The 83,402-nt window shown below is 67.0% G+C and carries 77 protein-coding genes and 1 pseudogene; 34 read left to right on the top strand and 44 right to left on the bottom strand.

The annotated features are described in order from the left end of the window. The 5 genes from AAHB17_RS13795 to apaG form a co-directional block, all read right to left on the bottom strand. A partial coding sequence (locus AAHB17_RS13795) for an NAD(P)H-dependent flavin oxidoreductase (RefSeq protein ID WP_342131195.1) occupies positions 1-817 on the bottom strand: 817 nt, incomplete at its 3' end. Then, on the bottom strand, positions 786-2,051 hold the full coding sequence (locus tag AAHB17_RS13790) for a YbfB/YjiJ family MFS transporter (protein WP_342131194.1): 1,266 nt from the start codon (positions 2,049-2,051) through the stop codon (positions 786-788). The genes AAHB17_RS13790 and AAHB17_RS13795, both read right to left, overlap by 32 nt. 9 nt (positions 2,052-2,060) lie before the next feature. Continuing rightward, complete coding sequence (thiL, locus tag AAHB17_RS13785) at positions 2,061-3,026, bottom strand: thiamine-phosphate kinase (protein ID WP_342131193.1); 966 nt, start codon at positions 3,024-3,026, stop codon at positions 2,061-2,063. Then, a complete protein-coding gene (locus tag AAHB17_RS13780; protein ID WP_342131192.1) occupies positions 3,019-5,058 on the bottom strand; it encodes a site-specific recombinase in 2,040 nt (679 codons plus the stop codon). Before AAHB17_RS13780 ends, thiL begins: the two co-directional genes overlap by 8 nt. Before the next feature lie 8 nt (positions 5,059-5,066). Next, on the bottom strand, positions 5,067-5,459 hold the full coding sequence (gene apaG / locus AAHB17_RS13775; RefSeq protein WP_342131191.1) for a Co2+/Mg2+ efflux protein ApaG: 393 nt from the start codon (positions 5,457-5,459) through the stop codon (positions 5,067-5,069). Positions 5,460-5,537: 78 nt separating this feature from the next. Here apaG and rpe point away from each other — a divergent pair, with 78 nt between their 5' ends. Continuing rightward, a complete protein-coding gene (gene rpe, locus AAHB17_RS13770) occupies positions 5,538-6,215 on the top strand; it encodes a ribulose-phosphate 3-epimerase (RefSeq protein ID WP_342131190.1) in 678 nt (225 codons plus the stop codon). An 18-nt stretch (positions 6,216-6,233) separates the two neighbouring features. On the opposite strand, the gene AAHB17_RS13765 is transcribed toward rpe, so the two are convergent. The 8 genes from AAHB17_RS13765 to AAHB17_RS13730 form a co-directional block, all read right to left on the bottom strand. Further along, the gene (locus tag AAHB17_RS13765; protein ID WP_342131189.1) at positions 6,234-7,211 is read right to left on the bottom strand and encodes a tripartite tricarboxylate transporter substrate binding protein; all 978 of its coding nucleotides are present in this window, start codon (positions 7,209-7,211) and stop codon (positions 6,234-6,236) included. Positions 7,212-7,244: 33 nt separating this feature from the next. Beyond that, positions 7,245-7,565: a DUF4387 domain-containing protein gene (locus AAHB17_RS13760; RefSeq protein ID WP_342131188.1), complete on the bottom strand. Its 321-nt coding sequence runs from the start codon at positions 7,563-7,565 to the stop codon at positions 7,245-7,247. 14 nt (positions 7,566-7,579) lie between these two features. Then, a complete protein-coding gene (locus tag AAHB17_RS13755) occupies positions 7,580-8,941 on the bottom strand; it encodes an acyclic terpene utilization AtuA family protein (RefSeq protein ID WP_342131187.1) in 1,362 nt (453 codons plus the stop codon). A 168-nt stretch (positions 8,942-9,109) separates the two neighbouring features. Continuing rightward, entirely contained in the window at positions 9,110-10,105 is a 996-nt protein-coding gene (locus AAHB17_RS13750) for a sigma-54 interaction domain-containing protein (RefSeq protein ID WP_342131186.1), read from the bottom strand. Positions 10,106-10,140: 35 nt separating this feature from the next. Next, the gene (locus AAHB17_RS13745) at positions 10,141-10,584 is read right to left on the bottom strand and encodes a PaaI family thioesterase (RefSeq protein WP_342131185.1); all 444 of its coding nucleotides are present in this window, start codon (positions 10,582-10,584) and stop codon (positions 10,141-10,143) included. Beyond that, a complete protein-coding gene (locus tag AAHB17_RS13740; RefSeq protein WP_342131184.1) occupies positions 10,581-11,261 on the bottom strand; it encodes a transglutaminase-like domain-containing protein in 681 nt (226 codons plus the stop codon). The genes AAHB17_RS13745 and AAHB17_RS13740 overlap by 4 nt, the downstream gene beginning before the upstream one ends. A gap of 68 nt (positions 11,262-11,329) precedes the next feature. Continuing rightward, positions 11,330-11,728: a tautomerase family protein gene (locus tag AAHB17_RS13735; protein WP_342131183.1), complete on the bottom strand. Its 399-nt coding sequence runs from the start codon at positions 11,726-11,728 to the stop codon at positions 11,330-11,332. Between the two features lie 15 nt (positions 11,729-11,743). Beyond that, positions 11,744-11,884: a hypothetical protein gene (locus tag AAHB17_RS13730; protein WP_342131182.1), complete on the bottom strand. Its 141-nt coding sequence runs from the start codon at positions 11,882-11,884 to the stop codon at positions 11,744-11,746. Positions 11,885-11,998: 114 nt separating this feature from the next. Between AAHB17_RS13730 and AAHB17_RS13725 the strand changes: the two genes are divergently transcribed. The 7 genes from AAHB17_RS13725 to AAHB17_RS13695 all read left to right on the top strand — a co-directional run bounded on the left by AAHB17_RS13725 (position 11,999) and on the right by AAHB17_RS13695 (position 17,599). Beyond that, positions 11,999-12,943 (top strand): LysR family transcriptional regulator, encoded by a 945-nt coding sequence (locus tag AAHB17_RS13725; RefSeq protein ID WP_342131181.1) that lies wholly within the window; start codon positions 11,999-12,001, stop codon positions 12,941-12,943. Further along, on the top strand, positions 12,940-13,458 hold the full coding sequence (locus AAHB17_RS13720) for a phosphatidylglycerophosphatase A family protein (protein WP_342131180.1): 519 nt from the start codon (positions 12,940-12,942) through the stop codon (positions 13,456-13,458). The genes AAHB17_RS13725 and AAHB17_RS13720 overlap by 4 nt, the downstream gene beginning before the upstream one ends. Positions 13,459-13,469: 11 nt before the next feature. Continuing rightward, entirely contained in the window at positions 13,470-13,943 is a 474-nt protein-coding gene (locus tag AAHB17_RS13715) for a CinA family protein (RefSeq protein ID WP_342131179.1), read from the top strand. Between the two features lie 42 nt (positions 13,944-13,985). Beyond that, positions 13,986-14,480, top strand: coding sequence for a nuclear transport factor 2 family protein (locus AAHB17_RS13710; protein WP_342131178.1), 495 nt, complete (start codon positions 13,986-13,988; stop codon positions 14,478-14,480). Continuing rightward, the gene (locus AAHB17_RS13705; protein ID WP_342131177.1) at positions 14,477-15,394 is read left to right on the top strand and encodes an alpha/beta fold hydrolase; all 918 of its coding nucleotides are present in this window, start codon (positions 14,477-14,479) and stop codon (positions 15,392-15,394) included. The genes AAHB17_RS13710 and AAHB17_RS13705 overlap by 4 nt, the downstream gene beginning before the upstream one ends. Beyond that, positions 15,391-16,062 (top strand): glutathione S-transferase family protein, encoded by a 672-nt coding sequence (locus AAHB17_RS13700; RefSeq protein WP_342131176.1) that lies wholly within the window; start codon positions 15,391-15,393, stop codon positions 16,060-16,062. Before AAHB17_RS13705 ends, AAHB17_RS13700 begins: the two co-directional genes overlap by 4 nt. A 136-nt stretch (positions 16,063-16,198) precedes the next feature. Continuing rightward, on the top strand, positions 16,199-17,599 hold the full coding sequence (locus AAHB17_RS13695) for an IS1182 family transposase (RefSeq protein WP_342131175.1): 1,401 nt from the start codon (positions 16,199-16,201) through the stop codon (positions 17,597-17,599). A 684-nt stretch (positions 17,600-18,283) separates the two neighbouring features. Here the strand turns inward: AAHB17_RS13695 and AAHB17_RS13690 are convergent. Further along, the gene (locus AAHB17_RS13690; protein WP_342131174.1) at positions 18,284-18,493 is read right to left on the bottom strand and encodes a hypothetical protein; all 210 of its coding nucleotides are present in this window, start codon (positions 18,491-18,493) and stop codon (positions 18,284-18,286) included. 177 nt (positions 18,494-18,670) lie between these two features. Between AAHB17_RS13690 and AAHB17_RS13685 the strand changes: the two are divergent. Beyond that, positions 18,671-19,294: pseudogene (locus AAHB17_RS13685) on the top strand (tyrosine-type recombinase/integrase). A gap of 207 nt (positions 19,295-19,501) precedes the next feature. Here the strand turns inward: AAHB17_RS13685 and AAHB17_RS13680 are convergent. Further along, positions 19,502-20,302 (bottom strand): YecA/YgfB family protein, encoded by an 801-nt coding sequence (locus tag AAHB17_RS13680; protein WP_342131173.1) that lies wholly within the window; start codon positions 20,300-20,302, stop codon positions 19,502-19,504. 84 nt (positions 20,303-20,386) lie between these two features. Here AAHB17_RS13680 and AAHB17_RS13675 point away from each other — a divergent pair, with 84 nt between their 5' ends. Beyond that, complete coding sequence (locus tag AAHB17_RS13675; protein WP_342131172.1) at positions 20,387-22,015, top strand: FMN-binding glutamate synthase family protein; 1,629 nt, start codon at positions 20,387-20,389, stop codon at positions 22,013-22,015. 15 nt (positions 22,016-22,030) lie between these two features. Here the strand turns inward: AAHB17_RS13675 and AAHB17_RS13670 are convergent, their stop codons facing one another. From AAHB17_RS13670 to AAHB17_RS13650, 5 genes are all read right to left on the bottom strand, one after another. Beyond that, on the bottom strand, positions 22,031-23,086 hold the full coding sequence (locus tag AAHB17_RS13670; RefSeq protein ID WP_342131171.1) for a hypothetical protein: 1,056 nt from the start codon (positions 23,084-23,086) through the stop codon (positions 22,031-22,033). A 66-nt stretch (positions 23,087-23,152) separates the two neighbouring features. Further along, complete coding sequence (locus tag AAHB17_RS13665; RefSeq protein WP_342131170.1) at positions 23,153-24,886, bottom strand: diguanylate cyclase domain-containing protein; 1,734 nt, start codon at positions 24,884-24,886, stop codon at positions 23,153-23,155. After that, positions 24,883-25,938, bottom strand: a complete 1,056-nt coding sequence (locus AAHB17_RS13660) for an extracellular solute-binding protein (protein WP_342131169.1) — start codon at positions 25,936-25,938, stop codon at positions 24,883-24,885. Before AAHB17_RS13660 ends, AAHB17_RS13665 begins: the two co-directional genes overlap by 4 nt. 85 nt (positions 25,939-26,023) lie before the next feature. Continuing rightward, complete coding sequence (locus tag AAHB17_RS13655; protein WP_342131167.1) at positions 26,024-27,412, bottom strand: aminopeptidase P N-terminal domain-containing protein; 1,389 nt, start codon at positions 27,410-27,412, stop codon at positions 26,024-26,026. Continuing rightward, positions 27,409-28,149, bottom strand: coding sequence for a nucleotidyltransferase family protein (locus tag AAHB17_RS13650; RefSeq protein WP_342131165.1), 741 nt, complete (start codon positions 28,147-28,149; stop codon positions 27,409-27,411). The genes AAHB17_RS13655 and AAHB17_RS13650 overlap by 4 nt, the downstream gene beginning before the upstream one ends. A 186-nt stretch (positions 28,150-28,335) precedes the next feature. On the opposite strand from AAHB17_RS13650, the gene AAHB17_RS13645 reads away from it, so the two are divergent. The 4 genes from AAHB17_RS13645 to gap all read left to right on the top strand — a co-directional run bounded on the left by AAHB17_RS13645 (position 28,336) and on the right by gap (position 32,560). Continuing rightward, entirely contained in the window at positions 28,336-28,629 is a 294-nt protein-coding gene (locus AAHB17_RS13645; RefSeq protein ID WP_342131163.1) for a GYD domain-containing protein, read from the top strand. Between the two features lie 74 nt (positions 28,630-28,703). Next, positions 28,704-29,363 (top strand): class I SAM-dependent methyltransferase, encoded by a 660-nt coding sequence (locus tag AAHB17_RS13640; protein ID WP_342131161.1) that lies wholly within the window; start codon positions 28,704-28,706, stop codon positions 29,361-29,363. A 107-nt stretch (positions 29,364-29,470) separates the two neighbouring features. After that, the gene (tkt, locus tag AAHB17_RS13635) at positions 29,471-31,528 is read left to right on the top strand and encodes a transketolase (protein ID WP_342131159.1); all 2,058 of its coding nucleotides are present in this window, start codon (positions 29,471-29,473) and stop codon (positions 31,526-31,528) included. A 33-nt stretch (positions 31,529-31,561) separates the two neighbouring features. Continuing rightward, positions 31,562-32,560 carry a type I glyceraldehyde-3-phosphate dehydrogenase gene (gene gap, locus AAHB17_RS13630; RefSeq protein ID WP_342131158.1) on the top strand — a complete coding sequence of 333 codons (999 nt, stop codon included), beginning with the start codon at positions 31,562-31,564 and terminating at the stop codon, positions 32,558-32,560. 52 nt (positions 32,561-32,612) lie between these two features. Here the strand turns inward: gap and AAHB17_RS13625 are convergent, their stop codons facing one another. The 4 genes from AAHB17_RS13625 to AAHB17_RS13610 form a co-directional block, all read right to left on the bottom strand. Next, on the bottom strand, positions 32,613-33,971 hold the full coding sequence (locus AAHB17_RS13625; RefSeq protein ID WP_342131157.1) for an esterase-like activity of phytase family protein: 1,359 nt from the start codon (positions 33,969-33,971) through the stop codon (positions 32,613-32,615). Between the two features lie 134 nt (positions 33,972-34,105). Next, complete coding sequence (locus tag AAHB17_RS13620) at positions 34,106-34,804, bottom strand: SPOR domain-containing protein (RefSeq protein ID WP_342131156.1); 699 nt, start codon at positions 34,802-34,804, stop codon at positions 34,106-34,108. Continuing rightward, positions 34,798-35,595 carry a biotin--[acetyl-CoA-carboxylase] ligase gene (locus AAHB17_RS13615; protein ID WP_342131155.1) on the bottom strand — a complete coding sequence of 266 codons (798 nt, stop codon included), beginning with the start codon at positions 35,593-35,595 and terminating at the stop codon, positions 34,798-34,800. Before AAHB17_RS13615 ends, AAHB17_RS13620 begins: the two co-directional genes overlap by 7 nt. A gap of 13 nt (positions 35,596-35,608) precedes the next feature. Further along, positions 35,609-36,097 (bottom strand): SET domain-containing protein, encoded by a 489-nt coding sequence (locus AAHB17_RS13610; RefSeq protein WP_342131153.1) that lies wholly within the window; start codon positions 36,095-36,097, stop codon positions 35,609-35,611. A 99-nt stretch (positions 36,098-36,196) separates the two neighbouring features. On the opposite strand from AAHB17_RS13610, the gene AAHB17_RS13605 reads away from it, so the two are divergent. After that, entirely contained in the window at positions 36,197-39,130 is a 2,934-nt protein-coding gene (locus tag AAHB17_RS13605) for a DNA topoisomerase III (protein WP_342131152.1), read from the top strand. Between the two features lie 28 nt (positions 39,131-39,158). Here the strand turns inward: AAHB17_RS13605 and AAHB17_RS13600 are convergent, their stop codons facing one another. The 3 genes from AAHB17_RS13600 to AAHB17_RS13590 form a co-directional block, all read right to left on the bottom strand. Further along, complete coding sequence (locus AAHB17_RS13600) at positions 39,159-40,538, bottom strand: sensor histidine kinase (protein ID WP_342131199.1); 1,380 nt, start codon at positions 40,536-40,538, stop codon at positions 39,159-39,161. Positions 40,539-40,626: 88 nt separating this feature from the next. After that, a complete protein-coding gene (locus AAHB17_RS13595; protein WP_342131151.1) occupies positions 40,627-41,301 on the bottom strand; it encodes a response regulator transcription factor in 675 nt (224 codons plus the stop codon). 149 nt (positions 41,302-41,450) lie between these two features. Further along, positions 41,451-41,942, bottom strand: a complete 492-nt coding sequence (locus tag AAHB17_RS13590) for a helix-turn-helix domain-containing protein (RefSeq protein ID WP_342131149.1) — start codon at positions 41,940-41,942, stop codon at positions 41,451-41,453. A gap of 140 nt (positions 41,943-42,082) precedes the next feature. Here AAHB17_RS13590 and recA point away from each other — a divergent pair, with 140 nt between their 5' ends. The 10 genes from recA to AAHB17_RS13540 all read left to right on the top strand — a co-directional run bounded on the left by recA (position 42,083) and on the right by AAHB17_RS13540 (position 50,259). Beyond that, a complete protein-coding gene (gene recA, locus AAHB17_RS13585; RefSeq protein ID WP_342131148.1) occupies positions 42,083-43,153 on the top strand; it encodes a recombinase RecA in 1,071 nt (356 codons plus the stop codon). 2 nt (positions 43,154-43,155) lie between these two features. Then, positions 43,156-43,611 carry a recombination regulator RecX gene (recX, locus tag AAHB17_RS13580; RefSeq protein ID WP_342131147.1) on the top strand — a complete coding sequence of 152 codons (456 nt, stop codon included), beginning with the start codon at positions 43,156-43,158 and terminating at the stop codon, positions 43,609-43,611. 174 nt (positions 43,612-43,785) lie between these two features. Then, positions 43,786-44,751, top strand: coding sequence for a VOC family protein (locus AAHB17_RS13575; RefSeq protein WP_342131146.1), 966 nt, complete (start codon positions 43,786-43,788; stop codon positions 44,749-44,751). A 59-nt stretch (positions 44,752-44,810) separates the two neighbouring features. Beyond that, positions 44,811-45,032 carry a recombinase-like helix-turn-helix domain-containing protein gene (locus tag AAHB17_RS13570; protein ID WP_342131198.1) on the top strand — a complete coding sequence of 74 codons (222 nt, stop codon included), beginning with the start codon at positions 44,811-44,813 and terminating at the stop codon, positions 45,030-45,032. A gap of 17 nt (positions 45,033-45,049) precedes the next feature. Continuing rightward, positions 45,050-46,087: an aromatic ring-hydroxylating dioxygenase subunit alpha gene (locus AAHB17_RS13565; protein ID WP_342131145.1), complete on the top strand. Its 1,038-nt coding sequence runs from the start codon at positions 45,050-45,052 to the stop codon at positions 46,085-46,087. Positions 46,088-46,103: 16 nt separating this feature from the next. Beyond that, entirely contained in the window at positions 46,104-47,063 is a 960-nt protein-coding gene (locus AAHB17_RS13560; protein ID WP_342131144.1) for a PDR/VanB family oxidoreductase, read from the top strand. A gap of 47 nt (positions 47,064-47,110) precedes the next feature. Beyond that, on the top strand, positions 47,111-48,106 hold the full coding sequence (locus AAHB17_RS13555; protein ID WP_342131142.1) for a Bug family tripartite tricarboxylate transporter substrate binding protein: 996 nt from the start codon (positions 47,111-47,113) through the stop codon (positions 48,104-48,106). A 351-nt stretch (positions 48,107-48,457) separates the two neighbouring features. Continuing rightward, positions 48,458-48,970, top strand: a complete 513-nt coding sequence (locus AAHB17_RS13550; protein WP_342131141.1) for a cupin domain-containing protein — start codon at positions 48,458-48,460, stop codon at positions 48,968-48,970. Between the two features lie 11 nt (positions 48,971-48,981). Further along, positions 48,982-49,206, top strand: coding sequence for a recombinase-like helix-turn-helix domain-containing protein (locus AAHB17_RS13545; RefSeq protein WP_342131140.1), 225 nt, complete (start codon positions 48,982-48,984; stop codon positions 49,204-49,206). An 18-nt stretch (positions 49,207-49,224) separates the two neighbouring features. Further along, positions 49,225-50,259 (top strand): aromatic ring-hydroxylating dioxygenase subunit alpha, encoded by a 1,035-nt coding sequence (locus AAHB17_RS13540; RefSeq protein ID WP_342131139.1) that lies wholly within the window; start codon positions 49,225-49,227, stop codon positions 50,257-50,259. Between the two features lie 107 nt (positions 50,260-50,366). Here AAHB17_RS13540 and AAHB17_RS13535 read toward each other — a convergent pair whose 3' ends face one another. Further along, a complete protein-coding gene (locus AAHB17_RS13535; protein ID WP_342131138.1) occupies positions 50,367-51,359 on the bottom strand; it encodes a Bug family tripartite tricarboxylate transporter substrate binding protein in 993 nt (330 codons plus the stop codon). Between the two features lie 37 nt (positions 51,360-51,396). Next, the gene (locus tag AAHB17_RS13530; protein ID WP_342131137.1) at positions 51,397-52,533 is read right to left on the bottom strand and encodes an FAD-dependent monooxygenase; all 1,137 of its coding nucleotides are present in this window, start codon (positions 52,531-52,533) and stop codon (positions 51,397-51,399) included. A gap of 125 nt (positions 52,534-52,658) precedes the next feature. On the opposite strand from AAHB17_RS13530, the gene AAHB17_RS13525 reads away from it, so the two are divergent. Then, positions 52,659-53,645, top strand: a complete 987-nt coding sequence (locus AAHB17_RS13525) for an AraC family transcriptional regulator (protein WP_342131136.1) — start codon at positions 52,659-52,661, stop codon at positions 53,643-53,645. Positions 53,646-53,771: 126 nt separating this feature from the next. Here AAHB17_RS13525 and AAHB17_RS13520 read toward each other — a convergent pair whose 3' ends face one another. The 15 genes from AAHB17_RS13520 to rpmH form a co-directional block, all read right to left on the bottom strand. After that, positions 53,772-54,752 (bottom strand): Bug family tripartite tricarboxylate transporter substrate binding protein, encoded by a 981-nt coding sequence (locus tag AAHB17_RS13520; RefSeq protein ID WP_342131135.1) that lies wholly within the window; start codon positions 54,750-54,752, stop codon positions 53,772-53,774. Between the two features lie 60 nt (positions 54,753-54,812). Continuing rightward, the gene (locus AAHB17_RS13515) at positions 54,813-55,592 is read right to left on the bottom strand and encodes an SDR family oxidoreductase (RefSeq protein ID WP_342131134.1); all 780 of its coding nucleotides are present in this window, start codon (positions 55,590-55,592) and stop codon (positions 54,813-54,815) included. Positions 55,593-55,594: 2 nt separating this feature from the next. Then, positions 55,595-56,590 carry a Bug family tripartite tricarboxylate transporter substrate binding protein gene (locus tag AAHB17_RS13510; RefSeq protein ID WP_342131133.1) on the bottom strand — a complete coding sequence of 332 codons (996 nt, stop codon included), beginning with the start codon at positions 56,588-56,590 and terminating at the stop codon, positions 55,595-55,597. Positions 56,591-56,607: 17 nt separating this feature from the next. After that, positions 56,608-58,080, bottom strand: coding sequence for an aldehyde dehydrogenase (locus AAHB17_RS13505; protein ID WP_342131132.1), 1,473 nt, complete (start codon positions 58,078-58,080; stop codon positions 56,608-56,610). Further along, positions 58,077-58,862 (bottom strand): aspartate dehydrogenase, encoded by a 786-nt coding sequence (locus tag AAHB17_RS13500; RefSeq protein WP_342131130.1) that lies wholly within the window; start codon positions 58,860-58,862, stop codon positions 58,077-58,079. The genes AAHB17_RS13505 and AAHB17_RS13500 overlap by 4 nt, the downstream gene beginning before the upstream one ends. Positions 58,863-58,864: 2 nt before the next feature. Further along, positions 58,865-60,529, bottom strand: a complete 1,665-nt coding sequence (locus tag AAHB17_RS13495; protein WP_342131129.1) for a thiamine pyrophosphate-binding protein — start codon at positions 60,527-60,529, stop codon at positions 58,865-58,867. Next, entirely contained in the window at positions 60,526-61,353 is an 828-nt protein-coding gene (locus AAHB17_RS13490) for an IclR family transcriptional regulator (RefSeq protein ID WP_342131128.1), read from the bottom strand. Before AAHB17_RS13490 ends, AAHB17_RS13495 begins: the two co-directional genes overlap by 4 nt. Positions 61,354-61,375: 22 nt before the next feature. Next, complete coding sequence (locus AAHB17_RS13485; protein WP_342131127.1) at positions 61,376-62,206, bottom strand: alpha/beta fold hydrolase; 831 nt, start codon at positions 62,204-62,206, stop codon at positions 61,376-61,378. Positions 62,207-62,233: 27 nt separating this feature from the next. Next, entirely contained in the window at positions 62,234-62,731 is a 498-nt protein-coding gene (locus AAHB17_RS13480) for a cupin domain-containing protein (RefSeq protein WP_342131197.1), read from the bottom strand. A gap of 229 nt (positions 62,732-62,960) precedes the next feature. Then, positions 62,961-63,707 (bottom strand): SDR family oxidoreductase, encoded by a 747-nt coding sequence (locus AAHB17_RS13475; protein ID WP_342131126.1) that lies wholly within the window; start codon positions 63,705-63,707, stop codon positions 62,961-62,963. 179 nt (positions 63,708-63,886) lie between these two features. Next, entirely contained in the window at positions 63,887-65,299 is a 1,413-nt protein-coding gene (mnmE, locus tag AAHB17_RS13470) for a tRNA uridine-5-carboxymethylaminomethyl(34) synthesis GTPase MnmE (protein ID WP_342131125.1), read from the bottom strand. A 102-nt stretch (positions 65,300-65,401) separates the two neighbouring features. Next, positions 65,402-67,105, bottom strand: coding sequence for a membrane protein insertase YidC (yidC, locus tag AAHB17_RS13465; protein WP_342131124.1), 1,704 nt, complete (start codon positions 67,103-67,105; stop codon positions 65,402-65,404). Next, a complete protein-coding gene (yidD, locus tag AAHB17_RS13460; RefSeq protein ID WP_342131123.1) occupies positions 67,102-67,383 on the bottom strand; it encodes a membrane protein insertion efficiency factor YidD in 282 nt (93 codons plus the stop codon). The genes yidC and yidD overlap by 4 nt, the downstream gene beginning before the upstream one ends. After that, entirely contained in the window at positions 67,376-67,867 is a 492-nt protein-coding gene (locus AAHB17_RS13455) for a ribonuclease P protein component (RefSeq protein ID WP_342131122.1), read from the bottom strand. Before AAHB17_RS13455 ends, yidD begins: the two co-directional genes overlap by 8 nt. Before the next feature lie 14 nt (positions 67,868-67,881). Continuing rightward, a complete protein-coding gene (gene rpmH / locus AAHB17_RS13450; protein WP_342131121.1) occupies positions 67,882-68,016 on the bottom strand; it encodes a 50S ribosomal protein L34 in 135 nt (44 codons plus the stop codon). Positions 68,017-68,323: 307 nt separating this feature from the next. Between rpmH and dnaA the strand changes: the two genes are divergently transcribed. The 8 genes from dnaA (at position 68,324) to AAHB17_RS13410 (ending at position 82,947) form a co-directional block, all read left to right on the top strand. Next, entirely contained in the window at positions 68,324-69,718 is a 1,395-nt protein-coding gene (gene dnaA, locus AAHB17_RS13445; protein ID WP_342131120.1) for a chromosomal replication initiator protein DnaA, read from the top strand. An 83-nt stretch (positions 69,719-69,801) separates the two neighbouring features. Further along, on the top strand, positions 69,802-70,908 hold the full coding sequence (dnaN, locus tag AAHB17_RS13440; RefSeq protein ID WP_342131119.1) for a DNA polymerase III subunit beta: 1,107 nt from the start codon (positions 69,802-69,804) through the stop codon (positions 70,906-70,908). Between the two features lie 81 nt (positions 70,909-70,989). Continuing rightward, positions 70,990-73,605, top strand: coding sequence for a DNA topoisomerase (ATP-hydrolyzing) subunit B (gene gyrB, locus AAHB17_RS13435; RefSeq protein ID WP_342131118.1), 2,616 nt, complete (start codon positions 70,990-70,992; stop codon positions 73,603-73,605). A 220-nt stretch (positions 73,606-73,825) separates the two neighbouring features. After that, complete coding sequence (locus AAHB17_RS13430; protein ID WP_342131117.1) at positions 73,826-75,364, top strand: type I restriction-modification system subunit M; 1,539 nt, start codon at positions 73,826-73,828, stop codon at positions 75,362-75,364. Further along, positions 75,364-76,533, top strand: a complete 1,170-nt coding sequence (locus tag AAHB17_RS13425; protein WP_342131196.1) for a restriction endonuclease subunit S — start codon at positions 75,364-75,366, stop codon at positions 76,531-76,533. Before AAHB17_RS13430 ends, AAHB17_RS13425 begins: the two co-directional genes overlap by 1 nt. Further along, positions 76,534-78,285, top strand: coding sequence for a GmrSD restriction endonuclease domain-containing protein (locus tag AAHB17_RS13420; RefSeq protein ID WP_342131116.1), 1,752 nt, complete (start codon positions 76,534-76,536; stop codon positions 78,283-78,285). Further along, complete coding sequence (locus AAHB17_RS13415; protein WP_342131115.1) at positions 78,282-81,686, top strand: DEAD/DEAH box helicase family protein; 3,405 nt, start codon at positions 78,282-78,284, stop codon at positions 81,684-81,686. The genes AAHB17_RS13420 and AAHB17_RS13415 overlap by 4 nt, the downstream gene beginning before the upstream one ends. 37 nt (positions 81,687-81,723) lie before the next feature. Next, positions 81,724-82,947 (top strand): hypothetical protein, encoded by a 1,224-nt coding sequence (locus tag AAHB17_RS13410; protein ID WP_342131114.1) that lies wholly within the window; start codon positions 81,724-81,726, stop codon positions 82,945-82,947. Positions 82,948-83,402: the final 455 nt, after the last annotated feature.

Genomic DNA, 83,402 nt, shown 5'->3' with positions numbered 1-83,402 from the left:
GGGGGGGGGGCCGCCCCCCCCCCCCCCCCCCCCCCCCCCCCGCCCGGTGCACCGGCGAGATCTGGCTCTGCGCCCCGTGCAGGTAGGCCGTGCCCACCTGCACCGCCGAGGCGCCCAGCAGCAAGGCCGCGGCCAGGCCGCGCCCGTCGGCGATGCCGCCGGCCGCGATCACCGGCACGTCCACCGCGTCGACCACCTGGGGCACCAGGGCCAGGGTGCCGGGCTGGCGGCGGATGTCGTCGCCCAGGAAGATGCCCCGGTGGCCGCCGGCCTCGGCGCCCTGGGCGATGATGGCGTGGCAGCCGTGGTCGGCCAGCCAGCGCGCCTCGTGCACCGTGGTGGCCGAGGACAGCAGCACCGCGCCGGTCGCCTTGACCCGCGCCAGCAGGCCCGCCTCGGGCAAGCCGAAATGGAAGCTCACCACCTCGGGCCGCAGGTCTTCCACCACCTCGCAGAAGGCGGCGTCGAACGGGGCGCGGTTGGACACCGGGATGGGCGCTGCCGGGTCGATCCGCAGTTCGCGGTAGTAGGGCGCCAGGCGCTCGCGCCAGGCCTGTTCGCGCGCGGCGTCGGGCTCGGGCGGCAGGTGGCAGAAGAAGTTGAGGTTGAGCGGGCCGCTGCAGGCGGCGCGGAAGGCAGCCACCTGTTCGCGCGCCTGGGCCGGCGTGAGCAGGGCGCAGGGCAGGGAACCCAGGCCACCGGCGCGCGAGACGGCGATGGCCAGCTCCACGCCCTGGGCCCCGGCCATGGGCGACTGCACGATGGGCAGCTCGATGTGCAGGAGGTCAAGCGCGCGGCGATCGGGCCAGTGGGGCATGGTGCGTCTCCTTCAGGGGGTGGAATCGGGTCAGCCAGGCCAGCAGCGCGACACCGAGCAGCAGGGCGGCTGCCGCGGCTTGCAGCCCGTGGGAAAAACCCTGGGCCACGTCCGGACTGTATTGCAGCAGCAGGGCCACCAGTGGCGGACCGATGATCTGGCCCAGGCCGTAGGCGGCGGTGATCTGGCCCATGAAGGCAGGCGCCTGCGCCGGGCGCAGCCGCCGCGCCTCCTGCATGCCAAAGAAGCTGATGGCGGTGAAGGGCAGTCCCACCAGCAGGCTGCCGAGGGCAAAACCCGCCAGGCTGGGCCACCACACGCTGAGCAGCACGCCCAGGGCCTGCGTCGCGTAACAGGCCATCAGCAGGTGGCGGCGGTCGGCGTGGGGGGGCAGCCGCGTGCTGATGAAGGCCCCCACCGCCACGCCCAGGCCCAGCAGGGGCCAGAACAGGTCCAGCCAGACCGAACCCGGGAGCGCCTGGCGGGCGATCACCGGCAGGAAGGTGGCGGTCACGATGTAGCCCAGGCCCGACAGCCCGTAGGCCAGGGTGAACAGCGCGCATTCGCCGCCGCCGTGCCGCCCAGGTGCCGGTGCCGCGCCGCCGGGGGTCGCCGCCTGCGGCACCGCCGGCCCGGTGAAGATGCGCCAGACGCCCGCGGTGAGCAGCAGAGCCAGGCCACCGAACACCCCCCAGCCCGGGGAGGCACGCCAGCCGTCCACCACCATGGCGCTGGCGGCCAGGCCGCTGAGGGCGATGCCCAGGCCCGGGCCCATGTAGATCAGTCCGCCCCAGGCCGGCTTGCCGGCCGCCGCCAGCCGCGCCAGGCACCAGCCCGAGGTCTGCACGAACACGAAGGCGCTGGCCACGCCGGCCAGGAAGCGCAGCGTGGGCCAGCTGGCCGGCCAGGGCGCCGCCATGCCCAGGGTCAGCAGCACGGTGGCCGCCAGTCCCAGCCTGACCAGGCGTGCCGGCGCCGGCATGGCCGCGCCGCCGGGCCAGCGTGCGACCAGCCAGGGCAGCAGCATGCACAGGACCGCCCCCACCAGGTAGCCGATGTAGTTGGCCGTGGCCAGCCAGCTGGCCGTCGGCAGGGTGATGACGCCGTCGTGCAGCATCATGGGCAGCAGGGGCGTGAAGGCAAAACGGCCGATGCCCATGGCCACCGCCAGCGCACACAGGCCGGCCAGGGCGATGGCCAGCGGGCGGGCCTGTGCGGTGGGGGCGGCGCTCAACGTCGGCCCTCAGGCAAAGTGGTCGAAGGCGCGCCCCTGCAAGGCCATGGGCCGGCCCTGGGTGTCCAGCACGCGCAGGCCGGGCGTGGCCTCGATCTGGCCCACCCGGGTGACGGCCACGCCGGTCCGGGCAGCGGCCTGGGCCACCGCCTCGCGCTGCGCGACCGGCGCGGTGAACACCAGTTCGTAGTCGTCGCCGCCGGTGAGGGCGTAGGCCAGCGCGAGGCTGTCGCCCTGGCCGCGCAGGTCGGTGCTGGTGGTGTGTAGCAGCGCCTCGGCCCACAGCGTGGCGCCCACGCCGCTGGCATTCAGGATGTGGCCCAGGTCGCCGGCCAGGCCATCGCTGATGTCGGCGGCGGCGTGGGCCACGCCACGCAGCGCGAGGCCCAGTGCCAGCCGGGGCGTGGGGCGTTCCATGCGGGCACGCACCCGGTTGAAGGCGGCGCCGTCGAGCGTGGCGCCGCCACGGAAGACCTCCAGCGCCAGCCGGGCATCGCCCAGCGTGCCGCTGACCCAGATGTCGTCACCCGCCCGGGCGGCGGCGCGGCGCAGGGCCTGGCCCGGCGGCACCTGGCCCATGACGGTGAGGCACAGGTTGAGCGGGCCGCGTGTGGTGTCGCCGCCCACCAGCGGGCAGCCGGCGGCGTCGCTGAGCGCGAACAGGCCCTGGGCGAAGCCGGCCAGCCAGGCTTCGTCGGCCTGCGGCAAGGCCAGCGCCAGGGTGAAGCCCAGCGGCTCGGCGCCCATGGCGGCCAGGTCGCTGAGGTTGACCGCCAACGCCTTGTGGCCCAGCGCGGCCGGGTCCACGGTGGCGAGGAAGTGCCGGCCCTCGACCAGCATGTCGGTGGACACCGCGAGTTGCTGGCCGGGCTGGGGCAACAGCAGCGCGCAGTCGTCGCCGATGCCCAGCGCCACGCCGGGCGCGGGTGGCGCGGCGCGGTCGAAGAAGCGGCGGATCAGCTCGAACTCACCCACGGGGCGGCTCCTGCGGCGCCTCGGCGCTGTCGGCGCGTGGTGGCCACAGGAAGGACAGCGGCGCGCTGCGCAGGCGGGCCCAGATCTCGTCGCGGATGCGCCGGCGGTTCACCTGGTTGATGTTCTGCGCCTTCAGCGCCAGCCGGAAGGCGAGGTAGAAACTCACCGCCAGGTTGAGCGGGCCGACCGCCACCACCGCCGCCGCGGCCCACCAGAAGGCCGGCTCGCGCAAGGCCTGCCAGCCCAGCGTGGCGGTGGCGGCGGCCACCTGGCCCGCCGACAGCGTGACGTGGCGCACCTCCAGCCCGAGGCCGAAGAAGGCCGCGAAGGCCGGGATCAGGCCCAGCATGAAGCCGAGCGAGATGTTGGAGGCGAAACCCGAGATGTTGTGGCGCATGAACTGGGCCCAGCGCCGCGCGCGCGCCACGCCCAGCGTGCGGGTGAAGCGCGGGTGGTGCGTCATGGCCGAGTCCAGCTGGTGCAGCACGAACCAGTTTTCCACCCAGCCGGCGATGATGCTGGCGGCGAACAGCAGCACGCCGGTGAAGGCCGCGAACAACACGGTCGGGCCGATCAGGTGCAGGTCGTGCAGCACGTGCCGGGCCTGTTCGGCGTTGATCATGGGCGCGCCGGTGGTGGCCACCAGCAGGCCGCAGATGAGCAGCACCACCGGCACCACCAGGCCCACGTTGCCGACGATGGCCGCCACCTGCGAGCGGAACAGGTGGGCCACCTCGTCGACGAAGCTGCGCACCGAGTCGTCGGTCTTGAGGTCGCGCAGCTTGGCCACCATGGCCGGCGCTGTGACGGCCGGCTGTTTGGTGGCCACGGTGAGGTGCAGCAGTTGCACCAGCACGAAGGAGGCGGCGTAGTTGAGGCTGGCGGCAAAACCGGCCCAGAAGGCCGACAGGCCCAGGGCGTAGAGCGCGAACTTGGCCCAGGTGGTCAGGCCGATGAGGGCGCCCCCGCCGGCGGCCTTGGCCAACATGGCCCGGTACTCGGCCATGTTGCGGGTGATGTAGTGTTCGCCGCTTTCGGCGCTGCGCTCGGCCACGCGCGCGGCCGTCAGGTGCGAGCTGGCGGCGATCAGCTGGCGGATGCTGCGGCTGTCCTGTCCCACCTGCACCAGGTCGGCCAGCAGCGCCGCGCTGGCGCGTTCGTTCTGCTCCGCCAGCAGGCAGTCGAGCAGGCTCTTGATGCGCAGCACACGCTCGCGCAGCTGGCGCAGCCGGAACACGATGCCGATCGAGATGCCATGCGCCTGCAGGTGGCTGTAAACGGTGTAGGCCGCGTGGCGGCAGTTGTCGAGCTGCTGGCGCAGGGCCAGGGCGGCGTCCTGGGTCTGCTGCTCCTGCAGGCCGTGGCTGTGCACGCAGGTGCGGAAATGCTCCAGCACCTGCGGCAGGGCGTGGAAGTTGCGGGCGCGCCGCGCCTCGTCGGACATGCGCACGCGGATCTCGGCCGCGAAGCCGGTGGCGCTGACCTGGCTGACCGCGAACACGGTGGCGTCGAGCAGGGCCTGCTGCCAGGTGCTCAGCAGCACGTGGCCGGTGGCCGCGCCCATGTCGGTGCCGGTGTCGGCCGGCAGCCTCAGCAGGCGGGCGATGCGGGCCAGCGTGTCGCTGTCCAGCGCGCGCAGCCAGTCGACGTCGAAGGCATAGGGAAACAGCAGGTCGAACAGCGAACCGATGTCGGTGGTTTCGGGAGTGGCCGGCAGCAGCTTGCGCCGCAGGCGGTGGCCCAGTTCGCTGAGGAAGGCGGTGCGCGGCGCGAAGCCGTGGTCGGCCAGCAGCGGCGTCACATCCACCGTGTGGTGGAAGTCGGTCCACCAGCGCCGCCACACCGGCAGCCAGCCGGCGCGCTGCTCGGCGGCGTCCAGCAACTGGATCACGCGCGACACACTGGCGCGCACGTCGCCGCGGTCGCCGCGCACCCAGTCCAGCACCGCGATCAGCCACAGGTGGCGTTGCGCCAGCGGCGCGTCGGGGTCCAGGCGGTCGAGCAGGGCGTGCGCGTCGGGGGATCGTTGCATGGGCGATGTCAGTGCAAGGTTCGCCCGGTGCCGCCGGACCCCAGCGCATCGAGCACGAACAACGGAATCTCCGCCTCGAAGCGCTCGCCGTCCTCGGCCACGCAGAAGTAGCTGCCGCGCATGGTGCCAGTGGTGGTGCGCAGGCGCGCGCCGCTGGTGTACTGGAAGGACTCGCCCGGTTTGAGCAGCGGCTGGTGGCCGATCACGCCCAGGCCCTTGACTTCCTCCGTGTGGCCCAGCGCGTCGTCGATCAGCCAGTGGCGCGAGATCAGCTGTGCCGGCACCTCGCCGGTGTTGGTGATCGTGATCGTGTAGGCGAAGGCGTGCACGTTCCGTTCCGGGTCGGACTGGTCGGGCAGGTACTGCGGCGACACCTCGCAGCTGAACTGGTACTTGGGCATGTTCCCATGTTACCCGCCGCACAAGGCCCCTGCCGGCCTGCGAGAATGCCGTCTCCGACCTGACCCTGCCCACCCGCCATGACCTACCGCATCGCCCCGTCCATCCTCTCGGCCGATTTCGCCCGCCTGGGCGAAGAGGTCCGCAACGTCATTGCCGCCGGCGCCGACTGGATCCATTTCGACGTGATGGACAACCACTACGTGCCCAACCTGACCTTCGGGCCCATGATCTGCCAGGCGCTCAAGCCGCACGCCCAACGGCCGGACGGCACGCCGGTGCCGATCGACGTGCACCTGATGGTCCACCCCGTGGACGCACTGGCGGGCGCCTTCATCGACGCCGGTGCCGACCTGGTGAGCTTCCACCCCGACGCCTCAAGCCACGTGCACCGCAGCGTGCAGGCCATCAAGGCCAAGGGCGCCAAGGCCGGCCTGACCTTCAACCCGGCGCAGCCGCTGGACGTGCTGGACTACCTGATCGACGACATCGACCTGATCCTGATCATGAGCGTCAACCCCGGCTTTGGCGGCCAGAGCTTCATCGACTCGGCGCTGCGCAAGATCGAGGCGGCAAAAAAGCGCATCGAGGCCTCGGGCAAGGACATCCGGCTGGAGGTGGACGGCGGCATCAAGGCCGACAACATCCGCCGCGTGGCCGACGCCGGCGCCGACACCTTCGTGGCCGGCAGCGCCATCTTCGGCAAGCCCGACTACAAAGCGGTGATCGACCAGATGCGTCTGGCCCTCAAGGCCTGAGCGACGTCGCGCGACCAGTCACTCCGCGACGATCTTCTTGTCGGTAGCGATCTGCTTCCAGCGCACCAGGTCGTCCTTGATGCGCTGAGCCACCTCGGCAGGCCCGTAGGGCGTGGGCGTGGCGCCGTCGGGCTCCAGCAAGGCGCGCACTTCGGGCGTGGCGGCGATTTCGGTGATCTCGCGGTTCAGCCGCTGTACCACGGCGGTGGGCGTGCCGGCTGGCGCCAGGATGGCGACCCAGATGTCGGCCACAAAACCCGGCGCCACCGATGCCATGGGCGGCAGGTCGGCAAAGGCCGGGCTGGGCTGCTGCGATGTCACGGCGATGGCGCGCACCTTGCCGCCCTTGATCTGAGGCGCCAGCGAGCTGTAGTTGGACACCATCATGTCGATCTGGCCGCCCGCCATGTCCATCAGTGCGTTGGCCGCGCCCTTGTAGGGTACGTGCAGCATCTGGATCCGGGCAGCGTCGCTGATCATCTCGCTGGCCAGGTGGGCGATGGAGCCGATGCCCGAACTGCCATAGGTCAGCTTGCCTGGCCGGCTGCGCGCGGCGGCCTGCAGGTCGGCCGGGGAGCGGATGGCCGTGGTGGTGCTCACCGCCACCAGCAGCGGGCCGTTGCCCACCATGGCCACCGGGGCGAAAGCGCTCAGAGGGTCGTAGGGCAGGCGGGTCTGGGTGGCGGCGGCGGTCACGAAAGTCGAGGACGTCAGCAGCAGGACCGATCCGTCGCGTGGGCTCTTGGCCACGAAGTCGGCGCCGATCACGCCGGAGGCGCCGGCCTTGTTCTCCACGATCACCGTGTTGCCCAGGCGTCGGGCCAGTCCGGGGGCGATGGCGCGGGCGATCGCGTCGTTGCTGGCACCGGGGCCGAAGGGCACGACGATCTTCATCACGGCCGGCAGCCTGGCCTCGCCGTCGCCCTGGGCCATGGCGGATACAGGCAGGCTCAACGCGGCAGCGAGCAGACTCAAGTGGGTGAGCAGTTGGCGCATGGGTGGTTTCTCCAGTTGGGCGGTGGGCGCCGTTCAGGCAGGGATCTCGATGTCGAGCAGGGGGGCGTACTGCTGCGCGCCGAAGATGTCGCCATCGCCAGCACTGCCGCTGGGCTGGAGGCGGTAGATGGTGAACTTGATGGCCAGCCCCGGGTCGTATTCGACAAAGTCGGAGATGCGCTCCGGCGCGATGCGGTAGAGCGCGGCCATGCGGTCGCGCGTGATGGCGCCCGAGCGCTTGACGCGCTCGTACTGCGCCGGCTCGCGGAAGATGATGTCGAAGGTGATCTTGTTGACGCCTGCGTTCTTGCTGCGGATCGTCTTGGCCAGATCGCTCAGTTTTTGGGTGCTCATGGGGTGCTCCAGGTTCAGATGCCGGCTTCAACGAGGTGGGTCTTGAACAACTCCATCGGGTCGTCGACCTCGACGGTGTGGTTGAGGGTCCAGCGGTAGGCGGGGCTGGCGTGCAGCACCTCGTCCAGCGGGAAAGCCACCGAGCCGGCCGTGCCCTTCACGTCGGGCAGGCGGGCATAGAACATCTGGCGCAGGCCGATCATGGTCAGCTCTTCGGCCATGGCTTGGGTGGGTGCCACGCCCTGCACCATCACGCACAGCTCGTGGCCGGGTTTGTCGCGCAAGGGTTCGAGTTCGCCCATCACGCCGTCGCGGCCGTAGACGTTGTAGTGCAGTTCGTAGCCGCTGTCGCCGAAGCGCAGGCGCGCCTGTTCGCGTGCCCAGGCGATCACGCGGTCCACGTTGGCCACGGTGTAGGGGTCGCGGATGCCGCAGATGCCCACGTAGCGCTCGCCCACCTTGCCGGCGCCTTCGAGTTTGACGCGTACCTTCACCGCCGGTTCGAAACGCGAACCGGTGATGCGGGTGGTGCGCGGGTCGATCTGCTCATAGTGGCAATGTGTCATGTCGAGCCGGCCACCGGCGAAGAACTCCTCGTAGGGGTTGGAGCGTTCGTACATGGCGTGGCCCGAGACCGAGGCGATGGTGCAACGCTGCTCGGGGTGCATGGCGGTCACTTGCACGTCCTCGTGCGAGATGGTGCCCATCACGGTCTCCTTGCCGCCATACGGCTCGGCGCAGAAGGAGGCACATTCCAGCACCTTGCCCAGGTAGTAGGCGCGGTCGGCCGCGAAGCCGTGGTGCAGCGCGGGGGCGGCGAACACGGCGGCGTCGGAGCTGCGCCCGCCGATGATGACGTCGGCGCCCTGGCGCAGCAGCTCGACATAGGGGTGCACGCCAGCCATGGCGACGATGCGGTCGGTGGCGTCGAGCTCGCTTTCGGTCAGCGTCGCGAAGCCGTCCAGGCCCAGCACCTCGCTGCCGGCGCGCATCTTGGCGCGCAGGGTCTCCTTGTCCACCTCGGAGTAGAAGTAGCCGAGTTTGAACTTTTGCAGGCCGTGCTGTTGCGCCAGCTCCCGGATGATGGCCACGTAGCGGTCCACGCGGCTGTTGGCGCCGGTGTCGCCAGCCGAGCCGATGACCATGGGCACACCCAGGCGGCGCGCCGCCAGCAGCATTTTTTCCAGGTCGCCGCGTTGCCAGGCTTCGGGGCTGGTGGAGGTGTCCGAGCCCAAGGGCACCGGGCCGACGTCGTCGCTGCCGGAGTCGGCTGCGATGTAGTCGGGGCTGGCGTTGATGCCGATCTCGAAACTTTCGGGGCGCAGCGGCGCGAAACCCAGGTGGCCGTTGGGGCAGATGATCTTGAGGTGTTGCATGCGAGTGAAGGGGTGAACCGGCCCACAGCGGGTCCGATGTCACCTCTTTCGCAGCATTTGTGCCAACCCGTGTGAAATGGAAAAGTGCTTATGAATCAAGCATCTGTCGAATCTTGTCGCCGCGCTTGCCTGGGTCTTGCGTGCAATTCACACGCCGAGGCGTGATGTTCACGCCTGGTCCGGTCCACCCATGTCGAGCCTGGCCATCTGATGCCTGAGCGCGTGGCGGCTCAGGCCCAGGCCTTGTGCCGCCACGCCCACCTGGCCACCGGCGGCCCGAAGGGCGGCGGCGATCAGCTCGCGCTGGAACCGGGCGGTGGCCTGGTGGTAGCCGCCGGGTGCGGGCGACGCCGCGACTGCCATGCCCGCGCCTGGCGCCAGCCCCACCTCGCGCAGGATGCGCTGTGGCAGGTGCGCCACCTCGATGCGCTCACCATCCTCCAGCAGGCAGATGCGCTCCAGCAGGTTCTCCAGCTCGCGCACGTTGCCCGGCCAGCGGTAGCGGCGGAAGATGTCTTCCACCTCGGGCGCGAAGTGGCGCATGCGGCTGCCATGCGAGGCGTTGTAGCTGGCCAGCGCGTGCTCGGCCAGCAGGAAAACGTCGTCGCCACGCTCGCGCAGCGGCGGGATGTTGACCGCGATCACCTGCAGCCGGTAGTACAGGTCGTCGCGGAAGTGGCCGGCATTGACCTCGCCGAGCAGGATCTTGTTGGTGGCGGCGATGAAGCGCACGTCCACGTGGATGGGCTTGACCGCGCCCACGCGCCGGAAACGCCGGTTGTCCAGCAAGGTCAGTATCTTGGCCTGCATCACCGGATCGAGCTCGCGCACCTCGTCTAGGAACAGCGTGCCGCCATTGGCCGCCTCGATCAAACCGGCCTTCTGCCCGACCGCGCCCGTGAAGGCGCCGCGCTCGTGGCCGAACAGCTCCGACTCCAGCAGCTGGGCGGGGATGGCGGCGCAGTTGATGTCGATGAACTCGGCCGCCGCGCGCGTCGACAGCTGATGGATCATGCGCGCCACCAGGCCTTTGCCGGTGCCGGTTTCGCCGTAGATCAGCACCGTCTGCGCCTTGGAGCGTGCCACGCGCGTGATCAGCTCGCGCAGCGCAGCGATGCTGGGGTGTTCGCCGATCAGGGAAAGGCCGGTGGAGGAAGGCATCATGGGCGGGCGCTGTGGCAGGGCACGCCGATTGTGGATCAGCCGGCGGCCTCGCTCTCGTAGGCCGGACCGATCTTGAACACGCCGCTGACCCGCGCGCAGGGCACACCGTCGGCGCGCACCAGGCCCTGGGCAAACACCAGCGAGCGCGTGGCGCGCAGCAGTTCGCCCTCGCCTTCCACCCACACGCCCAGCGGCGCGGGCGCGAGGTAGTCGATCTGCAGGCTGATGGTGGGCAGGAAACGCTGGCCGACCTCGGCGCTCTTGCGGTGCACGGAGACCGGCAGCAGCATGTCGCAGAAGCTGGCCATCATGCCGCCATGGCAGTTGCCCATGGGGTTGCAGTGGCGCTGTTCGACCCGAAAGCCCAGCTTGACCGTGTCACCCTGGTGCTGCAGGTAGAGCGGGCCGTTGCCACGGATGAAGTCGCCGCCGATGTCGAAGGGGCGGAAGCCCTCGGGGATGGCCGGGCCGCCGGTCATCGGGTGGTCTCGCGCTCCACGTCCTGCTGGAAGCTGGCCGCGTGCATCTGCTGGTGCTCGCGCAGCAGCGTGGGGTAGACCACCTTGAAGTCGGCCACGATGTCGGTCAGCGGCATGTCGTCGAAGGCGCCACGCTGGTTCACGTACTCCATGTGGCGGTTGCCGGCCTTGTCGAAGGGGTGGTAGATCGAGTCGTGGCGGCCGTCAAAGTCCAGCGGCAGCAGGCCGAAGCGCTCGCACAGTTCGATGTTGAAGGCCGGCGTGGCCTTGACCCACTGGCCGTCGAGCCAGATGTCGGTGTAGCCGTGCCAGATGAACATGTCGGTGTCCATGGTCTGGCGCATGCGCTCGGTGCTCAGGTGGTTGCGCACGTCGGCGTAGCCCACGCGCGCCGGGATGCCCATCGCGCGGCAGGCCGCCGCCAGCAGCGCGGCCTTGGGCACACACCAGCCGTAGCCCTTGTCGAGCACGCTGCTGGCACGCATGTGCTCGGGCGCGAGGTCGATGCGGTAGGGGTCGTAGCGGAAGCCGTCGCGCACCGCGAGGTACAGCGCCACGGCGCGTTCTTGCGTGTCGGCGCCCTGGGCGTGTTGTTGTGCGAAGGCGATCACGCCGGGGTGGTCGCTGTCGATCAGGGCGGTGGCCGCGAGCGCGGCCGGGGTCGGTGGTGTGGTCATGTGGGCGGGTCTCCTGCTCACAGTGTGGCAGGGCCGGGGCCGTGGCGCTTGTCACCCCGGTGGCATCCCTACAGCACGGCCTGGGGACGGGCCTGCCGCCGTGCGGCCTGGGTCTTGCCCTGGTAGCCCCAGGCACGCCCATCCACGTCGTCCACCACCACGTAGCTGGCGGCCGCCATCGGGCCGAGCAGGGATTCCAGCGTGGCGTGCACCTGAGCGATGTAGCGGGCCTTTTCGTCGGCGGTGTTGGTGCCCTCGGTGACCTTGATGTCGAGCTGGTAGCTCTGCCCCGCCAGCGCCGTGCCGCCCACGAACCACTGGCCGGGCGGCACCGGGGTGATGGCCAGGGCGGTGAGTTCGCGGCGCTTGCCCAGCAGCTCGACCGTGAGATCGGTGAGGGCCTGGGCCACGGCGGCCCGGCGGTCGGCCGGGGGTGTGTGGCTGAGCGCGAGATGCAGATAGGGCATGGTGCGTCTCCGGGGTCAGGCCATTCGGCGCAGGGCCCGGCGCAGCAGCCGGCCGAGGGCGTCCCAGGCCTGGTCGATGGCGGCGCGCCGCAGGCGGTTGGCCTGGTGGCGTGTCGAGGCGAAGTAGTCGGTCGGGGATGGGGTGCTGGGGGACATGGCAAGCTCCTGGGTGGGTATGGCTTCCACTTTATTGATGTGGGCAACGGACGGAAACGGCCTGAAACGCAGAATGGCTTTGCAAATTTTGCAAAGCCAAAGAGAATGCCCACCATGAAACTCGATCTGGACGAGGCCGCCCTCTTCCTGCGCGTGGCCGAGCTGGGCAGCCTGTCGGCGGCCGCGCGCGAGCGCCATGCGCCGGCCAGCGGGGTCTCGCGCGCCCTGGCCCGGCTGGAGGCGCAGTGTGGCGTGCGCCTGATGCACCGCACCACCCACGGCCTGAGCCTCACCGACGAGGGCGACACCTTTGCCGCCCACGCGCGCCGGTTGCTGGACACGCGCGACGAGCTGGCGGCGGCCTTCCGGCACAAGCGCGCCGGCCCCAGCGGCTGGGTGCGCCTGAGCGTGAGCCCCGGCCTGGCCGAGAACGTCATCGTGCCCAGCCTGCCCTCGTTGTACGAGGCCCACCCGCAGCTGCAGGTGGAGGTGCTGGCCGACGACCGCATGGTCGACATGGCGCGCGAGGGGGTGGACATCGCCATCCGCACCGGCAGCGCCCACGGCGACAACCTGGTGGCGCGCCAGATCGCCCAGCATGGCCGGCAGCTGTGTGCCGCGTCGGCCTACCTGGCGCGTTTTGGCACGCCGCGCCACCCCGACGAGCTGGCGCGGCACCGCCTGATCACCAACAGCGCCAGCCCGGCCATGAACCGCTGGCCCTGGGCGGCGGGGCGTTCGCCCGACGGCGCGCCGGCCTACCTGGCGCGTGGCCACACGCGCACCGACAACTCGGCCATGCTGCTGTCGCTCACCCTGGCCGGGGTCGGCATCGGCCGGCTCAACGACATCTACACCGGCGGCCACATCGCCCGCGGCGCGCTGGTGCCGCTGCTCGACGACTGGTTCGACCGCAGCCGCGTGCCCATCTACGCCGTCATGCTGGCCGAGCGCCACCGCCTGCCCAAGGTGCGCGCCTGCACCGAGCACTGGGCCCGGTGGCTCTCGGGCGAGGTGGCGGGCCAGGTGCCGCGTGGCGCCGATAATCCGGCCCCATGACGCCCGCTTTCCCTCCCCTCGTGCGCCCCGACCTGCGCTTCCTGCTGGCGCACCCGGCGCATTTCATCGCGCTGGGCGCCGGCTCGGGCCTGAGCCGCAAGGCCCCCGGCACCGTGGGCACGCTGTGGGGTTGGGCGGCCTTCCTGCTGCTGCAGACCTTCTGGCAACCGACCGACGTCCAGTGGGCCGCCACCCTGGTCTTGGCGACGCTGGGCGGCTGGTGGGCCGCCGAGGTGACCGCCCTGCACATGGGCGTGGCCGACCCGGGCCACATCGTCATCGACGAGATCGTCGCCATCTGGCTGGTGCTGTGGCTGGCCATGCCCATGGGCCTGTGGGGCCAGGCAGCGGCCTTTGGTCTGTTCCGCTTCTTCGATGCGGTCAAGCCGCAGCCGGTGCGCTGGGCCGACCAGCTGTTCAAGGGCTTCGGCGCCCGTGGCGCCTGGGGCATCATGTTCGACGACCTCGTGGCGGCCTTCTGCACGCTGCTGGTGATCGCACTGTGGCGCTTCTGACCCCACCGCCCATGGACACCCCCAACCTCTGCGCCCGACTGGCCGATGTGCTGCGCGCACGTGGCCTGATGCTGGCCACGGCCGAAAGCTGCACCGGCGGGCTGATTGCTGGCGCCTGCACCGAACTCAGTGGGTCCAGCGACTGGTTCGAGCGCGGCTTCGTCACCTATTCCAACGCCGCCAAGACCGAGCTGCTCGGTGTTCCCGCCCCACTGATCGACGCCTTTGGTGCGGTCAGCGAGCCGGTCGCCCGCGCCATGGCCGAGGGCGCGGTGGCGCGGTCGCCAGCCCAGCTGTCGGTCGCGGTCACCGGCGTCGCCGGTCCCACCGGCGGCAGTGCCGACAAGCCGGTCGGCACGGTCTGGTTCGGCTGGTGCGTGCACGGCGTCACCCACAGCGAACACCGGCGCTTTGACGGCGACCGCGCCGCCGTGCGCGCCGCCACGGTGCAGCACGCGCTGGCCGGCCTGCTGGCGCGGCTGTAGGATGGCCGGGCGCAGGCCGTGTCGAGCTTGCGAGGAGTGGCCATGCATCCCAACGAGCAGACGATCCAGCGCTTCTACGAGGCATTCGCCCGCCTGGACGCCGAGACCATGGCCGCGTGTTACGCGCCCGACGTGGTGTTCGAGGACGAAGTCTTCCAGCTCAAGGGCCAACACGAGGCCGGTGGCATGTGGCGCATGTTGTGCGCGGCCACCCGGGCCAAAGGTCGCGACGACTGGCGCCTGGAAGTCAGCGGCGTTGTGGCCGATGCCCGCAGCGGCCAGGCGCACTGGGACGCGCATTACCGCTTCAGCGCCACCAACCGCCTGGTGCTCAATCGCATCGATGCGCGTTTCGAGTTCAACGCGCAAGGGCTGATCTGCCGCCACCGCGACCGCTTCGACTTCTGGGCATGGTCGCGCCAGGCGCTGGGTGCGCCCGGTTGGCTGCTGGGCTGGATGCCCTGGTTCCGGCGCAAGGTGGGTGCCCAGGCCCGGGCCAACCTCGACAAGTTCCTCGCGCTGCCAGGCCAGCCATGAACACCCTCGACTGGACCGGGTTCGAGGCCCGCGACGTGCAGGTCAACGGCGTCACACAACACCTGCGCCTGAGCGCCGACTGGGACAGCGGGCGGCCGGTCCTGGTGCTGCTGCACGGCTTTCCGCAGACCCACGTGATGTGGCGGCGCGTGGCGCAAGCCCTGCGCCCCCACTTCCGCCTGGTGCTGCCCGATCTGCGCGGCTACGGCGACTCGAGCCGCCTGCCCGGCACGCCCGACCACGCCCAGGCCAGCAAACGCGCCATGGCGGCCGACGTGGTGGCGGTGATGGACACGCTGGGTGTGGACCGTTTCCTGTTGTGTGGGCACGATCGCGGCGGGCGCGTGGCGCACCGGCTGGCGCTGGACCACCCGGCGCGGGTCCAGCGCCTGTGTGTGATCGACATCGCGCCCACCCTGGACATGTACGCCGCCACCGACATGGCGTTTGCCCGCGCCTACTACCACTGGTTCCACCTGATCCAGCCCGCTCCCCTGCCCGAAACCATGATCGGCGGCAGCGCCCTGCCCTACCTGCACGCCAAGCTCGGCGGCTGGGGTGCGGGCGGCCTGGGCCACATCGAAGCCGGGGCGCTGGCCGAGTACGAGCGTTGCTTCTGCCGGCCCGAGGCCATCCACAGCGCCTGCGAGGACTACCGCGCCAGCGCCGGCATCGACCTCGAACACGACCGCACCAGCCGCGAGCGCGGTGAGCGCATCGCCTGCGACACGCTGGTGCTGTGGGGCGCCAAGGGCGTGGTGCAGCGCCTGTTCGATCCGCTGGCCCTGTGGCGGGCGCAGTGTGGCGCCACGGTCAGCGGTTGGGCCATGGACGCCGGCCACTTCATCCCCGAGGAAGGGCCCGAGGCCACCGCCGCCGAACTGCTCGCCTTTTTTGGAAAGACCAACCCATGATCGTTGTCCACCATCTCAACCACTCGCGGTCGCAGCGTGTGTTGTGGCTGCTCGAGGAGCTGGGCGTGCACTACCGCATCCAGCGCTACGAGCGCGACCCCAAGACCATGCTGGCGCCGCCCGAGCTGCAGAAGGTGCATCCCCTGGGCAAGTCACCGGTGATCACCGACGGCAAGCTCACCTTGGCCGAGTCGGGCGCCATCATCGAGTACCTGGTGGAGCGCTATGGCGAAGGCGCCCTGGCCCCCGCAGTGGGCACGCCCGAACGCCTGCGCTACCGCTACTGGCTGCACTACGCCGAAGGCTCGCTGATGTCGCCGCTGCTGATGAAGCTGGTGTTCGACCAGGTGGAGAAAGCACCCATGCCCTTCTTCGCCAAGCCCATCGCCAAAGCCATCTCGGCCAAGGTCAAGGGCGCCTTCGTGAGCCCCAACATCGAGCGCCATCTCGACTACCTGGAGGCCGAGCTGAAGGACGCCGACTGGTTTGCCGGCGATACCTTCAGCGCCGCCGACGTGCAGATGAGTTTCCCGCTCGAAGCCGCCGCTGCCCGCGCCGGCCTCGACAACAGCCGCCCGCGCCTGATGGACTGGCTGGAGCGCATCCACGCGCGCCCGGCTTACCACCGGGCGCTGGAAAAGGGCGGGCCGTTTGAGATTCTGGGGTGAGGCGGGCTGCCAGCTGCGGCTTGGTGCAAGGCGGTGCTGTTTGGCTGGAATAGGCTAATTCTGTTGAAAAACACTGATTTTTGAGTTGTCTGGCCCGTGACTTGCATGCGGTTTCTCCTTGACGGAGGTGCAAACCATGATGGGTCACACGGCGAACCAGGATCAGCTCTTCTATGCCTTCAACTTGGAAGAGCACATCCCATCCGACCATTTGCTGAGGGGCATCAACCAGTTCCTCGACCTCAGCACTTTGCGCGAACATCTTGCGCCGTTCTACAGCCACACAGGACGGCCATCCATCGATCCCGAACTGATGATCCGAATGCTGGTCATTGGGTATTGCTTCGGCATCCGCTCCGAGCGCAGACTATGCGAGGAGGTGCATCTGAATCTGGCCTATCGGTGGTTCTGCCGGCTCGGACTGGAAGACAAAATCCCCAATCACTCCACCTTCTCAAAGAACCGCCACGGCCGGTTCCGCGAGAGCGAAGCCTTCCGTCATGTGTTTGAAGTCGTTCTGGGTCGATGCATGACCGAGGGACTGGTTCGTGGTGAAGGCTTCGCCGTGGATGCCAGCGTCATCAAGGCCGATGCCAATCGGGCCAACGTGACAACGCCTGAAGATCCCAAGGATTGGCCGGGAGGCGACAAGCCAAGTCGTGCGGTACGCGAGTACCTTGCAGCGCTGGAAGATACCAATCCGGTCTCAAGCGATACGGTCCCCATAGCCAACCCCAGAACAGTTTCTCTTTCGGACCCACAAGCCAGATACACCGCAGCGCCAGGTGGCCCCGCCTTCTTTGCCTACTCCACCAACTATCTCATCGATCTGGAGGCGGGAATCATCGTGGATGTCGAAGCCACGCAGGCGCATCGCACGCTGGAGGTGGAAGCCACCAAGGCCATGGTGCAACGTGTGCAAGACCGATTCGGTATCAAACCCAGTCGACTGGTGGGCGATACCGCTTATGGCACAGCGCCGATGCTTGATTGGATGGTCAACGATAAAGGGATTGCACCGCACGTCAGGGTCTGGGACAGAACCCAGCGCAAGGACGAGACCCTGTCGAGCAGCGAGTTTCTTTGGAATGAGACCGCCAATGAGTACCGTTGCCCGGAAGGTAAGCCGTTGAAGTCGAACTGGCGGCGGTTCAAGAATCCACGCGACCATGTGACACAGGCGGACACCATCGTGTATCGGGCCAGCTCGCTTGACTGCAGCAATTGCTCGCGCAAACTGGAGTGCTGTCCCAATACCCCGCATCGCAAGATCGCTCGCAGTATCTATGAGGGTGCTCGTGACGTTGCTCGACAGATTGCACAAACAGATGAGTTCAAGCAATCGAGCAAACAGCGCAAGAAGGTTGAGATGCTCTTCGCCCATCTCAAGCGCATCCTCAAGCTCGACCGACTGCGGCTGCGCGGCTTGGCAGGTGCACGCGACGAGTTCATCTTGGCGGCCACGGCGCAGAACCTGCGAAGAATGGCCAAGTGGCTGCCACTTGCAACGGGCATGCAGGCGGCGATAGCGAGGTAAAGGGGATCAAGTGGAGGGATAGTCGCCAAAAGCGTGCGACCCAACAAACAAAATCATCCTCACTGACAGAAAACGACGACCCGACCGGGGCGTCGAAACGAGTTTTTCAACAAAATTGGCTGATTGCCGCCGCCCGGCAACGGCTGGTCCAATGACCCCTGCGCGACAAACCGGTCCTTGAATCAGACGGCACCTGATGAATTCATCGATGAACTTGGGCTAGGATGTCAGGCATCGGCCAAAAGCGGACATTGATCGCACCTTTGTACATGCAACTTTTGAGCATCGTCTCGGCCCAGCTAATCGAGTACGGACTTTTCGGGGTCCTTCTGTCAATGCCGCCTGCTCTCTTGCTAACTCTAGGCTTAAAAAAGAGAAATCGAGCCGCAATAGGCGTCAGTGGCGCCTGTCTCGTTTCTCTCTCCGCCGTTGGTTTAGGTATCGTGTTGGAAGGACTCATCACGGGAAAAGGGCTTGCTCTAACTCGCTCCACGCTGATGGTCGAACGTGTCGAGCAGCCTATCTTCTTTTGGGTGTCCACTGCAGCGTTTGGCGGGGGTGCCATTGCGATTGCCGGACTAGGTTTCTATTGCCTGTGGAAAGCCGTCTCGACCGGCAGAATGGCCCCATTGGGGAAGAAATCGACAGAGCCGGGTTAGGTCCGCTAAGGGCCCGAAGCAGACGTCACCAGAATATCCACCAAGGAGTACGCTCCAGGCACTCATCACTCGCGTACAGAAGATAGAGCGCCAGCGCAGCCTGTATCAAAAAGATGAAGACGCCAACGCCTGCGCTGCCCTCCATCCAGCAAACCCACCAGAAAACGCCGCCAATACCGAGGCAGGCGAGAGCTCCTAGCGTTCGTCCGGTGCGAGTAATCTTCTGCTTCTGCATTGAATCGATGTCCGCATTTGGCCGATATTCGACATCGTAGCCTATTCAGCCGCAGTTCAAAGGAGTCATTGACTGCCGGATGCGGAGGGTATTTCCGTGGCTCAGGCATGGTGAGCCTGACCGAAGTTGTTGAATTGAGCGCAGTCTGCTGGTCCCTCAACTCAATAGGAGATCATCATGGAATCCGCTGGAAACCAAATCCATCGTGAGCCATGGAATAGGGGAAAGCTTGTTGGGCAGAAAGCGCCCTTTAAGCTGAAAGACATTTGGGCGCTGCGCGTTCGCCTCCAGATGGAAGGTCGCGTTCGCGAGTTGGCGCTCTTCAACCTGGGCATTGATAGCAAGCTCCGCGGCTGTGACCTTGTTGCGCTCAAGGTCTGAGACGTGTGCCACGGTGATCAGGTGGCAACACGTGCCATCGTGATGCAGATCAAGACTCAACGGCCAGTTCAGTTTGAGATCACGGCCGCCACGCGGGATGCGCTACAGGCATGGATCAAGCACGCGAAATTGCAGTCGGAGGACTTCCTGTTCCCGAGCCGGCTTCACGAGTCTCCCCATCTAGGAACTCGGCAGTACGCCAGGATTCTGGGGAATTGGGTTGAGGAGTTGGGATTGGACCGGGCCGACTACGGAACCCACTCTATGCGGAGAACCAAAGCCACTCTGATCTATCGTCGCACAAAGAACCTCCGGGCGGTTCAATTACTCCTGGGCCACGCAAAGTTGGAGTCAACGGTGCGTTACCTTGGTATCGACGTCGATGACGCACTTGAAATCTCTGAGCAAACTGAGATTTGACAGAGTCGACTGTCATCGTTGGTGAAACCCGCCGGGGCTCATTGTGTCAGCGGCAGCTAAGCAGCAGTTACTGACCGGCCGAGCCTCGGCAACAAGAGGCAGCACCCGCTGCATCCCCGCCACCCGAACATCCCCCAATAAGCATCGCAGCGGGTCGAGACAAGGCGGCAACCCCAAAGCCCCACCCCGCCTAAGCCCAGGCCAACTTCACCCCGCCCCGTGGCACTTCTTGTACTTCTTGCCGCTGCCACACGGGCAAGGGTCGTTGCGGCCGGGTTCGGCCTCCTTGCGCACGGTCTCCACGCGTGGGCCGGTGTTGCGCCAGATCTCGGCCAGGTCGTAGACCGCCCAGATGCCTTCGCCGAACTGGTTGATGCGGTCCTCGCTCACGCTGGGCGGGCCGTCTTCCTTGTACATGGACACGGTGGGCTCGCCGGTGTCGTCCTCGCTCAGGGCCACGATGGTTTCCAGCGATTCGTCCAGCCATTTGGCGGCGTCGCGGTCGCGCGGCGGCGCCCATTCCTCGGGCCAGTTCTCCACCGCGAACATGAAGCCGAGCGCCCACACCTGGCCGAAGCTGGGCAGCGGGTCGTCGCCCATGGCGGCGCGCTCCTCTTCGCTCAGGCAGGCCACGGCGCCGCGGATGTCCACCACCTCGGGCGAGTAGGCGCGTTCGTCGTCCAGCGACTCCACCGGTGTCGCCAGCGCTTGCGCCACCTCGTTCCAGCGCCGGGTCCACAGCGTCATGAACTGGGTGAACTGCGCCTGGTCCTGGAACAGGCCGCTGGTTGAAATGCCGCCATCCTCGCCGTCGCCGAACAGCACGGGGAAGTATTCGCTGGGCATGATGGCCCGGCGGCAGCAGATCAGCGCGGCGATGAAGCCTTCGCAGAATTCCCATTGCGGAATCTCGTCATGGCGTTCGCGCAGGTCGTCGAGGATGCCGTCCAGGGCGTCGAAATCGTCGGGATGCATGGCGGTGGCGCTGGCGGAGGTATCGGTGTTCATCGCGGCGTGTCGGTCGGTAACGGGGCACCGAGTGTACGGCGATCGGGCCTTATGATGGCCGCCAACCGACCGCAGGAGCGCGCCATGCTGGACAAACTCAATGCCATCTACCCGGTGCGCTACACCGCCTTGGCGCTGTGTGTGGTGTGCGCGCTGCTGAGCCTGTTCACGCTGATCGCGTTCCGGGTCGGGTTCTGGGCGCTGCTCGTGTTCGGCGGGCTGTCGGTGGTGGGCGTGCGCGACCTGCGCCAGACCTACAGCGCGGTGCGGCGCAACTACCCCGTGATTGGCAACCTGCGCTTCATGCTGGAGAAGATCCGGCCCGAGATGCGGCAGTACTTCATCGAGAGCGACACCGAAGCCACGCCCTTCTCGCGCTCGCAGCGCAGCCTGGCCTATGCGCGCGCCAAGGGCGAGACCGACAAACGGCCCTTTGGCACCCAGCTCGATGTCAAGGCCGACGGCCACGAGTGGCTCAACCACGCCATGATGCCCAGCCGCGTGGACAGCCACGACTTCCGGCTCACCATCGGCGGGCCTGCCTGTGCCCAGCCCTACGAAGCCAGCCTGTTCAACATCTCGGCCATGAGCTTTGGCGCCCTCAGCGCCAACGCCATCCAGTCGCTCAATGCGGGCGCGAAAAAGGGCCGCTTCGCCCACGACACCGGCGAAGGCTCGATCTCGGCCTGGCACCGCGTGCACGGCGGCGACCTGATCTGGGAGATCGGCTCGGGCTACTTTGGCTGCCGCAACGACGACGGCAGCTTCAACGAGGCGAAATTCCGGGCCAACGCGCTCGACCCCCAGGTGCGCATGATCGAGCTCAAGCTCAGCCAGGGCGCCAAACCGGGCCACGGCGGCGTCTTGCCGGGCGCCAAGGTCACGGCCGAGATCGCCGCCGCGCGGGGCGTGCCCGAAGGGCAGGACTGCGTCTCACCGGCCGCGCACAGCGCTTTTGCCACACCGCTGGAGATGATGAGCTTCATCGCCCGCCTGCGGACCCTGAGCGAAGGCAAGCCGGTGGGTTTCAAGTTCTGCGTCGGTCACCCCTGGGAGTGGTTTGGCTTGGTCAAGGCCATGCTGCAGACCGGCATCACGCCGGACTTCATCGTCGTCGACGGCGCCGAAGGCGGCACCGGGGCGGCGCCGCTGGAGTTCACCGACCACGTGGGCGCGCCGCTGCAGGAAGGCCTGCTGCTGGTGCACAACACGCTGGTTGGTGTGAACCTGCGCGACCGCATCAAGATCGGTTGTGGCGGCAAGGTGGTCAGCGCCTTCGACATCGCCCGCGCCATGGCGCTGGGGGCCGACTGGTGCAACAGCGCGCGCGGCTTCATGTTCGCGCTGGGCTGCATACAGGCCCAGGCCTGCCACACCGGCCACTGCCCCACGGGCGTGACCACACAGGACCCGGTGCGCCAGCAGGCGCTGGACGTCGGCAACAAGACCACGCGGGTGTTCAACTTCCACCAGAACACGCTGAAAGCCTTGCAGGAGCTGGTGCAGGCGGCCGGCCTGCAACACCCCAGCGACATCACCGCCCACCACATCGTGCGCCGGGTCAACGAGAACGACGTTCGCCTGCTGTCCAACCTGCTGCCCCAGGTGCGCCCCGGTGCCCTGCTGCAGGACAGCACCGAGGGCCAGCACCGGGTGTTCACCGATTTCTGGGCCCCGGCGCGGGCGGACCGCTTTGGCATGGGGCCGGCCTGAGAGGCGGCCTGAGGTTCACACCGCCAGGTCGATCTGCTGCAGCGCGCCGGCCGCGCCGTCCTCGCGCAGGTAGACGCCGGTGCTGCGCACCTCGGCCAGGGTCTGGTTCTGGGCATCGCGCACCGAGAAGGGGCTGGCCACGCGGCCCAGGTAGAGGGCGCCGACCTGGGCCTCTTGCAGCCCGCGCAGGAGGTCCTGTCCCTGGGCGTCCTTCTGCCACACCTGCAAACGTGCGAAGGCGGGGTCGTTCTCGTCGATCCAGCCATTGTCGTCCTTGTCCAGCGCGGCCAGATCGGCGAAGCCATCGCCGCTGAGCGCGCCGAACAGCTCGCGGCCGTTGTCCACCCTGCCGTTGCCGTTGTGGTCCAGCACCAGGAAGCCGCTGCCGGCACCGACAAAGCCGAGGTTCTCGGTCCGGCCATCGGCGTCGAGATCGAAGTCGAAGCGCAGGTCGGACAGTTCACCCGCCGGGCCGTCGAAATGGATGACCAGCGGGTCCTTCAGCAGCGCGTCGCCCGCGCGCAGCGACACGCTGCTGGTCTGCAGGTATTCGCGGTGCATCTCCAGCGAGAGGGCAAACGCGATCTCGCGGCCGTCACGGGTGTGCACCACGCCTTCGACCTGCACCTGGGTGTGCTGTGCCTCGTACCGGGTTTCCGTGCGGTCGTAGCGCAGCCCCCAGCCGGCGCGCTGGGGCTGGCCGGCCGTATCGGCGGGGCGCTGGGCACGGGCCTGCAGGTCCTCGGCATGGAAGGTCCGCACCTTGCGCCCGGTGATCAGCTCGACCAGCCGGATCAGCGGTTCGAGCTTGGGGTCGGTGGCCACCGGCTCGCCCTGGTCCTGGGGGGCTGCGGGGGCCGGGGCCGGCAGTGCCTGTGCCGCCTGCGACAGCTGCGTCACCACGGACGAGCGTGACCAGGCCAGCGAGGCCGAGGCGCTGTCCGCCCGGCTGTTGCGGCTCAGATCGAGCGACGTGTTGCCACGCCACACCCGCAGGTGTTCCTGCACTTCCCGGTGGTTCACCTGGGCCTGCTGGCTGTGCAGCGACACAGAGGCGCTTTCGATCTTCATGGTGGGGTCGAGATCGGCGCCGTGGCGCCCGACTTGAGGCCACGCCGACGAGCGGCGGGTCCGTGCTCAAGTGGGGAGCGTGTGCACCGGCTGCGCGATGCGGTAGGTGTTGCGCCCGGCGGTCTTGGCGCGGTACATGGCCTGGTCGGCCGCGGCCAGCAGGTCGACGGCGCTGTGGGCGTGGTCGGGGTAGATCGCGATGCCGATGCTGCAGCCCAGTTCCAGCCGCTGGTGTTCGAAGTCCACCGGTTCGCGCAGACCGTCGAGCAGCTTGGCGGCGATGGCGTCGAGCTGTTCGTCGGTGGCTGGCGCACCCAGCACCACCACAAACTCGTCGCCGCCGATGCGCGCCACCGTGTCCACCTCGCGCAGCATGGCCTTCAGGCGCCGCGCCACCGCCTGCAGCACGGCGTCGCCAGCGTCATGGCCGACGTTGTCGTTGATGAGCTTGAAGCGGTCGAGGTCGATGAACAGCACACAGACCCGCTGCGGGAAACGGCGCGCCTGTGCCAACGCCAGGTCCAGCCGTTCCTGGAACTTGCGCCGGTTGGGCAGTCCGGTCAGCGGGTCGTGCTGGGCCAGGTGTTCGAGTTCGTCCTGGTTGTCGCGCAACTCGCTGATCTGCTCGTTGATCTGCACGCGCATGTCGCGGAAGGTGCGCGCCAGCGCGCCGATCTCGTCGCGGCGTTCGGTGGGCAGTTCGCCCGGCGGCAGCCCGCTGGCCACCTGTTGCGCGGCGCGGTTGATGGCGTTGATGGGGCGGGTCAGCGCGCGGCCCATCCACAGCGCGACCAGGCCGCTGGCCACGCACAGGACGCCGACGATCTGCAGCACCAGCCAGCCCAGGCGGTCGGAGGCCGCCAGCACCTCGTCCAGCGGTTGCGCCAGGCCCAGCAGCACGCGGGTTTCGTCGGACACCGTGACCACGCCCTGGGACAGGAAGGCGGCGACCACCGGCAGCTCGGCGTGGGCGCCCTGGCGGGCGTCGAACACGGCCTGGTTCAATTCGCCCCGGACCATGGCGGCGGTGGCCGGGAACTCGTCCTGGATCAGCACCCGCCGGCCCTTGTCGAAGCCGAAGGTCTTGTCCGGGTCGGGGTGGATGAGGATGTCGCCCTCGCTGTTGGCGAAGAACAGCCGGAAGTTCTCCGGCAGGTCCTGGGCCAGCAGGTCGAACATGCCCTTCACGTCCAGGTTGATCACCACCACGCCCCGGTTGCGGCCCTGCGAGCCCACCACCGGCATGGCCAGCTGCAGGGTCGGGCGGCCGTCGCCGAGGTCGGTGTGGCCGTCGTGGCTGGTGCTCAGGCGCGACATGTAGGTGTGGCCGGCCGGCAGCTTCAGCGTTTCGGACACGTAGTCGAAATGCCCCTTTTCCTGCAGGTCTTCCAGGTCGACCGGAGCCGGACCGACAGGGCCGCGGTCGACCCGCACCCGCTCCAGGCCATAGCCCACGGCGTCGATCAGGCGAACCTGCTGGTAGGCCGGCTGCACCTGCATCAGCAGTGAGAAGAGTTCGCTCAGCTGCGCGACCTGCTGGGCGGTGGAGGGGCCGGGATTCTCCAGCACCGCCAGCGTGGCCGGGTGCTGCGCCAGCACCATCAGGTTGCGCGAGGCCTCCTCCCGGTTGAGGGTGATGCGACGTGCCAGCACCTGTGTGGAAGTCAGCAGCTTGTCCTTGGCCGCCTCGACCAGCATGCTGCGGCTGACCTGAAAGGCGTTGTAGCCGGTGATGCCGGCGGCCAGCATGCCCACCAAGGCCAGCAGCACGCCGAGCTTGGTGGCAATGCCAAACCTCATGCGGCCAGCACCTTGGCCGCCCGGTCACCGGCCAGGACACGCCGCCACAGCCGGGTGCGCCGCTCCGGGTCTTCCACCGGCTCCAGCCACAGCAGGCGATCGTCGGGGCGGTGGAAGGGCGACGGCGTGGTGGTGTTGGCCAGGCCTTGCCGGCCCAGCAGCACCCCGCCCGGGCCGGGTTCCAGCAGGTAGTTGATCCATTGCATGGCCAGCGCCGGGTTGCGCGCGCCGGCGGTCAAGGCCCAGCAGTCCAGCCAGGCCAGGGCGCCCTCCTGGGGCACGCTGTAGCCCACGCTCAGGCCAGCGGCCTTGAGCAGCTGCACCTGTTGCGAGCCGTAGTTGGCCAGCATCAGGGCCGTCCCGCGCGATTTGAACAGCCGCACCGACTCCTCGGGCGAGCCATAGAAGCCGAGCACATTGCGCCGCAGTCCGATGACCCGGTCCACCACGCGCGGCCAGTCGTTGGCGCCGATCTGGAACGGCGAGGGCAGGCCCAGCGACAGCGCGGACAGCGAAATGTTGTGGGCGCCACCGTTGTGGCACAGGACCTTGCCTCGCCACTGGGGATCCCACAGCGCCTGCAGCGAGGTGGGCGCCTGGGACAGCTGGCGCCGGTCGTGGATCAGCCCCATCTCGGCGTAGGTGTAGGGGATGGCGTAGGCCTGGCCACCATGCACCAGGCCGGCGATGGTGTCCAGCTCGCGAAACCGTGGCAACTGGTCGGCCCGGCGCGGGATGGCCGACGGATCCAGCGGGGTCACCAGCCCGGCCGCGATGTAGCGCTGCAGTTCGGCCGTGTTGACGGCAAAGATGTCGAAATCGCGCCCCTGGCGGGCGCTGACGCGTTGCCACAGGGCGTCGTCGGTGTCGACCAGGGTCAGCTCGATCTCGGCCTGCATGCGTTGCTCGAAGGCCTGCACCACGTCCGGGTCGGCGTAGCCGGGCCAGGCCAGCACCCGCAGCTTGCGGTGGTTGTCGGCCAGGGCCGCCATGGGCACAGCCGCGGCGGTGCCCAGCACCACACGCCTGCTGATCGCTGCGCCTTGTTTCATGTTTCACATTTTTTCACATAATTAGTGAGCAATGTGTGGCGCTTGGGCGCCGTTCAAATGAAACAGTTGGTATCGCGCGGACGGCTCAGCCCCGCATCAGGCGCTCGATCTCGTCCGGGTGCACCGGCACGCCCCGGGTGATCAGCTCGCAGCCGGTGTCGGTCACGATGGCGTCGTCCTCGATGCGGATGCCGATGTTGTGGAAGGTCTCGGGCACGCCTTCGGCCGGGCGCACGTAGAGGCCGGGCTCGATGGTCAGCACCATGCCGGGGCGCAGGATGCGGCTGGGGCGGTTGGTGATGGTCTCGCCGCTCAGCGGGTCCTTGCGTTCGCTGACCTGGCCCACCTCGCCCGGCTCCACGTAGCTGCCGCAGTCGTGCACGTCCATGCCAAGCCAGTGGCCGGTGCGGTGCATGTAGAAGGGAAAGTAGGCGCGCCGCTCGATCACGTCGTCCAGGCCGCCGACCCGGTTTTTGTCGAGCAGCCCGACGTCGAGCATGCCCTGGGCCAGCACCTTGACGGTGGCCTCGTGGGGATCGGTGAAGCGAGCGCCCGCTTTCGTGGCCGCGATGGCCGCCTCTTGTGAGGCCAGCACCAGCTCGTAGAGCGTGCGCTGTGGGCCGCTGAAGCGGCCGTTGGCGGGGAAGGTGCGGGTGATGTCGGAGGCGTAGCCGTCGAGTTCGCAGCCGGCGTCGATCAGCACCAGCTCGCCGTCGCGCACGGGGGCGGCGTCGGCGCGGTAGTGCAGCACACAGGCGTTGGCGCCGGCGGCGACGATGCTGCCGTAGGCCGGGTATTGCGAGCCGTGCTGGCGGAATTCGTGCAGCAGCTCGGCGTCGAGGTGGTATTCGCGCACGTCCTGGCCGGCGCGCAGCATGGCGGCGCAGCGCTGCATGGCGCGGATGTGGGCGTCCGCGCTGATCTGGGAGGCGCGGCGCATCACGTCCTGCTCGTGGGCGTCCTTGACCAGGCGCATCTCGTCGAGCACACCACACAGGTCGCGCTGCTGCTCTGGGCAGATGGCGCCGAAACGCACGCGGGCCCGCACCCGCTCCAGCCAGCCGCCCACGCGGGCTTCCAGTCCGGCGTGGATGGCGAAGGGGAACCACACGGTGTCGCGGTTCTCGATCAGCTTGGGCAGCTGGGCGTCGAGCTCGCCGATGGCATGGGCGGCGCTCACGCCCAGGGCCGCCGGCGCGGCGTCGGGCCCGAGGCGGATGCCGTCCCAGATCTCGCGCTCCAGGTCCTTGGCCTGGCAGAACAGGGTGCTGCGGCCATCGCCGGTGATGACCAGGAAGGCGTTGGGTTCGGTGAAGCCGGTCAGGTAATAGAAGTAGCTGTCGTGCCGGTAGATGAAGTCGGTGTCGCGGTTGCGCGGCCGCTCCAGCGCGGTGGGGATCAGGGCGATGCCGTTGGGGCCGATGGCTTGTGCCACGCGGGCTCGGCGCTGGGCGTAGGGGGTGGTGTCGGTCATGGGTGGGCGACGGTGTTGAGTTGGGCCAGGCGCTCGGGCGTGCCCACATCGGTCCAGGGGCCGTGGTGCAATTCGGCGCTGATGCATCCATTGTCCATCGCCCGGCGCAGCAGTGGTGCCAGCGGGGCCTTCACGCCGGCCGGGTTGCCGCACGGGATGTCGCACCAGGGCGCTTTGAACAAGGCGCGGCGGTACAGCCCGATGGTGCTGTAGGTGAAGCGCTGGCCGTCGGGCCCGTCGCCGTTGAGGGCGCGCCCGTCCGGTGCCAGGCCGAAGTCGCCACGGGGGTTGTGCGCGGGGTTGGGCACCAGCCACAGGTGGGCCAGGGCGTCGCTGGCGCGAAAGCGCGCCAGGGCCTCGGGCGCAAACACGAAGTCGGGGGCGAACACGTCGCCGGCCACCACCCAGAACACCTCGGCAAGCTGCGGCAGTGCGCGGGCGATGCCGCCTGCCGTTTCCAACGCGCCGCCAAAGTCGCGCCCTTCGTGCGAGTAGCGCAGCCGGTCCCCGAATTCGGCCTCGATCTGCTCGCCCAGCCAGGCGGTGTTGGTCAGCACCTGGGTGATGTCGGCGCGGGCCAGCGCTTCGAGTGGCCAGGCCATCAGCGGCTGGCCCCGCACCCGCAGCAGCGGCTTGGGCGTGTGGTCGGTCAGGGGACGCATGCGCTCGCCCCGGCCGGCGGCGAGGATGAGGGCTTGCGCGGGTGGGGGGGTCTGGGGCGAGGGCGTTGTCTGCATGTTGCGGGCATTCTGTCATTTCCACCGGTTTGGTCCGCCCGGCGGGCATGGACGCGGCGGCACGGCCGGCGTAGGCTGGCGGGTTCGGCGCCCGACCCGCGCCGACGTGTGTCGACCAGTCTCCCGGGGCCAACGCTGGCCGTCCCGTGTCGTGTGCAAGGCCCCATCACCTTCCAGGAGATCACCGTGGTCACCTACATCGCACTCACGACTTTCACCGACCAGGGCCTGCGCAGCATCAAGGCCACCACCCAGCGCGCCGATGCCGTCAAGGAGGCCGCGGGCCGCTTCGGCGCCCGCATGACGCAGTTGTACTGGACCCAGGGCCAGTACGACCTGGTGGCCTTCATCGAGGCGCCGGACGACAGCTCGGCCACCGCTTTTTCGCTGGCCATCGCCTCGGCGGGCAATGTGCGCATGCAGACGATGCGCGCCTTCAACCGCGACGAAATGAACGCCATCCTGGCCAAGCTGGGCTGAGGCTTCGGCAGCCGCGCCGGGCCGCTTGGTCGCGCTGGTCCATCATTGGCCCAACGTCAGACAACAAGGTGACCATGCTGAAATTCCCGATGCTGTGGAGGAAGGGCCGCGAGATGCGGCGCGTCTTCAGCGACATCCATCGAACGCGGGGCTGGGGTGAGGGCGAGTCGGTCTCGGGGCCGGGCTCCACGCGGGAGCGGGCGGCCTCGTTCCTGCCGGAGTTGGTCGCCCTCGTCGGGTCCCTGGAGGTCCACACCCTGCTGGACGTGCCCTGCGGCGACTTCAACTGGGCCGGCCCGCTGGCCGACAGCGTGCCCCGCTACATCGGCGTGGACATCGTGCCCGGCCTGGTCGAGGCCAACCGCCGCCGCCACGCCGCGCCTTCCCGGCGATTCCTCTGCCGCGATCTCGTGACCCAGCGGCTGCCCCAGGCCGACCTCGTGCTCTGCCGGGACGCCCTGGTCCACCTCCGCCTCGAGGACATCGTCGCCGCGCTCGACAACCTGGGGCGCACGGGCGCCACCTACCTGCTCGCCACCACCTTCGTGGAGGAGCGGCCGAACGAGGACATCGACACGGGGGGCTGGCGCCCGCTCAACCTGCAGCGCCCGCCCTTCGGCTTCCCCGCGCCGCTGGCGCTCATCGACGAACGCTGTCACCACACGGGTGGCGTCTATGCCGACAAGCGCCTGGGGCTCTGGCGTTTCAGCGACCTGCCTCGGCGCGCGCGCTGAGGCACGCCAGGGCCCGCCCGGCGCCAGCCGGTAAAATTCCGGGTTTGCCCCAGGCCGCGCGTCTGCGCGCCGGTTTTTCGCCTGGGCCCATTCCACCCGAGGTTTTCATGACCGACACCGCCGTCGCTTCCCCTGTTTCCCCCCAGACCCTGGCCAACGCCATACGCGCCTTGGCCATGGACGCCGTGCAGCAGGCCAATTCGGGCCACCCCGGCGCGCCCATGGGCATGGCCGACATGGCGGTGGCCTTGTGGGGCCGCCACCTGCGGCACAACCCGACCAACCCGGCCTGGGCCAACCGCGACCGCTTCGTGCTGTCCAACGGCCACGGCTCCATGCTCATCTACGCGCTGCTGCACCTGAGCGGTTACAAGCTGCCGATCGACGAGCTGAAGAACTTCCGCCAGCTGCACAGCAAGACCGCCGGCCACCCCGAAGTCGGCATCACCCCCGGCGTGGAGACCACCACCGGTCCGCTGGGCCAGGGTGTCACCAACGCGGTGGGCATGGCCTTGGCCGAGAAGCTGCTGGCCGCCGAGTTCAACCGCGAAGGTCACGCCATCGTCGACCACCACACCTACGTGTTCCTGGGCGACGGCTGCCTGATGGAAGGCATCAGCCACGAAGCCTGCGCCCTGGCCGGTGCCTGGAAGCTCAACAAGCTGGTGGCCCTGTACGACGACAACGGCATCTCCATCGACGGCCAGGTCACGCCCTGGTTCATCGACAACACGCCGCAGCGTTTCGAGGCCTACGGCTGGAACGTGATCCGCGACGTCGACGGCCACGACACCGATGCGGTGGATGCCGCCATCCGCAGCGCCAAGGCCAGCACCGACAAACCCACCCTGATCTGCTGCAAGACCAGCATCGGCAAGGGCAGCCCCAACCGCGCCAACACCGCCAAGGCCCACGGCGAGCCGCTGGGCGCCGAGGAAATCAAGCTCACCCGCGAAGCGCTGGGCTGGACCCACGAGCCCTTTGTCATCCCCAAGCCGGTCTACGCCGCCTGGGATGCCAAGGCCCAGGGCAAGGCCTTTGAGGCCGCCTGGAATGAGCAGTTCGCCGCCTACAAGGCCGCTTTCCCCGAGCTGGCCAAGGAATTCGTGCGCCGCATGAAGGGCGACCTGCCCAAGTCGTTCGCACAGGTGGCGGTGGACGCCACCATCGGCGCCCACACCAAGGCCGAAACCGTGGCCAGCCGCAAGGCCAGCCAGATCGCGCTGGAAGCCTTCACCGCCGCCCTGCCCGAAATGCTGGGCGGCAGCGCCGACCTGACCGGCTCCAACCTGACCAACACCAAGGCCACGCCCAGCCTGCGTTTTGATGCGGCCGGTGCGGTCGTGAAAAACGAAGCCGGCCAGGGTGGCCGCCACATCAACTACGGCGTGCGCGAATTCGGCATGGCCGCCATCATGAACGGCGTCGCGCTGCATGGGGGCTTCATCCCCTACGCCGGCACCTTCCTGACCTTCAGCGACTACTCGCGCAACGCCATCCGCATGGCCGCGCTGATGAAGCAGCGTGTCATCCATGTCTTCACCCACGACTCCATCGGCCTGGGCGAAGACGGTCCCACGCACCAGTCCATCGAACACGCGGCCAGCCTGCGCCTGATCCCCAACCTCGACGTCTGGCGCCCCGCCGACACCGCCGAGACCGCCGTGGCCTGGGCCGTGGCGCTGGAAAACCGCAGCCGGCCCACCGCCCTGCTGCTGAGCCGCCAGAACCTGCCCTACGCGCCCAAACACGAGCTGGGCGACATCAGCCGTGGCGCCTACGTGCTGGCCGAGCCCGCCGAAGTGGGCCTGAAGAAGAAGGCCCAGGCCGTCATCATCGCCACCGGCTCCGAAGTGCAGCTCGCGCTCAAGGCGCAGGAACAGCTGGCCAAGTCGCACAAAATCGCCGTGCGTGTGGTCTCCATGCCCAGCACCACCACCTTCGACCGCCAGACCGCCGACTACAAGGCGTCGGTGCTGCCGGCCGGCCTGCCCCGCATCGCGGTGGAAATGGGCTCGACCGACGGCTGGTGGAAATACGGCGTGGCCGCCGTGGTCGGCATCGACACCTACGGCGAATCCGCCCCCGCGCCGGTGCTGTTCAAGCACTTCGGCTTCACCCCAGACAACGTGACCGACACCGTGCGCAAGGTGCTGGCCAAGTAAGGCTTTCCGTTTCAACCTCCAGGAGTACTCGACATGACCATCAAGATCGGCATCAACGGCTTCGGCCGCATCGGGCGCAACGTGCTGCGCAGCGCACTGCAGAACTTCGCTGACATCGAAGTTGTGGGCATCAACGACCTGCTGGAGCCGGACTACCTGGCCTACATGCTGCAGTACGACTCGGTGCACGGCCGCTTCAAGGGCACCGTGTCGGTCGAGGGCAACACCCTGATCGTCAACGGCAAGAAGATCCGCCTGACGCAGGAGCGCGATCCCGCCAACCTGAAGTGGAACGAGGTCGGCGCCGACGTCGTGATCGAATCCACCGGCCTGTTCCTGGACAAGGCCACGGCCCAGAAGCACCTGGACGCAGGCGCCAAGAAGGTCATCCTGTCTGCGCCTTCCAAGGACGACACCCCGATGTTCGTCTACGGCGTCAACCACGCCACCTACAAGGGCGAGGCCATCATCTCCAACGCGAGCTGCACCACCAACTGCCTGGCCCCGCTGGCCAAGGTGCTGCACGACAAGTGGGGCATCAAGCGCGGCCTGATGACCACCGTGCACGCCGCCACCGCCACGCAGAAGACCGTGGACGGCCCCAGCAACAAGGACTGGCGCGGCGGCCGTGGCATCCTGGAGAACATCATCCCCAGCAGCACCGGCGCGGCCAAGGCCGTGGGCGTGGTGATCCCCTCGCTGAACAAGAAGCTGACCGGCATGAGCTTCCGCGTGCCGACCAGCGACGTGTCGGTGGTGGACCTGACGGTGGAGCTGGAGAAATCGGCCAGCTACGACGAGATCAAGGCCGAGATGAAGGCGCAGAGCGAAGGGGCCCTGAAGGGCATCCTGGGCTACACCGAGGACAAGGTGGTGGCCACCGACTTCCGTGGCGACACCCGCACCAGCATCTTTGACGCCGACGCCGGCATCGCGCTGGACGGCACCTTCGTCAAGCTGGTGAGCTGGTACGACAACGAGTGGGGCTACTCCAACAAGTGCCTGGAGATGGTGCGCGTGGTCAGCCAGTAAGCGGGCCTTCGCCCCACACGCCAACGGCGCCCCTCGGGGCGCCGTTGTTGTTTCAGCGGGCGTTCAGGAGGTCGCCCACTTCCAGCAGCACCAGCTCGTTGTCGTCGGCCCGGTTGGGTTCGCGGCTGCTGGAGTAGGGCAGGTTGTTGTCGTTGCCGACCACGATGTGCCGGGCGTCGACGCGGTCCACGTTCTCGATGGTGAAGAACGGGAACTGCAGCACGCCCTCGGTCAGCGGCTTGCGGGCCAGCCCTTGCGGGTCCTGGATGTTGAGCAGGTCGATGTGGCCGATCTTGCGCACGGCGCCACCCACGTGGGCTTCGCCCATCTCGATCTTGTAGACGCGCTTGAAGCGCGGCAGGTCGTGGAAGCAGTTGTCGCGCTGCTGGCCTGTGGTGCAGGCCTTGTCGGGCGTGCCCTCGCCGTTGTCGCGTTCGATGACCAGGGCCGTGCTGTCGTCCAGCATGTTGAAGTCGCCGATGGCGTGGTGTTTGGCCTCCAGCACGTATTTCCAGTGGCGGCCGGTCCAGCGGCCAGCCTTCACGTCGAACTCCAGCACGCGCAGGTAGGGCTGGCCGTCCAGTTGTTCGAGCGCCTGGCCGGCCTCATCCCACAGGGCGCCTTCCAGCAGCGGGTAGAGCTTGCTGCCGTCGGGCGACGCGGCCATGCCCTCAAAGCCCTTGGAGCGCGCGACCTGGAATTTGACCTCGCCGCCCGGCACGCCGGGCGTGCGCACCGCCGGGTGGTCCGGTGAACGCACCACCTTGCCGTCCACCTGGGTCTCGTGGACCGCCAGCACGCGGCCCTTCATGTCGGCCTGGATCAGGTAGGGGCCGAACTCGTCGCCTATCCACAGCGAGCCACCGGCGAACTGGAAGCTTTCGGTGTCGAAGTCGGCACCGGTCAGGAAGCGGTCCTTCGTGCCCTCGTGGACGATGCGGAAGGGGACCTTCTTGTCGGGATCGTGCAGGAAGACCGTGCCCAGGCGCTTGAACTGGCCGCTCTTGAAGTCCACCCGGTAGTGGTTGAGGAAGAGCATGAAGTCGGGTGAATTGGCCTTGTTGCCCGCGCCGTTGTCGGTCAGCAGCCAGTAGCTGCCGTCGGCCATGTGTTTGATGCCCGAATGGCCCTGGACGGGTTGGCCCTGGAAGGGCAGCGAGACGCCGGTGGGGCGCCCGGCCGAACGGCCCTCGACGCTGGCCAGCGTGTCCACCCGCGCCGGCAGGGTGAACTTGCCGCTGGTCCGCAGGTCCTGTGGGGCCGACGCCGGCGCGGCGATGAAGGTCTTGGCCGGCAGCACGGCATGGCCGGCCAGCGTGGCCGGGTAGGCCTGGTCGGCGCGCAGCGGGGCGTGGGCCAGCAGCGCGCTGGCCAGCGCGATCGGGGTGAAGGCAAGGGATGTGAAGCGCACCGTGGGTTCCTCGTTCAAGACAGGGATGCCGTGCGCATCCCCTGTGGGTGAACGGCCATGGTGGCGCGCGGTTTTGACGCGGTGACGGCGGTGTTGTGACTGCGGTGTGTCAGCGGGCCGGAGGCCGCCGTGGCTCAGGTGCCGCAGGCCACCAGCGTCTTGCCCGCCAGCGGGGCGCCCAGGCCTTCCACGGCGCCACGCTCGGCGGCCGTGAGCGCCGGCAGGCGCAGCGTGACGCTGCGCTGCTCCTCGCGTTCCTTGGTGACCTTGGCGGAGCGCACGCCGGCACGGCCCAGGTCCTGCAGGGCGGTCTGGGCGGCCGCCTCGGTGGAGTAGGTGCCCAGCGCCAGGCCGGGCTGCAGGGCCGGGACGTTCACCTCGCGGAAATCGACGCGCAGGCTGCGCAGCTCGGTCTTCTTGCGGTTCAGCAGGTCGGCGCTGGGAAACTTGCCGATGTAGACGATCCAGCGTTCGGGCAGCACCGCTTCGTCGCGGCTCCAGCGGCTGGCGTCGAGGCCGGCGCCGTTCAAGGCGGCCTGCAGGGCGTCGGATTGTGCCGCGCTCAGGCCGGTGACCTGCTGGCAGCTGGTGGGCCCTGCCACCGCCGCGGGCGCCGCCTCGGGCGTGTCGGGCCTGGCCGGCGCCGGCGTCTCCGCGGGCGCACCGCCCTTGGGCGCGATCACCTGCAACTGGTCGGCCGCCACCTGCTGCCGCAGCCGGTCGGGTTCGCGCTGCTCCACCGGGCCCCAGCCCAGGGGCCGCAGGTGGCCCTGGCTCCAGGCGAAGTAGCCGGCGTTGGCCAACAGCAGGAGCAGCGCGAACAGCCTCAGCACGGGCGCACGCTCACTTCGGCGCTGCTGACGTCGCGCATGCCTTGCGTCGTCAGCACGCGCAGGCAGCCGTCGGTGCCGACGCCGCAGGCCGTGCCTTCGAGGCCGTCTGAGGTGCGCACGGCCTGGTCCAGCAAGGCGTCGCGCTGCGAAAAACGCTGGGCGAAGGCCTCGAAGCCCAGGGCTTCAAAAGCCTGCAGGTCGCGCACCAGCGCCGGCAGCACGCGCAGCAGCAGGGCGCCGGCCTCCAGGCCGGGCAGGCATTCGCGCAGGCCGGCGGGGGGCAGGGCGGGCATCTCGGTGGCGGGCATCTCGGGCAGCGCGGGGGTGGCCAGATTCAGGCCCACGCCGACCACCGCGCAGCGCCCGGCACCCTGGTTGGCGCCCGGGTTGGCGGTTTCCACCAGGATGCCGCCCAGCTTGCGGCCGGCCCACCACAGGTCGTTGGGCCATTTCAGGCGCACCTCGGGGTGCAGGCTGTCGGCCAGGCTCACGCCCACCGCCAGCGACAGGCCGCTCCAGTTGGCCGGTGTCAGTGGCAGGCCCAGCGAGAAGGTGAGCGAGTCGCCCGGTGCGCTGACCCAGGCCTTGCCACGGCGCCCCCGGCCCGCCGTCTGCGCCAGCGCCACCAGCAGCGTGGGGGCCAGCACATCGGTGCGGGCGCGGCGCATGAGTTCGGTGTTGGTGGAGTCGATCTCGGCCAGCACCTCGACCGAAAAGCCCGGCAGGCCGGGTGCCACGGCCTCCCACACGCGTTCGGCGTGGTGGTTGAGCGAGGCGTGCAACGGGTTCATCGCGTGACCGCGCTCAGCGCTTTTTGCCCTTGGGGGTCAGCAGCGTGCCGCGGCAGTTGGCGCTGCCACACCAGCAGGGGTAGTTGGCCTTGAGTTTCTTGGTGTAGGGCTCGTCGATCACCAGGCCGTAGTCGTAGAACAGCTCGGCGCCGGCGGGGATGTTGCGCAGCGCGCGGATGAAGACGCGGCCACCTTCCTCGTCGGCCACGCAGTTGGGGTCGCAGCTGTGGTTGATCCAGCGCGAGGAGTTGCCGCCGTACTTGGCGTCGATCACCCGGTCCTCGTCGATGTGGAAGTAGAAGGTGTGGTGGGGGTCCTTGGGATCGTGCGGGTGGCGCTCCAGCGCTTCGTCCCAGCTGATGATCTCGCCGGTGTACTCGATCAGCGTTTCGCCCTCGGCCAGATCGACCAGGGCATAGACCCCTTTGCCGTGCACGCCGGAGCGGCGCGTCTGGATGCGCTGACGTGGGGGGGTGGACTTTGCGGCGGGTGTTTTGGGCACGGCAAAATTTTTTGGTAAGGTCAATTCATGCACGTGTGCGCACGTGCGAGCGCGTGTGTGCGCTCGCGTGTACGCGCGTGAGAAGAATGGATTGTAGAGATGAAAACCTTGGTGATTGCCGAGAAGCCGTCGGTGGCGCAGGACATCGTGCGGGCGCTGACGCCCACCGCCGGCAAGTTTGAGAAACACGACGACCACTTCGAGAACGAGCACTACGTGGTCAGCTCCGCCGTGGGCCACCTGGTGGAGATCGCCGCGCCCGAGGCCTACGACGTCAAGCGCGGCAAGTGGAGCTTTGCCCACCTGCCAGTGATTCCGCCGCACTTCGACCTCAAGCCCATCGACAAGACGAAGTCGCGCCTGGCCGCGGTGGTCAAGCTGGCCAAGCGCAAGGACGTGGGTGCGCTGGTGAACGCCTGCGACGCGGGGCGCGAGGGAGAACTGATCTTCCGCCTGATCGAGCAGTACGCCGGCGGCGCCAAGCCGCTGGGCAAACCCGTGACGCGCCTGTGGCTGCAGTCCATGACGCCGGCCGCCATCCGCGACGGTTTTGCCTCGTTGCGCAGCGACGCCCAGATGCGCCCGCTGGCCGACGCCGCCCGCAGCCGCTCCGAGGCCGACTGGCTGGTGGGCATCAACGGCACACGCGCGCTGACCGCCTTCAACTCGCGCGACGGCGGCTTCTTCCTGACCACCGTGGGCCGGGTGCAGACGCCCACGCTGGCGGTGGTGGTGGAGCGCGAGGAAAAAATCCGTGCCCACCGCGCCCGCGACTACTGGGAAATCCACGCCGCTTTCGCGGCCCAGGCCGGCGAGTACCCGGCCAAGTGGTTCGACGCCGACTGGAAAAAGCCCACCGGTGACAACGCCGATCCGGAAGCCCGCGCCGACCGCCTGTGGGACGAGCGCAGCGCGCAAGCCATCGTTGACGCGGTGCGTGGCCAGCCCGCCACCGTCGGCGAGGAAAGCAAGCCCACCACACAGGCCAGCGGCCTGCTGTACGACCTGACCAGCCTGCAGCGCGAGGCCAACGGCCGCTTCGGCTTCTCGGCCAAGACCACGCTGCAGCTGGCACAAAGCCTGTACGAGCGCCACAAGGCCCTGACCTACCCACGTACCGATTCGCGCGCCCTGCCCGAGGACTACCTGCCCACGGTCAAGCAGACCTTCGAGATGCTGGCCGGCAGCGGCATGAAGCACCTGGCGCCCCACGCCAAGCTCGCCATCGACAATGGCTACGTGAAGCCGACCAAGCGCGTGTTCGACAACGCCAAGGTCAGCGACCACTTCGCCATCATCCCCACGCTGCAGGCGCCACTCGGTCTGAGCGAGGCCGAACAGAAGCTCTACGACCTGGTGGTGCGCCGCTTCCTGGCGGTGTTTTTCCCGAGCGCCGAATTCCAGGTCACGACCCGCATCACCACGGTGGCGGCGCAAGGCGCCCAGCTCCGCTTCAAGACAGAAGGCAAGGTGCTCGTGAAGCCGGGCTGGATGGCCGTCTACGGCAAGGAAGCGGCCGACGAGGTGGAAGGCGCCAAGGACGGCGAGAAGGGCCAGAACCTGATCGCCGTGGCGGTGGGCGAGGTGGTGCGCAACACGGCCGTGGAGGCCAAGGGCCTCAAGACCAAGCCGCCGGCCCGCTACAACGAAGCCACGCTGCTGGGCGCCATGGAAGGCGCGGGCAAGCTGGTCGACGACGACGAGCTGCGCGAGGCCATGCAGGAGAAAGGCCTGGGCACGCCGGCCACGCGGGCGGCCATCATCGAAGGCCTGCTCAACGAGAAGTACATGCTGCGCGATGGCCGCGATCTCGTGCCCACGGCCAAGGCCTTCCAGCTCATGACCCTGCTGCGCGGCCTGGGCGTGGAGGAACTCTCCAAGCCCGAACTGACCGGCGAGTGGGAGTACAAGCTGTCGCAGATGGAGCACGGCAAGCTCAGCCGCGAGGCCTTCATGCGCGAGATCGCGGCGATGACCGAGCACATCGTCAAGAAGGCCAAGGAATACGACCGCGACACCGTGCCTGGCGACTACGCCACCCTGGCCACGCCCTGCCCCAACTGCGGTGGCGTGGTCAAGGAAAACTACCGCCGCTACGGCTGCACCGGCGCCGACGGCAAGTCGGATGGCTGCGGTTTTTCCTTCGGCAAGTCGCCCGGCGGGCGCACTTTCGAGGTGGCCGAGGCCGAGACCTTCCTGCGCGACAAACAGATCGGCCCGCTGGAGGGCTTCCGCTCCAAGGCCGGCTGGCCCTTCACGGCCGAGATGAAGCTGGTCTTCAGCGACGAGGACAAGAACTGGAAGCTGGAGTTCGACTTCGGTGACGACAAGAACGCGGAGGAGACCGGCGAGCTGGTGGACTTCGGCGACCTGCCCTCGCTGGGGGCGTGCCCCAAGTGTGGCGCGCCGGTGCGCGAGCACGGCAGCAACTACGTTTGCGAAAAAGCCGTGCCCACCGCGGCCCAGCCCACGCCCAGCTGCGACTTCAAGAGCGGCAAGATCATCCTGCAGCAGCCGGTGGACGCCACGCAGATCACCAAGCTGCTGGCCACGGGCAAGACCGATCTGCTGGACAAGTTCGTCTCCAACCGCACGCGGCGCAGCTTCAAGGCCTTCCTGAGCTGGAGCCCTGAAGAGGGCAAGGTGCTGTTCGAGTTCGAGCCGCGCGCCTCCAAGTTCCCGCCGCGCAAGACGGCCGGCGCCCCAGCCCGCGCGCCCGCGGCGGCCAAGAAGGCGCCGGCGGCGAAAAAGGCCGCTGCCGCCAAGAAGGCGGCCACCCCCAAGGCACCGCGCAAGACCGCCAGCAGCGGCGGCGCCACGCCCAGCGCCGAGCTGGCCGCGGTGATCGGTGCCGAACCGGTGGCACGCCCGCAGGTGGTCAAGAAGCTGTGGGACTACATCAAGGCCAACGGCCTGCAGGACGCCACCAACAAGCGCGCCATCAATGCCGACGCCAAGCTGCTGGCGGTGTTCGGCAAGCCGCAGGTCACCATGTTCGAGCTGGCCGGCATCGTCGGCAAACATCTGAGCTGACCCGCCTGGCCCCCCTGGGGCCGGGTCGCTACTCGCCGGCCTCGTCGCGGTGCGCGGTGAACTGCACCGACACCCGCAGGCCCTTGTCGGGGCGGTGCGGGAAGCTGTCTTCCATGCGCAGCGTGGCGCCGTGCTGCTGGGCGATCTCGTGCACGATGGCCAGGCCCAGGCCCGAGCCTTCGACGTTGGTGCCGAGCGCCCGGTAGAAGGGCTGGACCACGAACTCGCGCTCGTTCTCGGGCACGCCCGGGCCGTTGTCCTCGACCTGCACCACCAGCACGCCGCTGAAGCGGTCGAGCAGCACGCGCGCCGTCACCACGCCGCCCGAGGGCGTGTAGTTGAGGGCGTTGTCCACCAGGTTGCGCACCAGCTCCTGCAGCAGCGTGGGGTTGCCCTGGATCACACATTCCTGGGGCACCACCTCGGGGCCCTCGTAGCCGAGGTCGATGCGTTTGTCGAAGGCGCGCGGGACCGAGTCCTGCACCACGCTGGTGACCAGCCGCGCCAGGTCGACCGGTGTCGTGGGCAGCGTGCGGCCGGTGGTTTCGGCGCGCGCCAGCGCCAGCAACTGGTTGACGGTATGGGTGGCACGCACGCTGGCGCCCGAGATCTGCTGCAAGGAGCTGCGCACGCCGGCGGGGTCGGTTTCGCGCAAGGCCAGGTCGGCCTGCATGCGCAGCCCGGCCAGCGGGGTCTTGAGCTGGTGGGCGGCGTCGGCCAGGAAGCGGCGCTGGGTGGTGAGCGAGGTCTTCAGGCGCGTCAGCAGGTCGTTGATGGAGGCCACCAGCGGCGCCACCTCCTGCGGCACGAAGGACACCTCGATGGGGCTCAGGTCGTCGGGCTTGCGGGCGCGGATGCGGCGCTCCAGCTCGTTGAGCGGGCGGATGCCACGCACCAGGGCCAGCCACACCAGCAGCACCGCCAGCGGCAGGATGACGAACTGCGGCACCATCACGCCTTTGATGATCTCGGTGGCGAGGGTGGAGCGTTTGCCCAGGGTTTCGGCCACCTGCATGAGCACCAGCTCGCGCTTGGGGCCGTGTTCTATCCAGGTGTAGGCCACCCGCACCTCGTCGCCGCGCACCGTGTCGCTGCGCAGGCGCACCTGGCCGGCGGCCGGCGTTTCGTCCTCGCCCGGTGTCGGAAAGTCGGGTTCGCCGCTGACCAGGTCGCCCCGGGCATTGCGCACCTGGTAGTACATCAGGTCGGTGTCGTCGGCGCGCAGCAGTTCCCGCGCCTGGCGGTTCAGGATGAACTGCACCTTGGCGCCGTCGGTGACGACAAACTGGCTCAGCGCCTGCAGGTTGAACTCGAGCGCGCGGTCGAAGGGCTTGTTGGCGATGCCCTGGGCGACCAGCCAGGTCAGGGCCAGCGACAGCGGCCACAGCAGCAGCAAGGGCGTGAGCATCCAGTCCAGGATCTCGCCGAACAGGCTGCGCTGCTCGGGCTGGAACAGCCCGAAGGAGAAGGAGCCGCTGCCCTCCTTGTGCGCGTGTTCAGCCGGGAATTTTTTCAAGGCAGTAGCCCAGCCCGCGAACCGTGGCGATGCGGATCGGGCCCTTCTCGATCTTCTTGCGCAGCCGGTGGATGTAGACCTCGATGGCGTTGTTGCTCACCTCTTCGCCCCATTCGCACAGACGCTCGACGAGCTGGTCCTTGCTGACCAGGCGGCCGGCGCGTTGCAGCAGCACCTCCAGCAGGCCCAGTTCGCGCGCCGACAACTCCACCATCTTGCCGTCGATGGTGGCCACGCGGCCCGCCTGGTCGTAGACCAGCGGGCCGTGTTTGATGGTGGCGCTGGCGCCGCCCATGCCGCGGCGCGTGAGCGCGCGCACGCGCGCCTCCAGCTCCTGCAGGGCGAAGGGCTTGGCCATGTAGTCGTCGGCGCCGTAGTCCAGGCCTTTGACACGTTCTTCCACGCTGTCGGCGGCGGTGAGGATGAGCACCGGCAGGGCCGAGCCGCGCGCGCGCAGGCGCTTGAGCACGTCCAGGCCGTGCATGCGCGGCAGGCCCAGGTCGAGGATCAGCAGATCGAATTCGTGGTTGGTCATCAGCGCGGCGTCGGCCTCGGTGCCGCTGGCCACGTGGTCCACCGCGGCGCCGGCCGCACGCAAGGTGCGCAACAGCCCGTCGGCAAGCACCTGGTCGTCTTCGGCTATCAGGATGCGCATCGTTGTCTCCTCGCTGGGGTTTTCATTCTAGGGTCTGGACCCTGACACAGGCTGACGACATGCCGCGCGCGGGGCACTCGCGACGCAGGCAACGGTCGCCCCGGGGGGATCCGGCCACGCGCAGCGGGCAAGCGGCGGGGTGGGTTGTTTCAGCCCAGGGCATAGGCCTCCAGCCCCAGCGCCACCACGGTGGCGACGTCCTGGCCCACCAGGGCGCGGAACTCGGTTTCGGCCCGGGCCACGGCCAGGCGGAAGGCCTCCAGCCAGAGCAGACCGGTGGGCGTGAAAACGATGCGACGCGCGCGCGCGTCCAGCGGGTCGGGCTCGCGCCGCACCAGGTCCCAGGCCACACACTGGTCCACCAGGTCGCCCATGGCCTGTTTGCTCATGCCGGCGCTGGCCGCCAGCTCGGTCAGGCGCGAGCCGCTCAGGCCCAGGTGGCGGGTGATGTGGATGTGCGCCGCGCCCACCTGCCCGCGCGCGGCCAGGTTGGACAGCGCCAGCGGCACCTCGGCATCGTGGGTCATCAGCTCCAGCACCCGCTCGTCGAAGCGGCGCAGCGCGTGGCCCATCAGGCGACCCAGGTGGGTCTGGCGCCAGCGGTCGTCCAGGGCGGCGGCGGGAGCTGTGTTTTCAACCATGGCAAATGGTAATGCAAACTGACTAAAAACAGTGTTTATTTGAATGTATTCGCCGCTAAACTTCGCTTCAACGCAGCGCTGAACCGGCACTGAATACTGGTAAAAAGTTCAAATTGCTCTACATTAAAGAAGGAAAAGTCATGGATGCACCGGCCAAAGCCCTCAACACCGAAAAAGCCAAGGCCTTGCAGGCCGCGTTGGCGCAGATCGAGAAGCAGTTCGGCAAGGGCACGATCATGCGGCTCGGCGAGGGCGAGAAGATCGAGGACATCCAGGTCGTTTCCACCGGCTCGCTGGGGCTGGACATCGCGCTGGGCGTGGGTGGCCTGCCGCGTGGCCGGGTGATCGAGATCTACGGTCCGGAATCCTCGGGCAAGACCACGCTGACGCTGCAGGTGATCGCCGAGATGCAGCGACTGGCCGGCACCTGCGCCTTTGTCGATGCCGAACACGCGCTGGACGTGCAGTACGCCCAGAAGCTCGGCGTGAACCTGCAGGACCTGCTGATCAGCCAGCCCGACACCGGCGAGCAGGCGCTGGAGATCGTCGATTCGCTGGTGCGCTCCGGCGCGGTCGACCTGATCGTGGTCGACTCGGTGGCCGCGCTCACGCCCAAGGCCGAAATCGAAGGCGACATGGGCGACAGCCTGCCCGGCCTGCAGGCCCGCCTGATGAGCCAGGCGCTGCGCAAGCTGACCGCCACCATCAAGAAGACCAACTGCATGGTCATCTTCATCAACCAGATCCGCATGAAGATCGGTGTCATGTTCGGCAGCCCGGAGACCACCACCGGTGGCAACGCGCTCAAGTTCTACGCCTCGGTGCGCCTGGACATCCGCCGCACCGGCACCATCAAGAAGGGCGACGAGGCCATTGGCAACGAAACCAAGGTCAAGGTGGTCAAGAACAAGGTATCGCCCCCGTTCAAGACCGCCGAGTTCGACATCCTGTTCGGCGAGGGCATCAGCCGCGAGGGCGAGATCATCGACATGGGCGTGAACAACAAGATCATCGACAAGTCGGGCGCCTGGTACGCCTACCAGGGCGAGAAGATCGGCCAGGGCCGCGACAACGCGCGCGAATTCCTGCGCGAGAACCCCGCGCTGCGCCACGAGATCGAGAACAAGGTGCGCGAGGCCGTGGGCGTGCCCCTGCTGCCGGCCTTTGACCCGGCCAGCGTGCCCGTGGCCGAGGTCGAAGACGCCGAATAAACATGGCTTTTGATGCGCCCTCGCTCAAGGGCAGGGCCCTGCGCCTGCTCAGCGCCCGGGAGCACTCCCGGGCCGAGCTGCAGCGGCGCCTGCAGCCCCACGAAACCACCCCGGGAGAGCTGGCCGCCGCGCTCGACGAGTTGCAGGCCAAGGGCTTCCTCAACGAGGAGCGGGTGGTGCAAAGCGTGCTGCACCGCCGCGCCGACAAGCTGGGCACCCAGCGCGTGAGGGCCGAGTTGCAGGCCAAGGGCCTGCCGCCAGAGCTGGTGGCCGAAGCGGTCGACGGCCTGTTGCAGTCCGAGCCGGCCCGGGCGCTGGCGGTCTGGCGGCGCAAGTTCGGCGAGCCCGCGACCGATCCCCGCGAACGGGCGAAACAGATGCGTTTCCTGGCCGCGCGCGGCTTTTCTGCCGATGCCATCCGCCGCGTGGTGCAGGGGGGCGGCGACGCCGACGACTGACAGGCGTCGAGCAGCACACGCCCAGTCCGGCGCAAACCCGACCAAAAACCAGGGTTAACCCTTTGCCACAGCCCGAAGCTCGCTCCTATAATTTGCCATCGTTTCAATAAAGAAACTTTGTTTTATAGATGAATTAGTCGACAAGACAGGCTTCATCTCACAAAAGGACGGGCCATGAGCGTAGAAGGTATCGACGAAGTCACCTTTGGTGCCAACGATCTGGAGGCGTGCGAGCGCTTCTTTGGCGACTGGGGTCTGGCGCAGGTCAGCGTGTCTCCCCAAGAGCTGGTGTGCGAGTCGCTCAACGGCTGCCGTGTCATCGCGGCCCGAGCCGACAAGCCCGGCCTGCCGGCCGGCATCGAGGCCGATCCCACCCTGCGTGAAGTGGTGTGGGGTGTCGAGTCCCGCGCCGACCTGGACGCCATCCGTGAAAAATTCCGCCAGCAGCCGGGTTTCGTCGATGGTGCCGAGCGCATCGGCTGCACCGATCCCAACGGCCTGGCCGTGCGTGTGCAGGTCAGCCGCAAGCGCCCGGTGTCGCTGGACGCCGGCCGGACCAACACCTGGACCGAACGCCCCCGCATCAACCAGCCGGCGCCCGCCTACGACCGCGCCACGCCGGTGGAGGTGGGCCACGTGGTGTTCTTCGTGAAGGACCTGGCCGCCACCACGGCCTTCTATGAGCAGTGCCTGGGGTTCGTGGTGTCCGACCGCTACCCCAACCGTGGCCACTTCATGCGCTGCGCGCCGCGCGGCGGCCACCACGACCTGTTCCTGCTGGAGACGCCCGACAAGCGCGTGGGCCTCAACCACGTGGCGTTCACCGTGCGCGACCTGCACGAGGTCATCGGCGGTGGCCTCAACATGTCGCGCCAGGGCTGGCACACCGAACTCGGCCCGGGCCGCCACCCCATCTCGTCGGCCATGTTCTGGTACTACGAAAGCCCGGCCGGTGCGCTGTGGGAGTACTACACCGACGAAGACGAGCTGACCGCCGACTGGCAGCCGCGCGAATTCACCCCTGGCCCGACCGTGTTCGCCGAATGGGCCATCAAGGGGGGCATCGACGGCCACACCCGCCGCCAGAAGAACGCCGAAGCGCCGAGCGGCAAGTTCATGACCGACAAACCCAAGGCCTGAAGCGCGCTGCCGCCGGCCACCCGATCTACGCCCCCACCTTTGTCCAGGAGACGCCTGTGTTGAACCGAACCCTCTACAACGAGACCCACCAGAACCGCACGGCGCCGTCCACGGCCTACGAAGGCCTGCTGGGCGACAGCATCGAGCGCGCCTTCGCCCAGGGCATCCATGACCTGGACGGCCTGGTGGCCTACCTGAACGACGCCGGCCCGGCAGGCCCCAACGGCCAGCCCTGGACCACCGAGATCTACCTCAAAGAAATGGCCCGCCTGGGCGCCTGAAGCACAAGGAGCACGCCATGAACACCGCCACCGTCAACGTCATGCTGGACCCGGTCGACCACGCACTGGAAGTGGGCCTCAAGGACCTCTGGTACCCCGTGTGCCCGTCGAACTTCCTCAAGGAAAGCCCGATCTCGCTGCGCCGCCTGGGCTACAAGATCGCGCTCTGGCGCGACCAAGCGGGCCAGGTGCACGCGCTCGAGGACCGCTGTCCGCACCGCGGCGCGCCGCTGTCGCTGGGCGTGATCCTGGGCGACCGCATCGCCTGCCCCTACCACGGGGTCGAGGTGCGCACCGATGGCGTGGTCACCCGCGTGCCCGGCAGCCCAGGCTGCAAGCTCGAAGGTTCGCAGCCCACGCGCCGCTTCCACGTGGCCGAGGCCGCCGGCGCCATCTTCCTCTACAACGCGACCGACGCCCACCTGGCCGAGGCGCCGCCGCTGCGACTGCCGGAACAGCTCACCTCGCCCGAGTGGTCCAACTTCCTGTGCTACGTGGAGTGGTCGGGCGACTACCGCTATGTGATCGACAACGTGATGGACCCCATGCACGGCGTGTTCCTGCACAAGCAGTCGCACACCATGGCCGAGGGCGAGAACACCGCCGAATTCCAGATCCGCGACGTGCCCAACGGCTTCATCTTCGAGAAGAAGGGCCAGCGCGACGTCAACTTCGACTGGACCGAGTGGACCGACACCGGCATCCACACCATGCGCCTGGAGATCCCCTATCCCAAGACCGGCGGTCCCGGTGGCAACTTCACCATCATTGGCGCCGTCTCACCGGCCGAGAAAAACGTCACCGCCGTGTTCTTCTGGCGCTGCCGCAAGGTGCAGGGCTGGCAGCGCGACACCTGGCGTTTCCTCTACAAGGACCGCCTGGAGAAGCGCCACTGGGACGTGCTGGAGCAAGACCGCATCGCCATGGAAGCCATGGAGCCCGACGCCAACCAGCACGAGCACCTGTACGCGCACGACATGGGCATCGTGCGCCTGCGCCGCCACATGAAGAAGCTGGCGCAGCAACAGATCGAACGCCAGACCGCCACCGCCTGACCCACAGAGGCACACGATGAGCCAGAACATTCAAGCCTTCGTGCACACGCTGCGCTACGAGGCCGAGGACATCATCGGCGTGGAGCTGCGACCGGTCGACGGGATGGTGTTTCCGGCCTTCGAGGCCGGCGCCCACATCGACCTGTACCTGCCCAACGGCCTGGTGCGCAGCTACTCGCTGCTCAACCCGCCCGGCGAGACCCACCGCTACGTGGTGGCGGTGCTCAAGGACAAGGCCAGTCGAGGCGGCTCGCGCTGTGTGCACGAGCAGTTGCGCATCGGCATGAAGCTGGCCATCAGTCTGCCTCGCAACAACTTCCCGCTGCACGAAGACGCGGCCCACACGGTGCTGGTGGCGGGCGGCATCGGCGTCACGCCCATCCTGTGCATGGGTCGGCGCCTGCAGCAGCTTGGCAAATCCTTCGAGGTCCTGTACTTCGCGCGTTCGCGCCAGAGCGCCGCGCTGGTGCCCGAGATCGAGGCCCTGGGCGTGCCGGTGCATTGGCATTTCGACGTTGAACAAGGCGGCCCACCCGACCTCAAGGCCCTGCTGGGCACACGCGGCGCGGTGACCAACACCCACTTCTACGCCTGTGGCCCGTCGGTGATGCTGGACAACTTCGTTGCCACCTGCGAAGGCCTGGGCCATGCCAACGCGCACATCGAGCGCTTCAGCGCGGTCGAGGTCGCGGCATCGGCCGACGCGAAGAAGAGCTACACCGTCGAACTCAAGCGCTCCGGCAAGGTGATCGAGATCACGCCCGAGAAGTCGCTGCTGCACACCTTGCTGGACGCCAAGATCGACGTCGATCACAGCTGCGAGGAAGGCATCTGCGGCGCTTGCGAAACGCGTGTGCTTGAAGGCGAACCCGACCACCGCGACTCGGTGCTGAGCGCTTCCGAACACGCCAGCAACAAGATGATGATGGTCTGCGTCTCGGGTTGCAAATCGGCCCGCCTGGTGCTGGACCTCTGAGTTTTCCCCCGTTTCCCCATTCTGCCTTCACTCCTAGGAGAGGTTTCATGCACAAGTCGATGACGCGCCGCCTGGCGCTGGCCGCCACCCTGGCGGCCGCGGCCACGCTGGCGGGCGCGCCCGCGCTGGCTCAGTCCTACCCCAGCAAACCGGTCACCATCGTGGTGGCCTACCCGGCCGGCGGAGACACCGATGCCATGGCCCGCCTGTTCGCCGAGAAGCTGGCGACCCGCCTGGGCCAGCCCGTGGTGGTGGACAACAAACCCGGTGCCAGCGGCACCATCGGCAGCGCCTACGTGGCCAAGGCCGCGCCCGACGGCCACACCCTGCTGCTGGCGCCCAGCACCTTCTCCATCGCGCCGCTGGTGCTCAAGGGCAACAAGTCCGGTCCCGCCTACGACGTGCTGGGGGACCTCGCGCCGGTGATCCAGGTCGGCACACAGCCGCTGTTCCTGGTCGCGGGCGCCAGCGTCGGCGCCAAGGACTTCAAGCAGTTCATGGCCTTGGCCAAGCAGGGAGGCAAGCCTCTGCAGTACGGCAGTCCGGGCAGCGGCTCGCCCATGCACATCCTGGGCGAAATGTTCAACAAGGCGGCGGGCGTGGACATCGCCCACGTGCCCTACCGCGGCGTGGCGCCGGTCATCACCGACGTGCTGGGCGGCCACATTCCCATGACGTGGATGACACTGGGCCCGGTGGCGCCCTACATCGCCAACGGCAAGATGACCCTGCTGGCCGTGGCCGATGCGCAGCGCTCCAAGCTGGCTCCCAGCGTGCCCACCCTGGCCGAACTGGGCGTGAAGGACGTGGACGTGGGCGCCTGGCAAGGTCTGATGGGTCCCAAGGGTCTGCCCGCGCCCATCGTGAAAACGCTCAACGGCCACATGAACGAGATCCTGAAGATGCCCGACGTGGTCGAGCGCCTGCTGACCCTGGGCATCGTGCCCCTGGGTGGCGAGCCGGGCCGCCTGGCCCAGACCAACGCCCACGACTACCAGCGTTTCGGCAAGATCATCCAGGCCTTCAATATCCAGGCCGACTGAGCCTTTCGCTTCAGGTCATCCTTTCAAGCCGCGCGGGCCCTGTGCCCGACGCGGCTTTTTTGTCGTCCTCGCGGCCCTGGTCCCGCGCCTTCGGGCTTCGCATCCGGCCTCCCAAAAGCGGTTTTGTGACACCCATGAACCACTTGTTTTTGGGGTGAAAAGTCAACTTGATCCAAGTCAACTTGCGTGCAGATGGTGTTCAAAAGTGACCATAGACCGCTTGTTTGCCACTGTTGACGGCGTTTTAATGGGAAATCGTTTCAATGGCAAGTCGTTGTTTCCACCGTGAACCAATGCGCGACAACGAGAAGAAGCGATGAGACAACCCCCACCGACCGAAAAGGACTCCGCATGAACACCCCCACCTACCAGCCGCCGGCAGGCCTGAACCTGGGCCAATGGATGAGGTCCCGCGTGGCCACCCGCGCCACCCGCAGCTACGACTGGGACGCCTTGAAGTTCCAGGCCAACCTCGACCCCAAGTACCGCCGCGCCCAGATGCGCTACATCGGCACCGGCGCCACCGGCGTGGCCAGCGACGAGAACACCGTGCCGGCCGAGCACTTCACCTTTTCCACCATGATCCTGCCGGCCGGGGCCGAAGGCCCGCTGCACATCCACACCGATGTGGAGGAGGTCTTCTTCGTGCTGCGCGGACGCGTCAAGCTGATCGCCGAGCTCAACGGCGAGACCTGGGAGATGGAGGCCGGCGAGCGCGATCTGATCTCCTGGCCGGTGGGCGTCTACCGCGGCGTCATCAACATCGGCGACGAGGAAGCCCTGATGTGTGTGATCGTGGGCAACGCCAAGCCCGTCACCCCCACCTACCCGCCCAGCCACCCGCTGGCCCAGGTCAAGCGCTGAAGGAGACGGACATGGCCACACGCCCCCTCTACAACGCCACCCACCAGCAGCGCGCCGCCGCGCCCACCGCCTACGAAAGCTTGCTGGGCGACAGCATCGAACGCGCCTACGCCCAGGGCCAACACAGCCTCGACGGCCTGGTCGCCTACCTCAACGAGGCCGGCCCCGCGGGCCCCAACGGGCAGCCCTGGACGGCCCAGTCCTACTGCGACGAAATGGCCCGTCTGGGCGCCTGAACAACGGAGACATCCCCCATGAACACCCACACCGTCAACGTGATGCTGGACCCGGTCGATCACGCGCTGGAACAAGGCCTCAAGGACCTTTGGTTCCCGGTCCTGCCTTCGTCGCATGTGAAGGCGAATCCGGTTTCCATCCGCCGCCTCGGCCGCAAGATCGCGCTCTGGCGCGACCAGACCGGCACCCTGCACGCGCTCGAAGACCACTGCCCGCACCGCGGCGCGCCGCTGTCGCTGGGCGTGATCCTGGGCGACCGCATCGCCTGCCCCTACCACGGGGTCGAGGTGCGCCAGGACGGCACCGTCACCCGTGTGCCGGGCAGCCCCGGCTGCAAGCTCGAAGGCAGCCGGGCCACGCGCCGCTTCCACGTCACCGAAGCCGCCGGCGCCATCTTCCTGTTCAACGCCACCGAGCCGCACCTGGCCACGCCGCCGGCGCTGCAGCTGCCCGAGGAGCTGACCTCGCCCGAGTGGTCGTCCTTCCTCTGCTATGTGGAGTGGGGCTGCGACTACCGCTACGTCATCGACAACGTGATGGACCCCATGCACGGCGCCTACCTGCACAAGCAGTCGCACACCATGAGCGAGGGCGAGATCAGCGCCGACTTCCAGGTGCGCGACCTGCCCGGCGGCTTCATCTTCGAGAAGAAGGGCCAGCGCGACGTCAACTTCGACTGGACCGAGTGGCGCGAAAGCGGAAACATCCACACCATGCGGCTGGAGATCCCCTACCCCAAGACCGGGGGGCCGGGGGGCAATTTCACCATCATCGGCGCCTTCGCGCCGGCCGAGAAAAACGTCAGCGAGGTCTTCTTCTGGCGCTGCCGCAAGGTGCAGGGCTGGCAGCGTGACACTTGGCGCTTCCTCTACAAGAACCGTCTGGAGGAACGCCACTGGAACGTGCTGGAGCAGGACCGCGTGGCCGTCGAAGCCATGGAACCCGATGCCAACCACCGCGAGTTCCTGTACGCCCACGACACCGGCATCGTTCGCCTGCGCCGCCGCCTCAAGGCCCTGGCCCAGGCGCAACTGGACAAGGCGACCGCTTGAACCTCAGCGGCGAGGTGAACCCCACGGGGGACACCGCCGGGCGGCTGGTGTCGCCCCCTTGAGGGGGGCGGGCCACGCGAAGTGGGCGAGAAACGGAGGGGCGCCCCTCAATCCGCGCGAATCTTGAGCTCGCGCGCGATGTTGCCGTAGCGCTGGTTGTCCGCCTTCATGAAGTCGGCCAGCACCTGGGGCGTGCCACCGAGCACCTCCAGCCCGGCGCCGGTGAACTTCTCGCGCACCTCGGGCAGCTTGAGGGCGTCGTTGATTTCCTGGTTGATGCGGGCGATCGCGGCCTGCGGGGTGCCGGCCGGTGCGAACACCCCGTACCAGGCGTTGACCTCGACACCGGCAAAGCCCTGTTCGGCGGCGGTCGGCAGGTCGGGCAGCAGTGACGATCGGGACTTCTCGGTCAGCGCCAGCGGCACCAGCTTGCTGGCCTTGATGTGCTGCAGTGCGCCGCCCAGGGCCACGTAGAGCAGCTTGACCTCGCCGCCCAGCGCGGCGGTGACCGAGGGCGCCACGCCACGGTAGGGCACGTGCAGCAGGTCCACCTTGGCCGACTGCTTGAACATCTCGCCCGCGAAGTGCATGGGCGAACCGTTGCCGGCCGTGCCATAAGGGATGCCCGGGCTTTTCTTCGCCGCCTCGACCAGCTCCTTGAGGTTCTTCACGCCCAGCGAGGGGTGGGCCAGCAGCGACATGGGCGTGGTGGCCGGCGCGATCACCGGCACCAGATCCTTGTGCACGTCGATGTTGCCGCCCGCGCCGGCCGCCAGCACGTGGGGTGAGATCACCATGGTGTTGGGCGTGAACAGCAGCGTGTGGCCGTCGGCGGGCGAACGCGCGACCTGGCCCGCGCCCAGCAGCGCGCCAGCGCCGGGCTTGTTGTCCACCACCACCGCCTGTCCCAGCTTGGGGGCGATTTTCTCGGCCAGCACGCGGGCGGCCAGGTCGGGGCCGCCGCCGGCGGGGAAAGGCACGACCAGCGTGACCGTCTTGCCGGGGAAGGTCTGGGCAGGGGCCGGGCCGGCCAGCGCCAGCAGCGTGGCGGCGCCCAGGCAGGTCAGGGTCGCTCGGCGGGACAGGGGGGAGGTGTTCATGGGTGGTCCAAGGTAGGGGTGATGGAAAGGGAAGGGATCAGCTGGCCAGTGGCACGTTCCAGGCGTCGTAACCGTACACCCAGTCGGCGTTGCCCGGGCCCTTCATCCACTGGTTGCCACGCGAGCCGATCTGGATCTTGGCGGTGCGTTCCTTGCGGGCGTTTTCGTAGCGTTGCAGCGCCTGGACCGCCTCGGTGCGGGTGGCCACACCCGCCAGCGCACGGCCCAGCACCACCGCGTCCTCGATGGCCATGCCCGCACCCTGCGCCATGAAGGGCAGCATCGGGTGGCAGGCGTCGCCCAGCAGTGTCACGGTGCCCACCGACCACAGCGGCAGCGGCTCGCGTTCGTACAGCGCGCTCTTGAGCGTGCTGTCGCAGGCGTCCAGCAGGGCGCGGGCGTCGGCGTGAAAGTCCTTGTAAAAGCCGCGCAGCTCGTTCACGTCGCCCTCGCTGGTCCAGGATTCCTCGGTCCAGCTGTCCTGGCCGGTGGTGGCGAAGATGAAGGTCTCCCGGCCCTGGTTGAGCGGGAAGGTGACGATCTGGCTCTGCGGGTTGGGGCCCCACCACTTGGTGAAGGCCTCGATCTCGGGCACGTGTTTCACCCGCTCCGTGGGCACCACCGAGCGGAAGGACACCACGCCGGTGAAGCGCGGGGACTCCTCGCCGAACAGCGCGGTGCGCACCCGCGAATGGATGCCATCGGCGCCGACGACCACGTCGAAGTGGGCGTCGCCGCCGTCCTCGAACTGGAGCGTCACGCCGTCCTCGCCCTGGCTCAGGGAGCGGATGCGCTGGCCGAAACGGATCTGCTCGATCGGGAACCGCTCCGCCAGCGCGGCCAGGATGTCGGCGCGGTGGATGGTCACCTGGGGCGCGCCGTACTGCGCCTCGGCCACGTTGCCCATGCCCAGGCGCGAGGTCTCCAGGCCGGTGTCCCAGTCGCGGCTGATGCGGAAGGTGGGCTGGGCGCCCGTGCGGCGGATGGTGGCACCGGCGCCCAGGCCATCGATGGCGCGCACCACGTTGGGCGTGAGGTTGATGTCGGCACCGACGCGCGAGAAGCCCTTGGCCTGCTCGAACACGGTGACCTCGTGGCCTTGCTGACGCAGGGCGATGGCGGCGGCCAGTCCGCCGACACCACCGCCGGCGATTCCAATCTTCAATGAACGCATGGGGACTCCTGGGTTTGCGATGAAAATGGATTGTTCAAGCAATGCCCGCTGCGCTCAACCGCTGGAACGCCCGAAATGGGCACGATTCGTCCAGACTGTTTCACTGCCTATACCGCCGTTTCCACATGGATGTTCTGAGTGAGGTCCTGGCCATCTGCCGTGCCGAACGGGCGGTGACGGCACATTTCCACCTGTTCGCGCCCTGGGGCCTGCGCTCGGACGGCGTGGCCGGCAGCGCCGTGATCCGCATGGCGCGTGGTGCCCCTTGGTGGGTCGAGGTGCCGGGTGGCGGCGGTCCGCTGTTGGTGAACCCCGGTGATCTGGTGATGCTGCCCCTGGGCGCGGCCCACTGGATGGGCTCGGCGCCCGACGCGCCCACCGTGCCCTTTGCCGAGCTGCTGACCCAGCGCACCCCCGGCGCGCGCGACGAGGCACCGCTGGCGCTGCGCCATGGGGGCGCCGGGGCCGCCTGCGAGATGTTCAGCGCGCTGCTGTGGTTCTCGGCCTACTGCCGCCACTCGGTGTTGCGCGTGTTGCCGCCGCTGATCCATGTGCGCGCCGGCGAATTGACCATGGCGGGCAGTCTGGCCGGCATCATGGAGGCGCTGGTCACCGAGACCCTGGCACAGCGCCCGGGCTGGCGGCTCTCGGCCAGCCGCATGGGCGAGCTGTTGCTGGTCAACATCCTGCGCGAGCACTGGCTGCGCGCGGCGGCCTCGTCCGAGGCCGGCTGGTGGCGTGGCCTGGCCGACCCCGCCATCGCCCGTGCCATCACGGTCATGCACCGCGAGCCGGCGCGTGGCTGGAGCGTGGAGGTGCTGGCGCGCGAGGCCGCGATGTCGCGCTCGCGCTTCAGCGAACGGTTCAAGGCCCTGGTGGGCGACACGCCCATGGGCTACCTCGGGGCCCACCGCATGGCGCTGGCCGCCCAGCAACTGGAGGCCGGCCACCTGCCGCTGGCCCGCGTGGCGCAGGACGCCGGCTACGACTCCGACAAGGTGTTCGCCCGCGCCTTCCGCCGCTGGGCCGGGCTTTCACCCACGGCCTACGCCCGGCGCGAACTGGCGCGCCGCTCCGCCATGGGTGAGCCGGCTGCGCCAAACGGGACCTGACCTGTCCCGCATGAAGCATGCCTCGCCCAGGGCACCCGCGGATCCGGCTCCGCCGGTCCGCTGGGTGCGCCCCCTTGAGGGGGGATTCGATCTACACGACGTGAGTGAGAAACGGGGGTGGGCCGATCAATCGGCCATGATCCCGGTTTCCTTGATCACCTTGCCATAGCGCTGGTTGTGCTCGGCGTTGATCTTGGCCAGCGCGTCGGGCGCGCCACCGGCCGGGATCAGGGCCAGCGTGTTCATGCGGGCCTGGACGTCGGGCATCTTCAGGATTTCATTGAAGTGGCCGTTGAGCGTGCGCACGATGTCGGCGGACATGCCCTTGGGGCCCATGAAGCCCTGCCAGGCGCCCACTTCCGCGTCCTTCACGCCACCTTCGACGAAGGTGGGCACGTTGGGTTGCAGCGGCGAGCGCTTGGGATCGGCCACGCCGATGTTGATCAGCTTGCCGTTGGCGATGTACTGCGCGACCGGGCCCAGCGTGGTGTAGAAGGCGGGAATCTGGCCGGCCACCAGATCGATGACGGCGGGGCCGCTGCCACGGTACGGAATCTGCTGCAGCTTGACACCGGCGGCCTTGTTGAACATCTCGCCCAGGATGTGCATGGGCGAGCCGCTGCCGGGGCTGGCGTAGCTGCTGATCTTGCCCGACTTGGCCGCGGCCACATAGTCCTTGAGGTTGGTGATGCCCGAGGTGGCGTTGACCACCAGGAACAGCGACTGCGTGCCGGCCAGCACGATGGGCGTGAAGTCGGTCAGCGGGTCGTAGACGGCGCCGGTGCCGGGCTTGAGCACCAGCGGCGCGGTGGCGATGGTGTTGGGCGTGAACAGCAGGGTGTAGCCGTCGGGGTTGGCCTTCGCCACGTAGGCGTTGCCGATGGTGCCGCTGGCACCGGTCTTGTTCTCCACCACCACCGGCTGACCGACACGCGTGGACAGTTTTTCCGCAAACACGCGGGCCAGGGCATCGGTGTCGCCACCGGGCGGGAAGGACACAACGACGGTGATCGCCTTGTTGGGGTAGGCCTGGGCCATCGCGCCGCCACAGGCAAGCGCGAGGGTGGCGGTGGCGGCGGCAGCGATCAAGAGGCGGCGGTGGTTCATAGGGACTCCTTGTGAACGGTGGGGTGGGGGACTGACGGGAAAACCAGTGGGGAAAAGCGTTCAGAACACGCCCGCGAACGAGCCGCCATCGAGCAGCACGTTCTGGCCGTTGATGTAGCCCGCGTGGGTGCTGCACAGAAAGGCGCAGGTGCGGCCCAGCTCGTCGGGGTGGCCGAAGCGGTGGGCCGGATGTTTGGCCAGGCGCGCCTCGCGCACCTGCTCGACCGACTTGCCTTCGCGCTGGGCCTGGGCATTGAAGTTGCCCGCCAGACGCGCGGTGTCGAAGGTGCCGGGCAGCAGGTTGTTGATGGTCACGCCCCGGGCCACGGTGCTGCGCGCCAGGCCGGAGACGAAGCCGGTCAGGCCGCTGCGCGCGCCGGTGGACAGGCCCAGGCCGTCGACAGGTGCCTTCACCGCGCTGGAGGTGATGTTGACGATGCGGCCCCAGCCGCGCGCCATCATGCCGTCCACCGTGGCCTTGATCAGCTCGATGGGCGCCAGCATGTTGGCGTCGATGGCCTGGTGCCAGGTCTCGCGGCCCCACTGGCGGAAATCGCCCGGGGGCGGGCCGCCGGCGTTGGTGACGACGATGTCGAAGTCGCTGTGCAGCGCGAAGATGCGGGCGCGGCCGGTGTCGGTGGTGACGTCGGCGGCGACCGAGTCGACCCGGCCCGGGCCGATGGCGCGAAGCCGGTCGGCCGCATCTTTGAGCGGGCCTTCGGTGCGGGCCACGATCACCACGTGCACACCTTCCTGCACCAGCGCCTGCGCACAGGCGTAACCCAGGCCGGCGCTGGCGCCGCAGACCAGCGCCTTTTTTCCTTGAAGCCCTAAGTCCATGTCTATTCCATCGTGATATTGCGGGTCTTGATGACTTTGGCCCAGCGCGCGGTTTCGTCGCGGATGTGGGCGCCGAAGGCGGCGGTCTGCAGGTTCCACTCGGTCATGCCCTGCGCCTTGAGCTGCTCGCGCACGGCGGGCTGCGCCAGGATGCCTTGCACGTCGCGTGCCAGCTGCTCCAGCACGTCGGGCGGTGTGCCCGCTGGCGCCAGCAGGCCGTACCACGAGGTGACAACCACGCCGGGCACGCCTTGTTCGGCCAGCGTGGGGATCTCGGGCGCCACCGGCGTGCGGCTGGTGTCGGTCACGGCCAGGGCCAGCAGCTTGCCGCTGCGGATGTGCGGCAGCACCGTGGGCAGGTTGCTGAACATCATGGGCACGGCGCCGCCGAGCACGTCGTTGAGCGCGGGTGGCGTGCCCTTGTAGGCCACGTGCAGGATCTCGGTGTCGGTCTGCGCCTTGAACAGCTCCCCGGCCAGGTGCAGCCCGCTGCCGATGCCGGGCGAGGCGTAGGACAGGGTGTCGGGCTGCTTTTTCGCCAACGCGACGAGCTCCGGCACCGACTTGAACTTCGCGCCCGGGTTGGCCACCAGCACGTTGGGTGTCTTGGCCAGCATGGCGATCGGGGCAAAGTCCTTCTCGACGCTGAAGGGGAACTTGGGCATCAGCGTCGGGTTGATGGTCAGGTTGCCCGCCGGAATGACCAGCAGCGTGTGGCCGTCGGGCTTGGCGCGCTTGACCTTTTCCATGCCGATGTTGCCGGCCGCGCCCGGCGCGTTGTCCACCACGGCGGCCTGGCCGTAGCGCTTGGCCAGGCCATCGGCCACGATGCGCGCCAGGGTGTCGATGGGGCCACCCGGCGGGAAGGGGGCCACCAGGGTGAAGCGCTCTTGCGCCAGGGCTTTTTCGGCGGCGGACTGGGCCAGCGCCAGGCCCGGCAGGGCCAGGGCCACGGTCAAGGCCTTCGTCAGCGCCAGCAGGGTGCGGCGGTGTGTCATGGCGGTGTCCTTGCTGTTCAGGACAGCGCCCAAGGCATGGGCGCGTCGTTCAGGCCGACGTAGAAGCTCTTCTGGCTGGTGTACTCCAGGATGCCCAGGCGGCCCTTCTCCTGGCCGTAGCCACTCATCTTCACGCCGGTGAAGGGCGTGCTGATGGAGAAGACCTTGTAGGTGTTGACCCACACGGTGCCGGTCTGCAGGGCCTTGCCCACGCGCCAGGCGTTCTTGAAGTCGCGCGTCCAGATGCCCGAGGCCAGGCCGAACATGTTGTCGTTGCACTGGGCGATCAGGTCGTCCTCGTCCTTCCAGGGCAGCAGGGCCAGCACCGGGCCGAAGATTTCCTCCTGGCACATGCGCGCGCTGTTGGGCAGGCCTTCGAAGATGGTGGGCAGGTAGTAGCTGCCGGCGTCGAAGTAGCCGCCGGTGGGACGTTCGCCACCGCACAGGACGGTGCCGCCTTCGTCGCGGCCCAGCTGCACGTAGCGCTCGACCGAGGCGCGGTGGCCCAGGTTGACCAGCGGGCCCATCTGGGTGTCCTCGCGCGAGGGGTCCCCCACACGCAGCTTTTTCACGCCCTCGAGCAGGCGGCGCTTGAACTCGTCGTACAGGCTCTCGTGCACGAAGGCGCGCGAGCCCGCGATGCAGGATTCGCCCGAGGAGCTGAAGATGCCGTACAGCACACCGGCCACCGCGTGGTCGAGGTCGGCGTCGGGCATGACGATGGTAGGCGACTTGCCGCCCAGCTCCAGCGAGGTCGGCATCAGCTTCTCGGCCGCGAGGCGCTGGATGCCCATGCCCACGGTGGTGCCGCCGGTGAAGGCGATGCGCTTGATCAAGGGGTGCTTGACCAGGGCGTCACCGACCACGCTGCCCTTGCCGGGCAGGACGCTGACGATGCCGTCGGGCACACCGGCCTGCTGGCAGATCCTGGCGAGTTCGAGCGCCATGCGCGGCGTGATCTCGGCCGGCTTGAACACCATGGCGCAGCCGGCGGCCAGGGCCGGCGCGAGCTTTTGCGCCTCGCTGGCGATGGGGGAGTTCCAGGGCGTGATGGCACCGACCACACCCAGGGGTTCGTGCACGCTCAGGCTCAGGTAGTCGCCACGCGACGGCGTGATGGTGTCTTCCCAGGTCTCGGCGGCGGCGCCGAAGAACTGGAAGGTGCCGGCGGCGCTGGCCACCAGCGCGCGGCACTCCTTGATCGGCTTGCCGTTGTCCAGGCGCTGCAGCTGGGCCAGTTCCTCGCCGCGTTCGCGGATGCCGCTGGCGATGCGGTAGAGGATGCCGGCACGCTCGTGGTGCTTGAGCCTGGCCCAGGCCGGCTGCATGCGCGCCTTCTCGGCCGCTTGCACGGCTTCGTCCACGTCGGCCGCGTTGGCGGCATTCAGGTGGGCCACGGTGCTGCCGTCGTGTGGGTACTCGGTCGTGTACTCGGGGCCCGAGGCATCGCGCCACTGGCCGGCGATGAAGCTGTGGAGTTTCTGGCTCATATGGTGACTGCCGAAGTGCGGTTGTGCAGGAAGCGCAAGGCCGAGAGAACGGTCAGCGCCGAGGTCTTGGGGTTGTCGGGCAGGGGCTTGCCGCGCATGGTGATCTGCATCTCGCCAAAGGCCCCGCGCACGTCGATGTGGTGGATGTTCTCGGTCACCGTCGGGTCGGCGATCAGGCGCACCTGGGTGTGGTCCAGTCCCAGGCCGGCCAGCGACACGGTGGCCGCGACGTTGGCGTTCTTGGGGTACAGGCGCGCGGCCTCGCGGGCGGTGTCCTGCAGGATCACCGTGGGTTCGGTGATGGTGTCGAGGTTGACCACGTCTTCGGCCGGCGTGCCGCGCCAGCCGGTGGGCGGCTTGCGGCCGGTGTAGGTCACGCTGTCCAGGCCGGCGATGCGCGCCGCGGCGATCGCGTCCACGCCACCGATGGCGCCCGACAGCAGGTGCACCTGGGTCTGGCCACGGGCCGCGGCTTCGGCCAACTGCTCGGGCAGGCCGGGCTCGGACAGGGCGCCTATGGACAGCACCGCGCATTCGATGCCACGCGCCAGCGCCGGCACCACGTGTTCGGTCAGGGCCTGGTGGCCGGCACATTCCAGCACCAGGTCGGTGTGTTCGGGCACGGTCGGCACCACCTGGGCATCGCCCGCGTGTGCGCGGGCCGTGGCGGCATGCTCGTCGGGCACCACGATGTGGGTGATGCGCAGGCCCGGCTGCCCGGCCACGCGCTGGAACAGCGTGCGGCCGATGGCGCCAAAGCCGATCAGGGTGACGTTCTGCATGTTCAGTCTTTCTTCTTCGGCGGGCCGGCGAATTTCACCGCGAAGGGGCCCCACGCGTCCATGTCGATTTCGAGCACGGCCGGACCCTGGATGGCCAGGGCCTCGCGCAGCGTGTCGGCGGTGCGGGCCGGGTCGCTGACCTTGAAATGCGGCACCTGCAGGCTGGCGCAGAACTGCGCGAAGTTGGGGGTGTGCAGCTCCACATAGCAGTGGCGACTGCCGTAGATGTCGTCCTGGATGTTCTTGATGACGCCGTAGCGGCTGTCGTTCATGACGATGAACAGGACATCGGCCTTTTCCTGCGCGGCGCAGGCGAGTTCGCCGACGTTGAGCATGAAGCCACCGTCGCCACACAGCGACAGGGTCTTGCGGCCCAGGGCGTGTTCGGCGTTGGCCACCGCCACGCCCACACCCATGGCCAGGCCCTGGCCGATGCCGCCGCCCAGGGCGTGCACCCCGGCGCGCGGGTGGTTGAGCACCGGCGCGCGGTTGCCCCACATGCTGTTGGACAGGGTGATGTCGCGCACCCACCAGATGTCCTGGCCGGCGACATCGGTGATGGTGTCCTTGAGCTTGACGTACTGGCCCAGCGTGGCGTCCACCAGGGCGGCGGCGGCACTGCGCGCGGCCTTCACATCGGCGGTGAGCTGGGGGTCGATGGCCATGCGGCCTTCCAGTCGATCGGCCAGCGCGTTCAGCGTCAGCGTGGCGTCGCCATGCACGAACAGTTCGCTCTCGTAGCCCCGGTTGTCGGCCAGGGTGTTGGCGTCGATGCGGAAGCGCCGGGTCGGCAGCTTGAGCTTGTAGTTCAGCGTCTCGTTGCTGCGCAGGCGGGTGCCCACGGCCAGCATGGCGTCCACGGTCTCGTAGAACTGCTCGGCCGGCTTCTGCAGGTTGTAGCTGCCCAGGGTCTGCGGGTGGTCCTCGGCCACGATGCCCCGGCCCTGCACCGAGGTGACAACGGCGAAACCCAGCTTCACGAAACGGGCCACGGCGGCGCTGGCGCCGCGTGCGCCGCCTCCCAGCCACAGCAGCGGGCGCTTGGCTTCGGCCAGGCGTGCGGCCAGGGCGTCGACGGCGTCCAGGTTGGGCTGGACCGGTGCCACGGCGATGGGCGAGAGGTCGGCCGGCAGGTCCATCAGCATCTTCTGCACGTCGATGGGGATCTCGATGCTGACCGGGCCGCAGGGCGGCGTCTGCGCCAGGCGCACGGCTTCGCGCAGCGTGGCCAGGGCGGTCTCGGGGTTGCGGATGCGGAAGGCGTCCTTGCCCACGGCCTTGAGCATGGCCAGCTGGGCCGGGTGCTCGTGGATGTAGCCGAGGTCGCGGTCGAGGTAGGGCGACTCGATCTGGCCGGTCAGGTGCAGCAGCGGCGTGCCGGCGGTGATGGCCTCGACCATGGCGCCCGCCGCGTTGCCGCAGCCGGTGCCGGTGCTGGTGACACACACGCCCAGCGTGCCGCTGACGCGGGCGTAGCTGTCGGCCATGTTGCAGGCGCCGGCCTCGCCGCGCGCGGACACGAAGCGGATCTGCTGGCGCGTGTTGAACGCGTCCAGGATGGGCATGTTGTGGATGGAGATCACGCCGAAGGCGGCGCGCACGCCACACTGTTCGAGGAAGCGGACGGCGAGTTCACCGACGGTGATGCGGGTGGAGGTGGTGCTCATGCGGCTCTTTTTTCGGTGGTTTTGGTCATCCAGCCGCCACGGTTGGGCGTGTGGCTGATGCGTTCGGTGAGTTGGGCGGCGGCGTCGCGCACCTGGTTGATCAGGACGTCCAGCTCGGCCTCCTGCACCCGCTGCGCGGGCACGGTGATGCTGACGGCGGCGACCACCTCGTTGCGGTCGTTGAAGACCGGCGCGGCGATGGTGGAGATGCCGGTCTCGAAGCCGCCCTGGCTGACGGCGAAGCCGCGTGCGCGGTCTTCGTCGATCATGGCCTTGAGCTGCGCCAGGTGGGTCGGCGTGCGGGCGGTGTAGGCGGGCAGCGGCTCCTCGGGGTAGAGGTGGCGCAGTGCGTTGATGTCGAGGTCGGACAGCAGCAGGCGGCCCAGCACGGTGGCGTGGGCGGGCAAGCGCGCGCCGACCTGGATGGAATGGAACATCGCGCTGCGGCCGGCGGCCTTGGCCACGAACACGACCTCGCGGTTGTCGCGCACCACCACGTGGGCCGAGTAGCCACACAGGTCGCGCAGATCCTCGATCACGGGACGACCGTGTTCGGTCAGCTCCATCGAGGCCAGGTACTCGAAGCCCAGGCGCAGCACGGCCAGGCCCAGCTTGTAGCTGGCGCCGTCGCCCACGCGCTCCACGAAGCCGCCCTGTTCCAGGGTTTGCAGCATGCGGAACACGGAGGCCCGCGGCAAGTCCAGCCGGCGCGAGAGTTCGGCGCCGGTGAGCTCGCGCTCGTCGCGGTTGAAGCTCATCAGCAGCTGCAGGCCACGCGCCAGCGCGGGCACGGTGTAGCGGTCTTCGGCTTTGTCGTCGCTCATGCGCTTGTCTCCTCTTGGGGGGTCACAGGTCCAGCAGGGCGTTGACACGCGCCGCCGCTTCCAGGGCGCACACGTGGCCCACCGGACCGAGGTCGGTCCAGGGCAGGTCCTTGCGGTGTGCGACGTCGGCACAGGCGTCCGGCGGCGTGATGGTGTCGGCGCTGCCGCTGGCCACGCTCAGGGGCACAGACACGCGGGCCAGGTCGGCGTCGAGCCGGCCGGTGGACAACATGCGCGATGCCTGGGTGTAGCCGGCGGGGTCGATCTGGGCCATGGTCTCGCGCACCAGGTCCACCATGCCGTCGTCGGCGTCGGGCGACAACATGGCGGCCGCACGGGCGTTGGCCATGCCGGCGGGCCCCAGCTTGTGCAGGGTGGCCAGGCGGGTGGCGAGCTTGGCCTCGCGGTCGGCCTCCGGCGCGTCGCCGTAACCGCGTGCCGGCGACAGCAGCACCAGTCGCGCCACCCGCTCGGGGTGTTGCAGCGTGGCGGCGGCGGCCATCAACGCGCCCAGCGAGTGCCCCACCAGGGTGATGGGCTGGTCCTGTCCCAGCGCGTCCAGCCACAGCCACAGGCGGCGCGCGTAGTCCGCGGCCTGCGGGTGCTGGAGCTCCAGCGGCGCGCTGCGGCCATAACCCGGTGCGTCCCAGGCCAGCACGCGGCGGTCCTGGCGCGGCTCGGCCGCCTGCAGCTGGCGCACCCAGCTGCCCGAACCGGATCCGATGCCGTGCAGCAGCACGTGGGTCACGCGCGCGGCGTGGCCGGCCTGGCGGTACTGCACCTGCACCTCCGGCGCCAAGGCCAGGGCGGTGGGGAAGTGCTGCAGCGCGGCGTGGGGCGATGGCGACGACATGGGCATGGGCTCCGGCGGGCGCGGGTTTCAGCGCTTGATCTTGGACAGCGGCGAGTCGGGCGGGTAGACCGGGGTGATGGGCTTGGGCGAACCCAGCATCACGCACATCAGCGCGTCTTCCTCGCCGGTGTTGTGCTCTTCGCGGTAGACGCCGGGCGGGACCGAGATCAGGTCGCGCTCGTGCAGGGTGGCCTCCCACTTCTGGCCGTCCTTCTCGCAGACGACCTTCATCTGGCCACGCAGCACGAAGAAGATTTCCTCCACGTCGTGGTGGATGTGCGAGGGGCCGATGTTGCCGGCCGGGATGACCATGGTGGAGAAGGTGAAGTGGCCGGCCGGCACGGTGTTGACGTCGCTGTTGACGCCGGTGCCGCCGGTGCCCACGTAGCGCATCTGGGCGCGGCGGTAGGTCGGGTCGTAGTCGGCCTGGAACTTCAGCGCGTCCCAGTCGTAGCGGCGGCTGGCGCGGCGGGCCACGCGGCTTTCCATCCACTGCTCGAAGGTCTGGCCCGGCTTGGCCAGCATGCCGGCCTGGATCTCGGCCTCGGGCGGGATGTTGGCGTCCAGCAGGCCGCGTTCGTTGAACTGGGGCGCGTTGGCCGCCAGGGTGCTGGTGTTGATCGGTGCGTTCATACAAGTCCTTTCGTTCAAAGAAGTGCCTCAAGCCGGGGATGCCGTCGATCCGGCTCTGCCGGTCGACTGGCACCGCCCCCTTGAGGGGGTGACGCGCCCCTGGGCGCGGCGCAGGGGTGGGTCAATTCATGATGAAGCCACCGTTGACGGGCAGCAGCTGGCCGGTGATGTAGCCCGCACCGCGCGAGAGCAGGAACAGCGCGGTGGCGTTGAGGTCCTCGGGCACCTGTGCGCGGCTGATCGCACGGCCCTGGGCGTAGTACTCGTGGCGTGCCTGCGGCACGTATTCGGTGGCCTCGACCAGCGTGAGGCCGGGCGCGATGGCGTTGACGGTGATGCCCTCGGCGCCCATTTCGCGCGCCAGCGAGCGCGTCATCGAGACCACGGCGCCCTTGCTCGCCACATAGGCCAGCAGGCGCGGCGCGCCCCACAGGGCGGTGTCCGAGGCCAGGTTGACCACGCGGCCGCTGCCGCTGGCGGCCAGGAAGGGGCGGGCCGCGGCGGTCACCAGCCAGGTGCCGCGCACGTTGACGTCCATCACGCGGTCCCAGGTGTCCACGCCGATGTCGTTCATGTCCTTGCCGCCCGAATTGGTGATGGCGGCGTTGTTGATGAGCCCGTCCAGGCCGCCCAGGGCGGCGGCGGCGGCGGCCACCCCGACTGTGATGGCCTGCGGGTCCAGCAGGTCCATGGGCACGTAGGGCATGGCGAGTTCGGCGGCCAGCGCCTGGCCACGTTCGTGCAGCACATCGCTGATCGCCACCCGAGCACCTGCCGCGACCAGCGCCCGTGCAAAACTCTCGCCCAGGCCACGGGCCGAGCCGGTGACCAGCACGCGGCGGCCTTCAAGTCGAATTTCTGGGTTCATGGCGTCTGCGAGGTTGGGCCTTGGGGTGGCTTGTTGTTTCAAATAAGAAACGATGATTCATTACGGAATCAATGGTACGCCCAACTGGCCAGCTTGGCGCAATCCCGAGCGTTATTGAGGGGTATTCCGTGCGGCCCCGTGGGGCTCGAGGGCGGGCGGACGCGGGCGACCGCGCCGGCTCACTTGCCGATGCAGAACGACGAGAAGATGACGCCCAGCAGGTCGTCGGCGCCGAATTCACCGGTGATGGTGTTGAGCGCGTTCTGCGCCAGGCGCAGTTCCTCGGCCAGCAGGTCGAGCGCGGGCACGCGGGCGTCAAGCTGGCTGCTCGCCAGACCGAGGTGTTCGTCGACCTCGCGCAGCGCGCGCAGGTGGCGCTCGCGGGCGATGAACACGCCTTCGGGCGCCGATTGCCAGCCGGCGATGCGCAGCAGCTCGGCGCGCAGCGCCTGCAGGCCGGTGCCGGCCTTGGCCGAGATGGCCAGGCCTTCGGCCGGTGCCGCCAGGGTGGCGGTGTCGGCCTTGTTCCACAGGTGCAGCACCGGCGTGTGGCCGGGCAGGCGTTGCGCGAGCGACGCCTGCAGTTCCCTGTCGGCCACAGCGTACGCGGTGTCCGTGTGGCGGGTCAGGTCGTGCAGGAACAGCACGGCGTCGGCCGCCTCGATCTGGCCCCAGGCACGCTCGATGCCGATCTTCTCGACCACGTCGACCTCGGGCAGGGCGGTGTCGCGCAGGCCGGCGGTGTCCACCACGTGCAGCGGCACGCCGTCGATCTGTATGGTCTGGCTCACCACGTCGCGGGTGGTGCCGGCGATGGGCGTGACGATGGCCAGCTCGGCCCCCGCCAGTGCGTTGAGCAGCGAGCTCTTGCCGGCGTTGGGCTGGCCAGCGATCACCACCTTGATGCCTTCGCGCAGCAGCGCGCCCTGGTGGGCACGGGCCATCACGGCGGCCAGTTGCGCCTGCAGCCGGCCGAGCTGGCCCCGGGCGTCGGCCTGCTGCAGGAAGTCGATGTCTTCCTCGGGGAAGTCCAGCGTGGCCTCCACCAGCATGCGCAGGTGGATGAGGGCATCGCGCAGGGTGTGGATCTCGCGCGAGAAGGCGCCCGAGAGCGAACGCCCGGCGCTGCGGGCGGCCGCCTCGGTGCTGGCGTCGATCAGGTCGGCGATGGCCTCGGCCTGGGCGAGGTCGATCTTGTGGTTGAGGAAGGCGCGCTGCGTGAACTCGCCCGGCTCGGCCAGGCGCAGGTGGGGCAGCCGGGCCTGGCCGGCATCGGTTTCGGCGGCCGCCTGCAGGCAGCGCGCCAGCAGCAGTTGCAGCACCACCGGTCCGCCATGGGCCTGCAGCTCCAGCACGTCCTCGCCGGTGTAGGAGTGAGGCGCCGGAAAAAACAGCGCCAGGCCCTGGTCGATGGCCTCGCCGGCCGCATCGCGAAACGGCAGGTAGCTCGCCTCCCGGGTCTTCAGCAGGCGCCCGCAGATGGCCTCAACCAGTGGCGCCAGTCCCTTGCCCGACACCCGCACGATGCCCACCGCGCCCCGCCCGGGGGCGGTGGCAATCGCGGCAATGGGGTCGTCCTGTCTGGAGAACATAGGTGGGCCGAAGTGTATCGGCCGGGGACACCGCCGGGCCGGCTTTGCCGGACGGCTGGTGTCGCCCCCTGGGGGAAGGCGCCGCAGGCGCTTCGGGGGGGGTTACTTGAACTTCGGCAGATTGAACTGCGGCGGCACGCCCATGCGGGTGTTGATGACCCACTGCTGCGCGATGGACAACACGTTGTTGGTGATCCAGTACATCACCAGGCCGGCCGGGAAGAAGAAGAACATGACCGAGAAGATCAGCGGCATGAACCACATCATCTTGGCCTGCATCGGGTCCGGCGGCGTTGGGTTCAGGGCGGTCTGCAGCAGGGTGGTCAGGGTCATGACCGCGGGCAGGATGTAGAAGCGGTCGGGCGTGGACAGGTCGGTGATCCAGCCCAGCCAGGGCGCGTTGCGCATCTCCACGCTGGACAGCAGCACCCAGTACAGGGCGATGAAGACGGGGATCTGGATCATGATGGGCACGCAGCCGCCCAGCGGGTTGACCTTTTCCTCGCGGTAGATCTTCATCATCTCCTGCTGCATCTGCTGCGGGTTGTCCTTGAGGCGCGCGCGCATTTCCATGATGCGCGGGTTGATCGCCTTCATCTTGGCCATGCTGCGGTAGGCGGTGGCGTTGAGCCAGTAGAAGGCGGCCTTGATCAGCACCACCAGCAGGACGATGGACCAGCCCCAGTTGCTCACGAAGCCATGGATCTTTTCCAGCAGCCAGTACAGCGGCTTGGCCAGGATGGTGAGCCAGCCGTAGTCCTTGACCAGCTCCAGGCCGGGCGCCAGGCGCTCCAGCAGCTTTTCGTCCTGCGGACCCAGGAACAGGCGGGCTTCCACGGCCTGCGACTGGCCAGGTGCCACGTCGGCCAGGCCGGTGATGGTGCCGGCGCGGTAGCGGGCGGCCTGGTTCACGGTCACGCGGTCGACGTAGTTGTCGCGCTTGACGCCATCGGGCAGCAGCCAGGCGCTGGCGAAGTAGTGCTGCACCATGGCCACGTAGCCGTCGGTGGCTTCCTTGTCGAAGGTCGCCTTGTTCTTGTCGATATCGGTGAACTCGACCTTCTGGTACTTGGACAGGCTGCTGTAGACCGCCGGGCCGGTGAAGGTGGAATAGAAAGGCGTGGCGCTGCCGGCGGTGCTGTTGTCGCGCACCAGCTGCAGGTAGAGCTGGGGCTTGATGGCCGCCGTGCCCTGGTTGATCACCTCGTGGCGCACCCCGATGTCGTAGGCACCGCGCTTGAGGGTGTACGTCTTGACCAGCTTGACGCCGTCCAACACGGGCGATTCGAAGCGCAGTTCCAGCGTGTCCTGGCCATCGGCCAGCGTGGTGGCCGGGCTGGTCAGCGTCATCGGCGTGGTGTGGTTGGGCAGGGTGTTGCCCACCAGGCCGGATTGCGCGGCGTAGCTCTTGTCGGCTTCCAGCAGAACCAGGGGGTCGGCGGGTTGGTCCTTGGCCGGGGGCGTCTTGGCGTCGTGCTTGATCAGCTCGGCGCGCACGATGGCCGCGCCCTGGCTGTCGATGGTCAGCTTGAACACGTCGGTGCTCACCTGGTGCTGGGTGCGGGGCGCGGCAGGGGCCGCGTCGGGCACGGCGCTGGCGCCCGCGGCGGGTGCGCCGGTCGCGGTGGCGGAGGGCACCGTGGCATCGCCCGGCTTGGCATCGGGCTTGGCCGCCGGCACGCTGGCCGGGGCGGGCGACGGGAAGAAGGTCGCCTTGTGGCCGTTGTACACCTGCCACTGGTCCCAGAGCAGCACCATGGAAAAACCAAACACCACCCACAGGATGGATCGACGGATGTCATTCATGACGAGTGTTTCTCGGAAGGTTGGCCCAGCAGCCGCGACAAGAGCGCGGGCGGGTGCTCGGGAACGGGGTCGTGCCCACCCTCGCACCAGGGTTGGCAGCGCGCCAGCCGGTGCAGGGTGAGGTAGCTGCCGGCGGCGGCGCCGTGGCGCTCCAGCGCCTGCAGGGCATAGACGGAACAGGTGGGCTCGAAACGGCAGGACGAACCCAGCCAGGGGCTCAGCAGCAGGCGGTAGCCGCGCACCAGCGCCATCAGGCCACGGCGGGGCCAGTCAAGCATGGCGGCGCTCCAGCAGGCGGCTGAACAGCTGTTGCAGTTCGGCGCGCACGGTGGCCTTCAGGGCGTCGGAGGTGGCGCTGATGAAACGGCTGCGGTCGAACCCGCTGCGCAGGCGCACCACCACCGCCGCCTCGGGCAAGGCCGCCACCCGTTCCTGGGCCAGGGCGTAGATCTGCCGCCGCACCATGTTGCGGGTGACGGCGCGTTTGGCCCAGCGTTTGGGAATGACCACACCCACCCAGGCCGCCGGGACGGCAAACAGCGGACGCGGCGAAGCACCTGCCGGGGCGGCATCGCCCGCAGGTGCATCCAGCGCGGCCAGGTGCAGCGCAAAGTGAACGGTTTTGACCACGGGCGGACCCGCCATCACCCACTGGAACTGGGCGCGGTGCTGGATGTGCCTCAGACGCCGGCCGCTGCCTGAGGCATCGGTCGGGGTGGCCTGCGGGGCACGGGGCAACGAACCCGCCGCGGGATCGGCCAAGCCGGACGCCTGAATTACAGGCCCAGGCGCTTGCGGCCCTTGGCGCGGCGCGCGGCGATCACGGCACGGCCGCCACGGGTCTTCATGCGGACCAGGAAGCCGTGGGTACGGGCGCGGCGGATTTTGGAAGGCTGGTAGGTGCGTTTCATAGTGGTTCTCCTGGCCTCTCCGGGCCGGTCAACGGCAGGATGGTTTGGCCATGGCTTGGCAATTCACGCAGCAGGCTGCGCGGGGCTCCCCGGCGACATCCAAACCATGGCACGCCGCTGCGAAAGCAGCCGCGACACAGGCTCGTGCATCGGGGAAACCCGGCATTATCGCAAATTCTGGTGCACGGGGCAAGCCAGTGCCAAAAAGCACAGCACAACGGGGTGTGGATAACTCGCCGCTGGCACTACAATCGCCGTCCGGTTGCTGCCGGACTGTCCACAACAAGAAACACCCCCAAGCCAGCCCATGATCGAGGGAAACACCCCTGCCGCCCACGCCGACCTGTGGGACGTTTGCGTCGAACGCCTGGCGCAGGAGATGCCCGAGCAGCAGTTCAACACCTGGATCCGGCCGTTGGCCGCGCGGGTCAGTGACGGCGGCGAACGGGTGCAGGTGGCGGTGGCCAACCGCTTCAAGATGGACTGGATACGGGCCCAATACGCGGGCCGTCTGACCAGCCTGCTGGAGCAGATCGCCGGTCATCCGGTCGTGCTGGAGTTGGCGCTCGCTCCGCGTGAAGCCCCCGCCAGGCAAGCTTCCACGCCCCGCAGCCTGCAAGACCAGGTGCTGGCCGAGCTGCCGGAGGTGGCCACGCCGGCCGAGCCCGCGCAGGACGGGCAGAAGCACCGGCTGAACACCGCGCTGACCTTTGCCACCCTGGTGGAGGGCAGTGCCAACCGCATGGCGCGCGCCGCCGCCATGCACGTGGCCGGCAGCCTGGGCCAGCTCTACAACCCCTTGTTCATCTACGGCGGCGTCGGCCTGGGCAAGACGCACCTGGTGCACGCCATCGGCAACCAGCTGCTGGCCGACAAGCCGCAGGCCAAGGTTTTGTACATCCACGCCGAACAGTTTGTGTCGGATGTGGTCAAGTCCTACCAGCGCAAGACCTTCGACGAGTTCAAGGCACGCTACCACTCGCTCGATCTGCTGCTGATCGACGACGTGCAGTTCTTCGCCAACAAGGAACGCACGCAGGAGGAATTCTTCAACGCCTTCGAGGCCCTGCTGGCCAAGAAGAGCCACATCGTGATGACCAGCGACACCTACCCGAAGGGGCTGGTGGACATCCACGAGCGCCTGGTGTCGCGCTTCGATTCCGGCCTGACGGTGGCCATCGAGCCGCCTGAGCTGGAAATGCGGGTGGCCATCCTGATCAACAAGGCCGAGGTGGAGCACACCACCATGCCCGAGGAAGTCGCCTTCTTCGTCGCCAAGAACGTGCGCTCCAACGTCCGCGAGCTCGAAGGCGCGCTGCGCAAGATCCTGGCCTATTCGCGCTTCAACCAGAAGGAAATCTCCATCCAGCTGGCGCGCGAGGCGCTGCGCGACCTGCTGTCCATCCAGAATCGGCAGATTTCGGTGGAAAACATCCAGAAGACGGTGGCCGACTACTACAAGATCAAGGTCGCCGACATGTACAGCAAGAAGCGCCCGGCCAGCATCGCCCGGCCGCGCCAGATCGCGATGTTCCTGGCCAAGGAGCTGACCCAGAAGAGCCTGCCCGAGATCGGCGAGCTGTTTGGCGGGCGCGACCACACCACGGTGCTGCACGCGGTGCGCAAGATCGCCGCCGAACGCGCCCAGCTGACCGAGCTGAACCAGCAGCTGCACGTCCTCGAACAAACCCTCAAAGGCTGAAAACGGTCTGGTAAAACCGCGACAATAGGCAGTTGGAACCGCCCAAAGCCACAAAAACCCCCCAAGAGACGGAAGCCCACAACATGATCGTTTTCAAGTCGACCCAGGACAAGGTATTGGCCGCGCTGCAATCGGTCGCGGGCATCGTCGAGCGGCGCCACACCCTGCCCATCCTGGCCAATGTGCTGGTGCGCAAGACCGGGGGCCAGGTGCAGCTGACCACCAGCGATCTGGAAATCCAGATCCGCACCACGGTCGAACTGGGCGGCGACGAAGGCAATTTCGCCACCACGGTGGGCGCGCGCAAGCTGATCGACATCCTGCGCACCATGCCGGCCGACCAGTCGGTGAGCCTGGAGTCGTCGGCGGCCAAGCTGATCCTCAAGGGGGGCAAGAGCAAGTTCACCATGCAGAGCCTGCCGGCCGAGGACTTCCCGCTGGTGCAGGAGTCGGCCAACTTCGGCCCGGTGTTCAGCGTGCCGCAAAAGACGCTCAAGAGCCTGCTGGCCCAGGTGTCGTTTGCCATGGCGGTCCACGACATCCGCTACTACCTCAACGGCATCCTGTTCGTGGCCGAAGGCAACAAGCTCAGCCTGGTGGCCACCGACGGCCACCGCCTGGCCTTTGCCAGCGCCACGCTGGATGTGGAAGTGCCCAAGCAGGAAGTGATCCTGCCGCGCAAGACCGTGCTGGAGCTGCAGCGCCTGCTGTCCGACAAGGACGGCGCCATCGAGATGCAGTTCGCCGGCAACCAGGCGCGCTTCCGCTTCGAGGGCATGGAATTCGTCACCAAGCTGGTCGAGGGCAAGTTCCCCGACTACAACCGCGTGATCCCGCGCAACCACCACAACATCATCGTGCTGGGCCGCGCCCCGCTGCTGGCCAGCCTGCAGCGCACCGCCATCATGACCAGCGAGAAGTTCAAGGGCGTGCGCCTGAATGTCGAGCCCGGCATGCTGCGCGTGGCCTCCAACAACGCCGAGCAGGAAGAGGCGGTCGACGAACTCGACATCGACTACGGCGGCGACGCCATCGAGATCGGCTTCAACGTCACCTACCTGATCGATGCGCTGCAGAACATGTCGCAGGACATGGTTCGCATCGAACTCAGCGACGGCAACAGCTCGGCGCTGCTGACCATCCCCGACAACGAACACTTCAAGTACGTGGTGATGCCGATGCGGATCTGATCCGCCCACCAAAACAACGAAGCCCGACCAAACCCGCTGTGAGCGGGTTTGGTGCTTGTAAGAGAACCCGAAAGCGCGCGCATGAGCATCGAAAACACCCCCACGCCCGAAGAGCATTCCTCCGCTCAGCCCATCATCGACGCCCACCAGGCGGGGGCCAGCGAGGGGTATGGCGAAGGCGCGATCCAGATCCTGGAAGGCCTGGAGGCGGTGCGCAAGCGCCCCGGCATGTACATCGGCGACACCTCCGACGGTACCGGCCTGCACCACCTGGTGTTCGAGGTGGTCGACAACTCCATCGACGAGGCCCTGGCCGGCCACTGCGACGACATCGTCGTCACCATCCACACCGACAACTCGATTTCCGTCACCGACAACGGCCGCGGCATCCCCACCGGCGTGAAGATGGACGACAAGCACGAGCCCAAGCGCAGTGCGTCCGAGATCGCGCTGACCGAGCTGCACGCCGGCGGCAAGTTCAACCAGAACAGCTACAAGGTCTCGGGCGGCCTGCACGGCGTGGGCGTGAGCTGCGTCAACGCGCTCAGCAAGTGGCTGCGCCTGACGGTGCGCCGCGAAGGCAAGGTGCACAGCCTCGAATTCGCGCGCGGCTTCGTGCAGAACCGCCAGCTGGAGCTGGTGGACGGCGTCGAGGTCTCGCCCATGAAGGTGACCGGCGCCACCGAGAAGCGTGGCACCGAGGTGCACTTCCTGCCCGACACCGACATCTTCAAAGAGAACCACGACTTCCACTACGAGATCCTGAGCAAGCGCCTGCGCGAACTCAGCTTCCTCAACAACGGCGTGCGCATCCGCCTGAAGGACGAACGCAGCGGCAAGGAAGACGACTTCTCGGGCGCCGGCGGCGTCAAGGGTTTTGTCGAATTCATCAACCAGGGCAAGAAGGTGCTGCACCCCACCACCTTCCACGCCACCGGCACCCGCCCGGCCGACAGCTACGGCGGCATCCCCGGCACCGAAATCGGTGTGGAAGTGGCCATGCAGTGGAACGAGAGCTACAACGAAAACGTGCTCTGCTTCACCAACAACATCCCGCAGCGCGACGGCGGCACCCACCTCACCGGCCTGCGCGCCGCCATGACGCGGGTGATCGGCAAGTACATCGAGCAGAACGAACTCGCCAAGAAGGCCAAGGTCGAGGTCAGCGGCGACGACATGCGCGAAGGCCTGTGCTGCGTGCTCTCCGTCAAGGTGCCCGAGCCCAAGTTCAGCAGCCAGACCAAGGACAAGCTGGTCAGCTCGGAAGTGCGCGCCCCGGTGGAAGACATCGTGGCCAAGACCCTGACCGAGTTCCTGGAAGAGCGCCCCATCGACGCCAAGATCCTGTGCGGCAAGATCGTCGAGGCCGCGCGTGCCCGCGAAGCCGCCCGCAAGGCGCGCGAGATGACGCGCCGCAAGGGCGTGCTCGACGGCATGGGCCTGCCCGGCAAGCTGGCCGACTGCCAGGAAAAAGACCCTGCGCTGTGCGAGATCTACATCGTCGAGGGCGACTCCGCCGGTGGCTCCGCCAAGCAGGGCCGCGACCGGAAATTCCAGGCCATCCTGCCGCTGCGCGGCAAGATCCTGAACGTGGAAAAAGCCCGCTATGAGAAGCTGCTGACCAGCAACGAAATCCTCACGCTGATCACGGCGCTGGGCACCGGCATCGGCAAGGCCAGCGCCGACGACTACAGCGGAAAGGCCAAGAGCGGCGCCGACGACTTCAACATCGACAAGCTGCGCTACCACCGCATCATCATCATGACCGACGCCGACGTCGACGGCGCCCACATCCGCACCCTGCTGCTGACCTTCTTCTACCGCCAGATGCCCGAGCTGGTCGAACGCGGCCACATCTACATCGCCCAGCCGCCGCTCTACAAGGTCAAGGCCGGCAAGGAAGAGCTCTACCTCAAGGACGCGTCCGCCCTCGATGGCTTCCTGCTGCGCATCGCACTCAAGGACGCCAAGGTCGTCACCGGCGGCGACGCCAGCACCACCCTCGAAGGTGACACCCTGGGCGAACTGGCGCGCAAGCACCAGGTGGCCGAGGCCGTGATCGCCCGCCTGGGCGCCTTCATGGACGCCGAGGCCCTGCGCGCCGTGGCCGACGGCGTGGCGCTGCAGCTCGACGACATGGAAGGCGCGGCGGCCAGCGCCGCCGCCTTGCAGGTGGCCCTGCGCGAACTCAACACCACCGGCGTGCCCGCCGACGTGGCGGCCGAGTTCGACGTGCGCACCGACAAGCCCATCCTGCGCATCAGCCGCCGCCACCACGGCAACGTCAAGAGCAGCGTCATCACCCAGGACTTCGTGCACGGCGCCGACTACGCGGCCCTGGCCGAAGCCGCCAACACCTTCCGCGGCCTGCTCGGCGAAGGCGCCAAGGTCATGCGCGGCGAAGGCGACAAGCAGAAGGAAGAACGCGTGAGCGACTTCCGCCTGGCCATGAAGTGGCTCATCAGCGAAGCCGAACGCACCACCGCCCGCCAGCGCTACAAAGGCCTGGGCGAGATGAACCCCGAGCAGCTGTGGGAAACCACCATGGACCCCAACGTGCGCCGCCTGCTGCGCGTGCAGATCGAAGACGCCATCGAGGCCGACAAGGTCTTCACCATGCTGATGGGCGACGAGGTCGAGCCACGCCGCTTCTTCATCGAGAACAACGCGCTGCGGGCGGGGAATATCGACGTGTGATCGATGGTGTAGGTAGACGCATAAGCTGAGAAAAAAGACCCATAAGTTGAGAAACTTATGGGTCTTTTGTATTGAGTTGTCAAAAGCTATCGACCGTCAAAACCCCCATACTCGGGTGACGGTTACCCTGTCGCCGCCCTGAAAACGGGCGGCTATCATTGTTCGCAGTTGTCGGTGTAGCGTTGCTGCGCTTGGCTCAATCTTTCACAAAACACCCTAAATGCTCACCAGCGACATCCGCAGCCAAATCGACGCCATCTGGAACGCCTTTTGGTCGGGCGGCATCTCCAACCCCATGGAGGTGCTGGAGCAAATCACCTACCTGTTGTTCATCCGTCGCTTGGATGACGCGCACACTCTGGAAGAAAGCAAGGCCCTGCTGCTGAAGCAGCCCATGGCCAAGCGCATCTTCCCTGAGGGCAAAGATGCGGTGGGCCGCAGCTACGACGACCTGCGCTGGTCCCGCTTCAAGAACTTCGCCCCGGCGGAAATGTTCACGGTGGTGGGCGAGCGAGTGTTCCCCTTCCTGCGCAACATGGGCGGTGACGGCTCGACCTACAGCCAGCACATGAAAGACGCTCGGTTCACTATTCCCACACCTGGCCTGCTGGCCAAGGTGGTGGATATGCTGGACCACGTGCCCATGGAAGACCGTGACACCAAGGGCGACCTGTACGAGTACATGCTGGGCAAGATTGCCGCAGCTGGCCAGAACGGCCAGTTCCGCACGCCGCGGCACATCATCAAGCTGATGGTGGCCATGACGGCTCCCACCCCCAAGGACGTGATTTGCGACCCGGCCAGCGGTACCTGTGGCTTTCTGGTGGCGGCCGGTGAATACCTGCGCGACAAACACCCCACACTGTTCAACGACACCTCGGCCCGGGCGCACTTTCACCATGGCATGTTCCATGGCTACGACTTCGACAACACCATGCTGCGCATTGGCAGCATGAACATGGCTCTGCACGGGGTGGACAACCCCGACATCCGCTACAAGGATTCACTGGCCCAGGACCATGCAGCCGACGAAGAGAAGTACAGCCTCATCCTGGCCAACCCGCCCTTTGCCGGCAGCCTGGACTACGAGAACACCGCCAAAGACCTGCTGAGCATCGTCAAGACCAAGAAGACCGAGCTGCTGTTCATGGCCCTGTTCCTGCGGCTGCTCAAGCCCGGTGGGCGGGCGGCCGTGGTGGTGCCCGATGGCGTGCTGTTCGGTTCCAGCAAGGCGCACAAGGAGCTGCGCCGCATGCTGGTGGAAGACCAGAAGCTGGACGGCGTGGTTTCATTGCCCGCCGGTACCTTCAAGCCGTATGCGGGGGTGTCCACGGCCATCCTGTTCTTTACCAAAACCAACTCGGGCGGCACCGACCAGGTGTGGTTTTACGACATGCAGGCCGACGGCTGGAGCCTGGATGACAAGCGCCAACCGTTGCTGGATGAGAACAAGCTGGGGCCGTACCCCGAACAGCCACTGACCGAAGCCGAACACGCCAAGAACAACCTGCCCGATGCGCTGACCCGTTGGGCGCAGCGCGACACCACCGAGCGCGAGCGACCACGCACGGCGCAGAGCTTCTGCGTGCCCAAGGCCGACGTTGCAGCGCAGGGCTATGACCTGTCCATCAACCGCTACAAGGAAGTGGTGCACGAGTCGGTGGCGCTCGAACACCCACTGGAGATTCTGGCCAAGCTCAGGCAGTTGGAGGATGAGATTCAGGCGGGGATGGCGGAGCTTGAGGGGATGCTGAAGTGATGGAGGCACTTGGCAACCTCTGTCAGTTCTTGAACGGCGGTACCCCTGCTAAGTCTGAGGCTCACTTTTTCGAGGGAGAGATACCCTGGATTACAAGTGCCGACATTACGGGGCCGGTCGCCATGAATGCCAGGAGTTTCATTACCGAACAGGCCATAGCGGCTTCAGCGACCAACAAGGTACCCGCTGGCTCAGTCCTGCTTGTAACCAGAACTGGCGTAGGTAAAGTGGCCATCGCTGGGGTGGACTTGTGTTTCAGCCAAGACATTACAGCACTTATTCCTGACCATGCTCGTGTTGATACCGCCTACTTGGTTCACTTTCTTAGAACAAAGCAAGACTACTTCTTGAGCATGGCTCGAGGAGCGACCATCAAGGGTATCACTCGTGACGTGGTTTCAAAACTTGAGTTGCCACTCCCATCACTGGCGGAACAACGCCGCATCGCCGCCATCCTCGACAAAGCCGACGCTCTGCGCGCCAAGCGCCGTGAAGCCTTGGCCCAGCTCGACCGCCTCGTGCAGTCAATTTTTGTGGAAATGTTTGGGGACCCAGCTGGGGCGAGCCCATCCTTTAGGAGCGTGCCACTTCTAGAGCTGGCCCAGGATGGCTTCCAGAATGGTGCCTACTTCCCCAAGGGGGCGTACTCGGAAAGCGGCATCGAGATGGTGCACATGAGCGATGCGTTCGGCGGTGTCGTAAGGCGGGGTCAACTGCGTCGGGTTGAATGTGACGGGGACGACGTAGCTAAATACTCACTTGAGAAGTCAGACGTGCTAATTGCGCGTCGTTCTTTGACTTACGAAGGCGCAGCGAAACCCTGCCGTGTGCCGGATAGCAGTGAACCCCTGCTGTTCGAGTCATCATTCATTCGCATTCGTCCAGACTTGTCAAAGGTGTCGCCCCTGTTTCTTTTTCACTACCTTAACAACGAGCGGATTCGCGAAAAGTTCGTTCGCCCCTTTGTCACTCAGTCAACCATTTCCGGAATAAATCAGTCCAATTTGGCCAAAGTACCTGTGCTTCTCCCTCCCAGGGAACTGCAGAGAAAGTTTGAGCTCGCCATGGCGTCACTCGAAGGACTTTCACGAGAGCATCATCGTTCGGCAGCTGAGCTGGACCGTTTCTTTGTATGTACACAGGCCCGCGCCTTTCAAGGGGAGCTCTGAATGCAGCAACAAAACATCCCCATCGGCACCCTCGTCGACATGTACAAGCGCGGCGAGTTGCGCCTGCCGGAAATCCAGCGCCACTACGTTTGGCGCGCCACCCGGGTCCGTGACCTGCTGGACTCGCTCTACCGGGGCTACCCCAGCGGCTCCATCCTGATGTGGGAAACCGACGAGCCGGTACCCACTCGCGACTTCGCCATCGCCCAAGAGACCACTGCCTTCGCCGGCCGCAAGCTGCTGCTGGATGGCCAGCAGCGCCTGACGTCGTTGACGGCGGTGCTGGGTGGCGAGCTGGTTCAGGTGCGTGGCCGCAAGCGGCCCATCGACATCCTCTTCAACTTGGACCACCCAGATGGCCCACCCACTGACGAGACCGAAGTCACCAGCGACGAAGACTCGCCCGTGGTGGCTGACGACGAGCAAGGGGAAGATGGCGACAACGGTGAGGAAGCCGATGAGTCCGACCTGGGTTTGCAGGAAAAGCTGAAACGACGCACCTTCGTGGTCGCCGCCAAAAACCTCGCTGCCTTGCCCAACTGGGTATCAGTCACCGAGGTGTTCAAAACAGGCAGTGATGTACAGATTCTGCAAAAGGCCGGCGCACTCAGCGATATGCAGTCACCTGAAGGCATCGAGCGCTTCGAAAGGTATTCCAACCGACTGAAGAGGTTGCGCGCCATCAAGGACTACACCTATGTGGTCCATGTGCTGGAACGCAGCATGAGCTACGAAGAGGTGACCGAAATCTTCGTGAGGGTGAACTCCCTGGGGGCCAAACTCAAGTCTTCCGACCTGGCGCTGGCCCAAATGACGTCGCGCTGGCCCAACCTGCTCAAAGAGCTGGAGGCCTTCCAGGAGGAATGCGAGAAGAGCTACTTCACCATCGACCTGGGTCACCTGGTCCGTTCCATTGTGGTGTTCGCCACCCAGCAGTGCCTGTTCCGCAGCGTGGCCAGCACCCACATCGACAAGCTCAAGGCAGGATGGGCTGAGGCGCAGGAGGGCTTACGGTACGCCATCAACTTCCTGCGCAGCAATGCTGGCATTGAGGACGAGTCGCTGCTGTCTTCGCCCATGTTCCTGCACGTAATTGCTGCTTTGAGCAGAAAGAAAGACAACAAGCTGTCTGCTGAAGAACAGCGCCAGCTGCTGCACTGGCTGTTGGTTGCTAACGCTCGCGGCCGCTATTCCCGTGGGTCCACCGAGACTCTGTTGAATGAGGACTTGGCCATCGTGTTCCGCTCAGGCGATGTGGCGGCGTTGATGGACCCAGTCAAGCGCCAGTTTGGCCGCCTGCATGTGGAGCCGGGCGACCTCGCCGGTCGAGGCGTTGGCAGCCCGCTCTTCTCGCTGGCCTACCTAGCTCTCAAGGCGTCTGGCGCGAAGGACTGGTACAGCGGGCTGGGTTTGTCCCTGACGCATCAAGGCAAGCTGCACTTCATCCAGTGGCATCACATCATCCCGAAGTCCCTGCTGAAGGACAAGGGCTACGAGACGGGCGAAATCAACGAAATCGCCAACATGGCTTTCATCACCGGCCAGACCAACCGACGCATCAGCAACAAGGAAGCCTCCCAGTACCTGGAAGATGTGATTGCCAAACAGGGCAAAGAGGCCCTAGAAAGCCAATGTGTGCCCACAGACCCAGCGCTTTGGAGCACAGCTTCGTACAAAGATTTCTTGAAATTCCGCCGTGAAGCTTTGGCGCAGAGAATGAACGTCTTCATCAAGGGAAAAGCAGGCATATGAGCAACTTCGCCTTCCTCCAGCCCGAATGGCCTCTGTTCTTTGAGGCTGCCACCAAGGCTGAAGGCTTGGCGAACACCGACGCCCGTGCATCCTGTTTCTATGCTCGCCGCACCCTGGAACTGGCCGTGGCGTGGATGTACGCCCACGACCACAGTCTGCGCAGGCCCTACCAGGACAACCTGAGCGCCTTCATCCACGAGCCCAGTTTCAAGTCCACGGTGGGCGAGGCGCTGTTCACCAAGGCGCGCCTCATCAAAGACCTGGGCAACTTGGCCGTTCACAGCGCCCGCAAGGTCAACGACACCGATGCTGTCAACGCCCTGCGCGAGCTATTCCACTTTTGTTACTGGCTCGCCCGCACATATGGGCGCAAAGCCCGCCCATCTCCGGGTCTGACTTTCTCTGCGACCTTGCTGCCATCAGCCGTTGGCACTGCCCCTCAGTCGGCTGAGCAACTGCAAAAGCTCGAAGCCAGCCTGAAGGAGCGCGATGACAAGCTGGCCGCTGCTCTCAAAGAGCAAGCTGCCCTGTCTGACGAGCTCAAGATGCTGCAAGCGGAAGTGGCCGCTGCGAAGAAGGCTAACGCTGCTGAGCCTGACACCCACGACTACTCCGAAGCCGAAACCCGCAAGGCCTTCATCGATGTGCTCCTCAAAGAAGCAGGCTGGAGCTTGAACCCGGTGGTGAACTTCGAGGTGGAAGTCACCGGGATGCCCAACAGCGAGGGCAAGGGCTTTGTGGATTACGTGCTGTGGGGCGACGATGGCAAACCCCTGGCTCTGATTGAAGCCAAGCGCACCACCAAAAGCGCCAGCGTGGGACAGCAGCAAGCCAAGCTGTATGCCGACTGCCTGGAGCAGATGTACGGCCAGCGCCCCGTCATCTTCTATTCCAATGGCTACGAGCATTGGCTGTGGGATGACACAGCCTACCCGCCGAGGCCGATGCAGGGTTTCTACAAGAAAGACGAGCTGGAACTGGCCATCCAACGCCGCAGCAGCCGCAAGAGCCCAGCCGAAGTGGTGATTGATGCCTCCATCGTGGAGCGCTACTACCAGACACGAGCCGTGCGCAAGGTAGGCCACCACTTCGAGGTGGACCGCCAGCGCCGGGCCCTGCTGGTGATGGCCACGGGCTCCGGCAAGACCCGCACGGTGATTGCACTTGTCAAGGTGCTGATGGAGAGCAACTGGGCCAAGCGCGTGCTGTTCCTGGCCGACCGGGTGGCCCTGGTCAACCAGGCGGTCAACGCCTTCAAGAAACACCTGCCCGACGCCGCCCCGGTGAACCTGGTCACCGAGAAACACACCGATGACCGGGTCTTCGTCTCTACCTACCCCACCATGATGGGCCTGATTGACGACGTGGCCAGCGGCCAGCGCCGCTTCGGGGTGGGGCACTTCGACCTCATCGTCATCGACGAAGCGCACCGCTCGGTCTACCAGAAGTACGGCGCCATCTTCAACTACTTTGATTCGTTGCTGGTGGGCTTGACCGCCACGCCCAAGGACGAAATCGACCACAACACCTACGGCCTGTTCGGGCTGGAAAACGGCGTGCCCACCGATGCCTATGGCCTGGACGAAGCCGTGGCCGATGCCCACTTGGTGCCACCCGTGGCCATCTCGGTGCCCCTCAAATTCCAACGCGAAGGCATCCGCTACGCCGACCTGTCCGACGAAGAGAAGGCCCAGTGGGACGAGCTGGAGTGGGACGACGAAGGCAACGTGCCGGACGAGGTGAACGCCGAGGCCCTGAACAAGTGGCTGTTCAACGAGGACACGGTGGACAAGGTGCTGGCTACGCTGATGCTCAACGGCCAGAAGGTCGCTGGCGGCGACCGGCTCGGCAAAACCATCATTTTCGCCAAGAACAACGACCACGCCGACTACATTGCCCAGCGCTTCGACGCCAACTACCCGCACTACAAAGGCGCATTTGCTCGGGTGGTGACCTACAAGACCGAATACGCCCAGAGCCTGATTGACGACTTCTCCAAGCCAGAGAAGGCGCCACACATCGCCATCTCGGTGGACATGCTGGACACCGGTATCGACGTGCCGGAGGTGGTCAACCTCGTGTTCTTCAAGGTCGTGCGCAGCAAGACCAAGTTCTGGCAGATGGTGGGACGCGGCACGCGATTGAGGCCAGACCTGTTCGGACCTGGTGAGGACAAGAAGAACTTCTACATCTTCGACTACTGCCAAAACCTCGAATTTTTCAGCCAGAACACTGACTTCAAAGAAGGTGGTGCATCAGAACCACTGAGCACCCGCCTGTTCAAGGCTCGGTTGGAGATGTTGGCAGAACTGGATGCCCGCAACCCCGCAGGCATGACGGTTGAGGATGTTCCGGCCAAGCCATGGGGCACCAGCCTGACCATGAAGGAAGTCCGTAAAGACACAGCGGGTCTGTTGCATCAGCAAGTGGCCGCCATGAATGTGGACAACTTCGTGGTGCGTCCCAAGCGGCAGTTTGTCGAGCGCTATGCCCAGCCGGCGGCCTGGAACAAGTTGTCATCAGAAGCCAGGTATGAGCTGGAAACCGAGGTGGCCGGATTACCCACGTCACTGGTCGACGAGGATGAAGAAGCCAAGCGGTTTGACATGCTGATGCTGCGAACCCAGTTGTCGGTGCTTCAGGCGGGGAAGAGCTTCCCGGACCTCAAAGACAAGATTCAGAAGATTGCTAGCGCCCTTGAAGAGCAGACGGCTATCCCCGCCATCAAGGCCGAGATGGTGCTGATTCAAGCCGTGGTCAGCGAGGAATGGTGGGAAGACGTCACCGTGCCCATGCTGGAGACGGTGCGCAGGCGCTTACGTGCGTTGGTCAAGCTGATTCCCAAGGGGCAGAAGAAGGTGGTCTACACCGACTTTGAAGATGCCATCGGCGAACTCACCAACATCGAACTGCCCCAGGTAACTGCAGGCCTGAACATGGCGAAGTTCAAGGAAAAGGCGCGCGTGTTCCTAAGGGAGCACGAGTCCCACCTCGCCTTGCAGCGACTTCGCCGCAACCAAGCATTGACGCCAACTGACCTCGATGAGCTGGAAAAGATACTGACTGCCGCCGGTGGTACTCCGGAGCTCATCAGTGAGGCCAAAGCCAAGAGCAACGGGCTGGGCTTGTTCATCCGCTCCTTGGTCGGGCTGGACCGCGAAGCGGCCATGCAGGCCTTCAGTGAGTTTTTACAGGGTAGCACGGCTTCGGCTGACCAAATTGAGTTCATCAACCTAATAGTGTTAGAGCTGACGCAAAACGGCGTGATGGCTACGGAGCGACTGTTCCAGTCACCGTTTACTGACGTTAATGCGCAAGGGCCGTTGGGTGTATTTCCTCCAGCAAAGGCTTCAAAAATTGTCGAAGTGCTTGAGGAAATCAGAGTTAGGGCGATTGCTTAATTGAAAACTTTTTGAATCGAAAGCCGAGGAGTCAGCTGTGAGTATGCATCCAAACGCAAAAGATGCGATACGGCGGCACGCGGTCGGATTTTTAAAAAATGTGACCGTATTAGGTCGTAGTGTTGGCAATGAGAATTTTGCTATGCACTTCGCAAGTGTTGCAAAGGAGATACTGAAGCACAAGCACGACTGGGTCACTACTCAGGATATTTATTCAATATTTTTCAATTGCATTGCAAATGCCATTGCAGCCATGCCACATGATGGGGTCGGAGAAGTGCGGCAGCTTTCGGCAGTTATCGGGGATGATGGTCTAGCCAAACTTGCTGATGAGCTAGTGGCATTTATTGATTCGTTTCCAAGAACATATACGGCCAAAATTCCAATTCCCGAGTTGCCGGATTTGGGTGACAGTATTTATATTTCTGAAGCGATTGCCATATCCAGATATCAAAGTGATGTCGCACTCAGAGGTGGTGGATTGCTTGCTTTGGTGCCAGAGAACCATGGCGCTTCTAATTACGCTCTGGAGCTTAAGGTTCGGGGGTTTGCTGGGTACGGTGGTCAATCCTCTGCTGCAAGGCAAGCGCTCTCCGGATACAAGCTCATTCTTCAGCAAGCACTGGCTTGCGGTTTAGTTGCTCCGAAAATGGGCATCATTACACTGGCAATGATGCTTCGAACATCTAGGGTATCGCATCCAAAACCTTCAATTGAATTTATTGAGGATACGTCCGGACCTATTGCGCCGTTTTCGGTGGAGTTGTCCCCCGAGCTGTCGAGTCTCCTTTCATCTTATTCATTTCGTTTCAAATCTGCGGAGGTCGCTGGAAAGGTGTCTGAAATTCGTGCTGCTCTTCGTGATGCGGCCTGGTTGTATGCCGCGGAGGATGATGGGGTCGGTCGATTACGCACAGCATGCGAGTGGCATCTTGACGGGTTGACATCACTCAGTCCAACCATGGCACTGGTTCAGACTAGTATCGGCTTTGAGGCTTTATTTGGAGAGGATGATGAAAATTCGAGTCTGACTCGCATGTTGGCTGACCGATGCGCCTATCTCGTTGCAACAAATCTAAAGGCGCGGAAGCAAATACGTGACACCTTTGTTCGGTTCTATCAAGCTAGGTCAAAAATTGTGCATGGAAATACAATTTTTTTATCGGAGGCTGATGACGAACTCCTATTTTGGGGGAGGCGTATGCTTCAGCTTGCAATAAGCAAAGAGATGACACACGTTAAGCCATCTAACGTTGAATAGTACAGATTCCAGGCTGATGAATTTTTTGTGGCACTTTTCAAGTGCCGCGTATTCTTTGCTATACAGACGGCAGTCTGCTGATTCGCGGGCTGCCAGCCCTGCTGGTCGGTTTAAAAACGGCAGCAGCAGGGGGAAAGCCTTGGACTGCGGGATAGTCTTGAGAACCAAGGCAGGGCGGCGAAGCCAGCACCCCGAGGACGACGCGAAGGCTGGCGGGCGATGCCGGCTCCGACGTGCCGATGGGCGTGACGGGGATGGGTCGGAAGGCGTCTTGTGGCTTGCGTCGCAGGATGGCTGGGCTCAGCCGCGATGCAATCATGGCGGCAGCAGACGCCTAGGTTCGGGATACGGTCACGTCAGGTGCTCTGACATCGACGGCGACTTCGCCGTACTCTGTTTTCGCGACTAGCTTGAGCATCAGGGGGGTTCGAATTGTTGATTGCCGGAGTTCAATC

The organism is Hydrogenophaga sp. OTU3427 (assembly GCF_038440225.1).
GTDB lineage: Bacteria > Pseudomonadota > Gammaproteobacteria > Burkholderiales > Burkholderiaceae_C > Hydrogenophaga.
This window is presented reverse-complemented; position numbering and strand designations above follow the sequence as displayed.

Bases quoted from the DNA above. Each gene is read 5' to 3' on its own strand.
- AAHB17_RS13780 (WP_342131192.1), bottom strand. From the start codon at position 5,058: ATGCAACGATCCCCCGACGCGCACGCCCTGCTCGACCGCCTGGACCCC.
- apaG (WP_342131191.1), bottom strand. From the start codon at position 5,459: ATGCCCAAGTACCAGTTCAGCTGCGAGGTGTCGCCGCAGTACCTGCCC.
- rpe (WP_342131190.1), top strand. From the start codon at position 5,538: ATGACCTACCGCATCGCCCCGTCCATCCTCTCGGCCGATTTCGCCCGC.
- AAHB17_RS13765 (WP_342131189.1), bottom strand. From the start codon at position 7,211: ATGCGCCAACTGCTCACCCACTTGAGTCTGCTCGCTGCCGCGTTGAGC.
- AAHB17_RS13760 (WP_342131188.1), bottom strand. From the start codon at position 7,565: ATGAGCACCCAAAAACTGAGCGATCTGGCCAAGACGATCCGCAGCAAG.
- AAHB17_RS13755 (WP_342131187.1), bottom strand. From the start codon at position 8,941: ATGCAACACCTCAAGATCATCTGCCCCAACGGCCACCTGGGTTTCGCG.
- AAHB17_RS13750 (WP_342131186.1), bottom strand. From the start codon at position 10,105: ATGATGCCTTCCTCCACCGGCCTTTCCCTGATCGGCGAACACCCCAGC.
- AAHB17_RS13745 (WP_342131185.1), bottom strand. From the start codon at position 10,584: ATGACCGGCGGCCCGGCCATCCCCGAGGGCTTCCGCCCCTTCGACATC.
- AAHB17_RS13740 (WP_342131184.1), bottom strand. From the start codon at position 11,261: ATGACCACACCACCGACCCCGGCCGCGCTCGCGGCCACCGCCCTGATC.
- AAHB17_RS13735 (WP_342131183.1), bottom strand. From the start codon at position 11,728: ATGCCCTATCTGCATCTCGCGCTCAGCCACACACCCCCGGCCGACCGC.
- AAHB17_RS13730 (WP_342131182.1), bottom strand. From the start codon at position 11,884: ATGTCCCCCAGCACCCCATCCCCGACCGACTACTTCGCCTCGACACGC.
- AAHB17_RS13725 (WP_342131181.1), top strand. From the start codon at position 11,999: ATGAAACTCGATCTGGACGAGGCCGCCCTCTTCCTGCGCGTGGCCGAG.
- AAHB17_RS13720 (WP_342131180.1), top strand. From the start codon at position 12,940: ATGACGCCCGCTTTCCCTCCCCTCGTGCGCCCCGACCTGCGCTTCCTG.
- AAHB17_RS13715 (WP_342131179.1), top strand. From the start codon at position 13,470: ATGGACACCCCCAACCTCTGCGCCCGACTGGCCGATGTGCTGCGCGCA.
- AAHB17_RS13710 (WP_342131178.1), top strand. From the start codon at position 13,986: ATGCATCCCAACGAGCAGACGATCCAGCGCTTCTACGAGGCATTCGCC.
- AAHB17_RS13705 (WP_342131177.1), top strand. From the start codon at position 14,477: ATGAACACCCTCGACTGGACCGGGTTCGAGGCCCGCGACGTGCAGGTC.
- AAHB17_RS13700 (WP_342131176.1), top strand. From the start codon at position 15,391: ATGATCGTTGTCCACCATCTCAACCACTCGCGGTCGCAGCGTGTGTTG.
- AAHB17_RS13695 (WP_342131175.1), top strand. From the start codon at position 16,199: ATGATGGGTCACACGGCGAACCAGGATCAGCTCTTCTATGCCTTCAAC.
- AAHB17_RS13690 (WP_342131174.1), bottom strand. From the start codon at position 18,493: ATGCAGAAGCAGAAGATTACTCGCACCGGACGAACGCTAGGAGCTCTC.
- AAHB17_RS13680 (WP_342131173.1), bottom strand. From the start codon at position 20,302: ATGAACACCGATACCTCCGCCAGCGCCACCGCCATGCATCCCGACGAT.
- AAHB17_RS13675 (WP_342131172.1), top strand. From the start codon at position 20,387: ATGCTGGACAAACTCAATGCCATCTACCCGGTGCGCTACACCGCCTTG.
- AAHB17_RS13670 (WP_342131171.1), bottom strand. From the start codon at position 23,086: ATGAAGATCGAAAGCGCCTCTGTGTCGCTGCACAGCCAGCAGGCCCAG.
- AAHB17_RS13665 (WP_342131170.1), bottom strand. From the start codon at position 24,886: ATGAGGTTTGGCATTGCCACCAAGCTCGGCGTGCTGCTGGCCTTGGTG.
- AAHB17_RS13660 (WP_342131169.1), bottom strand. From the start codon at position 25,938: ATGAAACAAGGCGCAGCGATCAGCAGGCGTGTGGTGCTGGGCACCGCC.
- AAHB17_RS13655 (WP_342131167.1), bottom strand. From the start codon at position 27,412: ATGACCGACACCACCCCCTACGCCCAGCGCCGAGCCCGCGTGGCACAA.
- AAHB17_RS13650 (WP_342131165.1), bottom strand. From the start codon at position 28,149: ATGCAGACAACGCCCTCGCCCCAGACCCCCCCACCCGCGCAAGCCCTC.
- AAHB17_RS13640 (WP_342131161.1), top strand. From the start codon at position 28,704: ATGCTGAAATTCCCGATGCTGTGGAGGAAGGGCCGCGAGATGCGGCGC.
- tkt (WP_342131159.1), top strand. From the start codon at position 29,471: ATGACCGACACCGCCGTCGCTTCCCCTGTTTCCCCCCAGACCCTGGCC.
- gap (WP_342131158.1), top strand. From the start codon at position 31,562: ATGACCATCAAGATCGGCATCAACGGCTTCGGCCGCATCGGGCGCAAC.
- AAHB17_RS13615 (WP_342131155.1), bottom strand. From the start codon at position 35,595: ATGAACCCGTTGCACGCCTCGCTCAACCACCACGCCGAACGCGTGTGG.
- AAHB17_RS13605 (WP_342131152.1), top strand. From the start codon at position 36,197: ATGAAAACCTTGGTGATTGCCGAGAAGCCGTCGGTGGCGCAGGACATC.
- AAHB17_RS13600 (WP_342131199.1), bottom strand. From the start codon at position 40,538: ATGCTCACGCCCTTGCTGCTGCTGTGGCCGCTGTCGCTGGCCCTGACC.
- AAHB17_RS13595 (WP_342131151.1), bottom strand. From the start codon at position 41,301: ATGCGCATCCTGATAGCCGAAGACGACCAGGTGCTTGCCGACGGGCTG.
- AAHB17_RS13590 (WP_342131149.1), bottom strand. From the start codon at position 41,942: ATGGTTGAAAACACAGCTCCCGCCGCCGCCCTGGACGACCGCTGGCGC.
- recA (WP_342131148.1), top strand. From the start codon at position 42,083: ATGGATGCACCGGCCAAAGCCCTCAACACCGAAAAAGCCAAGGCCTTG.
- recX (WP_342131147.1), top strand. From the start codon at position 43,156: ATGGCTTTTGATGCGCCCTCGCTCAAGGGCAGGGCCCTGCGCCTGCTC.
- AAHB17_RS13575 (WP_342131146.1), top strand. From the start codon at position 43,786: ATGAGCGTAGAAGGTATCGACGAAGTCACCTTTGGTGCCAACGATCTG.
- AAHB17_RS13565 (WP_342131145.1), top strand. From the start codon at position 45,050: ATGAACACCGCCACCGTCAACGTCATGCTGGACCCGGTCGACCACGCA.
- AAHB17_RS13560 (WP_342131144.1), top strand. From the start codon at position 46,104: ATGAGCCAGAACATTCAAGCCTTCGTGCACACGCTGCGCTACGAGGCC.
- AAHB17_RS13555 (WP_342131142.1), top strand. From the start codon at position 47,111: ATGCACAAGTCGATGACGCGCCGCCTGGCGCTGGCCGCCACCCTGGCG.
- AAHB17_RS13550 (WP_342131141.1), top strand. From the start codon at position 48,458: ATGAACACCCCCACCTACCAGCCGCCGGCAGGCCTGAACCTGGGCCAA.
- AAHB17_RS13545 (WP_342131140.1), top strand. From the start codon at position 48,982: ATGGCCACACGCCCCCTCTACAACGCCACCCACCAGCAGCGCGCCGCC.
- AAHB17_RS13540 (WP_342131139.1), top strand. From the start codon at position 49,225: ATGAACACCCACACCGTCAACGTGATGCTGGACCCGGTCGATCACGCG.
- AAHB17_RS13535 (WP_342131138.1), bottom strand. From the start codon at position 51,359: ATGAACACCTCCCCCCTGTCCCGCCGAGCGACCCTGACCTGCCTGGGC.
- AAHB17_RS13530 (WP_342131137.1), bottom strand. From the start codon at position 52,533: ATGCGTTCATTGAAGATTGGAATCGCCGGCGGTGGTGTCGGCGGACTG.
- AAHB17_RS13525 (WP_342131136.1), top strand. From the start codon at position 52,659: ATGGATGTTCTGAGTGAGGTCCTGGCCATCTGCCGTGCCGAACGGGCG.
- AAHB17_RS13520 (WP_342131135.1), bottom strand. From the start codon at position 54,752: ATGAACCACCGCCGCCTCTTGATCGCTGCCGCCGCCACCGCCACCCTC.
- AAHB17_RS13515 (WP_342131134.1), bottom strand. From the start codon at position 55,592: ATGGACTTAGGGCTTCAAGGAAAAAAGGCGCTGGTCTGCGGCGCCAGC.
- AAHB17_RS13510 (WP_342131133.1), bottom strand. From the start codon at position 56,590: ATGACACACCGCCGCACCCTGCTGGCGCTGACGAAGGCCTTGACCGTG.
- AAHB17_RS13505 (WP_342131132.1), bottom strand. From the start codon at position 58,080: ATGAGCCAGAAACTCCACAGCTTCATCGCCGGCCAGTGGCGCGATGCC.
- AAHB17_RS13500 (WP_342131130.1), bottom strand. From the start codon at position 58,862: ATGCAGAACGTCACCCTGATCGGCTTTGGCGCCATCGGCCGCACGCTG.
- AAHB17_RS13495 (WP_342131129.1), bottom strand. From the start codon at position 60,529: ATGAGCACCACCTCCACCCGCATCACCGTCGGTGAACTCGCCGTCCGC.
- AAHB17_RS13490 (WP_342131128.1), bottom strand. From the start codon at position 61,353: ATGAGCGACGACAAAGCCGAAGACCGCTACACCGTGCCCGCGCTGGCG.
- AAHB17_RS13485 (WP_342131127.1), bottom strand. From the start codon at position 62,206: ATGTCGTCGCCATCGCCCCACGCCGCGCTGCAGCACTTCCCCACCGCC.
- AAHB17_RS13480 (WP_342131197.1), bottom strand. From the start codon at position 62,731: ATGCTGGCCAAGCCGGGCCAGACCTTCGAGCAGTGGATGGAAAGCCGC.
- AAHB17_RS13475 (WP_342131126.1), bottom strand. From the start codon at position 63,707: ATGAACCCAGAAATTCGACTTGAAGGCCGCCGCGTGCTGGTCACCGGC.
- mnmE (WP_342131125.1), bottom strand. From the start codon at position 65,299: ATGTTCTCCAGACAGGACGACCCCATTGCCGCGATTGCCACCGCCCCC.
- yidC (WP_342131124.1), bottom strand. From the start codon at position 67,105: ATGAATGACATCCGTCGATCCATCCTGTGGGTGGTGTTTGGTTTTTCC.
- yidD (WP_342131123.1), bottom strand. From the start codon at position 67,383: ATGCTTGACTGGCCCCGCCGTGGCCTGATGGCGCTGGTGCGCGGCTAC.
- rpmH (WP_342131121.1), bottom strand. From the start codon at position 68,016: ATGAAACGCACCTACCAGCCTTCCAAAATCCGCCGCGCCCGTACCCAC.
- dnaA (WP_342131120.1), top strand. From the start codon at position 68,324: ATGATCGAGGGAAACACCCCTGCCGCCCACGCCGACCTGTGGGACGTT.
- dnaN (WP_342131119.1), top strand. From the start codon at position 69,802: ATGATCGTTTTCAAGTCGACCCAGGACAAGGTATTGGCCGCGCTGCAA.
- gyrB (WP_342131118.1), top strand. From the start codon at position 70,990: ATGAGCATCGAAAACACCCCCACGCCCGAAGAGCATTCCTCCGCTCAG.
- AAHB17_RS13430 (WP_342131117.1), top strand. From the start codon at position 73,826: ATGCTCACCAGCGACATCCGCAGCCAAATCGACGCCATCTGGAACGCC.
- AAHB17_RS13425 (WP_342131196.1), top strand. From the start codon at position 75,364: ATGGAGGCACTTGGCAACCTCTGTCAGTTCTTGAACGGCGGTACCCCT.
- AAHB17_RS13420 (WP_342131116.1), top strand. From the start codon at position 76,534: ATGCAGCAACAAAACATCCCCATCGGCACCCTCGTCGACATGTACAAG.
- AAHB17_RS13415 (WP_342131115.1), top strand. From the start codon at position 78,282: ATGAGCAACTTCGCCTTCCTCCAGCCCGAATGGCCTCTGTTCTTTGAG.